At 64.0% G+C, this 113,618-nt stretch carries 106 protein-coding genes, 1 tRNA gene, 2 pseudogenes and 1 riboswitch (1 of these 110 running past the window's edge); of the genes and pseudogenes, 61 read left to right on the plus strand and 48 right to left on the minus strand.

Annotated features, from left to right (window positions below; all coding sequences use genetic code 11):
- Nucleotides 1-271: transposase (locus UB31_RS19105; RefSeq protein ID WP_045009670.1), on the plus strand; the 271-nt coding region annotated here is incomplete at its 5' end.
- A gap of 325 nt (nt 272-596) precedes the next feature.
- On the opposite strand, the gene UB31_RS19110 is transcribed toward UB31_RS19105, so the two are convergent.
- On the minus strand, nt 597-1,901 hold the full coding sequence (locus tag UB31_RS19110; protein WP_502691263.1) for a PQQ-dependent sugar dehydrogenase: 1,305 nt from the start codon (nt 1,899-1,901) through the stop codon (nt 597-599).
- A 205-nt stretch (nt 1,902-2,106) separates the two neighbouring features.
- On the opposite strand from UB31_RS19110, the gene UB31_RS19115 reads away from it, so the two are divergent.
- The 4 genes from UB31_RS19115 to UB31_RS19130 all read left to right on the plus strand — a co-directional run bounded on the left by UB31_RS19115 (nt 2,107) and on the right by UB31_RS19130 (nt 5,830).
- On the plus strand, nt 2,107-3,300 hold the full coding sequence (locus UB31_RS19115) for a urate hydroxylase PuuD (RefSeq protein ID WP_045002905.1): 1,194 nt from the start codon (nt 2,107-2,109) through the stop codon (nt 3,298-3,300).
- A 150-nt stretch (nt 3,301-3,450) separates the two neighbouring features.
- Complete coding sequence (locus UB31_RS19120; RefSeq protein ID WP_045002906.1) at nt 3,451-4,308, plus strand: VOC family protein; 858 nt, start codon at nt 3,451-3,453, stop codon at nt 4,306-4,308.
- 77 nt (nt 4,309-4,385) lie between these two features.
- Complete coding sequence (locus tag UB31_RS19125) at nt 4,386-4,661, plus strand: hypothetical protein (RefSeq protein ID WP_045002907.1); 276 nt, start codon at nt 4,386-4,388, stop codon at nt 4,659-4,661.
- Between the two features lie 215 nt (nt 4,662-4,876).
- On the plus strand, nt 4,877-5,830 hold the full coding sequence (locus UB31_RS19130) for a lytic transglycosylase domain-containing protein (RefSeq protein ID WP_045002908.1): 954 nt from the start codon (nt 4,877-4,879) through the stop codon (nt 5,828-5,830).
- Between the two features lie 4 nt (nt 5,831-5,834).
- Here UB31_RS19130 and UB31_RS19135 read toward each other — a convergent pair whose 3' ends face one another.
- Genes UB31_RS19135 through UB31_RS19145 form a run of 3 tightly spaced genes read right to left on the minus strand, consistent with a single transcriptional unit; the run spans nt 5,835 to nt 8,781 of the window.
- On the minus strand, nt 5,835-6,218 hold the full coding sequence (locus UB31_RS19135; RefSeq protein ID WP_045002909.1) for a cupin domain-containing protein: 384 nt from the start codon (nt 6,216-6,218) through the stop codon (nt 5,835-5,837).
- An 11-nt stretch (nt 6,219-6,229) separates the two neighbouring features.
- Nucleotides 6,230-6,934, minus strand: a complete 705-nt coding sequence (locus tag UB31_RS19140; RefSeq protein WP_082078563.1) for an SDR family oxidoreductase — start codon at nt 6,932-6,934, stop codon at nt 6,230-6,232.
- Between the two features lie 47 nt (nt 6,935-6,981).
- Entirely contained in the window at nt 6,982-8,781 is a 1,800-nt protein-coding gene (locus UB31_RS19145; RefSeq protein ID WP_045002911.1) for a thiamine pyrophosphate-binding protein, read from the minus strand.
- 220 nt (nt 8,782-9,001) lie between these two features.
- Between UB31_RS19145 and UB31_RS19150 the strand changes: the two genes are divergently transcribed.
- The 4 genes from UB31_RS19150 to UB31_RS19165 all read left to right on the plus strand — a co-directional run bounded on the left by UB31_RS19150 (nt 9,002) and on the right by UB31_RS19165 (nt 14,761).
- Nucleotides 9,002-9,931: an IclR family transcriptional regulator gene (locus UB31_RS19150; RefSeq protein WP_045002912.1), complete on the plus strand. Its 930-nt coding sequence runs from the start codon at nt 9,002-9,004 to the stop codon at nt 9,929-9,931.
- A gap of 142 nt (nt 9,932-10,073) precedes the next feature.
- Nucleotides 10,074-11,318, plus strand: coding sequence for an ABC transporter substrate-binding protein (locus tag UB31_RS19155; RefSeq protein WP_045002913.1), 1,245 nt, complete (start codon nt 10,074-10,076; stop codon nt 11,316-11,318).
- Between the two features lie 30 nt (nt 11,319-11,348).
- Complete coding sequence (locus UB31_RS19160) at nt 11,349-12,224, plus strand: branched-chain amino acid ABC transporter permease (protein WP_045012027.1); 876 nt, start codon at nt 11,349-11,351, stop codon at nt 12,222-12,224.
- Nucleotides 12,221-14,761, plus strand: a complete 2,541-nt coding sequence (locus UB31_RS19165; protein ID WP_045012028.1) for a branched-chain amino acid ABC transporter ATP-binding protein/permease — start codon at nt 12,221-12,223, stop codon at nt 14,759-14,761. The genes UB31_RS19160 and UB31_RS19165 overlap by 4 nt, the downstream gene beginning before the upstream one ends.
- A 7-nt stretch (nt 14,762-14,768) precedes the next feature.
- Here UB31_RS19165 and UB31_RS19170 read toward each other — a convergent pair whose 3' ends face one another.
- The gene (locus UB31_RS19170) at nt 14,769-15,752 is read right to left on the minus strand and encodes a Bug family tripartite tricarboxylate transporter substrate binding protein (protein ID WP_045012029.1); all 984 of its coding nucleotides are present in this window, start codon (nt 15,750-15,752) and stop codon (nt 14,769-14,771) included.
- A 409-nt stretch (nt 15,753-16,161) separates the two neighbouring features.
- Between UB31_RS19170 and UB31_RS19175 the strand changes: the two genes are divergently transcribed.
- From UB31_RS19175 to UB31_RS19190, 4 genes are all read left to right on the plus strand, one after another.
- Nucleotides 16,162-16,764 (plus strand): hypothetical protein, encoded by a 603-nt coding sequence (locus UB31_RS19175; RefSeq protein WP_045012030.1) that lies wholly within the window; start codon nt 16,162-16,164, stop codon nt 16,762-16,764.
- A gap of 23 nt (nt 16,765-16,787) precedes the next feature.
- Nucleotides 16,788-17,063: an HGGxSTG domain-containing protein gene (locus tag UB31_RS42845; RefSeq protein WP_283806091.1), complete on the plus strand. Its 276-nt coding sequence runs from the start codon at nt 16,788-16,790 to the stop codon at nt 17,061-17,063.
- Between the two features lie 119 nt (nt 17,064-17,182).
- Nucleotides 17,183-17,518 (plus strand): helix-turn-helix transcriptional regulator, encoded by a 336-nt coding sequence (locus UB31_RS19185; protein WP_045012032.1) that lies wholly within the window; start codon nt 17,183-17,185, stop codon nt 17,516-17,518.
- The gene (locus UB31_RS19190; RefSeq protein WP_045012122.1) at nt 17,508-18,788 is read left to right on the plus strand and encodes a type II toxin-antitoxin system HipA family toxin; all 1,281 of its coding nucleotides are present in this window, start codon (nt 17,508-17,510) and stop codon (nt 18,786-18,788) included. Before UB31_RS19185 ends, UB31_RS19190 begins: the two co-directional genes overlap by 11 nt.
- A gap of 141 nt (nt 18,789-18,929) precedes the next feature.
- Here the strand turns inward: UB31_RS19190 and UB31_RS19195 are convergent, their stop codons facing one another.
- From UB31_RS19195 to UB31_RS41525, 3 genes are all read right to left on the minus strand, one after another.
- Nucleotides 18,930-22,112 (minus strand): efflux RND transporter permease subunit, encoded by a 3,183-nt coding sequence (locus UB31_RS19195; protein ID WP_045012033.1) that lies wholly within the window; start codon nt 22,110-22,112, stop codon nt 18,930-18,932.
- A gap of 1 nt (nt 22,113) precedes the next feature.
- On the minus strand, nt 22,114-23,322 hold the full coding sequence (locus UB31_RS19200; protein ID WP_045012123.1) for an efflux RND transporter periplasmic adaptor subunit: 1,209 nt from the start codon (nt 23,320-23,322) through the stop codon (nt 22,114-22,116).
- Nucleotides 23,323-23,573: 251 nt separating this feature from the next.
- Nucleotides 23,574-23,927, minus strand: coding sequence for a hypothetical protein (locus UB31_RS41525; RefSeq protein ID WP_156175440.1), 354 nt, complete (start codon nt 23,925-23,927; stop codon nt 23,574-23,576).
- Between the two features lie 139 nt (nt 23,928-24,066).
- On the opposite strand from UB31_RS41525, the gene UB31_RS19205 reads away from it, so the two are divergent.
- The 7 genes from UB31_RS19205 to UB31_RS19235 all read left to right on the plus strand — a co-directional run bounded on the left by UB31_RS19205 (nt 24,067) and on the right by UB31_RS19235 (nt 32,464).
- Nucleotides 24,067-25,314 (plus strand): MFS transporter, encoded by a 1,248-nt coding sequence (locus UB31_RS19205; RefSeq protein ID WP_045012034.1) that lies wholly within the window; start codon nt 24,067-24,069, stop codon nt 25,312-25,314.
- 32 nt (nt 25,315-25,346) lie between these two features.
- Nucleotides 25,347-26,540, plus strand: a complete 1,194-nt coding sequence (locus UB31_RS19210) for a M20/M25/M40 family metallo-hydrolase (protein ID WP_045012035.1) — start codon at nt 25,347-25,349, stop codon at nt 26,538-26,540.
- Between the two features lie 74 nt (nt 26,541-26,614).
- On the plus strand, nt 26,615-27,703 hold the full coding sequence (locus UB31_RS19215; RefSeq protein ID WP_045012036.1) for a mandelate racemase/muconate lactonizing enzyme family protein: 1,089 nt from the start codon (nt 26,615-26,617) through the stop codon (nt 27,701-27,703).
- Between the two features lie 103 nt (nt 27,704-27,806).
- A complete protein-coding gene (locus UB31_RS19220; RefSeq protein ID WP_045012124.1) occupies nt 27,807-28,955 on the plus strand; it encodes an amidohydrolase in 1,149 nt (382 codons plus the stop codon).
- 197 nt (nt 28,956-29,152) lie between these two features.
- On the plus strand, nt 29,153-30,577 hold the full coding sequence (locus UB31_RS19225) for a sodium:solute symporter family protein (RefSeq protein WP_045012037.1): 1,425 nt from the start codon (nt 29,153-29,155) through the stop codon (nt 30,575-30,577).
- Nucleotides 30,574-31,779, plus strand: a complete 1,206-nt coding sequence (locus UB31_RS19230) for a sialidase family protein (RefSeq protein WP_045012038.1) — start codon at nt 30,574-30,576, stop codon at nt 31,777-31,779. Before UB31_RS19225 ends, UB31_RS19230 begins: the two co-directional genes overlap by 4 nt.
- A 4-nt stretch (nt 31,780-31,783) precedes the next feature.
- The gene (locus tag UB31_RS19235; protein ID WP_045012039.1) at nt 31,784-32,464 is read left to right on the plus strand and encodes an SDR family NAD(P)-dependent oxidoreductase; all 681 of its coding nucleotides are present in this window, start codon (nt 31,784-31,786) and stop codon (nt 32,462-32,464) included.
- A 22-nt stretch (nt 32,465-32,486) separates the two neighbouring features.
- Here UB31_RS19235 and UB31_RS19240 read toward each other — a convergent pair whose 3' ends face one another.
- Genes UB31_RS19240 through madL form a run of 3 tightly spaced genes read right to left on the minus strand, consistent with a single transcriptional unit; the run spans nt 32,487 to nt 34,381 of the window.
- Nucleotides 32,487-33,179: a GntR family transcriptional regulator gene (locus UB31_RS19240; RefSeq protein WP_045012040.1), complete on the minus strand. Its 693-nt coding sequence runs from the start codon at nt 33,177-33,179 to the stop codon at nt 32,487-32,489.
- The gene (gene madM, locus UB31_RS19245; RefSeq protein ID WP_045012041.1) at nt 33,180-33,944 is read right to left on the minus strand and encodes a malonate transporter subunit MadM; all 765 of its coding nucleotides are present in this window, start codon (nt 33,942-33,944) and stop codon (nt 33,180-33,182) included.
- On the minus strand, nt 33,941-34,381 hold the full coding sequence (madL, locus tag UB31_RS19250; protein WP_045012042.1) for a malonate transporter subunit MadL: 441 nt from the start codon (nt 34,379-34,381) through the stop codon (nt 33,941-33,943). The genes madM and madL overlap by 4 nt, the downstream gene beginning before the upstream one ends.
- Nucleotides 34,382-34,574: 193 nt before the next feature.
- Between madL and mdcA the strand changes: the two genes are divergently transcribed.
- From mdcA to UB31_RS19285, 7 genes are read left to right on the plus strand one after another with little or no spacing between them, the layout of a single operon-like run.
- The gene (mdcA, locus tag UB31_RS19255; RefSeq protein WP_045012043.1) at nt 34,575-36,221 is read left to right on the plus strand and encodes a malonate decarboxylase subunit alpha; all 1,647 of its coding nucleotides are present in this window, start codon (nt 34,575-34,577) and stop codon (nt 36,219-36,221) included.
- Nucleotides 36,222-36,231: 10 nt separating this feature from the next.
- Entirely contained in the window at nt 36,232-36,549 is a 318-nt protein-coding gene (gene mdcC / locus UB31_RS19260) for a malonate decarboxylase acyl carrier protein (RefSeq protein WP_045012044.1), read from the plus strand.
- Nucleotides 36,546-37,460: a biotin-independent malonate decarboxylase subunit beta gene (locus UB31_RS19265; RefSeq protein WP_045012045.1), complete on the plus strand. Its 915-nt coding sequence runs from the start codon at nt 36,546-36,548 to the stop codon at nt 37,458-37,460. The genes mdcC and UB31_RS19265 overlap by 4 nt, the downstream gene beginning before the upstream one ends.
- A complete protein-coding gene (gene mdcE, locus UB31_RS19270) occupies nt 37,447-38,187 on the plus strand; it encodes a biotin-independent malonate decarboxylase subunit gamma (RefSeq protein ID WP_045012046.1) in 741 nt (246 codons plus the stop codon). Before UB31_RS19265 ends, mdcE begins: the two co-directional genes overlap by 14 nt.
- On the plus strand, nt 38,180-38,827 hold the full coding sequence (gene mdcG, locus UB31_RS19275; RefSeq protein WP_045012047.1) for a malonate decarboxylase holo-[acyl-carrier-protein] synthase: 648 nt from the start codon (nt 38,180-38,182) through the stop codon (nt 38,825-38,827). Before mdcE ends, mdcG begins: the two co-directional genes overlap by 8 nt.
- A complete protein-coding gene (mdcB, locus tag UB31_RS19280) occupies nt 38,824-39,672 on the plus strand; it encodes a triphosphoribosyl-dephospho-CoA synthase MdcB (RefSeq protein WP_045012048.1) in 849 nt (282 codons plus the stop codon). Before mdcG ends, mdcB begins: the two co-directional genes overlap by 4 nt.
- Nucleotides 39,672-40,592: an acyltransferase domain-containing protein gene (locus tag UB31_RS19285; RefSeq protein ID WP_045012049.1), complete on the plus strand. Its 921-nt coding sequence runs from the start codon at nt 39,672-39,674 to the stop codon at nt 40,590-40,592. Before mdcB ends, UB31_RS19285 begins: the two co-directional genes overlap by 1 nt.
- Before the next feature lie 13 nt (nt 40,593-40,605).
- On the opposite strand, the gene UB31_RS19290 is transcribed toward UB31_RS19285, so the two are convergent.
- On the minus strand, nt 40,606-43,737 hold the full coding sequence (locus UB31_RS19290; RefSeq protein WP_045012050.1) for a DEAD/DEAH box helicase: 3,132 nt from the start codon (nt 43,735-43,737) through the stop codon (nt 40,606-40,608).
- Between UB31_RS19290 and UB31_RS42205 the strand changes: the two genes are divergently transcribed.
- Nucleotides 43,736-44,128: a hypothetical protein gene (locus tag UB31_RS42205; RefSeq protein WP_045012051.1), complete on the plus strand. Its 393-nt coding sequence runs from the start codon at nt 43,736-43,738 to the stop codon at nt 44,126-44,128. The genes UB31_RS19290 and UB31_RS42205 overlap by 2 nt on opposite strands.
- Here UB31_RS42205 and UB31_RS19300 read toward each other — a convergent pair.
- The gene (locus tag UB31_RS19300) at nt 44,125-45,312 is read right to left on the minus strand and encodes a CaiB/BaiF CoA transferase family protein (RefSeq protein ID WP_045012052.1); all 1,188 of its coding nucleotides are present in this window, start codon (nt 45,310-45,312) and stop codon (nt 44,125-44,127) included. The two genes, UB31_RS42205 and UB31_RS19300, sit on opposite strands and share 4 nt — an antisense overlap.
- 172 nt (nt 45,313-45,484) lie before the next feature.
- Here UB31_RS19300 and UB31_RS19305 point away from each other — a divergent pair, with 172 nt between their 5' ends.
- On the plus strand, nt 45,485-46,372 hold the full coding sequence (locus tag UB31_RS19305) for a VOC family protein (protein WP_045012053.1): 888 nt from the start codon (nt 45,485-45,487) through the stop codon (nt 46,370-46,372).
- A gap of 86 nt (nt 46,373-46,458) precedes the next feature.
- On the opposite strand, the gene UB31_RS19310 is transcribed toward UB31_RS19305, so the two are convergent.
- From UB31_RS19310 to UB31_RS19325, 4 genes are all read right to left on the minus strand, one after another.
- Nucleotides 46,459-47,808: a carbohydrate porin gene (locus tag UB31_RS19310; protein ID WP_045012054.1), complete on the minus strand. Its 1,350-nt coding sequence runs from the start codon at nt 47,806-47,808 to the stop codon at nt 46,459-46,461.
- A gap of 148 nt (nt 47,809-47,956) precedes the next feature.
- Nucleotides 47,957-49,018, minus strand: a complete 1,062-nt coding sequence (locus tag UB31_RS19315) for an ABC transporter permease (RefSeq protein WP_045012055.1) — start codon at nt 49,016-49,018, stop codon at nt 47,957-47,959.
- Complete coding sequence (locus UB31_RS19320) at nt 49,015-50,541, minus strand: sugar ABC transporter ATP-binding protein (protein ID WP_045012056.1); 1,527 nt, start codon at nt 50,539-50,541, stop codon at nt 49,015-49,017. The genes UB31_RS19315 and UB31_RS19320 overlap by 4 nt, the downstream gene beginning before the upstream one ends.
- 61 nt (nt 50,542-50,602) lie before the next feature.
- Nucleotides 50,603-51,565, minus strand: coding sequence for a sugar-binding protein (locus UB31_RS19325; protein ID WP_045002944.1), 963 nt, complete (start codon nt 51,563-51,565; stop codon nt 50,603-50,605).
- Nucleotides 51,566-51,819: 254 nt separating this feature from the next.
- Here UB31_RS19325 and UB31_RS19330 point away from each other — a divergent pair, with 254 nt between their 5' ends.
- Complete coding sequence (locus UB31_RS19330) at nt 51,820-53,082, plus strand: ROK family protein (RefSeq protein WP_045002945.1); 1,263 nt, start codon at nt 51,820-51,822, stop codon at nt 53,080-53,082.
- Nucleotides 53,083-53,158: 76 nt separating this feature from the next.
- Here UB31_RS19330 and UB31_RS19335 read toward each other — a convergent pair whose 3' ends face one another.
- The 3 genes from UB31_RS19335 to UB31_RS19345 all read right to left on the minus strand — a co-directional run bounded on the left by UB31_RS19335 (nt 53,159) and on the right by UB31_RS19345 (nt 56,804).
- Nucleotides 53,159-54,091 (minus strand): dihydrodipicolinate synthase family protein, encoded by a 933-nt coding sequence (locus UB31_RS19335; protein WP_082078564.1) that lies wholly within the window; start codon nt 54,089-54,091, stop codon nt 53,159-53,161.
- 94 nt (nt 54,092-54,185) lie between these two features.
- On the minus strand, nt 54,186-55,544 hold the full coding sequence (locus tag UB31_RS19340; protein WP_045012057.1) for an ABC transporter substrate-binding protein: 1,359 nt from the start codon (nt 55,542-55,544) through the stop codon (nt 54,186-54,188).
- 204 nt (nt 55,545-55,748) lie between these two features.
- Nucleotides 55,749-56,804 (minus strand): LacI family DNA-binding transcriptional regulator, encoded by a 1,056-nt coding sequence (locus UB31_RS19345; RefSeq protein WP_045012058.1) that lies wholly within the window; start codon nt 56,802-56,804, stop codon nt 55,749-55,751.
- Between the two features lie 242 nt (nt 56,805-57,046).
- Here UB31_RS19345 and purB point away from each other — a divergent pair, with 242 nt between their 5' ends.
- Nucleotides 57,047-58,441: an adenylosuccinate lyase gene (purB, locus tag UB31_RS19350; protein ID WP_210168181.1), complete on the plus strand. Its 1,395-nt coding sequence runs from the start codon at nt 57,047-57,049 to the stop codon at nt 58,439-58,441.
- Nucleotides 58,442-58,468: 27 nt separating this feature from the next.
- Here the strand turns inward: purB and UB31_RS19355 are convergent, their stop codons facing one another.
- The gene (locus UB31_RS19355; protein ID WP_245306019.1) at nt 58,469-60,004 is read right to left on the minus strand and encodes a carboxylesterase/lipase family protein; all 1,536 of its coding nucleotides are present in this window, start codon (nt 60,002-60,004) and stop codon (nt 58,469-58,471) included.
- Between the two features lie 101 nt (nt 60,005-60,105).
- Here UB31_RS19355 and UB31_RS19360 point away from each other — a divergent pair, with 101 nt between their 5' ends.
- Complete coding sequence (locus UB31_RS19360; protein WP_045012061.1) at nt 60,106-60,963, plus strand: AraC family transcriptional regulator; 858 nt, start codon at nt 60,106-60,108, stop codon at nt 60,961-60,963.
- A 25-nt stretch (nt 60,964-60,988) separates the two neighbouring features.
- Here UB31_RS19360 and UB31_RS19365 read toward each other — a convergent pair.
- Nucleotides 60,989-61,063: transfer RNA gene (locus UB31_RS19365), tRNA-Gln, on the minus strand.
- A 241-nt stretch (nt 61,064-61,304) separates the two neighbouring features.
- On the opposite strand from UB31_RS19365, the gene UB31_RS19370 reads away from it, so the two are divergent.
- Entirely contained in the window at nt 61,305-63,083 is a 1,779-nt protein-coding gene (locus tag UB31_RS19370) for an acyl-CoA dehydrogenase family protein (RefSeq protein WP_045012062.1), read from the plus strand.
- A 145-nt stretch (nt 63,084-63,228) separates the two neighbouring features.
- On the opposite strand, the gene UB31_RS19375 is transcribed toward UB31_RS19370, so the two are convergent.
- Nucleotides 63,229-64,470: an MFS transporter gene (locus UB31_RS19375; protein WP_045012063.1), complete on the minus strand. Its 1,242-nt coding sequence runs from the start codon at nt 64,468-64,470 to the stop codon at nt 63,229-63,231.
- A gap of 298 nt (nt 64,471-64,768) precedes the next feature.
- Here UB31_RS19375 and UB31_RS19380 point away from each other — a divergent pair, with 298 nt between their 5' ends.
- The 8 genes from UB31_RS19380 (at nt 64,769) to UB31_RS19415 (ending at nt 73,733) form a co-directional block, all read left to right on the plus strand.
- Nucleotides 64,769-65,527, plus strand: a complete 759-nt coding sequence (locus tag UB31_RS19380; RefSeq protein WP_045012064.1) for an enoyl-CoA hydratase-related protein — start codon at nt 64,769-64,771, stop codon at nt 65,525-65,527.
- 55 nt (nt 65,528-65,582) lie between these two features.
- Complete coding sequence (locus UB31_RS19385; RefSeq protein WP_045012065.1) at nt 65,583-67,241, plus strand: bifunctional metallophosphatase/5'-nucleotidase; 1,659 nt, start codon at nt 65,583-65,585, stop codon at nt 67,239-67,241.
- A 134-nt stretch (nt 67,242-67,375) separates the two neighbouring features.
- Nucleotides 67,376-68,305 (plus strand): histone deacetylase family protein, encoded by a 930-nt coding sequence (locus UB31_RS19390; protein WP_045002954.1) that lies wholly within the window; start codon nt 67,376-67,378, stop codon nt 68,303-68,305.
- A 73-nt stretch (nt 68,306-68,378) separates the two neighbouring features.
- On the plus strand, nt 68,379-68,630 hold the full coding sequence (locus UB31_RS19395) for an exodeoxyribonuclease VII small subunit (protein WP_008132970.1): 252 nt from the start codon (nt 68,379-68,381) through the stop codon (nt 68,628-68,630).
- A 586-nt stretch (nt 68,631-69,216) separates the two neighbouring features.
- Nucleotides 69,217-71,145, plus strand: coding sequence for a 1-deoxy-D-xylulose-5-phosphate synthase (dxs, locus tag UB31_RS19400; RefSeq protein ID WP_045003056.1), 1,929 nt, complete (start codon nt 69,217-69,219; stop codon nt 71,143-71,145).
- Between the two features lie 37 nt (nt 71,146-71,182).
- Complete coding sequence (locus UB31_RS19405; RefSeq protein WP_045012066.1) at nt 71,183-71,737, plus strand: nucleoside 2-deoxyribosyltransferase; 555 nt, start codon at nt 71,183-71,185, stop codon at nt 71,735-71,737.
- Between the two features lie 27 nt (nt 71,738-71,764).
- Nucleotides 71,765-72,499: a TlyA family RNA methyltransferase gene (locus UB31_RS19410; protein ID WP_045012067.1), complete on the plus strand. Its 735-nt coding sequence runs from the start codon at nt 71,765-71,767 to the stop codon at nt 72,497-72,499.
- Nucleotides 72,492-73,733: a class I SAM-dependent RNA methyltransferase gene (locus UB31_RS19415; protein WP_045012126.1), complete on the plus strand. Its 1,242-nt coding sequence runs from the start codon at nt 72,492-72,494 to the stop codon at nt 73,731-73,733. Before UB31_RS19410 ends, UB31_RS19415 begins: the two co-directional genes overlap by 8 nt.
- 4 nt (nt 73,734-73,737) lie before the next feature.
- Here UB31_RS19415 and UB31_RS19420 read toward each other — a convergent pair whose 3' ends face one another.
- Nucleotides 73,738-74,331: a hypothetical protein gene (locus UB31_RS19420; RefSeq protein ID WP_045002957.1), complete on the minus strand. Its 594-nt coding sequence runs from the start codon at nt 74,329-74,331 to the stop codon at nt 73,738-73,740.
- Nucleotides 74,332-74,586: 255 nt separating this feature from the next.
- Here UB31_RS19420 and UB31_RS19425 point away from each other — a divergent pair, with 255 nt between their 5' ends.
- Nucleotides 74,587-75,645 carry a class I SAM-dependent methyltransferase gene (locus tag UB31_RS19425; RefSeq protein WP_045003058.1) on the plus strand — a complete coding sequence of 353 codons (1,059 nt, stop codon included), beginning with the start codon at nt 74,587-74,589 and terminating at the stop codon, nt 75,643-75,645.
- Between the two features lie 27 nt (nt 75,646-75,672).
- On the opposite strand, the gene UB31_RS19430 is transcribed toward UB31_RS19425, so the two are convergent.
- Complete coding sequence (locus UB31_RS19430; protein ID WP_045012068.1) at nt 75,673-76,056, minus strand: bleomycin resistance protein; 384 nt, start codon at nt 76,054-76,056, stop codon at nt 75,673-75,675.
- A gap of 136 nt (nt 76,057-76,192) precedes the next feature.
- Between UB31_RS19430 and UB31_RS19435 the strand changes: the two genes are divergently transcribed.
- A complete protein-coding gene (locus UB31_RS19435) occupies nt 76,193-76,834 on the plus strand; it encodes a carboxymuconolactone decarboxylase family protein (protein ID WP_245306020.1) in 642 nt (213 codons plus the stop codon).
- Between the two features lie 232 nt (nt 76,835-77,066).
- On the opposite strand, the gene UB31_RS19440 is transcribed toward UB31_RS19435, so the two are convergent.
- Both UB31_RS19440 and UB31_RS19445 read right to left on the minus strand, forming a co-directional pair.
- Nucleotides 77,067-77,702 carry a hypothetical protein gene (locus UB31_RS19440; RefSeq protein ID WP_045002960.1) on the minus strand — a complete coding sequence of 212 codons (636 nt, stop codon included), beginning with the start codon at nt 77,700-77,702 and terminating at the stop codon, nt 77,067-77,069.
- 167 nt (nt 77,703-77,869) lie between these two features.
- Entirely contained in the window at nt 77,870-78,724 is an 855-nt protein-coding gene (locus tag UB31_RS19445) for a DUF1194 domain-containing protein (RefSeq protein WP_045002961.1), read from the minus strand.
- Nucleotides 78,725-78,931: 207 nt separating this feature from the next.
- Nucleotides 78,932-79,009, plus strand: a riboswitch (Fluoride riboswitch).
- Nucleotides 79,010-79,139: 130 nt separating this feature from the next.
- Between UB31_RS19445 and UB31_RS19450 the strand changes: the two genes are divergently transcribed.
- The 3 genes from UB31_RS19450 (at nt 79,140) to clpS (ending at nt 81,228) form a co-directional block, all read left to right on the plus strand.
- The gene (locus tag UB31_RS19450) at nt 79,140-80,348 is read left to right on the plus strand and encodes an MFS transporter (RefSeq protein WP_045012070.1); all 1,209 of its coding nucleotides are present in this window, start codon (nt 79,140-79,142) and stop codon (nt 80,346-80,348) included.
- A gap of 31 nt (nt 80,349-80,379) precedes the next feature.
- Nucleotides 80,380-80,763, plus strand: a complete 384-nt coding sequence (gene crcB / locus UB31_RS19455) for a fluoride efflux transporter CrcB (protein ID WP_045002963.1) — start codon at nt 80,380-80,382, stop codon at nt 80,761-80,763.
- Nucleotides 80,764-80,922: 159 nt separating this feature from the next.
- A complete protein-coding gene (gene clpS, locus UB31_RS19460; RefSeq protein ID WP_045002965.1) occupies nt 80,923-81,228 on the plus strand; it encodes an ATP-dependent Clp protease adapter ClpS in 306 nt (101 codons plus the stop codon).
- A gap of 9 nt (nt 81,229-81,237) precedes the next feature.
- Here clpS and UB31_RS19465 read toward each other — a convergent pair whose 3' ends face one another.
- From UB31_RS19465 to fabI, 6 genes and pseudogenes are all read right to left on the minus strand, one after another.
- Entirely contained in the window at nt 81,238-81,732 is a 495-nt protein-coding gene (locus UB31_RS19465; protein WP_045012071.1) for a GNAT family N-acetyltransferase, read from the minus strand.
- Between the two features lie 123 nt (nt 81,733-81,855).
- The gene (locus UB31_RS40510; RefSeq protein WP_245306021.1) at nt 81,856-82,146 is read right to left on the minus strand and encodes a hypothetical protein; all 291 of its coding nucleotides are present in this window, start codon (nt 82,144-82,146) and stop codon (nt 81,856-81,858) included.
- 35 nt (nt 82,147-82,181) lie between these two features.
- Nucleotides 82,182-83,371: pseudogene (locus UB31_RS19470) on the minus strand (adenylate/guanylate cyclase domain-containing protein).
- Between the two features lie 69 nt (nt 83,372-83,440).
- Complete coding sequence (gene aroC / locus UB31_RS19475; RefSeq protein ID WP_045012072.1) at nt 83,441-84,529, minus strand: chorismate synthase; 1,089 nt, start codon at nt 84,527-84,529, stop codon at nt 83,441-83,443.
- An 88-nt stretch (nt 84,530-84,617) separates the two neighbouring features.
- Complete coding sequence (locus tag UB31_RS19480; RefSeq protein ID WP_045002969.1) at nt 84,618-85,217, minus strand: histidine phosphatase family protein; 600 nt, start codon at nt 85,215-85,217, stop codon at nt 84,618-84,620.
- Nucleotides 85,218-85,231: 14 nt separating this feature from the next.
- Nucleotides 85,232-86,035, minus strand: coding sequence for an enoyl-ACP reductase FabI (gene fabI, locus UB31_RS19485; RefSeq protein ID WP_045002970.1), 804 nt, complete (start codon nt 86,033-86,035; stop codon nt 85,232-85,234).
- Nucleotides 86,036-86,207: 172 nt separating this feature from the next.
- Here fabI and UB31_RS19490 point away from each other — a divergent pair, with 172 nt between their 5' ends.
- A complete protein-coding gene (locus tag UB31_RS19490; protein ID WP_045002971.1) occupies nt 86,208-86,696 on the plus strand; it encodes a sigma-70 family RNA polymerase sigma factor in 489 nt (162 codons plus the stop codon).
- Between the two features lie 106 nt (nt 86,697-86,802).
- Complete coding sequence (locus tag UB31_RS19495; RefSeq protein WP_045012073.1) at nt 86,803-87,576, plus strand: anti-sigma factor family protein; 774 nt, start codon at nt 86,803-86,805, stop codon at nt 87,574-87,576.
- Between the two features lie 423 nt (nt 87,577-87,999).
- Here the strand turns inward: UB31_RS19495 and UB31_RS19500 are convergent, their stop codons facing one another.
- On the minus strand, nt 88,000-88,971 hold the full coding sequence (locus tag UB31_RS19500) for a DnaJ C-terminal domain-containing protein (RefSeq protein WP_045012074.1): 972 nt from the start codon (nt 88,969-88,971) through the stop codon (nt 88,000-88,002).
- 157 nt (nt 88,972-89,128) lie between these two features.
- Nucleotides 89,129-89,536 carry an RT0821/Lpp0805 family surface protein gene (locus UB31_RS19505; RefSeq protein WP_045003059.1) on the minus strand — a complete coding sequence of 136 codons (408 nt, stop codon included), beginning with the start codon at nt 89,534-89,536 and terminating at the stop codon, nt 89,129-89,131.
- A gap of 113 nt (nt 89,537-89,649) precedes the next feature.
- Here UB31_RS19505 and pdxH point away from each other — a divergent pair, with 113 nt between their 5' ends.
- The 3 genes from pdxH to UB31_RS19520 all read left to right on the plus strand — a co-directional run bounded on the left by pdxH (nt 89,650) and on the right by UB31_RS19520 (nt 91,928).
- The gene (gene pdxH / locus UB31_RS19510) at nt 89,650-90,291 is read left to right on the plus strand and encodes a pyridoxamine 5'-phosphate oxidase (protein WP_045012075.1); all 642 of its coding nucleotides are present in this window, start codon (nt 89,650-89,652) and stop codon (nt 90,289-90,291) included.
- A 97-nt stretch (nt 90,292-90,388) separates the two neighbouring features.
- A complete protein-coding gene (locus tag UB31_RS19515) occupies nt 90,389-91,141 on the plus strand; it encodes an SDR family NAD(P)-dependent oxidoreductase (RefSeq protein ID WP_045002975.1) in 753 nt (250 codons plus the stop codon).
- A gap of 16 nt (nt 91,142-91,157) precedes the next feature.
- Nucleotides 91,158-91,928, plus strand: coding sequence for a class I SAM-dependent methyltransferase (locus tag UB31_RS19520; RefSeq protein ID WP_045012076.1), 771 nt, complete (start codon nt 91,158-91,160; stop codon nt 91,926-91,928).
- An 84-nt stretch (nt 91,929-92,012) separates the two neighbouring features.
- On the opposite strand, the gene UB31_RS19525 is transcribed toward UB31_RS19520, so the two are convergent.
- Nucleotides 92,013-92,231, minus strand: a complete 219-nt coding sequence (locus tag UB31_RS19525) for a hypothetical protein (protein ID WP_045002977.1) — start codon at nt 92,229-92,231, stop codon at nt 92,013-92,015.
- A 206-nt stretch (nt 92,232-92,437) separates the two neighbouring features.
- Complete coding sequence (locus tag UB31_RS19530; protein ID WP_045012077.1) at nt 92,438-93,415, minus strand: magnesium transporter CorA family protein; 978 nt, start codon at nt 93,413-93,415, stop codon at nt 92,438-92,440.
- Nucleotides 93,416-93,742: 327 nt separating this feature from the next.
- On the opposite strand from UB31_RS19530, the gene UB31_RS19535 reads away from it, so the two are divergent.
- Entirely contained in the window at nt 93,743-94,429 is a 687-nt protein-coding gene (locus UB31_RS19535) for a L,D-transpeptidase (RefSeq protein ID WP_045002979.1), read from the plus strand.
- A gap of 38 nt (nt 94,430-94,467) precedes the next feature.
- Here UB31_RS19535 and UB31_RS19540 read toward each other — a convergent pair.
- Nucleotides 94,468-95,558: pseudogene (locus UB31_RS19540) on the minus strand (extensin family protein).
- 65 nt (nt 95,559-95,623) lie between these two features.
- On the opposite strand from UB31_RS19540, the gene UB31_RS19545 reads away from it, so the two are divergent.
- Together UB31_RS19545 and UB31_RS19550 are read left to right on the plus strand one after the other, a co-directional pair.
- The gene (locus UB31_RS19545; protein ID WP_045012078.1) at nt 95,624-97,252 is read left to right on the plus strand and encodes a fatty-acid--CoA ligase; all 1,629 of its coding nucleotides are present in this window, start codon (nt 95,624-95,626) and stop codon (nt 97,250-97,252) included.
- A gap of 153 nt (nt 97,253-97,405) precedes the next feature.
- Nucleotides 97,406-98,260 carry a DUF1499 domain-containing protein gene (locus UB31_RS19550; protein WP_045012079.1) on the plus strand — a complete coding sequence of 285 codons (855 nt, stop codon included), beginning with the start codon at nt 97,406-97,408 and terminating at the stop codon, nt 98,258-98,260.
- Nucleotides 98,261-98,266: 6 nt separating this feature from the next.
- Here the strand turns inward: UB31_RS19550 and UB31_RS19555 are convergent, their stop codons facing one another.
- From UB31_RS19555 to UB31_RS19570, 4 genes are all read right to left on the minus strand, one after another.
- Nucleotides 98,267-99,190, minus strand: coding sequence for an MBL fold metallo-hydrolase (locus tag UB31_RS19555; RefSeq protein ID WP_045012080.1), 924 nt, complete (start codon nt 99,188-99,190; stop codon nt 98,267-98,269).
- A gap of 163 nt (nt 99,191-99,353) precedes the next feature.
- The gene (locus tag UB31_RS19560) at nt 99,354-100,568 is read right to left on the minus strand and encodes an acyl-CoA dehydrogenase (RefSeq protein WP_045002984.1); all 1,215 of its coding nucleotides are present in this window, start codon (nt 100,566-100,568) and stop codon (nt 99,354-99,356) included.
- Nucleotides 100,569-100,698: 130 nt separating this feature from the next.
- Nucleotides 100,699-101,775, minus strand: coding sequence for a 3,4-dihydroxy-2-butanone-4-phosphate synthase (gene ribB / locus UB31_RS19565; RefSeq protein WP_045002985.1), 1,077 nt, complete (start codon nt 101,773-101,775; stop codon nt 100,699-100,701).
- Nucleotides 101,776-101,951: 176 nt separating this feature from the next.
- On the minus strand, nt 101,952-103,682 hold the full coding sequence (locus UB31_RS19570) for a cation:proton antiporter domain-containing protein (RefSeq protein WP_045012081.1): 1,731 nt from the start codon (nt 103,680-103,682) through the stop codon (nt 101,952-101,954).
- A gap of 67 nt (nt 103,683-103,749) precedes the next feature.
- On the opposite strand from UB31_RS19570, the gene UB31_RS19575 reads away from it, so the two are divergent.
- The 4 genes from UB31_RS19575 to UB31_RS19590 all read left to right on the plus strand — a co-directional run bounded on the left by UB31_RS19575 (nt 103,750) and on the right by UB31_RS19590 (nt 106,422).
- The gene (locus tag UB31_RS19575) at nt 103,750-104,277 is read left to right on the plus strand and encodes a DUF3124 domain-containing protein (protein ID WP_045012082.1); all 528 of its coding nucleotides are present in this window, start codon (nt 103,750-103,752) and stop codon (nt 104,275-104,277) included.
- A 59-nt stretch (nt 104,278-104,336) separates the two neighbouring features.
- Complete coding sequence (locus UB31_RS19580) at nt 104,337-105,572, plus strand: aminotransferase-like domain-containing protein (protein WP_045012083.1); 1,236 nt, start codon at nt 104,337-104,339, stop codon at nt 105,570-105,572.
- Nucleotides 105,573-105,653: 81 nt separating this feature from the next.
- Nucleotides 105,654-106,106: a hypothetical protein gene (locus UB31_RS19585; RefSeq protein WP_045012084.1), complete on the plus strand. Its 453-nt coding sequence runs from the start codon at nt 105,654-105,656 to the stop codon at nt 106,104-106,106.
- 97 nt (nt 106,107-106,203) lie between these two features.
- Complete coding sequence (locus UB31_RS19590; protein ID WP_045002990.1) at nt 106,204-106,422, plus strand: hypothetical protein; 219 nt, start codon at nt 106,204-106,206, stop codon at nt 106,420-106,422.
- 70 nt (nt 106,423-106,492) lie between these two features.
- On the opposite strand, the gene UB31_RS19595 is transcribed toward UB31_RS19590, so the two are convergent.
- The 5 genes from UB31_RS19595 to UB31_RS19615 form a co-directional block, all read right to left on the minus strand.
- On the minus strand, nt 106,493-107,311 hold the full coding sequence (locus tag UB31_RS19595; protein WP_045012085.1) for an aldo/keto reductase: 819 nt from the start codon (nt 107,309-107,311) through the stop codon (nt 106,493-106,495).
- A gap of 144 nt (nt 107,312-107,455) precedes the next feature.
- A complete protein-coding gene (locus UB31_RS19600) occupies nt 107,456-109,021 on the minus strand; it encodes an alkaline phosphatase D family protein (RefSeq protein WP_045012086.1) in 1,566 nt (521 codons plus the stop codon).
- Nucleotides 109,022-109,139: 118 nt separating this feature from the next.
- Entirely contained in the window at nt 109,140-109,559 is a 420-nt protein-coding gene (locus UB31_RS19605; RefSeq protein WP_045012087.1) for a hypothetical protein, read from the minus strand.
- A 108-nt stretch (nt 109,560-109,667) separates the two neighbouring features.
- Entirely contained in the window at nt 109,668-110,669 is a 1,002-nt protein-coding gene (locus UB31_RS19610; protein WP_045002995.1) for an NAD(P)H-dependent flavin oxidoreductase, read from the minus strand.
- 64 nt (nt 110,670-110,733) lie between these two features.
- Complete coding sequence (locus tag UB31_RS19615; RefSeq protein WP_045012127.1) at nt 110,734-111,471, minus strand: SDR family oxidoreductase; 738 nt, start codon at nt 111,469-111,471, stop codon at nt 110,734-110,736.
- A gap of 162 nt (nt 111,472-111,633) precedes the next feature.
- On the opposite strand from UB31_RS19615, the gene UB31_RS19620 reads away from it, so the two are divergent.
- Nucleotides 111,634-112,098 carry a winged helix-turn-helix transcriptional regulator gene (locus UB31_RS19620; protein WP_045012088.1) on the plus strand — a complete coding sequence of 155 codons (465 nt, stop codon included), beginning with the start codon at nt 111,634-111,636 and terminating at the stop codon, nt 112,096-112,098.
- A gap of 90 nt (nt 112,099-112,188) precedes the next feature.
- On the opposite strand, the gene UB31_RS19625 is transcribed toward UB31_RS19620, so the two are convergent.
- Nucleotides 112,189-112,563, minus strand: coding sequence for a PRC-barrel domain-containing protein (locus tag UB31_RS19625; protein WP_045012089.1), 375 nt, complete (start codon nt 112,561-112,563; stop codon nt 112,189-112,191).
- Between the two features lie 214 nt (nt 112,564-112,777).
- Here UB31_RS19625 and UB31_RS19630 point away from each other — a divergent pair, with 214 nt between their 5' ends.
- Together UB31_RS19630 and UB31_RS19635 are read left to right on the plus strand one after the other, a co-directional pair.
- Nucleotides 112,778-113,329 carry a DUF4142 domain-containing protein gene (locus UB31_RS19630; protein ID WP_045012090.1) on the plus strand — a complete coding sequence of 184 codons (552 nt, stop codon included), beginning with the start codon at nt 112,778-112,780 and terminating at the stop codon, nt 113,327-113,329.
- A gap of 84 nt (nt 113,330-113,413) precedes the next feature.
- Nucleotides 113,414-113,618, plus strand: the beginning of a protein-coding gene (locus UB31_RS19635) for an SDR family oxidoreductase (RefSeq protein WP_045012091.1). Its footprint extends 686 nt past the window's final position; the window shows 205 of its 891 coding nt (coding positions 1-205); the start codon lies at nt 113,414-113,416; the stop codon falls past the right edge of the window.

Raw genomic sequence — 113,618 nt, forward strand, 5'->3', positions numbered from 1 at the left:
TGGCATCAAGGACCGCCTGATGCATCGGCCCAACAAGCATCATCCCGAACTGCCGCCGCGGCAGAAGCTGCGCAACAAACTAATCGCCAAGGTGCGCGCCGCCGTCGAGCGTCCGTACGCCGTGTTCAAGGAGCATTATGGTCTCCGGCGGATGCGCTTCTTCAACTTCGAGCGCAATCAGGTGCACATCGTGCTGGCCTGCTGCGCCTACAACCTACGGCGTGCGGCCGGCGCATTGGCCGCACAACGCCAGGAGTCCGTCTCCGCATGAAAAAACAGAGGACAACAGGGGATGAAATGAGCAAAATGCCGCTCACTGTAGCGGGCTGACATCAAAAAAGCCCGCGACGCACCTCAAGCGCCCGCTCGCCCCTCTGTGCAAAGCCCTCCTTGCGGGAGAAGGTGGCATAGGCGGCCTACGGCCGCCGTTCTTAAGAACGCCGATGCTTTTGCATCGGCTATGGCGCCGGATGAGGGGTTCTGTCGGCGAACTCATAGCGAGATAGACTCGCGGAGAGAACCCCTCACCCGGCTTCGCTGTCGCGAAGCCACCCTCTCCCACAAGGGGCGAGGGTGCACCTTCACTGCAGCCCGATCTAATGCGTCACGCGCCAAATCGTGCCGCCAGTATCCTCCGAGATCAGCAGCGCGCCGTCCTTCGCCACCGCGATCCCGACCGGCCGTCCCCACACCTGGGTGTCGTTCACAACAAACCCGGTGACAAAATCCTCGTACTCCCCGGTCGGCTTGCCGTCCTTCATCCGGATGCGGATCACCTTGTAGCCGGTGCGCTTCGAGCGATTCCAGGAGCCGTGCTCGGCGGCGAAGGCGTCGCTCTGGTACTCCGTCGGAAACTGCGTGCCCTGATAGAAGGTCATGCCGAGCGAGGCCGAATGCGGCTGCACCAGCACGTCCGGCACTGTCACCTTGTCCTTGAGGTCCGGCCGCGCGCCGGCATGGCGCGGGTCTTCATTGTTACCGATATAGAACCACGGCCAGCCGTAGAAGGCGCCCTCCTTCACGCTCGTCACATAGTCGGGCACGAGATCGTCGCCGAGGCCGTCGCGCTCGTTGGTCGAGCACCAGGGCAGCCCGGTCTGCGGCTGGATCGCGAGGCCGACGCAGTTGCGGATGCCGGTGGCATAGAGCTTTCGATCCTTGCCTTCGGGATCCAGGGTGAGCACCGCGGCGCGCTCGGCCTCATAGCCCCAGGACGCACCGACCGCCTGCGTGCGTGACCAGGCTTCGAGCCCGCCGGGCGGACTCCCCATGCCTTCGCCGACATTGCTCGCGGAGCCGACCGACACCAGCATGCGCTTGCCGTCGGGCGTGAACACGATGTCGCGGGTGGAATGACCCGATCCCTGCGCCAGGTTTGCCACCACGACATCGGGTTTGGCTGACGCCTTCAGATCGCCGGCGTGATAGGGGAAGCGGACGACGTTGCCGGCATTGGCCACATAAACCCATTGCGGATTGTCGCCGTTCGGGAAGAACGCGATGCCGAAGGGGCGGGTGAGCCCGCTGGCAAAGACCTCGTTCGTTGCGACCTTGGCGCCGCCCTCCCCGAGGCGCAGCACGCGAATGCGCCCTGGCCCGGTCTCGGCAACGAAGATGTCGCCATTCGGCGCGACGCGCAGCACGCGCGGGTCGGACAGGCCGTCAGCCAGAAGGTCGATCTTGAATCCCTCTGGCACGAGCGGCGTGGCGCCGCCACGCGCGGCCACCCGCGTGGAATTGGAAACCGACGGCGAGGCGCCCGGTTTGGCCAGATCCTGCGGGCGGATCAGCCTGACCACGCCGGGCTTGTCGGCCTGCCAGCTGCCGTAGGCGTCCTTGCCTTGCAGCACAGGCTCGGCCTGCACGCCAGCGCAGGCTGCCAAAAGCCATACGGGCACCATCATGTGCGAAACATGATTCTTCACGTCATCTTCCTCCCGGACTTATCTGCCGAATCCCACGTCAGCTCATGCCCGCACGATGTGCAACAGCGTGCGCCCATCGTACTGGAAAACAACGCGGATCGGTGCGACACATTGTAGGGGCACGGCCGCCGGTTGCGGTCATCAAAGCTGCGGCATTGGTGTCGCGATTGATGGGGTGATCATGTGGGGATCGATCTTATCGGAATGGGCGAGCCTGCTGCTGCGCTGGCTGCATGTGGTGGCCGCAATCGCCTGGATCGGCAGCTCCTTCTATTTCATCGCCCTCGATCTCAGCTTGAAGCCGAAATCTGACCTGCCGGACGGAGTGGGGGGCGAGGCCTGGCAGGTCCATGGCGGCGGGTTCTACCGGATCATGAAATATCTGGTGGCGCCGACCCAGATGCCGGACGAGCTGACCTGGTTCAAATGGGAGGCCTACACCACCTGGCTGTCCGGCTTCGCACTGATGGTGGTGGTGTATTATCTCGACGCCGACCTGTTCCTGGTCGACAAGTCGATCCTCGACCTCACGCCAATCCAGGCCGGGCTGTTCAGCCTCTCGAGCCTGGCGCTGGCCTGGCTGCTGTATGAGGTCGCCTGCCGCACCGGGCTTGCGCAGCGCGAGCTTCCCTTTGCCATCGGCGGCTATCTGTTCCTGGTCGCGTTGACCTACGCCTTCACCCACGTGCTGAGCGGGCGCGGCGCCTTCAACCAGATCGGGGCGATCGTCGGCACCATCATGGTCGCCAACGTGTTTACGGTGATCATCCCGAACCAGAAGAAGATCGTCGCCGCCCTGATCGCCGGGAAGGCGCCCGACCCGAAGCTCGGCAAGACCAGCAAGGAGCGCTCGGTCCACAACAACTATCTGACGCTGCCCGTGGTCGTGCTGATGATCAGCAACCACTATCCGCTGCTCTATGCCACCCGCTTCAACTGGATCATCGTCGCGATCGTCCTCGCACTCGGCCCGGTGATCCGCCACTTCTTCAACGAGGGCCATGCCGGACGCAAATCGCCGTGGTGGGTGTGGGGCGTGGCTGCGGCCGGCGCGATCGCGATCCTCTTCCTCTCCGCCGCAGGCCCGCGTGAGGTCAAGACGGGCGCGCTGTCGGCGCCAGTCACGGTCGCCAATGTCGAGGAGATCGTGATGTCCCGTTGCAGCATGTGCCATGCGTCCGAGCCGGTCTGGGCCGGCATTGTGACCGCGCCAAAGGGTATCCTGCTCGACGCGCCCGAGCACATCCATCGCAACATCCGCCTGATCGGACGCGTGGCCGCTTGGTCGAATGCGATGCCGCCCGGCAACATCACGGAAATGACCAGCGAGGAACGGGCCATCCTCGCCGCCTATATCAGCGGACAGGATCGCTGACGCCGTCGGCCTTCGCGTCGATCGAGCTTCACGCGGAACGAAATTCCGCATTTCCCGCCGATTTGAAAATGACTTGGGCGCCTATCCGGCGTAGATAAGGCCAGCGGCCACAGGTCGCCGTCAATTTGCATTTGCCGCGGGGAAATCACAGTGGCCCTCAAGAACGTCATCGGTATCGACCACGCCGTGGTCATGGTGAAAGACCTCGACAAGGCCGCCGAGAATTACAGGCAGCTCGGCTTCACCATCTCGCCGCGCGGCACCCACAGCGCGCATATGGGCACGGGCAACTACACCATCATGTTCGACCCGGACTATATGGAGCTGCTCGGCGTGCTCGCCGCGACCGAGCACAATGCGCCGGCGCGCGCGTTCCTCGACAAGCAGGGCGAAGGCATCGAGCGCGTCGCGTTCACTGCGGTCGATTCCGCCGCCGGTGCGGAAGAGATCCGCGCGCGTGGCCTTACGCCGATCGGCCCCACCGATTTCGAGCGGCCGGTGACGCTGCCGAACGGCACGATCTCCGCCGCAAAATTCCGCACCTTCATGTGGCCGACCGCGGAAGCGCCGGGCGGCGTGCGCATCTTCGCCTGCCAGCACAAGACGCGCGAGACCGTGTGGATTCCCGAGTTGATGAAACACGCCAATGCGGCCAAGCGGATCAGGCAGGTGCTGATCGCAACACCCGAGCCCGCGAAGGAGGCGGCGCATCTGGCGCGCCTGATCGACCGCGAACCGAAGGCTGATGCCGACGGCGCGGCCACCGTGCCCTCCGGCGGCGATCGTGCGGACTTCGTTTATCTGACGCTGGAACAACTCGGAAAGCGTTATCCCGGCGTGCCTCTCGCCGGTCTCTCCGAGCGCGGCGGCGCGGCCCTGGTGCTCGTGAGCGGCGACCTCGCAGCGACCGAGAAGGCGCTGGGTTCGGCGGCGTTGCGAAGCGGGGCCGCGATCTGCGTGCCGCCGGCCAAGGCCAACGGCACCCTGCTCGCCTTCATTGCCGGTTGATTTGAACCAATTCTTTAACGCGTGTTTACCCGGCGGCCCTAGGATTCCCCCAATCCAGGCCGCTCGGGACTACGCGCATGTTCAAAGAGGAATCGCCGATCGCTTACGACGCGCCGGCCGAACTGAAGAAGTGGCCGTCGCTGAAGGGCGAACGACAGAAGGACAGAGGTCCTCCTTATCTCGTCTACAACGGCACGCTCGCCGACTGCGTCCGTGAGCTCATGGATAAGCCGATCAAGGGCATCTCGCTCTACGACATCATGACGAGGCCGCAAGCAGCGTTCGAGCAGACCGTGCTGTCGCCCGGCGATGCCGCCGAGATCGCGATGCGCAAGGATTTTCCCAAGGCGTAAGCTCCACACGCCTCCCGCATGACCGCTCGCAATATTGCATGTCCCCGCGGCTCCCGTAGATCCGCGGGGCTGACGCCGTATTTTCCGCAAAGGGAATACCGTACTAACACCGGCGGTCTCCCGGAATCGCAGCTTCGCCGCAATTACGGTTAAGAAGTCCTTCTCACCGGCGCATGCGCTGGTCGTTCCCCCACAGTTCGAGGACTTTGACCGAGATGCGATTTCTCGTCGCGGCTTGCGCTGCGTTCCTGATTCTGATGTGCGACGTCGGTTCGCCGCCGTCCTGGCAAGCCTCACATCTCGACAATGCAGCGCCAAAAGCCGATCGCGCACCTTCGCCGGTCCCCCTCGTCGAGCTCTTCCTCGCAAGCGTGCAGGCCATCGCGCTCGCGAATGCGCGGGCGTCGTACGAAGAGACGACCGAGCCGACGCGCGCGGTCGAAACCCCCGCTCAGGCCCCGGTTTCACCGACTGAACAATTCTGTCACGCACTCCGGGAAGCGGCCGAGGAGAGCGGCATTCCCGTCCCCTTCTTCGCCCGCTTGCTCTGGCAGGAGAGCCGTTTTCGTTCCGACGAGGTCAGCCAGGCCGGCGCCCAGGGCGTCGCGCAGTTCATGCCAGAGACGGCCGCGGAGGTCGGGCTCGATGATCCCTTCGATGCCATGAAGGCGCTGCCCGCATCGGCGAAATTTCTGCGCAAGCTCCGCGACGATTTTGGCAATCTCGGCCTTGCGGCAGCCGCGTACAACGCAGGTCCGGGCCGCATCCAGAAGTGGCTCGCGAAGGAGAGCGAGCTGCCACGCGAGACGCGCGACTATGTCCGCATCATCACCGGCACCAGGGCTGAGGACTGGACCGAGCGCTCGGAAGCTCTGGCGATCCGGATCGACCTGCCGCGCGAAGCGCCTTGCGAGGGTATCGGCAGCCTGTCCAAGACCAAAGACGTCGCCTGGGTTCCGGTCAAACTGACGCCCGCGGTCGCCAATATCATTCGCAAGGCCGAGCAACTGGCGGCGCGGCTCTCGGCAAATCGTGCACGCAAGCGGTTCGCATCCTTGCTCAGGAAGAGCGGCTCCGCCCACGGCAAGGCGCGCAGCATGATTGCAGCGCGCGCGGCCGGAAAGAACGCGAAGAGCCGCGCCATCCGCGTCGCATCCACCGAACGCTGAGCCGTCAGACCGGCTTCTCGTCATCGGTGACCGGGGAGGTCACCACCAGAAACACGAGATCGGTCAGGCCGGAATTCGAGATCGCGTGCTCGACGCCGGGCGGCAGGAAGATCACGTCGTGCTTGCGCACGACATGGCTCTTGCCCGCGATCTCCATCAGGCCCTCGCCGTCGAGCACGTGATAGACCTGCTCCTGCACCTTGTGATGATGCCGCGCGACATAGGCCATCGGCTGGTACATCGAGATGCGGTAGTCGATGTGGTGCGAACCCGCCGTCTCCGCCATCACCAGCGGCTTCGACAGCGCGCCGCCAAAATGGTTGGGGAATTCGCGCCAGGGCACCTCGGCAATGTTACGGATGAAGGCGCCGTTGCTTTCCTCGGCCATGATCGTGCTCCCTAATTCACCAGCGCGCCGCCGTCGATATAGACGATCGAACCCGTGGCGAAGCCGTTGGTCATGAAGCTTGCGATCTGCTGAGCGATGTCCTCGGCCATGCCGACGCGGCCGACCGGCAGTGCGGCAGCCGTCTTCGCCAACATCTCCTTCCGCGCAGCTTCCGGCATTGCCGCCCGGATCGGCGTGTCGATCACGCCGGGTGACACTGCATTCACGCGCACCGGCGCAAGCTCGAGCGCAAGCGCGCGAGCCAGCGACTCCAGCGCGCCATTGGCCGCACTGACGATCGCCGAATTCGGCCGCGGCCTGACGCTGAGAAAGCCGGTGACGAGCGTGAGCGAGCCACCCGGCCGGATGTTGGCCTCACGTGCGACACGCCAGGCGCCCCAAAACTTGCCTTCCATGGTGGCGCGCACATCCTCCATCGCGACCGTCTTGAACGGCCCGGTGCGCAACTGCGCGGCTGTCAGCACGACGTGATCGACCGGACCGGTGCGGCGAAACAGATCGGCGACGCTTTGGTCGCTGGTGACATCCGTGGGAATGGCCGTCACCTTCAGCCGCTCGGCAACGGGATCAAGTTTTGCAGCACTGCGTGAGGCGATGACTATTTCGGCGCCTTGCGCCTTGGCCAGTTCCGCCGTGGCGAGGCCGATGCCTGAGGAGCCGCCGACCACGACGACCTTTTTGCCTGCGAGCGTCATTCCCATCTCCCGTAATTTTCTTGATTGACGATTTAAGAACCGCGCGATCAGCCCGGCTGGAAGCGCGTCCCGATGCCGGCCTTGCTTTGGCCGAGGCCCGGCAATTCCCACACGCCGGCGCCGACTGGGTTGATGTCGGCCGCGATATCGACGTCGATCAGATAGGGCTTGTTGGCGGCGATGCCCTTGCGGATCGCCTCGCCAAGATCTCCCGCGCGGTCGACCCGTACGCCTTCAACGCCGCAGGAGCGCGCCATCGCCGCGAAGTCGGGATTGTAACGTTGGCCCGTCTCCGGATGCTTGAAGTCGGTGGCGAGCTCGCGGCCACCGAGATAACCGCGCTGAAGCCCGCGGATCGAGGCATAGGCGTAGTTATTCCAGACCACCCAGACCACGGGCAGATTATATTCGACCGCGGTGCCGAGCACGTTGGCATGCATGAAGAAGGCGCCGTCGCCGCAGACGGACACGCAGGGCCGATCGGGTGCGGCGAACTTCGCCCCCATCACGCCGGCGACGCCGAAGCCCATTGGGCCGAACCCCATCGAGCCGATCAGCGAATCCGGCCGCTTCGGCTTGCAGAAGCTGAGCAGCCAATTGTGGTGCACGCCGATGTCGGAGACGAGGATCGCATCCTCCGGCAGCGCCTTGTCGATCTCGGCGGCCGCACGCTGCGGATTGATCGGCGTGGTGTCGTCGGAGAAGCCAGGCGCGACGAACTTGTCCCACTCCTTGCGATAGGTGTCGATCTGCGCCAGCCATTTTTTGCGCGCGTCGGACTTCTTGAACAGGTTGTCGCGGCGATCGAGCTCGGCATGCACCTGGCGCAGAAAGGTGCGAACGTCGGCCATCAGCCCAAGCGCGACGGGATAGTTGCGGCCGATCTCCTCTGGATCGATATCGACGTGGATCAGCCTGGTCGGCGGGATCGTGAAGGAATAGCCGGGAATCCACGAACTCGAGGTGCGGTCGTCGAAGCGGACGCCGAGCGCGAGCAGCACATCAGCCTGACGCGTCGCGTGATTGGCTTGATAGTGGCCGGCGCGCGCGACGAGGCCGAGCGCGAGCGGATGATTGACGTCGAGCGCGCCGAGCCCGCTCGCGGATGCCGCCACCGGGATCTGGAGCCGCTCAGCGAGCTTGCGCAATTCATCCGCCGCTCCGCCATAGCGCACGCCCTGCCCAACCAGCATCACCGGCCGTTCGGCCGAGAGCAGCATGTCGACCGCCTTCTCGACGCCTTCGGGGTCAGCACCGCAGCGGCTGGAGATGTTGGCGCTCCAATCGGCAGCCTTCGGCGCTTCTTCGGCAGCCGCCTCCATGAAGACGTCGTAGGGCACGTCGATCACCACAGGCCCCGGTCGCCCCGTGACCATCGTCTTCCAGGCCTGCCGCACCGCGAGCGGCACCATCTCGCCGCGCGTCGGCTGGAACACCTTCTTGCACATCGTGCGTACCGTTGAGGGGAAGTCCGCCTGATAGTGCCGGTACATCTCCTGGAACGCACCGCGGTTGAACTGGCTGGTCGGCACATTGCCGGTGATCGCCATGAACGGCACGGAATCGAGGTAGGCATTCGCAAGCGAGATCGGCAAATTGGCCGAGCCCGGTCCGCAGGAGGTGAAGGTCGCGGTCGGCCTGCCCGAGACGCGGTAGTAGACGTCGGCCATGAAGCCGGCGACGCTCTCGTGATGCACGGATATCGTCTTGATCTCTGAGGAGCGCTCGTACAGCGCGTCGATGAACTGGATGTTGCCGTGGCCGCAGAGCCCGAACACCTGCGGCACCTTCTCCTGGATCAGATAATCGACAATGACCTGGGCGCCGTTGAGCATATTTCGCGACATCAACCGTCTCCCTCTCGGCCCGAAGACGTCTTGTGTACCGATGCGGAAACGCGGCCGGTCATCATTGGGCCGCGGGCACCCTATTTCTCATAATGCTGTACGTCAATTTATATTGTGGTAGTCTGTCGATGTGAGGGAACGCGAGGCTCCGCGCCGACGGCCGTGCAGGTTGCGTGCTACTGTCGCAAGAACGGAGCCAGACGATTCACCAGAGGGGGCCTTGTCCTTGAGATCGCGCACCAAGCCTACCACCGGCGAAAAGCCCGCAAGCCCGCGCAAGGTCGCGATTGCCAAACTCATCCCGGTGCCGCAAGCCAATGGCGACGACGAGGCCGACGACAAGCAGCGCGTCGGCGGGGTTCAGTCGCTCGGCCGCGCCTTCTCCATCCTTGAAGAGGTGGCGCGCCATCGCGAAGGGATTGGGCTTGCGGAGCTGAGCAAGCTGGTCGGCCTGCACAACTCGACGACCTTTCATCTGGCGAAGACGCTGGTCTCGCTCGGCTACCTTCGCCAGGAGAAGGACAACAAGCGCTACCGCATCGGCCGCCCGCTGTTCGCGCTCGCCGCAAGTGCGCTCGACGAGATCGAGATGGTCAATGTCGCCACGCCCGTGCTGGAGGAGCTATCGCGCCAGACCAGCGAAAGCAGCCATTTTGCAGTGCGGATGGGCGATGCCGTGGTCGTCATCGCGCGCACCAGCGGCCCCGGCGCGTTCCAGCTGACCGATCGCGTCGGCGTGGTGCGCCCGGCCCATTGCACCGCGCTCGGCAAGATCATTTTGGCTTCACTCCGCCCCGAGCAGCTCACGCGGTTCATCGATCGCGTCGAACTGAAACCGTCGACGCCAAAATCCATCAGCGATGTCGGCGCACTGATGCGCGAGATTGCCGAGGTGCAACGTACCGGCGTTGCCTTCGACGACGGCGAGTTCAACATGGAAGTGCGCTGCGTCGCCGTGCCCGTGACCGACTTCACCGGACAGGTGATCGGCGCGCTCGGCATTTCCGGCCCGATCTGGCGGCTCTCCAACCAGGCGCTGCACGCCAGCGCGCAGGTCGTGCAGGCCGCGGCCGACCGCCTGTCGGCCGAATTCGGCGCCAAGAACGCTGCAGAGCGCACCGCGCGGAAGACGATCCCGCAAAAAGCCTGAGACGCGCACAAGCGGCGATTTTGCCGGTTGACACCGGCGAGCGCGTTCGGGATTATCCTCCAGCATTAGAAAAAGGTCTCTCACAATACCGGATAGCCGGTTTTGAAGGGAGGCACGCGATGCCCCCGGGGAGGAGACAGACATGATCCGCTACCGCAGACGGACGTTGTTGCAGGCGGGCGCAGCCTTCGCTGGCGCGTCCGTGCTTGGGTTTCCCGCCATCGTGAAGGCCCAGACGGAGAAGATCCGGATCGGGCATCTGACACCGCTGACCGGCTTTCTCGGCGTGATCGGCAGCTACGCGCAGTTGGGCGCAAAGCTCGCGGCGGAGGAGATCAATTCGTCGGGCGGCATTCTGGGCAAGCAGATCGACCTGCTCTCGGAAGACTCGATCAACCCCGCCACCGCCGCCACCAAGGCGCAGCGCATGCTGGAGCAGGACGGCGCGGTGGTGCTGCTCGGCGAAATCTCCTCGGCCTCCTCGCTGATCATCATGCAGGTGGCCGAGCGCAACAAGAAGGTGTTCTTCTCGACCGGCGCGCGCTCGGATGCGCTGCGCGGCAAGAACTGCAACAAATACTCGTTCCACTGCGACATCCCGAACACCGTGATGGTGAACGCGGTCGGCACCGCGCTGTCGCAGAAGGGCATGGTGAAGGGCAAGAAGTTCTTCACGCTCACGGCCGACTACATCTTCGGTCACGACCTGCTGAAGGCGGCAAAAACCTTCTTCGGCGCGCACGACGCGAATTTGATCGGCGACGAGCTGATCGCAACAGACGTCACCGACTTCAGCCCCTATCTGCTGAAGGTGCGCCAGGCAAAACCCGACGTGGTCTGCTGCAACCTCGCCGGCAACCAGGTCACCAACCTCGTTAAGCAATATGCCGAGTTCGGCTTCCCCTATCCGCTGGTCGGCTTCAATCTCAACACCGGCGACGCCTGGGCCGCAGGCGCGGGCAATCTCAGTGGCACCTGGCCGACCGTCTGGTATCACACGCTGGACAATCCGGCGTCGCAAGCCTTCGTCGCGGCCTTCAGCAAGAAATACGGCAAACCGCCAGAGAACCATGCCTGGATCGACTACGTCACGCTGAAGCTGCTCGCCGAAGCGATCAACACCACGAAGTCGACCGACAGCGGCGAGTTGATAGGCTATTTCGAGAAGCAGGCCCAGTTCGACATCGGCAAAGCGCGAAAAGCCTATTTCCGCGCCTGGGATCATCAGCTCGTCCAGGAAGCCTATCCGTTCACGGTCAAGCCGAAGGACCAGATGAAGGACCAGTGGGACATGCTGGTGCTGGGCGATGCGGTGCCGGCCGCGAACGATCCGCTCGAGACGATCTATCCGACCAGGGAACAGAATCCCTGCGAGATGAAGGCCTGACGCGCGCGCGCACGCCAAGGCGGACGCAACATGCAGTTCGAGTTCTTGCTGGAACAGGTGGTGAATGGCCTCGTGCTCGGAGGCTATTATCTGCTCATCGCGCTCGGGCTGTCGCTGATCTTCTCCGTCGGCGGCATCGTCAATCTCGCGCATGGCGCGTTCTACGCACTTGGCGCCTATGTCTGCGTCGAGCTGACCAAGAGTCTCGGCTTCGGCGCTGCCGTCGTGGTCTCGCCGTTCGCGGTTGCCCTGCTCGGCATCCTCTTCGAGCGCTTCATCCTGCGCCGCTTCTACACGGCCGATCCGATCCTGAGCCTGCTCGTGACCTTCGGGCTTGCGATGGTCGCCGAGCAGGCGATCCGCATGATCTGGGGTGCGGCGCCCGTCTCGACCGAGATCCCGCAAAGTTTTCGCGGGTCGGTCATCGTCGGCGACTTCCTGTTCTCGCGCTATCGCCTGCTGATCCTTGCCGTGGTCGCAGCGATCATGGTCGGTGTCTGGCTGCTGCTGCACAAGACCTCGTTTGGGCGCGTGGTGCGCGCCGGCATCCAGCGGCCGGACATGGTGGCTGCGCTCGGTATCCGGCTTCAGCCCTACATGACCGCAATCGTGATGCTCGGCGTTGGTCTCGCCGCGCTCGGCGGCGCCTTCTTCGCGCCGATCACGACCGTGCATCCGGCGATGGGCGCCGATATCATGACGGTGGCCTTCGTCGTCGTCGTGATCGGCGGCCTCGGGAGCTTTTGGGGCGTCATCATCGCGGCTCTCCTCGTCGGCGTCGTGCGCGGCATCGCCATTCATTTCGAGCCGGCCGCGGGTGAAGCCTCGATCTACATTCTGATGTTTTTGGTGCTGCTGGTGCGCCCGCGCGGCTTGCTCGGCGAGCGCATCGAGAAGTTCGAATGAGGAGCGCCTCGACCATCGACAGGCTGAGGCCGCTGCTGATCGCAGCTGTTGCCGTCATCACGCTGCCCTTCCTGCTGCGGGCGCTTGGCTTATCGCTCAATACCGGCACCTGGATGCTCGGGCTTGCCATCGCGGCCATGGGCCTCAACCTCTGCATCGGCTATACCGGCCTAGTCTCGTTCGGCCACAGCACCTGGTTCGGCATCGGCGCCTATGCAGCAGGGTTGATCCAGCTCCGCTTCTTCCCCGGTGAGATCTGGCTGCCGCTGCTGTTGTCGATGGTGGTCGTCGCGATCGCATCGACATTGATCGGCGTGCTGATCCTGCGTCGGCGCGGCGTCTATTTCTCGCTGCTGACGCTTGCGCTGGCCGCGCTCGTCTACACCACCGCCTTCCGCTGGACCAGCCTGACCGGCGGCGAGGACGGGCTTGGCGGACTGAAGCGCGGCGGCATCGGACCCATCAGCTTCGACAGCGCGCTCAGCTATTACATCGTGGTCGCGGCGATCGGGCTTGTCGTGGTCTATGTCTTGATGCGCCTGGTGCGCTCGCCGTTCGGGCATGTACTGGTCGCGATCCGCGAGAACCAGTTGCGCGCGAGCTTTCAGGGCTATCCGGTCGAGCGCTACAAGCTCGCGGTGTTCGTGATCTCCGCCGTGGTGACGGGTCTCGCCGGCGCGCTGATTGCGTTCCTGAACTATCTCGTCTCTGCCGAAGCCGTCTCGGTGCCGTTCGCGGGTGAACTGCTGGCGATGGTCGTCATCGGCGGTATGCGCAGCCTGCTCGGACCTGCGCTCGGTGCGGTGTTCTTCATCTTGTTCAGAGAACTGTTCTCGATCTGGACGTCGGACTGGCTGTTCTGGTTCGGCCTCACCTTCGTGGCCTTCGTGATGTACTCGCCCGGTGGCCTCGTCGGCATCGGTTCGCTGGTGATGCGCCGCTTTCGCCCAGCACCAGAAGAATCCGCTGCGATGAGCCGGCGCAAGATCTATGAGGGCCTGCCGCTGCCGGACTTTTTGCGGCCGGAGGCACTGACGGGCACGGTGCTCGAGGTCAGCGGCGTGTCGCGAAAATTCGGCGGCATCCGTGCGGTCGATAATGCGAGCATCAAAATCGCGGCCGGCGAGATCCACGCGCTGATCGGGCCGAACGGCGCCGGCAAGACCACGCTGTTCAACCTAGTCTCAGGCCTCTACGCACCCGATCAAGGCACCATCCGCCTTAGGGGGAACGACATTGCCGGCGTGCCGGCAAATTTGATCTGCCATCAGGGGTTGGCGCGCTCGTTCCAGATCACCAATCTGTTTCGCGGGCTCACGATCTACGAGAATTTGCGTCTTTCGCTCCAGGCGCGCCGCCCGATGCGCTTCAACATCTGGAACGACATCGACGCGTACAAGGACATCCATGCCGAGACGGCGGCGCTGACAAAATTCCTCGGGCTCGAAGGCATCGAGGAGATTGAAGGCGGCGAGCTCTCTTATGGCGGGCAGCGGCTGGTCGATCTCGGCATCGCGCTCGGCTCCAAACCGCAAGTGCTGCTGCTCGACGAGCCGCTCGCAGGGCTTGCTGCGGCCGAGCGCGAGCGGGTGTCCAATCTCGTCAAGAACATCGCGGCCAATATTCCCGTGCTGATCGTCGAGCACGACATCGATCGCGTGCTCGGCTTCTCGCACGTCGTGACCGTGATGAATCAGGGCGAGGTCCTGATGTCCGATTGCCCGAGCGCGGTGCGGGCCGATCTGCGCGTGCAGGAGATCTACACCGGCAAGGGGATTCCCGTCGTCGAGCACCGGCGCAGCGACGAGGCGGCCGGCACGCACGAGACCATGCTGCGCCTCGACCGCGTCAACACGTTCTACGGCAAGAGCCACATCCTCACCGACGCCGCGCTCGATGTGCGCGACGGCGAGATCGTCGCGCTGCTCGGCCGCAACGGCGCCGGCAAGTCGACGCTGCTGAAGACCATCGCCGGCCTCGTGCCGGCGGCATCCGGCACGATCGAATATCGCGGCGCGGATATCGCTGGCGTCCCCGCTCCCGACATCGCGCGGCGCGGCATCGGCTATGTGCCGCAGGGCCGCGGGCTGTTTGCTGGCATGACCGTGCGCGAAAACCTCGCGCTCGGGCGTCTCGCCCGCAGGACCGACGGCAGCGACGGCGTGGTCTGGAACGAGGAGCAGATCCTGCAATATTTCCCGCGCCTGAAGGAGCGGATGAATATCGCAGCCGACTATCTCTCCGGCGGCGAGCAGCAAATGGTCGCGGTCGCCCGCGCCATGTCGGGCAATGTCCGCCTCCTCCTGCTCGACGAGCCGTTCGAGGGGCTTGCGCCGGCTGTGACGCTCGAACTTTTCAAAGTATTCGACCAGCTCCGCCGGCACATGTCGATCGTGATCGTCGAGCACAATCTCGACCTCGTGCTGGCGCTCGCCGACCGCGTCTTCGCGCTGGAGCGCGGCGCAGTGTTCCACCAGGGGCCAGCGGCGCCGCTGCTCGACGATCTCGGCTATCGCAAGCAGATCCTGTGGCTGTAGCGACGTCTCAATCAGACTTGATGTTGGCTGCCGCCACCACCTCGGCAAGCTCCTTGGTCTCCTTCGCGATCTTAGCGGTGTACTCGGCCGGGCTGAGCACACTCACCACGCCTTGCGAGCCGAGCCGCTCCTCGACGGTCGGATCCTTGGCCGCCGCGACGATCTCCCGGTGCAGCGTCTCGAGGATCGGCGCGGGTGTCGCCTTCGGCATGAAGAAGCCGACCCAGAACGAGAGATCGAAGCCGGGATAGCCGGCCTCCGCGACCGTCGGCACATCGGGCAGCGACGGCAGCCGTTCGGCTGAGGACACCGCGAGCGCGCGCAGCTTTCCGCCCCTGACCAGCGGCACCGCGGAGAGCGGATCGAACACGGCGAGCACCTCCTGCGCAAGGATGCCGACCTCGGAGGCGGCGCCGCCGCGATAGGGCACGTGGATCATCTTGATGCCCGCGCGCTCGCTCAAAAGCTCCATCGCGAGATGCGCGAGGTTGCCGTTGCCGCCCGAGCCGTAAGCGAGCGCGCCGGGCGCGGCCTTCGCCGCAGCGACGAGATCAGCCACGGACTTGATGTCGGCGGTCTTGGGATTCTCAGGATTGACTACCAGCACGAGCGGCGCCGAGACGACGGTGGTGAGCGGCGCAAAGTCTCTTTCCGGATCGTAGCGGATATCCCTGAATAGCGTCTTGTTGAGCGTGATGGTGGACGAGTTGCAGGCGAGCATGGTGTAGCCGTCGGCGTCCGCATGCGCCACGCCTTCGGCTGCGATCATGCCGTTGGCGCCGGCACGGTTCTCGACCACGAAGGGCTGCCCGAGCTTGGCCCCGAGCCGGTCGCCGATGATGCGCGCGACCACATCGACCGGACCGCCGGCGCTGAAGCCGACCATGATCTTGACCGGCCGCACCGGATATTTTTGCGCGATGGCCTGCGTCGACAGCGCAGAGGCGCAGAGGCCGGCGATGAGCGCCAACAGGCGGGCCGTTCGTTGCATTCGTTCTCTCCCCGGACCTCAGTGCCGCCTGTGCTTGTTGTTGGTGCGACGCGTTCGGGGATCATGATGAGCGGCCGCGTCGGTTTTCGCAATCGTGTTTCCGCGCACGCGATATCAGGCAATTCCGTCGCACGGCACGTACGAGCCCGCCTCCGAACAAAAACGTCGAAAACAACCCCATGCACAGTAGCCGCCCCTTGAGGGATCAAGTACTTGCGCATCGTGCAGAGCGGTTTGACTCGTCGGGCAAAACACTGGCAGGATGGCATCATCGCAGCAATCGTCAGCGTCAGACGCGCCCAACCACGGGCGCAGCGACGCGACTGCGCATAAGCCCCTCATCGACATCGCAAAATCGCAACCCGCGCGCAGCGCGTGCTCTCGCACGCGCCTGCATCAAGGACACGACATGACGGCATCCCCGACACGCCACAGCGCCGCACCGCTTGCGGCAAACGATCGCACCAACCTCGCCGCAAGCCCGCGCGTGAAACTCTCGCGCCGGCGAATTTCGATCGACCATCCGGACCCGCGCGCCGGCGAACGACTGCTGGCCGACGCGCTCGGCGCCGTCGACCGCGACGCGCTGGACGGCCTGCTGAGCCAGCTGGCAAAAGCCAGCGCCGTTGCGCGCAGGCCGGACCAGGGCAATCTCTCCTTCATGATCTCGATGCTGAAGAGCATCGCGCCCAAGGACTCGCTCGAGGCCATGCTGGCGGCGCAGATGGTGTGCGTTCACGTCGCGACGATGCGCTGCGCCTGTCGCCTCGCCTGCACCGACGACGTACCGCAGCAGGAGAGCCTCACGCGTGCGCTGACCCGGCTGGCTCGTACCTACGCAGCCCAGATGGAGGCCCTGAGCCGGCATCGCAGCAACGGCGCCTGCGCGATCACGGTGCGGAATTTGTCGGTGCAGGATGGCGGCAAGGCCGTCGTCGGCAATTTCACACAACATGCGAGCCTGATCGCTGCGCAGCCAGGCCTGACGGACGCGGCGGCCGTCACCGCATGAGCCACGCCCGCAACACCGGGCCGATGCAAGCGAGCCCGCGCTGCGGCGCGCAGACACGCAACGGCGAAACCTGCCGTGCGCCGGCGCTGCGAGGCAAGACGCGCTGCCGCATGCACGGCGGCGCATGGGGATCTGGTGCACCGATGGGAAATCAGAATGCGCGGACGCACGGCGCCTTCACACGAGACCGGATCGCGGAACAGGGGTCGATCCGGGCGTTGCTGGACGAGACGCGAAGGTTGCTGATCGAGATCACGTCAGACCGTCCCTCGAAAAGACCGGCCCTGCGAAACAAATGAGCCATTAATGGATCAGTTGAAGGCATATGAGCCATTTATAGGCCACCCAATTGACAGCTCGGTTTGTTTGGTCTATAAACGGATCGTTTGGCACTATACGAGCCGTTAATGGATCATAAATGCCTAAAAAAGCGAGACCCTATTCCCGTTACGCCAAGGACGCCGCCGCGCTCCTGGGCCAGCTCATTCACAAGGCGCGCATCGAGCGCAAGATGACCGCCGAAGAGCTTGCTAGCAGGGCGGGACTTTCGCGCGGACTTTTGCGGCGCATCGAGAACGGCGATCTCGGCTGCACACTGGGCGCCGTCTTCGAAGCCGCCGCCGTCGCGGGCGTCCCGCTGTTCGATAACGACGAGCGGACTCTGACAAGCGCCCTCGCCGCGAACTCTGCTGTGATGAAGCTCTTGCCGAAATCCGTGCGCATGTCCCCAGAGACGGTCGATGATGACTTCTGAAAAGAAACCGACAGAGGCCTTCGTCTGGGTCTGGCTGCCGGGCGCGATCACACCCGTGGTCGCCGGTCGACTGTTTGCGGCGGGCAACCAACTCCACTTCAACTACGGACGAAGCTATCTCGCGCGCAACGACGCGATCTCGCTCTATGACCCGGAGCTGCCGCTGCGGAGCGGCGCACTTTCACTGACGCCGGGCTTGATGATGCCGAATTGCATCCGCGATGCCGCGCCGGACGCCTGGGGCCGCCGCGTCATTTTCAACAGGAAATTCGGAAAGAGCGGCAAGGACGTCGATACCGGCGAAATCGATGAGCTGACCTATCTCCTCGAATCCGGCTCGGACCGCATCGGCGCGCTGGATTTTCAGCTCTCGGCGGAGAGCTACATCCCGCGAGAGGCTTCGGCAGCGTCGCTTGCAGAACTTCAGGCCGCGACCACGCTGGTCGAGCGAGGTGTGCCGCTCACACAGGAGCTTGATCGGGCCCTTCTGCACGGAAGTTCGATCGGCGGCGCCCGGCCGAAAACAATGATTACTGCGAACACTCAAAAATATATCGCCAAGTTCTCATCGCAGAACGACGTCTATAACGTCGTGAAAGCGGAGTTCGTGGCCATGCGACTTGCAGCAAAGGCTGGACTTGCCGCGGCCCCCGTCAGCCTCGACCGCGCCGCCGGAAAGGACGTTCTGCTGATTGAACGTTTCGATCGAGAAAGGACCGGGGCCGAGTGGCCGCGCCGCGCGATGGTGTCCGCGCTGACACTGCTCGAACTCGAGGAAATGATGGCGCGTTACGCAAGCTATGAGGACCTCGCGACGATCGTGCGCCACAGGTTCACCTCGCCCAAGGAAACTCTCCGCGAACTTTTCGGGCGGATTGTATTCAACATACTCTGCGGCAACACGGACGATCATGCCCGGAATCACGCGGCATTCTGGGATGGAAAGGAACTCGCGCTGACGCCCGCCTACGACATCTGCCCGCAAGCCAGGAACGGGGGAGAGGCAACGCAAGCGATGTTCATCACCGGAGAACAACGCACCAGCCAGATCACGATCTGCCTGCAGGCTGCGCCACTCTTCCTTCTCGACCTCCATGAGGCAACCGAGCTCATTGCCGGACAGATCAAGGCGATCAAGACATTCTGGAAAGACGCGTGTGACACGGCAGCGCTCTCGGAGGTCGACCGCAACTTCATGTGGAGGCGGCAATTCCTCAACGCCTTCGCCTTCATCGACGCGCCGGAAGCCCTGGTCAAGCTCGCCGCATGAGACAAGCGTAGATTCTGGTCGGAGCCGCGCAGCATCGCATCGTCAACGCACCGTCACGTGAGCGGAACCCAGCGCACCTCGCAAAGCGCGCCACTCGATCATGGACGATGGGCCCCGCAGCACCGGGCCGATTCCGAACCGTCACTCAGCTGCAAGGACCTTGGATTTCTTCAGGGCGACCTCGTCGACGATGTCCAGATCGCCGTCGTCGGCAGCGCCCATGTCCTGACGATCCGTTCCTGCGTGCCGCTTCGGACTGAGCCATTGTGAGACGCGGTCGAGATAAAGATAGACCACCGGCGTGGTGAAAAGCGTCAGGACCTGGCTGACCAGCAGACCGCCGACCATGGCGTAGCCGAGCGGTTGACGGAGTTCCGAGCCGGTGCCGTGGCCCAGCATCAGCGGCACGCCGCCCAGCACGGCCGCCATCGTGGTCATCAGGATCGGACGGAAGCGCAGCAGGCAGGCGCGGCGAATGGCCTCAACCGGCGACATGCCGTGATCCCGCTCCGCCACGATCGCGAAGTCGACCAGCATGATGCCGTTCTTCTTGACGATGCCTATGAGCAGGACCAGGCCGATCAGCCCGATCAGGCTGAAGTCGAAATGGAAGATTTGGAGTGTGGCGAGAGCGCCGACGCCGGCTGACGGCAAGGTCGACAGGATCGTCAGCGGATGAATGTAGCTCTCATAGAGCACGCCAAGAATGAGATAGACCACGACCAGCGCCGCGACGATCAGCAAGGGCACGGAAGACAGCGACTGCTGGAACGCCTGCGCCGTTCCCGCGAACGTGGAGGTGACGGCAGCCGGCACGTTCAGCTGCTGTTCCATCGCCTCGATCGCCTGCGTCGCCTGGCCGAGCGCGACGTTGGGCGCCAGGTTGAAGGAGATCGTCACCGCCGGGAACTGGCCCTGATGATTGATCGCCAGCGGCCGCACTGGAGCCGTGGTCCACTTCGTGAACGCCGACAGCGGCACCTCGCCTCCCGTGGTCGGCGAATGCAGATAGATCTGCTCCAGCGTGGACGGATTTTTCTGGAGCGAGGGCAGCACCTCGAGAACGACGTAATAGGTGGACAATTGGGTCGAATAGGTCGCGATTTCCCGTTGCCCGAAGGCATCATAGAGCGTGGCGTCGATGACGTCGGGGGTGATCCCGAAACGCGCTGCCTGGTTGCGGTCGATCGACAGCGTCAGCGTCGTGCCTGATGTCTGCTGGTCGGATGCGACGTCGCGCAGCTCGGGCATCCCCTTCATCTTGTCGAGCAGCCTGGGCGCCCATGTGTTGAGCTGGTCCATGTCGGTCGACTGCAAGGTGAACTGGAATTGCGTCCGGGAGGCCCGGCCGCCGACGCGGACGTCCTGTGCCGACTGGAGATAAAGGCGCGCGCCCTGAACCTTCGCCGTCTGGCCCTGCAAGCGGCGGATGACCTGGTCGGCCGAGGCGGTGCGGTCATCGCGCGGCTTCAACGTGATGTACATCGTGCCGTCGTTGAGCGTGTTGCCGCTTCCGCCCATGCGCATGGCCACGTGATCGATCGCCGGATCCTTCAGCACGATCGTGCCGATCTCCTGCATGTGCCTGGCCATGTCCGCGATCGACACGTCCTGCGAGGTCTCGACTATACCGGTGATCAGCCCGGTATCCTGCTGCGGAAAGAACCCCTTGGGGATGATCACGAACAGATAGACCGTCAGGGCGATCGTGGCGAAGAACACCATCAAGGTGGCGAAGCGGAAGCGCAGCACCAGGTCGAGGCCGCGCTCGTAGCCGTCCACGAGGCCCTGGAACATCCGCTCGCTGAGCATGTACAGCCTGCCGTGATGCTCCTCGTCGTGCGATTTGAGGAAGCGCGATGCCATCATCGGCGTCAACGTGAGCGACACGAAGGCCGACACGACGATCGTCATCGCCAGCGTCACGGAAAATTCGCGGAACAGGCGGCCGATGATGCCGCTCATGAGCAAGAGCGGGATCAGCACCGCGATCAGCGACACCGAGATCGAGATGATCGTGAACCCGATTTCGCTGGCGCCCTTGATCGCAGCGGCCATCGGCGTCTCGCCTTCCTCGATGTAGCGAGTGATGTTCTCCAGCATCACGATGGCGTCGTCGACCACGAAGCCGACTGCGATGGTAAGGGCCATCAGCGACAGATTGTCGAGGCTGTAGCCGGCCATCCACATCAGCGCGCAGGCGCCGAGCAGAGCCAGCGGCACCGTGATCGACGGGATGATGGTGGCCCACACGCTGCGCAGGAAGACGAAGATCACCATCACGACGAGGCCGATCGTGAGCAGCAGCGTGAACTGCACGTCCTTCACCGCCGCGCGGATGGTTTGCGTGCGGTCCGACAGCACCGAGATCTTGATGGCCGGCGAGATGCCCGCCTGGAGATGCGGCAGCTGCTTCATGACGCTATCGACGGTATCGATGACGTTGGCGCCGGGCTGCTTGAAGATGACCAGGAACACGCCGGGCTTGCCGTCGACCCAGCCGTACTGGGTATTGTCCAGCGGCGCACTGACGGCATGGCCGATGTCGCCGACACGGACAGGACTGCCGTTCCGGTAGGCGATGACGATGTCGTCCCAGGCCGCGGCCTTGGTGAACTGGTCGTTGGCATACACGGTGTAGGTGCGGGTGTCGCCGTTGAGCGTTCCCTTGGGATTGTTGACGGTGATGACCGAGAGCGGCGTGCGCACGTCCTCCAGCGACAGGCCCTTGGCAACCAGCTTGGCGGGATCGATCTGGACACGGATCGACGGCGCCTGCTGTCCGCCGACACTGACCTGGCCGACGCCGCTGATGTGGCTGATCGCCTGTGCGAGCTTGGTGTAGATCTCGTCCGACACCTGCGTCATCGGCAGTGTCGTCGACGTCGCGCCAAGCGTGAGAATGGGAGAGTCCGCCGGATTGACCTTTCTGTAGGTCGGCGTGCTCGGCATGTTCTTGGGCAATTGCCCGCTCGCCGCATTGATCGCAGCGAGCACGTCGGATCCCGCGCCGTCGATGTTGCGCGACAGATCGAACTGCAGAACGATCTGGGTCGAGCTGGTCTGGCTCGACGACGTCATCTCCGAGACGCCGGGGATCAGGGCGAATTGCGATTCCAGCGGCTGCGCCACCGAGGACGCCATCGTCTCGGGATCCGCGCCGGGAAGGCTGGCGGAAACCTGGATGGTGGGGAAGTCGACTTCCGGCAGCGGCGCCACCGGCAATTGCGGATATGCGATGATTCCGACGAAGACAATGCCGACCATCAGCAGCGACGTCGCGATGGGAAGGCGAATGAAGGGAGCCGAGATACCGCCAGCCATGTCAGTCCGCCGATCCGGTTTTGGTGCCACTATTGGCATCCGCCATCGGCGCAGCCAAAGCGCCGACCGGCTTTGCGTCGACCAGCGCGCCATCGAACAGGCGCGACTGCCCGGCCACCACGATCCTGTCTCCGACGTTCAGGCCTTCGGAGACCACGGCATTTGCGTCGCCGCTTTGATTGATCTTGATCGGCCTGGCACTGACCTTGCCATTGTCGCCGATCACATAAGCGAACAGACCGGACGGCCCGTGCTGCACGCCATCCTGTGGCACGACGATGACCTGCTTGAGCGTGTCGACCAGCATCCGTGTGGTGATGGACAGGCCGGGCCACAGCGCGTTGTCCTTGTTGTCGAAACGCGCTTTCAGGCTGATGGTCCCGGTGGCCTGGTTCACCGAATTGTCCATGACCACGAGCCTGCCTTGCGACAGCGTCCTGGTTCCGTCCGAAGTCAGCGCCTCGACCGGCACCTCGCCGGCCTTAAAGGCCTTGTCGATGGCCTGCAATTGCTCTTCCGGCTCGGTGAACTGCACGGCAATCGGCTGCAGCTGGGCGATGGTGACGATCCCCGTCGTATCCGCGGCATGCACGATGTTGCCGGGGTCAACCAGCCGGAAACCCATTCGTCCGCTGATCGGCGCCTTGATCGAGGTGTAACCGAGATTGGTCTGCGCATTATCGATGGTGGCCTGGTCACCCTTCAGCTGCGCAGTCACCTGATCGACCAGCGCCTGCTGGGTATCGAGATTTTGCTGGGTCTCGAATTGCTGTTTCGCCAGCGTCTGAAAGCGCTGCAAGTTCAACTGGTCGTTCCTCAGATTGGCCTCGTCCTGCGCCTTCTTCGCCACCGCCTGTTCCAGAGCCGCGGTATAAGGACGTTGATCGATCTCCAGCAGCGGATCGCCCTCCTTCACCATCTGCCCCTGCTTGAAGGACACCTTCGTGATCTGACCGTCGACACGGCTCTTGATCGTCACCGTCTTGAACGGTGAGACGACTCCAAGACCGTAGACGTGCACGGGGAAGTCGGTCTTCTTCACCTCGAACGAGGTCACGGGAATCCTGGCCGCAGGCTGACCAGGACTGCTTTGCGCGGATGCCGCGACGGGCTTGACGCTCCCGACGAGCTCATACCATGCGCCGCCGGCCACCGCGGATGTTGCAAAGATTCCAAACAGCGTGAGACTGAGCTTCGGTCGCCTTGTCATATCCATCGCCATCTCGTTGCTTGCGCCTGCTTTCAGGTAAACCTGCTGCCTGCACGTGTTTGGTGTTGGAGTATCGCGGACGGGTTCACGACGTCAAAATAACGATCGCGTGCAACTTTCTGTACAATTCGTCATGTTCTCTCGTCGCAAAACGCAATCGCGCACATGGAGCCGACAGATCGAAAACGATCATCAGGAAGAGAAGAAACAGACAGAAACGATATGGACAGACGTTAAGGATTCTCGCGGCATCACGCCAAATTGCGCCAGCGATCAAGAATTTTAACGAACGCTGATCTCAAGTGGGGCCTTATCATCGACATCTTGATGGCAACGCAAATTGTCGTTTGAGGCGCAAGATGAGGGCCAGTCAGCAGAGCCACCAACAAAACATCATCCCGTTTCGAAAGCGATCCGGAGACGGCAGACATCGAGTTGATGATGCGCAGTCCGACAATATTCTGCGCATGCTCGATCTCTCGAAATTCGAACAAGATCGCCGCGCCGTCGAGAATAGCACCAGCATGCGCTCGAACATCGCGGCCATGGTTCTGCTCGGGCTTCTCGTCTTCATTGCAACGGAGGACTTTTACAGACTCGAGCAATCGAATTTGTGCCTGAGTAAACTGGAATGCAGCTACTGAATATCGCGCGCCTTATCTTGCGCCTTATCTTGCCCTCCCCATTGGCACCCGTCTGCCAATCATGTAACCCCTCCCAAAACCTTCTCGGGACGGGACGCCTATGGAGACCGCTGCCACCGACGACGCGGGGAACACCACCCGCGCGCTGATTTTTGCGCTGGTCGCACTTGCCTGCGGGCACATGCTGTCGACATTGCTGCGCACCATTCCCGCGATCAGCCTCGATCTGATGGCCGCGGATTTCCGCATCGAGCCGCAGGCGCTGGCGAGCCTCACCTCGGTCTATCATTTTGCCTTTGCCGCTTCGCAGATCCCGGTCGGGGCCGCGATGGATCGCTTTGGCGTGCGGCCGGTGTCGCTCAGCCTGCTTGGGGGAACCATTGTCGGTGCCATCGCGTCGGGCTTTGCGACGGGGGCCGAGAGTTTTGCGTTCGGGCAATTGATGCTGGGGATAGCAACCTCGGGCATGCTGATGTGCCCGATGACGCTGGCGGCCAAGCAATTGTCGGCGGCGCGCTTCGGGCTGTGGTCGGGCGCGATCCTGTCGATCGGCAATATCGGCATGCTGCTGTCGTCGAGTCCGCTCGCCTTCGTGGTCGATCATTATGGCTGGCGCGCCGGGTTCTGGATCGCAGCAGCCGGCGGGCTCGTGGTGGCGCTCGCGGTGTTTGTGCTGGTGCCGAACCAGACGGCCGAGCACAAGGACACTTCCTCGCCGCTGGCGCAGATGATCGAGGTGCTACGGCTCGGCCTGTCGCGTCCGCTGCGCGGCCTGATCGCGCTGGCGCTGGTGTCGCTGGCGACCTCGCTGGTGCTGCGCGGCCTGTGGGGCGGGCCGTGGCTGATGCAGGTCAAGGGCTTGTCGCGGGTCGAGGCCGGCAACCAGCTCGGCGCGTTCACGCTCGCGATGATCGCAGGCCCGCTGTGCATCGGCATGATCGATCGCAGGCTCGGCCGCCGCCGCGAGCTAGTGGCCAGCACGCACCTCGTCGGAGCCGTGCTGCTCGCACTGATGGCGCTCGGCGCGCCGCATTATACGGTTGCATGGCTGTTCGGCGTACCCGTCATGCCGCCGCAATATGATCTGGTGCTGTTCGTGCTGATTGGGCTGGCGACCTCCGCGCAGCCGCTGCTGTTCGGCATGTCGCGGCAACTGGTCGACGCGCAAGTTGCGGGTAAGGCGCTCGCCGCGGTGAACCTGGCCTTCTTCCTCGGCGCGGCGCTGATGCAGTCGATCACCGGCGCGGTGGCAGCGTTCGCGGGGCTGCCGGCGGTGCTGCTGTTCATGGCGGCGGCGCTTGTCGTCGGGGTGATGATCTTTTTGACTTATACGTCGGCGAATTCGTAGGATGGGCGGTTCGTGCATCAAGGGAATGAATCATGCCAGTCGACACCAAAGCCGCCACCGACCGCCTCATGCGCTTCCTCGCCATCGAAGGCGTGACTGGACAGGAGGCGGCGATCGGGCGGGAGCTCACCGCCGCGCTGAAGGAAAGCGGCGTGCCGGCGAAGGCGATCCGGCTCGACGACGCCAACACGCGCATTCCGGTGCCGACCGAGACCGGCAACCTCATCGTCGACCTGCCCGGCCGCGGCGCGCTGCACAACCAGCCGCGGATCATGTTCATGACCCACATGGACACCGTGCCGCTGTGCGCCGGCGCCAAGCCGAAGAAATCCGGCCGCAAGATCGTCAACGACGCCAAGACCGCGCTCGGCGGCGATAATCGCTGCGGCTGCGGCGTGCTGGTGACGCTGGCGGCCGAACTCGCAAAGCAGAAGCTCGATCATCCGCCGATTACGCTCTTGTTCTGCGTGCGCGAGGAGAGCGGGCTCTATGGCGCGCGCCACGTCAAGCCCGACGAGCTCGGCTCGCCCACGATGGCCTTCAACTATGACGGCGGCTCCGCCTCCAACGTCACCATCGGCGCGGTTGGCGCGGACCGCTGGAATGTCGAGATATTCGGCCGCGCCTCGCATGCCGGCGTCGCACCCGAGCGCGGCATCTCCTCGACCATGATCATGGCGCTCGCGCTTGCCGAGGTGAAGGCCGGCGGCTGGTTCGGCAAGGTGGTGAAGGGCAAGCAGCAAGGCACCAGCAATGTCGGCCCCGTCACCGGCGGCGAGGGCCGCCCCGCGGGCGACGCCACCAATGTCGTCACCGACTACGTCCATGTCCGCGGCGAAAGCCGCAGCCATGACGGAAAGTTCTTCAAGGAGATCACCAAGGCCTACAAGGCGGCGTTCGAGAAGGCGGCCAAGAAGGTGACGAACACGCAAGGCAAGTCCGGCAAGGTCAAGTTCAAGGCCGAGACCGACTATTATCCGTTCCGCATGAAGGAGAACCTCCCCGTCGTCAAACGCGCGATCGAGGCGGTGTCCGCTGTCGGCGGCACGCCGGCCGTCCGCGCCGCCAATGGCGGCCTCGATGCGAACTGGATGGTCCGTCACGGTGTTCCCACCGTGACCTTCGGCGCCGGTCAGAACGAGGCGCACACGATCGACGAGTGGATCAATCTCGACGAATACGATCGGGCCTGCGCGCTGGCCGTGCAGCTTGCGACGATGCGGTGAGGTGCGTTGCGCTGCTCGCGCTTGCCGAGCAGCGCACGCCGGCCTAGCCTGCAAAGAAAACGCAGGGAGGCTACATGCCATGCATCGCTGAGATCGAGACCGGCTTCTATCGGATCCCCCTCCCCGTCACGCTCTCCGACTCAACCCATGGCGAGATCGCGGCGTTCGAGCTGATCACCTGCCGCATCCGCGATGCCGATGGCGCTGAAGGCGTCGGTTACACCTACACGGTCGGGCGCAATGGCGGGGCTGTCGCCGACATCCTCAAGCGCGAGATCCCGCCGCTCGTCGAAGGACGTGAGGCCGACGATACAGAAGCCATCTGGCATCACGTCTGGTGGGGCCTGCACTATGGTGGCCGCGGCGGGCCGGCGGTGCTGGCGCTCTCCGCGCTCGACATCGCGCTGTGGGATCTGAAGGCACGGCGCGCGAAATTGCCGCTGTACCAGTTGCTCGGCGGCTTTGATGCGCGCGTGCCGTGCTACGCCGGCGGCATCGATCTCGATCTCTCGGTCGAGGCGCTGTTGAAGCAGACCGACGGCAATCTCGCAAAAGGCTTTCGTGCCATCAAGATGAAGGTCGGCCGGCCCGACCTCAAATCCGACGTCGCGCGCGTAGCCAGCATGCGCAAACATCTCGGCGACGGCTTTCCGTTGATGGCGGACGCCAACATGAAGTGGACGGTGGAGGACGCCATCCGCGCCGCCCGTGCCTTCGTGCCGTACGACCTGACCTGGCTGGAGGAGCCGATCATCCCCGACGACGTCGCGGGACATGCGCGCATCATGCAGGCCGGCGGCGTGCCGATCGCGGCGGGCGAGAATTTGCGCTCGCTGTGGGAGTTCAAGAATTACATCGTCGCGGGTGCGGTTTCCTATCCCGAGCCCGACGTGACCAATTGCGGCGGCGTGAGTGCGTTCATGAAGATCGCGCGGCTGGCGGAGGCCTTCAACCTGCCCGTCACCAGCCACGGCGCCCACGACATCACCGTGCATTTGCTCGCGGCCTGCCCGAACCGCTCCTATCTCGAAGCGCACGGTTTCGGGCTGGACAAGTACATCGAGCATCCGCTGGTGCTGGAGGACGGCAAGGCCCTGGCCCCGGCGCGGTTGGGCCACGGTATCAGCTTTGACTGGAAGGGGCTGGCGAAGCTTTCGCCTTAAGCGGCACGCGTTGCTGCACGCGAGGCATTCCAAGGCGCTTGATGCAGGGGGCGGATAATCCGCTATGCTGGCAGCAGCTGACACCATCGGAAAGAGCCACGCCTTGACCCCCGAGTTGCACCAGAAACTGACCGCGTGGCGCCAGCATCTTCACGCGCATCCCGAGCTGTCTCTCCAGGAGAAGGCCACCGCCGCCTTCGTGCAGGAAAAGCTCACCGAGCTCGGCATTGGCTTCGAGGCCGGTGTCGGCGGCCACGGCATCGTCGCGACACTGACGCGAGGGTCTGCGCAGAGCCGCGTCGGCCTGCGCGCCGACATGGACGCGCTGCCGATCACCGAGGATACCGGGCTCGCCTACGCCTCGAAACATCCCGGCGTGATGCACGCCTGCGGGCACGACGGGCACACGGCGTCGCTGCTCGGCGCCGCCGCGCTGCTGGCGGCCGACACCAGTTGGAGCGGCACGGTCGATTTCATCTTCCAGCCGGCCGAGGAAGGCTATGGCGGCTCGCGCGCGATGGTCGCGGCCGGGCTGTTCGAGCGCTTCCCGATGGATCGGGTGTTCGGCTTCCACAACTGGCCGGGACTTGAGGCCGGCACCATCGCGGTGCATGACGGTGTGGTCATGGCCTCCGGCGGACGCGTCACTATCACCATTGAGGGCCATGCCTGTCACGCCGGCATGCCGCATCTGACGCGCGATCCGGTGATGGCGGCGGGGCATTTGATCGTCGCCATGCAGTCGATCGTGTCACGCAGCGTCGATCCGCTCGACACCGCCGTGCTCTCACTGTGCACGATCGAGGGCGGCACGGCGCCGAACCAGGTTGCCGGCAAGGTCACCATCCGCGGCACGCTGCGGCATCATCGCAATGCCGTGAAGGACACCATCGTCGCGCGGATCGGCGAGATCTGCGCCGGCATCGCGACCAGCTTTGACGTCAAGGTCACGCCCGAGATCGTCATGGGCGTCGGCGTGGTGATCAACACGCCGGAGGAAGCCGGCCTCGCACGCGTGGCCGCCGACAAGGTGCAGGCGCAGGTCAGGCGCGACCTCGCGCCCAGCATGGCCGGCGAGGATTTTGCGTTCTACCTCGCCCAGCGCCCCGGCGCTTTTGTCTGGATCGGCAATGGGCCCTTGCGCGACGGCGCCGAGTTGCACGGCCCGCGCTACGATTTCAACGACGCGATTTTACCGGTCGCATCCGGCTGGATGGCCGAGGTCGCCAGGACGGCGCTGTCGGCGAACTAGCCGGGAACCTCCTGAACATACTGCGGCAATGCCGGCTGGCGGGACGCGTCCCGCCGCCGGCTCGCGGGCGTGCGCTTGACGCACGGCGCCCGGGCAGGTTTAATATCATCAACAACATTTGTTCGCATTCCGAACACGATAGAGCCGGGCAAAGCGGGTCACAACACCGCGTCCGCGTCACAGAGGAAACGTCACTGATGCAAGCCATCCTCACGGGCGACAGCACGCTCATCATCGCGATGATCGTCGCCTACATCGCCTTCACGTCCTGGCTCACGTTCAGGCTGCGCAGCAGGACCAGCGACCAGTTCATGACCGCTTCGCGCGCGATGCCGGCCGTGGTCGTTGGCGTGCTGATGATGTCCGAATTCGTCGGCGCTAAATCGACCGTCGGCACTGCACAGGAAGCGTTTCAGTCCGGCATGGCGGCCGGATGGGCCGTGCTCGGCGCCTCGCTCGGCTTCCTGCTGTTCGGCGTGTTGATGGTGAAGAAGCTCTACAATTCCGGCGAATACACCATCTCGGCCGCGATCGCGCAGAAATACGGCAAGTCGACCATGCTCACGGTCTCCGTGATCATGATCTACGCGCTGCTGCTCGTGAATGTCGGCAATTATGTCAGCGGGGCGGCTGCGATCGTCACCGCGCTGCATGTCAGCATGCCCGTTGCGATGTGCGTCATCGCAGTGGTCTCGACCTTCTACTACGTGTTCGGCGGATTGAAGGGCGTCGCCTGGGTGACGATCCTGCACAGCGCCTTCAAGGTCGTCGGCATCATCATCATCTTTTCGGTCGCGATGTCGCTGACCGGCGGCATCGCGCCGATCCAGGCCAAGCTGCCGGCCTATTATTTCAGCTGGGACGGCAAGATCGGCTTCACGACCATCTTCGCCTGGACCTTCGGCACGGTCGGCGCGATCTTCTCGACGCAATTCATCGTCCAGGCGATCTCCTCGACGCCAAGCGCCGACGACGCCCGCAAGGCGACCTATTATGCGGCGACGTTCTGTCTTCCGCTCGGCTTCCTGCTCGCTTTGATCGGCGTCGCCGCGAAATTCCTCTATCCCGACATGAACAGCCTTTACGCGCTGCCGGTGTTCCTGGAGAAGATGCCGCCGCTGGCCTCGGCCTTCGTGACGACCTCACTGGTCGCCTCGATCTTCGTCAGCGTCTGCACCGTGGCGCTCGCGATCGCTTCGCTTGTGGTGCGCGACTTCTATGTGCCCTATTGGAAACCGACGTCGGAGCGCGAGCTGAAGATGACGCGTGTGTTCTCGGTAGTGATCGGCATCGCACCGCTGGTGTTCGTCTTCTTCATCCCTGAAATCCTCAAGCTGTCGTTCTTCACGCGCGCACTGCGCCTGTCGGTGACGATGGTGGCGATGATGGGCTTCTATCTGCCATTGTTTGCCAGCAACCGCGGCGCCACCGCCGGCCTGATTGGCGCTGCGGTCTCGACCACGATCTGGTACGTGCTCGGCAACCCCTTCGGCATCGACAATATGTATATCGCAGCCGCGACGCCGCTGGCCGTGATGGCACTCGAGCGCCTGCTGCTGGGCCGCACGCCCGCCCCGGCACAGCCTGCGCAGCCAACATTGGTGGAAAGGACTTCGACATGACCATCGATACCGAGGTCGCGATTACGGACATCGAGATCGCGGCCGACGGCGCCGTTCGCCAGGCTGCCGGCGATCCCGACCGGTTCGACGCCTTCATTCCCTCGCCTTGCGTGCAGAACCACGCGGCCAATCTGATGCCGCTCGCCAATGGCGATTTGGCTTGCGTCTGGTTCGGCGGCACGCAGGAGGGCATGTCGGACATCTCGGTCTATTTCTCGCGGCTTCCCCGCGGCGCGACGCAATGGTCGCGGGCGGAGAAGCTGTCCGACGATAGCGGTCGCTCGGAGCAGAACCCGGTGCTGTTCCCTGCCCCGGACGGCACGCTGTGGCTGATGTGGACGGCGCAACTGGCGGGCAACCAGGACACCGCGCTGATCCGCCGCCGCATCTCGCGCGATCATGGCAAGAGCTGGGGCCCGATCGAGACGCTGTTTCCCGAGCATCGCGGCCGCGGCACCTTCATCCGGCAGCCGATCGTCGTACTCGACAATGGCGACTGGCTCTTGCCGGTGTTCTATTGCCACAGCACGCCGGGTAAGAAATGGAACGGCGACGAGGACACCAGCGCGGTGAAGATCTCGTCCGATGCGGGCGCGACCTGGCGCGATGTCGACGTCCCCGGCAGCCGCGGCTGCGTGCATATGTGCATCGCTCGGCTCGACGACGGCTCGCTGATTGCGCTGTATCGCAGCCGCTGGGCGGACAACATCTATCAGAGCCGGTCCACCGACCACGGCCGCGCCTGGTCGGCGCCGGTGGCGACCTCGCTTCCGAACAACAACTCCTCGATCCAGGTCACGCGGCTTGGCAACGGTCATCTCGCGCTGGTCTTCAACGATTCCAGCGCCAAGGATGCGACCGGGCGCCGTCTCTCACTCTATGACGAAATCGAGGACGATTTGCCGCCCGTACTCACCGGCGACGGCGGCAAGACCGACGGCCGCACTGCGTTCTGGGGCGCGCCACGGGCGCCGATGACGCTGGCGATTTCGGCTGACGGCGGACGGAGCTGGACCAGGCGCAACGTCGAGACCGGCGACGGCTATTGCATGACCAACAATTCGCGCGACCAGACCAACCGCGAGCTGTCCTATCCTTCGGTCAAGCAGACCGCCGACGGTGCGATCCACATGGCCTTCACCTTCCATCGCCGCGCGATCAAATATGTGCGCGTGACCGAACCCTGGGTGATGCGGGACTGAGATCATGGATAAGAGGCCGCACGCGCTCGTCACGGGCGCCAGTTCTGGGATTGGCGCTGCGATCGTCGAGCGACTGCTGCGCGACGGCTGGCGCGTCAGCGGGATCAGCCGCCGCCCCGGGCCGTTCGATCATCCGGCCTTCGATCATCTGTCGCTTGACCTGAACGACATCAACGGCGTTGCAAACGCCGTCGCGCACCTCGCGCCGACCGCGCTCGTTCATGCCGCAGGCATGCTCAAGGTCGGCGAACTCGGATCGCTTAGCCACGACGACGGCGCCGCGATGTGGCGGCTGCATGTCGATGTCGCCGAGCGTCTCGCCAACGCCTTGGCGCCGCGCCTGCCGCAGGGCGGGCGCATCGTCTTCATCGGCAGCCGCACCGCATCGGGCGCGGCCGGCCGCGGCCAATATGCCGCGACAAAAGCAGCACTGGTCGCGCTCGCGCGGTCCTGGGCGATCGAGCTCGCGCCAAAGGGCGTCACGGTCAATGTCGTTGCGCCGGCCGCGACCGAAACGCCGATGCTGAAGGATCCGACCCGCGCCAATGTCGCACCAAAACTGCCGCCGATCGGCCGCTTCATTCAACCGGAGGAAGTCGCGAGCGCGGTGGCGTTCCTGCTCTCGGCGGACGCAGCCGCCATCACCGGACAGCAGCTCATCATCTGCGGTGGGAGCTCGCTCTGAATTCGCCGGCGCCCGCCGACGATCAGCCTGGTCCGAGGCGATCGTCGATGTAGCGCCGAAGCGCTGCGGCGGCGTTCAACATATGCGCACGCATTCTGCGCGAAGCCGTATCGCCATCCCCTTCGGCGATTGCCTGCATGATGGCGTCATGTTCGTCCCGAGACCTGCGGATGCGATCGCCCTGCCGCAATTGCGTGCGGCGGAAGGCGCTGAGCCGCGAACGGACATCCTGCGCCTGCTCGGCGAGAAACGAGTTGTGCGTCGCGCGGTAGATGCCTTCGTGGAATTGGCGGTTGAAGGCATCGTAGGCATCGACGTCGCGCGCCTCGACCATCGCCAGCGAGCCGTCGTGAAGCTCGATCAGGTCGCTGCGCTCGAGCGGGGTCATGCGATAGGTGGCGAGCCTGACGCACATCGCCTCGACCTCGGCGCTGGTCTCGAACATGTCCATGATGCGCTCCGGCGTCATCCGCGCAACGACCAGGCCGCGACGCCCGCGCACTTCGACGAGGCCACCGACCACAAGTTGGCGAAGCGCCTCCCGCACCGGCGTGCGGGAAGCGCCGAAGCGATCGGCAAGCTGTTGCTCTTCGAGCGCCGACCCGGCAACGAGCGCTCCCGATGCAATCTCGTCGGTGAGCGCGTTCCGGATGCGATCGGAGAGCAGCCCCCCATCGTCTTCCGCATCAGTTGCGACCTTGAACAAACCCGCCATTCACTCTCCTACGATCGCGCGCACCGCGAAGTAAAGGATCGACGGCGCGACCAGACATCCCAATCCGGTGTGGAATGTCGCCGTCAACGCACCGTAAGGCACCAGACGCCGGTCGGTCGCCGCAAGCCCTCCGGACACGCCGCTGACCGTTCCCATCAAGCCGCCAAACACCATTGCGCTGCGCGGATTGTTCAGGCCGATCATCTTCGCCACGAAGGGGGTACCGATCATAACGATCACTGCCTTGAATACACCGGTCGCAATCGAGAGCGCAATAACCGGTGAAGATGCTCCGATCGCGGCTCCGGTGACCGGCCCCACGATATAGGTGACCGCGCCCGCACCGATCGTCGTCATCGAGACGGCATCGGTGTAGCCAAAGGCGGCCGCGACAAATACGCCGAGGATGAACGGAACGACCGTTCCCAGTCCAAGCGCGATCGCTCCGATCGCGCCGGCCTTGCGCGCATGGACGACGTCGACCTCGAAGGCCGTGGCGACGATCGCGAAATCCCGCAGCATTGCGCCTCCCATCAAGCCGATCCCGGCCAGCGCCGGGAAGTCGGCCACACCCTTTTCGCCACCGGTGGCCAATCCCCCGAAAAAGGCCAGGGCAAGGCCCAGCATGATCGCGATCGCGGAGGCGTGGATCCGCCCGAAGGTGAGGTATTTCGAGATTGCTCCGGAGATCCACATCAGAATCCCCACGGCCGCGAAAGCGGTGATCAGCGCATTGGCGGCGAGAACGTGAGATATCATGTTCATCCGATCCTCCCGGATTTGAAGTGAGGCACAGGCCCGGCGAGCGCCTCGGCCTCTCGCGCTTCGATCTCGTCCATCGTCTCGACACGGCCGCTGAGCCGGCCGATCAGGGCCACCATCGCGAAACACACCATGACCGCGCCGATTCCCGCGATGACGACGACCGGTCCGCCTTTGACCGCAGCAACAACGTTCTGCTGCGCCGCCATGGCGACCACGATCGGGATGTAGAAGCTGCCCCAGAATTCGACGCCGGTCTTGAGCCCGTGACTGAGCTGGCCATGCCGCATCAGCCAAAGCCGGGCCGCGATCAGGAACATCATCGCGATGCCGACGCCGCCGACATTGGCTTTCACGCCGAGGGCGACACCAAGCAGGTCTCCCAACAGGCCGCCGAGAAGGGTGCAGATCGCGAGCAGTGCAACGCCGGAAATCGTCACGGGCGCCTCCTCTCAGTGAGCGAGGAACCAACCCCTGGATACGGACGCCTTGTATGCAATCGCATCTTAAATTCCCTCCTATGCATGCGAATATCCATCGCTTATGACTTAGTGCATACACCAATTGACTTTCGAAGGCAATACGCATACACTAAGCGTCATTGAAACTGATTGCGCATGCCAAGGAGCCGAGATGAGCGATTGGGGTATGCAAAAGGCCGCATTGGGAGAGCGCCTCGCGGCCGGCCGTCGGCACGCCAAGGGCAAGACCGTCCCGCTCCCAAACCTGCCCGCGTTTCTCAAGGCGGTGATCAGGTCAGGCGACCGGGTGTGTCTGGAGGGCGATAATCAGAAGCAGGCCGACATCCTCGCTTCCGCGCTCGCGAACCTCGACCCTGCCGAGGTTCATGACCTTCACATGGTGCAGTCGGGCGTGGTCCTGCCCGCGCACCTCGACATCTTCGAGAAGGGCATCGCGCGGCGGCTCGACTTTTCCTATTCCGGTCCGCAAGCGGCGCGCATCGCGAAGATGCTGTTCGGCCGCAAGATCGAGCTCGGCGCCGTCCATACCTATCTCGAGCTGTTCGCCCGCTATTTCATCGATCTCACGCCGAACGTCGCCCTGATCGCCGCGGTGAGCGCCGACAAGGACGGCAACCTCTATACGGGCCCCAATACCGAGGATACGCCGACGGTCGTGGAAGCGACGAGCTACAAGAACGGTCTCGTCGTGGCGCAGGTCACCGAGATCGTCGACAAGGTGCCGCGCGTCGACATTCCCGGCGACCTCGTGCATTTCGTGGTCGAGGCCGGCCGGCCCTTCTACGTCGAGCCGCTCTTCACCCGCGATCCCGCCGCCATCACCGAGACCCAGATCCTGACGGCGATGCTCGCCATCAAGGGCATCTACGCACCCTATGGCGTGCGCCGGCTCAATCATGGCATCGGCTTCAACACCGCCGCGATCGAGCTGCTGCTGCCGACCTACGGCGAAAAGCTCGGCCTCAAGGGCAATATCTGCACCCACTTCGCGCTCAATCCGCATCCAACGCTGATCCCGGCGATCGAGAACGGCTGGGTCGACCAGATCCACTGCTTCGGATCGGAAGTCGGCATGGAGGACTATGTCGCCGCGCGCTCGGATATCTTCTTCACCGGGCCGGACGGGTCGCTGCGATCAAATCGCGCCTTCTGCCAGACGGCGGGCCTCTATGCCTGCGACATGTTCATCGGCTCGACGCTCCAGATCGACCTCGAGGGCCACAGCTCGACGGTGACGACCAGCCGCATCGCCGGATTCGGCGGCGCGCCCAACATGGGCTCCGATCCACGCGGCCGCCGCCACCCGAGCGAACCCTGGCTCAAGGCCGGCGCCGAGGCGGCGCCCGACGCCCCCGCGGCGCTGCGCCGCGGCCGCAAGCTGGTGGTGCAGATTGGCGAGACCTTTGGCGATCGCAATGCCCCGCTGTTCGTCGAGCGGCTGGATGCGCTCGAGCTGGCGCGCGCGCTCAATCTCGATCTCGCGCCGGTGATGGTCTACTCCGACGACGTCACGCACATCGTCACCGAAGAGGGTATCGCCAATCTCTTGATGTGCCGGACCAAGGACGAGCGCGAGCAGGCGATACGCGGCGTTGCCGGATATACGGACATCGGGAGGGCCCGCGATCCAAAACTGGTCGAGCAGCTCAGGCAGCGCGGTGTGATCCGGCGCCCCGAAGATCTCGGCATCGACCCGCTCGACGCCGACCGGCGTCTGCTGGCGGCCCGCTCGATCAAGGATCTCATGCTGGCATCCGGCGGCCTCTACCGTCCGCCCAGTCGCTTTCGCAATTGGTGAGGAGTTTTGCATGGAAAAGCTCAGCTTCAGACTGTCTTCCCCGAACAGCGCCGGCGGCACCCGCACGCAGGCGATCGTCGGCGTCGTCGCCTCCGGCAATCTCGAAGTCCTGCTGGAACGGACCTCACCGGCCGATGTCTGCACGATCGAGATCGCGACGGCGGCCCATGGCTTCGGCCTCGTATGGGACGCCGTGGTCCGCGACTTCGCCGCGCGCCGGTCGGCCGGTGGCTTGCGCATCTCCATCAATGATGGCGGAGCCCGGCCCGACACGGTCGCCTTGCGCCTCGCACAAGGCGTCCGCAAGATCGAGGAGCCGGAACGATGACAACAGTCACAGCCGACACCGGCTCGCTGAGCTGGTATGAAGCCAGCGCCCGGCAGCGCATCGATGCTCTTGTCGATGCCGGTAGCTTCCAAGAATTCATCGGTCCCGAGTTGCGGGAGACCAGTCCGCATCTTTCGATCTTCGACCTGCCGGAGCAGTTCGACGACGGCATCGTCGTCGGGCGCAGCCGCCTGCAGGGCTCCCCTGTGCTCGTTGCCGCACAGGAGGGACGCTTCATGGGCGGCGCCTTCGGTGAAGTCCATGGCGCCAAGCTCACCGGACTCTTGCGCGCGGCATGCGCGCTTCATCAGGACGTGCTGATCCTGTTCGACACCGGCGGCGTGCGCCTTCAGGAGGCCAATGCGGGCGAGCTCGCAATCGCCGAGATCATGCGCGCGGTCGTCGAGGCACGGCGCGCGGGCATCAACGTGATCGGGCTGATCGGCGGCCGCGCTGGATGCTATGGCGGCGGCAGCCTGATCGCCGGCACCTGCTCGCGTCTGATCGTGTCTGAGCAGGGGCGGATCAGCGTCAGCGGCCCCGAGGTGATCGAGACCAACAGAGGCATCGAGGAGTTCGACTCGCGCGACCGCGCGCTGGTCTGGCGCACGATGGGCGGCAAGCACCGCTACCTCATCGGCGGCGCCGACCTGTTCGTCGACGACGAGGCGCTGGCGTTTCGCCAGGCGGCGATCGACGCGCTCAGGGGCAAGCGAGGATATGACAAGGCGGTTCTCGAAGCCGAGCAGAAGCGCCTCGAGCGGCGATTGCAACGTTTCGGCGAGGCCAAGGACGCCGTCGAAATCTGGCAGGCGCTCGGGCTCGATGCGCCGACCGAAATCCCTGCTCTTCCAACGGACGCGTTCCTTCGCGCGGCAGGCAAGAGGGAGAACGCCGATGACGCGCGATGAGATTCTGGCCAGCCTGTTTCCGAACGGCAGCGACATCGAAATTGCCAATGCGATCCTGGCCGGAAAGGCGACGCTGCCTGATGGCAGGCCGATCCACGTGCTCGGCATCACCCAAGGACAGAACCTTGGCGTGGACGAAGCGATCGTGCTCGCAGGGCATGTGATCGAGATCATCGGATCGCAAGACCAGGCTCCGATCCTGATCCTGGTGGATTCCGCCAGCCAGCGCATGAGCCGGCGCGACGAGCTGCTCGGCCTCAGCGAGTACCTCGCGCATCTCGCCAAGGCCCTGCTGCTGGCGGAGGCAGAAGGTCACCGCACTGTCGGCCTGCTCTACGGCGGCAGCGCGGCCGGCGCGTTCATCGCCACCGCGCTGTCCACCGGCACGCTGGTGGCGCTTCCCGGCGCACATCCCGCCGTGATGGATCTGCCGTCGATGGCGCGGGTCACCAAGCTTTCGATCGAGGTCCTCAAGGCCAAGGCGGAAGCGACGCCGGTGTTCGCGCCCGGGCTCGACAACATGGTCCGCACCGGCGGCATTCAAATCGTCTGGGACGAAACTGCGCCTCTGGCGCCGCAGCTTGCGACCGTGCTGGCGCAGCCGGCAGGACAGGATGATCGCGCCCGGCTTGGGACCGAACGAGGTGGACGTCTCAAGGCAGCCGAGATCGCCGATCGGGTCGTTGCACTCGCTACGGCCTCGCATCAGGGGGTGCAACATGGCTGAAGCTCTCGAACGCCATACGATGGTGAAGACGTCCGCGGCAGCCTGGACCGCGGTGATGGCGCGGCACCCGGAGTTCGCGGAGCACGTGATCATCGAAGGCTGGGTGCGCGCGGACCGTCCGCTCATCGTGCGGCGGCCGGGCTGCAGCGATCCCGCGGGAAAGATTCCGCTCGGCCTGCCGCTGCCGCCGTCTCACGGCAAGCGGCGCATCGCGATCGCGCTCGATGCCGGCGAGATCATCGAACACAAGCCGCCTCCATTGCTCGCCGACGCAGCAGCGTCCGCCCCTTCGGCGTGGCAGGACACGATCGACCGCCTTCTCCGCCTGTGTCCGGAGACGCGGACGTTCGGCAGCCTGGCGTGGCAACATCTCACCGGCCTGCCCTATCTTTCGGATCACTCGGACCTCGATCTGCTGTGGCCGGCGCGGGCAACCGGGCAGGCGAGCACCCTGCCCTTCGAGATCGCCGACATCGCGCGCCTCGCGCCGATGCGGCTCGACGGAGAGATCATCTGCACCGCGGGCGGCGTGCAATGGCGTGAACTGACAGGCGCGGACGCGGACGACGTGCTCGTGAAGCGGCAAAGCGGCGTCCACAGCATGACAAGAGCCGCTTTTCTCGCAGGCGGGACGCCATGACCATTGCGCTGAGATGGCAGGCGCTGCCGGGCCGCGAGCTCCATGCGGAGCAGATCGGTCATCTCGCGTCGCTTTGTCTCAAGCTCGAAGTTGAGACCCACCCAAAGCCGGGGCTCGTCAGCCACGTCGACAACGGCGCGCACAGCGACATGGACGCCGAGCTGCTGTGCCGAAGTGCCGATACCCTCACTCCCTTCTTCCGCGATCTGGCGGTCGCGGGCACTGAGGGCGCCGGCATGAGCCGGCTGCGCGCGATCGGAGTCGCCGCCGAACGTGCCATGCTCGCGGCAACGGCAGGTGTGAACACGCATCGCGGCGCGATCTTCGGGCTGGGCCTGCTCTGCGCCGCGGCCGGCTTTCGCAGTGCGGCCGGCCTTCGCAAGACGCTCGGCGATGCGGTATCGCAAATTTGGGGCGACGACATCCTGTCCGGCCCCATATCGCTCCGCAGCCATGGCGCGGTGGCGGCGCGGCGCTACGGCGCCGGCGGCGCCAGGGCGGAAGCTGCCGATGGCTTTCCGTCGGTCTATGACATCGCGCTGCCCGCGCTGCGTGCAGCGCGAACGCGCGCGCCTAGTGATGAGGAAGCAGTGCGCATTCAGACATGCATGGCGCTGATCGCCAATGTTGCCGACACCAATCTGCTGCACCGGGGCGGGCCCGAGGGATTGCGCTTCGCGCAAGCCAGTGCATCGGCATTCCTCGCCGCCGGAGGCGTCGGGTCTGCCGGGTGGCGCACGCGCGCCGTCGATATTCATCACGCATTCGTGGCGCGCAATCTCAGTCCGGGCGGCTCGGCGGATCTGCTCGCCATGGCCCTGTTTGTCGATCGGCTGGAGCGCTGATGCTTGCACTGCTCTGCGGCGGACAAGGTACGCTTTCGGACAAGATCTTCGATCTGGTCGCCGATCAACCTGCAGCAAGGCCGGTCCTCGCTGCGGCAACCGCCTGTCTCGGCGAAGATCCGCGGACGCTTGTCAGGACGCGAGGCACGGACGAGCTGTCCGCCAACCATGTCAGCCAGATCCTGACTGTCACATCGGCGCTGGCGATTCACGGCTGCATTGCCGACCTGCTGACCGAGCAAACCGCCGTCACAGGTTACAGCGTCGGCGAGATGGCGGCCTGGAGCATTGCCGGAATATGGACGGCCGAGGAAGCGTTGCGGTTGACGGACGTTCGCGCGCAGCTGATGGACAGTGCGGCCGGACCGGATGGTCGCCTCGGCTATGTTCGCGGCCTCGATCAGACCACGCTCGAACGCCTGCTCGAAACATATCGCTGCGAGATCGCGATCAGGAATCCCGATCGTCTTGTCGTGATCGGAGGCTCCGAGCAGGACGTAATCGACCTCTGCGAGGCGGCAATCCGACAGGGCGCCGCGCGCAGCGGTCTTCTCGCCGTGAAAATCGCATCGCACACGTCACGGCTCGCGCCCGCCTGCAAACCGTTGCAACAGGCGCTCGACGCCAGCAGGCACGTCTCGATCGCAAGCCAGCGGATCCTGCTCGCCGGAGGCGACGGCGAGCGCATCTTCTCCGCAAGCGATGCAACAGCGAAGCTCGCCTGCCAGGTGGCGCGCCCCATCGACTGGTCGGCGACGCTGGTGGCCCTGGCAGAGCTGGGGGTCAGCAGGGTGCTGGACCTCGGTCCGGGACATGCGCTCGCCGACATGATGCAGGCCTTCCTTCCCGAAATCCGCTGCTACGCGGCCGATGGATTTCGTACCATCGAGGGCCTGCGCCACTGGATTGAATCCGAATAGTAGCCTTCCGTCATCACGCCTCGTCGAGATGATCGAATAATTCCTCGACCCTGTCGAACGGCGCATCGCGCATCGGGCTGTGGTAGACGACACGATCGCCGTCGCGTTGCAGCGATCGTCCTGTCGATTTTTCCTTGGATTTCCCCTTGGACTTCCGCAATCGTCCCGGCAGGAATGTCGCGGCCACCGCCTCGCGGCCGACGTCCAGGCGGATGATGCCTCTGCGCTTGCAAGCGAGCCTCAGTCTTGCTGCTGCAAAGAAGTCGCGGGCCCCCGGCGGCAGTTGGCCGAAGCGGCGGGAGGTTTCCTCCTCCAGATCGTCAAGCTCGTCCTCGCTGCGGCACCGTGCGGCACGGGCATAGAGTTCGAGCCGCACCGGCTCGGATTGCACGTAGGTCTCGGGGAGCATATCCGCGACCGGCAGATTGAGGTCGGGCACCCACACCGCGGCCCGTCCGTCATCGACCTTCTCCGACGCCATCTTCAGGAGATGGCTGTAGAGCACGGGTCCGAACACCTGGACATGGCCGGATTGCTGCTCCGAGAATAGGTCGCCCGCGCCCCTGAGATCCAGGTCGCGCTCGCTGATGGCAAAACCCGCGCCCGGCCGGTTGAACTCCTCGAGCACGGCGAGCCGCTTCTCGGACTGTTCGGAGGCCGACTCGGTCAGCAGATATGCGAAGGCGCGTATTCCGCCACGACCCACCCGGCCGCGCAATTGGTGAAGCTGAGCAAGGCCGAACTTCTCGGGCCAGCAGACCACGATCGTATTGGCACGCGGGATATCGAGGCCGCTCTCCACGATATTGGTCGCGAGCAGAACGTCGGCCCTGCCCTCGACGAAGCTCATCATGCGATCGTCGATCTCGTCGGCCGGCAATCTGCCATGGAGACAAACGATGTGTAGATCGGGGGCCACCGCCTGCACCCGTGCCAGCATGGGCTCCAGATCCTGGATGCGCGGACAGATCAGGAAACTCTGCCCGTGGCGCCTTTGCTCCCGCAGCAACGCCGAAGCGATCGCAGCATCCGACAAGGGAGCGATTTTGGTCGCGACCGGAAGCCGATAAAGCGGTGGCGACGCGATGATGCTCAAGTCCCTGAAGCCGGCGAGACCTGCGGCGAGGGTCCGCGGAATGGGCGTGGCGCTCATCCAGAGCGTATGGACATTCTTGGCGAGCCCGGAGAGTTTTGCCTTTTCGGCCGCGCCAAAATGCTGCTCTTCGTCGATGATGACGAGGCCGAGATCGGCAAACTTCACGTCCTTTGCGGCGAGAGCCTGGGTTCCGATCACGACTTTCATCCGGCCACTTCGCAAGCCCTCCTTCGTCTCCCGCATCTCCGCGCCTGACACGGCTTGCGACAGCATCCCAACTTCGATGTCGAACGGGGCGAAGCGCCTGCGGAACGTCGCGACGTGCTGCCGCGCCAGCACGGTCGTCGGCACTGCGATCGCCACCTGCTTACCCGACAGCACCACGGCGGCTGCCGCCCGCAGCGCCACCTCGGTCTTCCCGAATCCGACGTCGCCGCAGATCACCCGGTCCATCGGGTGACCGGACGCGAGATCATCGAGGACGTCACGGATCGCCTTGGCCTGATCGGCCGTCGTGAAATAGGGAAAGCGCGCAACGAATTTCTCGTAGATCGCACCCGTTGGGACCAGCTTTGCAGCCCGCCGCCGGCGGCGCTGGCTGATGTGTTTGGCAAGCACCTTGCCGGCGATCTGGATCTCGCGCTCGGCCTCGGTGCGGCGGGCCCACCAATGGCTCCCATCCGCCTTGTCGAGCGCCAGCTTGCCCCGCTCTGCCGCGTAAGGCCACATCAGGGCCAGATCGGGCGGCGGCACGAGCGCCGCATCGTCTCCCGCAAACGACAGCCTGACCATCTCCCGCAACGCGCCGCCGCCGGTGTTTACGGTCTGCAAGCCATCGAGCACGGCGAGGCCACGCTGGAGATGAACGATCACCGTGCCCTGTTCCGGCACATCGGCATGGTCGAAAGCCGTGCTCCAGGCTTTGGCCATCGGCTGCGGATGATGGGCCCTGCTGCCGAGCACGTCGGACGCCGTCACGACGACAAGAGCCTTGTTCCCCGGCACGACGAAGCCCGCATCGAGATCGGCCAGCATTGCGACTTCGCGGTTGCGGCTGCTCGTCACTTCGTCCCAATCCGAAAGACGCTCCGCCTTGACGCCGCTCATCCGCTCCATCGCACGCAGATCCTCTTCCTGCGCTGCGATGAAGACCAGGCGCGAACCATCACCCCGCGTCTCCTCGACGAAGGCGCGAAAGGCTTTCCGGGAGGATGTCAACTTCGAGAATTCCGGCGTGGGCTGGAACGGAGCCGTTCGCGGCAGTACCTTCATGCCCTTGGTGGCCTGCTTCCAGTCGCGCGGCCCGAGATATTCGCGCTCCCGCTCGACGCGGCCCGCGGCGTCCTCGATCGTGCTCAGCCAACCGTCGGCGTGCAACGGGACCCCTGCGTCCGCGATCCACTTGGCGGGTCCGCAATAGTCGAACAGCGTCGCGCGCTTGTCCCGCTTGCCGGCGAAGCCGAGCCGCTCCGACATCGGATCGACGAGGAGCTCTTTTGTCTCGAAAATGATCTCGTGCTCTTTCGGGTCGAACGCCACGATCCGATTGATCGCGCGCCCCGAATGCTCGACCCGGAACGGACCCAGCGCGCCGGCCGGAAATATCTCGAACGTCTGCCCGTGAAACAGCACACCGCCCGGATAATCCGGCTCGTCATCGGAATCGTAACCCAGCGCCGCGAGACGCACGCGAAGCTCGGCTTCCGAGAACGCACCGCCGACCTTCAAACTCGTATGCAGGCGTGACAGGCTCGCCGGCGATGGCAGGCGCTCCATCACCGCTTCCGCCGTCGACACGAGAAAGATCGGCCGTTTGGACTTCGCCAGACGTCTCAGGACCGCGGCTCTGCGCCCTGCGATTTCACGAGAGGGCTCCAACTGATCGAACGGCAAGGTGTTCAAGCGCGGAAACACCAGGACCTCGCAGGACGGGTCGAGCGCGTGAATGACGCTGCCGAGCCGCTCCGCCCGGTTCTCACTCTCGGCGAGGAACACGAGGCCGCTGCGGCCAGACTGCTTCCATTGCGCAAGCAGATGAAGCGCCATCATGCCGAGCGGCGACGACGACGAGATCGTGGCGCGTTGCGAGCCCTTGCCCTTCTTTGGCGAACTCTTCGTGGGCGAACTCTTTTTTGGCGAGTTCTTTTTTGCCGAGCTCTTTGTCGAGCTCTTGGCAGGACGCGTTTTCTTGGAATGCCGCACGAGAATCCGTTTCTGGTCGTCAACGATCGTCAATCGCACGCGCGCCGAGCTCATGTCGATTCGGCAGTGCGGCGTCATGCATATGGGATCTGCCGTGCGAGCGCACGCCCCCCATCAACTCGCGCGCGGCGTGCCGGTTGCCGGCAAACGCGAACAATTGCGCGAGGACAAGCGTCGTCTAGCAGACGTGCGCGGCTATTTCTACCCTTGTTCGACCTTGCCAGAACTTCGCGACTAAATGATGCCGCTCTGCCGAAGCGCCGCAATCGCAGCCGCGTCATAGCCGAGTTCGGCCAGCACAACGTCGGTGTGCTCACCGAGCGTGGGCGGACGCGTCGCGATTTCACCCGGCGTCTCCGACAGCCGGACGGCGGCGCGCGCGACCGGGGCAGGTTTCGGCAAGCCTGGATAGTCGACGTCCTGCAAGAAGCCGGCGGCGCGAATATGCGGATGATCCAATGCCTGTTGCGGGCTCAGAACGGGGCCGGTCGGAATCATCGCCTTGCCGAGGGTATCGACAGCCTCCTGCGTCGTCCGCTCGGCGCACCAGCGCGCCATGCGTTCGCTGATGATGGGGCCGTTGTTGCCGCGGCTGATGTCGTCGGCAAAGCGCGGATCGTTCAGCCACTGCTCCTCCTCCCTCATCAGCTTGGCCCAGCGCTTGAACAGCGGATGTCCGGTGACCTGGCACAGCACCCAACCGTCCTTGGTGCGGTAGATGTCGGCGGGTGCGGCCGTCTGGCCGAGATTGCCGGTCGGAACGCGATTGACGTTGATGACCGCCTGCTCGATCAGCGTGGCGTTGGTGAAGGACAATGCGGTTGCCAGCAACGCACCCTCGACGATCTGTCCGCGCCCGGATTTGCCGCGCTCGATCAGCGCGGCGAGCGTCCCGAACGCGCAATGCAGCGCCGTTCCGAAATCGACCCAGTTCACCGCGGCCCGGTAAGGCGGATCGCCGGTGCCGGTCATGTACACCGAACCCGACATCACCTGGCCGACACCGTCGAAGCCGACGCGGTCGGACCATGGCCCCGGGCCGCCGAAGGCAGTTGCCGTCGTCAGGATGATGTCGGGCTTGATCGCCTTCAGCGAGTCGTAATCGAGCTTCATCGCGCGCAGCGTCTGCGGCGGCAGATTGGCGACGACCACGTCGGCGGTGGCCACCAAGCGACGCATCACCTCCTGGCCCTCCGGCTTCATCGGATCGAGCGTGATGCACTTCTTGTTGCGGTTGATCTGGAGAAACAGCGCGCCCTCACCGCCCTCGCCGACCGGCGCCACGAAGCGATCCTCGCTGCCGTCGCGCTTCTCCACGCGGATGACCTCGGCGCCGAATTCGGCCAGCAGTGTCGCGCAATACGGCCCGGCGATATAGCGCCCGAAATCGAGGACGCGCACGCCCTCCAGAACTCCCCCCATCGATCTCTTCTTTCCCTCTATCTTTCCGGTCAGATTACAGGGAATGCCTGCCACGGCAAGGTGCAGCGCACAGATGCCCTGCCTTCAAGATGTCATCATCCAACCGTTTCGGCTGGCGGAAATTCTGCTCTAGTATGGATCAGTCCGTTCCTCCAGCCAGAAGCGTAGATCCATGCCGCAACAATTCGATCGATCCGCAGAAGATCTCGGCAACGCCATTCATTTCGAGCACGTCAACATCCAGGTTCCGGACCAGCGCCTCGCCGCGCTGTTTTACGTCGCCGGGCTCGGGCTCACCCGCGATCCCTATCTGATGGTGTCCGACACCAATATGTGGATCAATGCCGGCCGGAGCCAGTTTCATTTGCCGAGCGGCAGACCGCAGGTGCTGCGCGGCCATGTCGGGCTGGTCATCGAAGGTCGTGAGGCGCTGCTGCAACGATTGGCATCAGTCGCCAAGAAGCTTGAGGGCACGGCGTTCAAATTCGCCGAGCACAACGGCTATGTCGAGGCGACCTGTCCGTGGGGCAACCGCCTGCGCTGTTATGAGCCGGACGCGGCGCGCTTCGGGCGCATCACGCTCGGCATCCCCTATGTCGAATTCGAGGTGCCGGTCGGGACCGCGCCGGCGATCTGCGCCTTCTATCCGGAGATCATGGGCATGCCCACGGATTTGTGGAATGGCGACGGCACGGTTGCAGCGGTGAAGACGGGCCGCGACCAGCACCTGCTGTTCCGCGAGAGCGACCGGCCGCAGGGCGACTATGACGGCCACCATGTGCAGATGTACATCACCGACTTCTCCGGCCCGTACCGCAGGCTCCTCGCGCGCAATTTGATCTCGCGCGAGGACAATCAGTATCAGTACCGGTTCTGCGACATCGTCGATCTCGGCAGCGGCAAGCCACTGTTCACAGTCGAGCACGAGGTGCGCAGCGCGACCCACCCGATGTTCATGCGGCCGATGGTCAATCGCAATCCGGTGGTCAACAACCGCAATTACGCGTACGGCCACGATCAGGCGTCGTGGGCGATGGGGCCGGATCAGTACGAGGGATAGGCAATAGCCAAGTCCCGCGAGTCTCGGTTGCCGGGCGGCTCCGCCGAGCGGGGCCGCCGCATGTTGCCAGACGGGTGAGCGTCACATCAGAAGTGGACCTCGGTGCGCATACCCAGAACCACGGCATTGTCGGTCTTCACGCCCGCGGCGTTATAGCCGCGCCCGCCGGGATTGATCACGTACTGCGCGTCGAACTTGAGGTTCAGCCAACCGGTCGCCTGCCAGCCGTACCAGACTTCGATCGGGACTTCGTTGCCGTCGGCATTGGGGCTCAGCGCAGCCGAATTCACGTGGGTGGTGCCCACGGCGAAGCCGACTTCGTCCTGGGGACGCCAAGCGAACGTTCCGGTATGCCGGAAGCCCAGGGCGATCTGGTAATCCTGGTACGACGTCCGGTGATCGGCAACAGTCGTATTGAGGAAAGTATACCAACCCACCACGCCGGGACCGTCAACGGTCAGCCGTTGCAGGATCGATTCGTAAACGCCGAAGCGACCTCTCTGATCCCCGAGATTTTGATCCGGGACGCCACCGACGCCCGGGATGGTGGAGAGGATACCGGGAAGGCCACCATCGATGGTCGATGCGCTGTCATACCAGCCGCCAAGTCTCCAGGTTCCGGTTAGGGGACCCTTGGGGGTCCAGACCAACTCCACTGGCACCATCACGCCACTGGCTGGGTTTGAAGAGGGGATGCCCGGCAGGAAGTAGGTGGTCGCTTGGTCCGTCGTCAGATAATTCGGATTGGCGTCGTAGACGCCGACCGACACCGTGAATTCCGGAGCCACCTTGTAGTGGACGACACCGGCCCACTGGCTCACCGGCCAGTTATAGATGTACCCACCCTGGATGTTGCCGGGCTGGCCGCCGCAGAATGTCAGGTTAATGAACTCGCACAGACCGAAGAAGAAGTCGGAGCCGACGGGAAGACGGCCGCCCTTGAGTTCAAGGCGGTCATCGAAAAGCTTCTGCGAATAGTAGAGTTGGGTCAGGCGCAGAATGTTACCGCGGCCGAACACTTCGTTGGTCAGTTGCAAGGCGGGAATGCCGGCCTGGTCGTTCAGATTGCGGCCGAAGCGGTCGACCAGCGTGAGGCCGACGGTGCCGCCCTGGATGCCGGCAAGCTTCCCCATATCGAACTTCGCGCCAAACCACAGCTGACCGGCGTTGGCTGCGGTGTTCTTGCTTCCACCCGTGACGTTGCCGACAGATTCGTTGCCCAGCGTCAGGCCCAGATCGATACCCTTCTCCTTCAGCTGCGTCCTGCCGAGATCGCCGAACAGATACGGTCTCGTCCAGAAATCGTCGGTCTCCGCATAAGGAAGAGGTGCAGCTTTCGTCGAAAAATCGGCCGCATGTCCTGCACCGCCAAGCAGCGATGAAAAGGCGATCCCGACACCGCACGCACCAGCGATGTTTACAAACCTGCGCAACATTTTTCTCGTCCTCCCGCAGTCTCAGGCTTTGTTGTTCTTGCCTCACGCTCCTGCCCAAGCCCTCGAGCCTGGAACGTGCTCCTTCCCCAGCACACACGGCCGCCGGCCGCCGACGAAGCGGTCTTGTGTCAACTGGAGCCTGGATCCGTCATACTTGGTCGCCCGTCCTCGCCGGCAACGCGTCCACGCCGCGCGGTGATGCGCCCTGTTGTCCTTGTACAAGCGTCGGTTTCGGCGCCGTGCGGGCGATGCCCGCCAGCGCCAGCTTGCGTCGCCGTCGGGCCTGCAATTGTTGATCCGCCAACACGCCGATCAGAATCACCGTCCCCATCACCGCGAAGTTGAGAGAATTGGGGATGCCCAGGATATTCACGAGGTTCTGCAGCACCTGGAGCAGCGCAGTCCCCAGCACGATACCGAGAATGGAGCCCTCGCCGCCGCGCAGGCTGCACCCGCCGAGCACGGCAGCCGCGATCGCGTAGAGCTCGTAGAAATTGCCGAACGAGCTCGGAGACACCGAGTTCGTATAGAACACGAACAGGACTGTTGAAACTCCGGCGAGCCCACCGCTGATGATATAGGCGGTTGCGATCACGAGATTCGTGTTGATGCCGGAGAAGCGCGCCGCTTCCTCGTTTTTGCCGACGGCATAAAGCCAGCGCCCGTAGACCGAGCGGTGCAGCAGCACACCGAGGACCAGCGCAAGGATGATGAGGAGGATGAAGGTGTTCGGGATGCCAGCCACATTGCCGGAGGCAATGTTGCCCAGTGTCCCGGCCTCGTCGCCATAGCCGAAGCCCCGTGTCGAGTCGGACGTATAGTAGCGGGCGGCGCCGCGATAGATCAGCAACCCGCACAGCGTCACGATGAAGGGCTGCATTTTCAGCCGAGTGATCAGGAAACCCTGAATGCCCCCCAGCGCCAGCCCGCCCAGCAGTACGGCCAGCAGCGCCAAGGGCCAAGGAACCTGATAAGTTGTCAGAAGATCGACGAATACGACGCCGAGCAGCGCGAACATCGAGCCGAGCGAAAGGTCGATGCCGCCGGTGATAATCACGAGCCCCTCGCCGAGCGCAAACACGCCGAACAGGCCGATCAGATTGGCCATGTTCAGCAAGTTCACCAGCGACAGGAAGGCCGGATTGATCGCGCCCGTGATGGCGGCAATCACCACCAGCAGCAGGCCCAGGCCGAATTCCTTCTTGATCATGGCCTGGCCGCTTCCGAGGTTTCGAGCGCTTGGCCAATCGCGAGCCGCAACACGTTGTATTCGCTGAACTGCGGGCGCTCCAGCACGCCGCTGACGCTGCCTTCATGCATCACCGCGACCCGGTCGGAGACGCCGATGACCTCCTCCATGTCCGAGGAGATCATCACGATCGCGACGCCCTGATCGGCGAGTTCGCGCATCAGCGCGTAGATCTCGCTCTTGGCACCGACATCGACGCCACGGGTGGGCTCGTCGAAGAACATCACGCGCGGCTGCATGGAAAGCCACTTGCCCAGCACGACTTTCTGCTGGTTGCCGCCGGAGAGCGTCACGGCCTCCATATCGATGCTCGGTGCCTTGATGGCGAGGCGCCTCACCTGCTCCTTTGCGACCTTGCGCTCGCCCGCGCCGCTGACCAGCCACATCCACGCATAATTCAGCAGGCTCGCCAGCGTCACGTTCTCCCGGATCGGCAGCGCCAGCACGAGCCCGGATTTCTTGCGGTCCTCCGGCATCAGATAGATGCCTTGCCTGATCGCGTCCCGCGGCGATGCGATATCGACGGGCGCGTTGTCGATCCTGATCTCACCCCCCAGCAGCGGATCAATGCCGAAGGCCGCGCGGGCAAGGGAGGTGCGACCAGCGCCCACGAGCCCTGCCAGTCCGAGGATCTCGCCATGCCGCACGGAAAGATCAATCTGCCGGTCGGGAAAGGCTGATGTCACGAGGCCGACGATGTCGCAGCCGCCCGGCTGCGGCGGCCGTTTCGGCGGCGTATGCAGCGCTTTCAGGTCGCGGCCGATCATCAGCCGGATCATTGCGGCATGGCTCAGCTCACCCCGCGCCAGCTCTCCCACCGTGCGCCCATCGCGCAGCACCACGACGCGATCAGCGCAGGTCATGATCTCGCCGAGCCGGTGAGAGATGTAGATCACCGCGATGCCGTGCGCCTTCAGATCGGCAATCACCTCCAGCAGCCGTTCAGTCTCAGAAATCGTTAGGCTGGAGGTCGGCTCGTCCATGATGATCACGCGGGCGTCGATCGAGAGCGCCTTGGCGATCTCCACCATCTGACGCTCGGCGATCGACAAATTGTCGACCAGCGTGTCCGGGGTGAAATCTGCGCCCAGCCGCTCCAGCAGCGGCGTCACGCGGGCGCGCATCTCCGCGTTGTTCACCAGCTTCAGCGGGCCACCGACGAGCTTCTCGCGTCCGATGAAGACGTTCGCGGCAACGTCGAGATTCTCGAACAGGTTCAGTTCCTGATGCACGAAGGCGATGCCGGCCTGCGTCGCCTCGCTGACCGTCATATGGGCGTGGTCGGCGCCGCCGATGCGGATCACGCCCGCGCTCGGCGCGATCACACCACCCAGCACGCGCATCAACGTCGACTTGCCGGCGCCGTTCTCGCCGATCAGGCCCAACACCTCGCCGCGGTATACGCGCAGGCTGACATCGTCGAGGGCCATGACCCCGGGATAGGACTTGCTGATCCCGGCGAGTTCGAACAGGATTTCCGCCATTCATTTCCTCCCGCTCGACGCCCGGCGGCTGTGCCAGCCGGGCGTCGAAAGGCACTAAAAGTCACTTCTTCAGCAGCTCCTTCATATGAGCGGTGAACTCCGCGACGTTGGTCTTGCTGATCACCTGGGTTGGCACGATCAGCTTGCTGTCAGCCGGAATCCAGGACTTGTCGCCGTTCAGCGTCTTGATGATGTTGGTGGCGGAGAGATACCCGAATTCGTACGGCTGCTGCACGACAGTGGATTCGATTGTGCCGTCGGATATTCCACGCAACGTGCGCTGATCTTCGTCGAAGCCGACGATCTTTACCTTGCCGGCCTTGCCCGCCGCCTTGACCGCGTCATAGATCAGCGGCGTCTCGTAGCTCCAAAGCCCGGACAGCAGCGCAATGTCCGGATATTTGACGAGCACGTTCTCCATGTTCGCCTTGGCCTTGGCGGAGTCCACCTGGTCGGTGAAGATGTCGACCAGCTCGATCTTGGTGCCGGCGATCGCTTCCTTGATCCCCTGCACGCGCTCGCGGGCATTGTCTGCATCCATCGTACCGACGAACAGCGCGATCTTGCCGCCGTTCGGCAACGCCTTCTTGAACTCCTCGCCGGCTTGCCGCCCGGCCGCGACGTTGTCGGTGCCGATATAGGCGAGACGCTTGCTCTGCGGCGCGTCGCTGTCGGTCGTGATCAGCACCGTCTTGGCCGCAACCTTGTTGAGCTCTTCGGTTGCGTGCGGTGCATCGTCGACCGAGATGGAGATGCCGGCGACGCCGCGCACCAGCAGGTCGTCCAGCTCGCGCCGCTGGCCCGCCGCGGTCGCTTCGTTGGTGACGATCAACTGGATATCGTATTCGGGGTGCTCCTTCTGAGCCTTCTCGAGCCCGCGGCCGGCGATGACCCAGAAATCAGCCGCGGCATTGGTCACCAGCGCGATGGTCTTTTTCTGCTGGGCCTGCGCCATCCCCGTGGTCGTCGCGAGCGCGACGGTCGCGAGCAGCGGCACTATCAATTTCTTGATTGATCCGTTCATGTGTACCTCCCTTTGGTCGCCCCACTGAGGGGCCTCACAGCGCTTTTGCGCCTTATTTTATTTACACGGCGAAGAAATGTCGCAGAGCAAAACACCAAAATCAGGATGTACTAGCTCCTTCTTCGAGCATAAATAGTACATGAGGTACGATGATAGTAAATATGGCTGATAACAACGCGCTCGGAATGTGCTTTTTCGATCACATGGCCGTAACACGCTCTTATTAATTTCACTTGTCGAATTAAAGTGGCAACATGGTTGACCAAATTGAGCCGCCGAGACGTGTTTCCAGCATGGCCCGCGGTTCGAACCGCGGCCGCCTCGTCGAGGTCTTGCGACGACAGGGGCCGTTGCCGCGTGTGGAACTCGCCCGAAGTACGGGACTGAGCTTCCCCGCCGTTTCCGGCCTGACATCGAGACTGATCGCGGAAGAATTGCTGTGCGAGACGGAGACAGCGGCATCCTCATGGTCCGACGATCCCGACGAAGAGGATGCGGACGGGCTGAATGGCCGCCGCCGTGGCCGGCCGGCCGTGCTGCTGACCCTGAACCCGGAGTTCGGGCGCATCATCGCGGTCTCCCTGCGCATGAACCTCATTGAGACGCTGATCGCCGATTTCAGCGGTGCCGGCCTGGCGCAGTCGCGACTTGCACTCCCGACGCGCGCTCTCGATGCAGCCGCACTGCGCGATCTCGTGATCGCGCAAATCAATGCAATGCTGGATGCGACGTCGACGCCGCGCCATCAGCTGCTGGGAATCGGGCTTGCGCTGCAGGGCATCGTGAACGCGGACACCGGCTGGACGCTGTGGAGTCCGGCGCTGTCGATCACCGACGTCGATCTGGCGACGCCGACACGCGAGGCGTTCGGGGTCGAGGTCGTGGTGGCGAACGACGCCGTCGCAGTTGCGCTCGCCCTCACAGCCGCTGAACCGGCGCTGGCGGAGGGCCTCTCAGCCACGATCATGGTTGGCCACGGCATCGGAATGGGCGTCGTCGTCGATGGTGAAGCGCGCGGGGGCGCCGGCAGCGAGATCGGTCATGTCAAGGTGGCGCCGGACGGTCCGCAATGCCGCTGCGGCCAGCGCGGCTGCATCGAGGCCTATCTTGCCGATTATGCGCTCTACCGCGATGCCCGCACCTTTCTCGACCTGCCGCCGGCGGACTCGCAGCAGCCGTCAGAGGCGCAGATGGCTCTGCTGCGCGAGCGGGCGCTGGGCGGCGATCCGCGCCTCGAGCATCTATTCCAGCAGGCAGGTCGCGCGCTTGCCGAGGCGGTCGCGGCAACGATATCCGTGCTGCGCCCACACCATGTCATCCTGGCGGGACCCGGCCTTCAGGCATTCGACATGATGCGCCACGCCTATGAGGAACGGCTGGAGCAAGCGGTGTTGCCATGGCTGCTCAAGTCCACAGCGATCCATCTGCGTCCTAGCGGGTCGGCGGTCATTGTCGACGGCATGGTGCGACGGACGCTGCGGGTCGTGGACCGAAACCACATGGAGGCAACCGAGTGAGCACGGGAAGCCGCCTCCTCATTGGAGCTCCCGCCGCGCAAGTCCCGGCTGGAGCCTGAGGAATCGACGCTGACGATCAGCGCGTGGCCGCAATTCTGGCGCGGAAGCTCGTCTGCCCCTGCATGATCTTGTCGAGCAGCGCGTCGAGCGCCCAGAAGCGCTCGCGGATGTCGAAGTCGACGGTCCGGCTGCGGACGCATGAGAACGTGCCGAGCCGCTGATGATACAGCTTCGCCAGCTTGGGATATCCCATCGGCTCAGCCATCGCCGCGAGCGCGAGGTAGACGGAGAGATCGTCCGCGAGAGCCGGATGCCTGGAGCTGTCGGTCAGCAGCCACTTGTAGAGGTCGGGGTGAAAGTTCGTGAACACGCCGGTGAAGCCGGCGGATCCGGATTTGATGGCGTCAAAGGCAATCGCCGCGTTGGCGTTGACGATGGCGAGGGAGGAATTCTTCGTCAGCGCCACGCGGCGCTTCACGGTCTCGAGATCGCACGACACGTCCTTGAGAATCGCGAAACGCCCGCTCTCGGCGCAGAACGTCAGCTCGTCGTCGGACAGCAGCCGGCGGAACGGCGCCGGACATTCGTAGAGGCCGAGCGGAAGATCGGCGGGGAGCGCATCGAGCAGGCCGCGCAGATTATCCATGAAGACCGTGCCGCCCTGCCCCCTCGGATCGAACCGGTTCGTGACCAGGACCAATCCGTCCACGCCGGTTGCGGCGATGGAGGTCAGCTCGGCCACTTGATCGTCACGCGATTCACTGACGTGGCCGGACGCAATCACAGGCACCCGGCCCGCCGCCTGTCGCACGACGAAACGAGCCAGCGCGACGCGCTCATCGAGGCTGAGGGCCTGCATCTCGCTCGACTGGGCGACGGCAAACAGCGCATCCGCGCCATTGGCAATGTACCATTCGATGAGGTTCTCGAGGCCCGCATAGTCGATCGCGTCGGCTTCGGTGAACGGTGTCAGCATCACGGGAATGATGCCTTTGATGGTTGCAGTCACAGATCAGCTCCCGAGCTGTTGAAATCGTTGACAGGCAGGAGCCTGCCGCTCACGCGTCTTTGCAACGCGTGAGCGTAACTGTTCGGGCTGGCGATCAATTGCCGGCCACTTCCTTGATGCGCGCGATCATGTCGTCGACGGCCTTTTCGACCGGCACCTTGTTGGTGACGATGGCGTTCACCGCCTTGATCCAGACGTTCTCGTTGTAGAGCGTGGTGAACTTGTAGTTCTTGCTCATCTCATAACCACCGACGCCGGCGAAAAACTGGTCGCGCTCGGCGCGGCGATGCACGTCGCCGTCCCAGAAGGCGGATTTCTGGCCGGCGACCTTGACCGGGAACCAGCGGCCGAGCGCGCCTTCGACATAGGGCTGGAGGTTTTCGTCGCGCAACAGGAACGAGACGAACTCCTTGGCCCGCTCCTTGTTCTTGGCCTGCTCGAAGATCAGGCCGATCACCACGGACGCGCGGGTATGGACCGGCGTGCCATCCGGCTTGTTGGGCCAGACCATGGTGCGGATGCGCTCGTAATAGTTCTTCTTCGCCTCCTCCCGCTGCTCGGCAGTGAGCGTCTCGTTGTTGGCGTCGTCCAGCCATTTGCCGGGCACTGAAATCGTCGAATTGTGGGTAATGATCGTCGTCTTGTTGTGGAAGGCGACGTTGTTGTCGGGATCCTTCCAGCTCGTCGCCGATTGCGGCGTGCAGCCTTTCGCAGAGATCTCGATATAGTCCTTCATGGCGGCAACGAGGCCCGCCTTCACCTTGGGATCGTCGACCAGCAGCTTGCCGTTGTCGTCGACCAGCACGACGTTATAGGCGTCCATGAACACCAGGAACGAGATGAAACTGTCGGTGGCGTCGACGCCCATCGGATGGCCGATGCCATAGATGCGCTTGCCGGACGCCTTGCGCACGGCTGGCTGCGCCTTGTCGCACCAGAACGACCAGAAGCCCTTCCAGTCTTTCGGGATGTCGGCCTCATTGAGACCTCCCTCCTCGAGCATGTCCTTCCAATAGTGCAGATGCAGCGTCGCCTGCTTCAACGGGAAGGCGTAGTAGGCCTTCGCCTTGGTCTTGTCGTTGTAGAGCATGACCGTTTCGAGCGAAGCCGGCGTGAACTCGCCCTTGATCGGCTCGAGGATGGAGCCGATATCCACCAGCTTGCCTTCGGACGCCCATTTGCCGGCGCCCTGGAAATGGTAGGTGTCCGCATAGCTGACGTCGGGCGGACTGCCCGCATCGAGCGCCGCCACCAGCTTCGGCATCATGTCCTGCGTCGCATATTGCGACAGCTCGACCTTGACCCCGGTCTTGGCCTCGAACTTCTTGATGACGGCGAGCAGCGCGTCTTCCTCGGCCTTGTAGTAGCCCTTGTTCCACCAGACGACGAGCTTCTCCTCAGCCGCTGCCGGGCTCGCCGTCCCCATCATGGGCGCGAGCAGAGCAACCGCCATCGAACAGTTTCTGACCCACCGCAAAAGGCTATTCCGCATTGTCGTTTCCTCTCCGTCCCAGCCCAGCGAGGGGCCCGCCGGTTGCTCTTTATGGCTTTCAAAACGGGCCCATGTAAGCGCTTACATGCAAGCTGTCAAGCGACCCTCTTGCAGAGCCTTTGCGCGCTTATCGAAAGGACGGAATTTGCCGCGGTTGTTCGGGGCTTAACGGCCCGTTGCCTTGCCGGCGCTTTCCCGGATTTTCAGATCGGGCACGATTTCTCGGGACTGCGCCTGCCCTTGCTCGCCTGCGATCACAGCGAGGAGCTCGTTGGCTGCCAATATACCGATCTGCTGGTTGTCGACCTTCATCGTCGTGAGCCTGGGAGAAAAGCGCGATGAAATCGCAAGATCATCGAAGCCGGTAATCGAAAAATCCCTGGGCGCTTCCAGGCCGCATTCCCGCGCGGCCATCAACGCACCGAGCGCCAGATTGTCATTGCCGCAAACAATTGCGGTCGGCCGGGCGTCGATCGCTTGCGCCATCAATCTCGCAAAGCTCGCCGCCCCGAATTCCAGCGTCGAGGGGCCCATCATCAAATCCTGAGCGGGAATCTCCAGTCCTGCGGCCGCGAGCGCGTCCCTGATGCCGCCAAGCCTTTCCCTTACGCGGTCATTGTTGGCGTCGGGCTGAAAGATGGCGGCAAATCGACGATGGCCCAGGGACAACAAATGGCTGGTGATCCGATTGAAGGCGGCGCGATTGTCAAAGCCGATGCACGGGTGCGACGACAGCTTGTTGTAGGAGTAGGTCACGACATAGGGAATGCCGCGCGCGTTGAGCGCGTCAAACAGCTCGGGAGGATGATTTTCACCGACGACCGCAAGCGCTTCCACACCCCGCGCAAGCATTGCGTCGGCCTGCCGCAGCCCTTCTTTCGGATCATAGTTCGAGCAGCCCAGGAAGAGCGTGAAGCCGCGTTCGCTGAAGACGGTCTGCATGCCGCTGATCTGGTGGGCAAAGATTTCGTTGTCGAGCGTCGGTATGATGGCGCCTGCGATATGGGTCCTGCGCGAGGCCAACGCCCTTCCGGCAGCATTCGGAATCCAGCTCAGGGCGCGTGCTGCCTCCTTGACCCGTTGTTTGACCTCTTCGGAGACTTTCCCGGGCTCGTTGAAGGCGCGCGATACGGTCGCGGTCGAGACATTGGCCTTGCGGGCAACCTCCTCAAGCTTGACGCGGCCGCTTCCTCCGCGCGCTCTCTTTGAACCAGCTACCATCCCGGCCACGGTTGAATGCTTTTTGATCAATGCCTTGCCATGGTAGTGATAGCCATGCGGGTCCTCAACGAAAATCTCTTAGCGTGAACACTGGGTGTCGAAAATCACCCGAAGACGACATTTCCGGCAGCGCACGCTCGTGCTGGCCTGCCGACACGCGGCGTGATAATCGGCAGCGCACAAAACGCTTTGGATGAATGGCGTTCAACCAACGGAAGCCAAGCACGATGTCGGATGCGCTGATGAATATCTCGCCGGTCGATGGCCGGTACGAACGCTACACGGCGCCGCTGCGCCAGATCATGAGCGAATTCGGCCTCATCAAATACCGTGTCGAGGTCATGGTGCGCTACGTCCTGGCGCTCGGCGCGCACGCGGACATTCCGTTCCAACTCAACCAGGCCGAGGCCAAGGCGGTCGAAGGCATCATCCATGCATTCGTGCAGGACGACGCCCTCTCGATCAAGCAGCTCGAGACCAAGGGCTGGAACGGCATCCTCGCCACCAACCATGATGTGAAGTCGTGCGAGCTGTGGCTGCGGTGGAAATTCGCCCAGATCGGCCTCGGCGGGGCCGTGGAATGGATCCATTTCGGCTGCACGTCGGAAGACGTCAACAACATCGCCTATGGGCTGATGCTGCGAGACGCCGTCGATGCGCTGATGCAGCCGCTCGGGCTCGCCGTAGCGTGGATTAAGGATTCCGCGAGCGACTGCGCCAGCATGCCGATGCTTTCGCGCACGCACGGCCAGCCCGCCACGCCGACCACGCTCGGCAAGGAGTTCGCGATATTCGAGGAGCGCCTGCGCCGGCAGATCCAGCAGATTGGCGCATTGAAGCTGTCGCTCAAACTCAATGGCGCCTCCGGCAATTACGCGGCGATGCACGCGGCGTTTCCGAATATCGATTGGCCTCAATTCGCGCAGGCGTTCATCGAAAACGGCACGTATCTGCGCAAGGGTGCCCACGTCTCGTTCTCGTTCAATCCGCTCACCACGCAGATCGAGCCGCACGACACCTATGCCGAGCTCTTCGCAGTCCTCATGCGCATCAACACCATCCTGGTGGATTTCACCCAGGACATGTGGCGCTACATCAGCGACGACTGGATCGTGCAGAAGCCGATCGCCGGCGAAGTCGGCTCGTCCGCGATGCCGCACAAGGTCAATCCGATCAACTTCGAGAACGCGGAGGGCAATCTTCAGATCGCCAACTGGCTGATGGAGGGCTGCTGCCGGAAGCTTCCGGTGTCCCGGATGCAGCGCGATCTCTCAGACTCGACCGTCGCGCGCGTCTTCGGCACGATCTTCGGGCACTGCATCGTCGGATATGAGAATCTGCGCGCGGGCATGAAGAAGGTCTCGCCGAATGCCGAGAAGATCCGCCTCGCACTCGTCGCGCATCCCGAAGTGCTCGCCGAGGCCTACCAGACGATCCTGCGCAGCAAGGGCTACCCGAACGCCTACGATGCGCTCAAATCGCTCTCGCGTGGCGCGAAGATTACGCTCACCGATCTGCATGCGTTCGTCGATGGGCTCGACCCGGAATTCGTCGATGCCGAGACCAAGCAGCGAATGAAGGACATCACGCCGGATACATATGTCGGCCTTGCCCCGTCTCTCGTGCGCGCAGGTTGACGGGCGACGCGGACTGGCTCCTGTCGTCTACGGCACGTCGCGCCAACGCATCGGGAGAATGCCGTTCTGTCGGAAACTGCCGAGGAAACCGAAGCGGGCGGCTTGCGGATTGGGGCGGGCCTCGACCGTCGTGCCGAGGATCTGCACGACGTCTGTCTCGTCATAGACCGGCCAGGACGGCAGACCAGGCCCGTTGGGATTCCCACGCATCGCGAAATTGACCCAATAGCCCATGATCGTCTGCGCCAGAGCGCGGTCCGCCTCATTCGGTGACGTGGTGCTGCCGATCACCCGTTGCGGCGTCAACGTGCCGAAGACAAAGGGTATCTCGGTGACGTGCGACGCAATCGGCGTGTAGGGCGACGTATAGTTGAAGTGGTAGCCGTAGACCGGCGCGAGACGGCTTGCCCGATGCAGCCGCAGCCACTGCCAGCACTGCTCGCCGACCACGATGTCGCCCGTGAGCGCGGCGGCAGACGCCTTGGCTTGTGCGTCGGTGTCCGCGGGGTAGATTTTAAGAAAATCAGGTAGCCGTTCCCTGCCGAACATCTTCTCCGCCGAGTTGCAAAAAGCTTGCGCCGATTGAGCGGGGAGTGATTGCGACATGAAAGGAAATTCCTCCGCGCTGTTCCAGCCGGCCAGCAAGGGGATATGCATCTGCTCCCCGCGGAGGAAGCGTTGCGCGGGCACATCAGGCACCACATCATGATCGATACTTGGTGAGAAGGACGCTGTGACGTGGTCGAGCTCGAAGCTCCAGGGTGCGGCTGCGTTCAACTGTTCGGCCGGCATGGCGCGCAAGGCTGCGATCGACCCATCGCCTTGCTGACGCGCGAGAGCCACGCCGCGTGCGCGAGCTTCTTCGAAATTTTGGAGTGGTCCGTGCCGGCCATCCCAGAATGCGCCGCTTTCGCCGATGGCTTTGTGAAAGAGTCCATGCGCGAGCGGCGACGCCATCAAGATACCGACGGCCATGGCGCCGGCGGATTCACCGAACAGTGTGACGTTGTCGGGATCGCCGCCAAAGGCGGCGATATTGGCTTGGACCCAGCGTAACGCTGCGAGTTGATCTTGCAGGCCGTAATTGCCCGATGGCGCTTCCGCGTCGAGATCGGGATGGGCGAGAAAGCCGAAGATGCCGAGGCGATAGTTGAAGCTGACGACTACGACACCTTTCGCTGCCAATGGCCCACCATCGGTCGCGGGATTGGCCGAGGAGCCGAACTGAAAACCTCCGCCGTGAATCCACACCATCACGGGCCGCTTCTCGTCTGCCTGTTTCGCGGCGGTCCAGACATTGAGCGTGAGGCAATCCTCAGCGCGCGGCCCCGGCCGAGGATCATTTTCGAGCGCCGAAAGACAGCCCGCGCCAAATGTCAGCGCATCGCGCACACCGGTCCAGGGCGCCGGCGGCTGCGGTGCACACCAACGCAACGGCCCGACCGGTGGCGCGGCATACGGGATGCCCTTGAACGCCAGCACGCCGCTGAGATCTCGGCGCTCACCACGCACCTCACCGGCTTGCGTGCGAACCTGTCGGCCCAGTTCGGCTGCTTTCGTCATCAAGGCATGCACGGTCGTACCTCCTGTTGACCGAGATCTATCGACTTTTGCGTGCGATTAATTTACTTGTTATTGCATTCGATCGCTAAAAACCGTCAAAGATGAGACAGCCTCTGCGTTACCCTTGGCTCGACCTGGACGTGGACGACCGGTCCGCGCCGGTCATTGCCGTGCGCGTTGATTCAGACGGGTCGAAAGGAGAGGTGCCGGACCACAGCCATCGCAAGGGACAACTCGTGGTCTCGCTCGGAGGCGGCGTCACCTGTCGCGTCGCGAGCGGCCTGTGGATGGTGCCACCGCATTGCGCGGTCTGGATTCCCAGCGGCATGGCGCACAGCAATCGCGCCACCACAAATGCGCGGCTGTTCTTCATCTACATCGAGGCGGAGCTGGTCGATCTGCCGGATCGGTGCTGCACCATTTCGATCTCGCCATTGCTGCGCGAATTGATCGTCGAACTATCCGACGGCATGCAGCATGACGGCGCGCGGAGGGAGCGCCTGATCAGCGTGCTGCTCGGCGAGTTGCCGCGCATGCCCCTCCAGCAGCTGCATTTGCCGCTCTCGACCGAGCCGCGTGTGAAGCGCATCGCCGCAGCGTTGGCGGACAATCCCGCGGACCGTCGCACGTTGGCGGAATGGGCCAACCGCGTCGCGCTCAGCGAAAGCAGTCTTGCACGTCTCGTGGTCAAGGAGACCGGCCTGACCTTCGGACGCTGGCGTCAGCAACTGCACTTGATCGTCGCCATCCGGGAGCTGGCCTCGGGTGCGAGCGTGCAGCAGGTTTCGGCCGATCTCGGTTATGAATCGGTGACGGCCTTTATCACGATGTTCAAAAAGGCGCTTGGAAAACCGCCGGCGAAATATCTCAGCAGTGTCGCACAAGAGGCCCGATCATACGCACCCGTTGATCAGGTGCCGCACCCGTCGAAGGATCGTCGGACGCCGATGCGGCGTTGATATTGATGGAATGCAGCGGAGCTTCTGGCTGGGGCGGGAGGGATCGAACCTCCGAATGGCGGAATCAAAATCCGCTGCCTTACCACTTGGCTACGCCCCAACAGGCGACCCGGGGAACGGCGGAAGAACCGGCTGCCGCAGATTCCCGTTGGTCGCAGCCGGTCTATAGGGAGCGGCGCAGCATTTCAACCGCCTGGAGGGGCAAAATACCACAGGCCGGGGCCGGCTCCCGCCGCACTCGGGTGTCGTCCCGGCCATGGTCCGGTCCCGGCCCTCCCGGCAGTTGAGACCTCCGCCGTTTCATGGGAATACGGCGCCAATGATGTCCTCGGGAGTGAGCCATGACCTACCGCGCGCCGATCTCTGACATGCTGCTGTCGCTCAACCATGGCGCCGGCCTGAAGGCCGCCATGGACGCCGGCCATTACGGCGATTTCGACGCCGACATCGTCACTGCCGTGCTGGAAGAGGCCGGCAAGTTCGCAACCGACGTGCTGGCGCCGCTCAACCGGGTCGGCGACGAGCACGGCATCAAGCTCGACGACGGCAAGGTCACGACCGCACCGGGCTGGCCCGACGCCTACAAGCGCTGGACAGACGGCGGCTGGAACGCGGTGTCGGGCCCCGAAGCGTTCGGCGGCCAGGGCCTGCCGATTGCGATCAACGCGCTCTGCACCGAAATCTGGAGCGCCTCGAATGTCGCCTTCGGCCTCTGCCCGCTGCTGACGGCCTCCGCGATCGAGGCGCTGGATGCGCATGGCAGCGAGGAGCTGAAGAAGATCTATCTCGAAAAGCTCGTCACCGGCGAATGGACCGGGACGATGCAGCTCACCGAGTCGCAAGCCGGCTCCGACGTCGGCGCGCTGCGCACCCGCGCCGAGCGCGCACCTGACGGCACCTATCGCATCAAGGGGACGAAGATCTTCATCACCTATGGCGAGCACGACATGACCGATAACATCGTGCATTTCGTGCTGGCGCGGCTGCCGGATGCGCCGGCCGGCACCAAGGGAATCTCGCTGTTCCTGGTGCCGAAATTCATGGTCAAGGAAGACGGCTCGCTCGGCACGCGCAACGACATTTTTGCCAGCGGCGTCGAGCACAAGCTCGGCATGCACGCTTCCCCCACCTGCACCATGACGATGGGCGACCATGGCGGCGCGATCGGATTCCTGATCGGCGAAGAGAACCAGGGCATGCGCTGCATGTTCACGATGATGAACCAGGCCCGCCTCGGCGTCGGGCTCGAAGGCGTCGGCGTCGCCGATCGCGCCTATCAGCAGGCGCTGGCCTACGCGCAAGAGCGCAAGCAGGGCCGCGCCGTCGGCAACAAGAGCGACGGCTCGGATGCGATCTTCGTGCATCCCGACGTCAAGCGCATGCTGATGCGGATGCGGGCGCAGACCGCGGCCGCACGGACCATCTGCTATGCCACGGCGGTCGCACTCGACGTCTCCACGCGCGCCAAGGACCCCAAGGTTCGGGCTGATGCGGCTGCGCGCGCGGCGCTGCTGACGCCGATGGCAAAGGCCTATTCCACCGATGTCGGCAACGAGGTCGCCTATCTCGGCGTGCAAGTGCATGGCGGCATGGGTTTCATCGAGGAGACCGGCGCCGCGCAGCACTATCGCGATGCGCGCATCACCGCGATCTACGAGGGCACCAACGGCATCCAGGCGATCGACCTCGTCACACGCAAGCTCGCGGCGAACGGCGGCGCCTCGGTGTGGACGCTGATCGACGAGCTCTCGGCAACCGTCAAGCAGGTCGAAGCCTCCAACGATCCCGCCTTCGGCACCACCGGTGCAAAGCTGCGCGAGGCGCTGGAGGCGCTGACGCGCTCCAGCAAGTGGCTGCTGGAGCGGGTTGCGTCCGCGCCGAACGAGGCACTCGCCGGCGCAACACCTTATCTCCAGCAGTTCGGCGCCACGCTCGGCGGCTGCATGCTGGCATCCGAGGCGCTCGCCGCCAAGGCCGACGGCAATACGGATGCGTCGCGCTACGTCTCGCTCGCGCGCTTCTTCGCCGAGAACATCACGGTGCAGGCGGGCGCGCTGGAGCGCACCGTGACGGAGAGCGCGGAGTCGGTAGCGGCGGCGGATGCGGTGCTGTTGGGGTAAGGGAGGTCTCTCCTCCTCGCTGTCATTCCCCGCGAAGGCGGGGAATCCAGTACGCCGCGGCTTCTCGGCGAACCACAGACGTCTCGGAGTACTGGATCGCCCGGTCAAGCCGGGCGATGAACCGAATGCATGGGACGCGCCTGCGCTACGAAGCTGCGATCTTCGCCCTTCTCCCCGGCCGCCACAGCACGAGGCCGGCCGCAACGAGATCAAGCACCACGCACATCGCGAACGCCATCGTGTAGTCGCCGGTCAGGCTGCGCACCACGCCGACGATGCCCGGACCGAACGCACTGATGATGCCGCTGATCGACGTTCCCAGGCCCATCGCGGCGGCGAATGCGGCGCTGCCGATCTCGCGCTGGATGATCAGAGGCGGAAACGTGATCATGTTGCCGATCGAGAAGCCGTAGACGGCGCAGCACAGCAGCAGCACCGTCGGGCTCTCGCTTTGCAGGAGCACGAACAGCGCCGCCGCCTGGCTCGTCATTGACGCCGCACACGCAAGCCGCGGATCGAGCCGGTCGACGAACAGGCCGAGCGAGAGCCGCCCGACCACCGCCATGGCCGCCATGACTGTGACGGCAAGACCCGCGGCGTAGCGGCCGATCATCGGCTCGAGGAACGTCACCTGATGGATGATGAATCCCATCTGCGCCAATAGCGCGATCGCGATCGGCAGCACCATGGTCCAGAACGTCGCGTTGGCGAGCAGCGCCTTGCGCGAATGAGCCGCAGGCGCGGCCGCGCCGCCGCCGGAGGCGCGGCCGGCTGAGGTCAGCGACGCATCGGCCGGCCAGCCAGTGAAGATCACCACCACCGGCAACACCAGCACGATCATCGCCATCGTGGTCGCGAGCATGGCGGAGCGAAAGCCGATACTGTCGGACAGCACCAGCAGCACCGGAACGAGAACGATACCGCCACAGGTCGCGCCGTTGAACGCAAGGCTGAGTGCAAGCCCGCGGCGCCGTTCGAACCAGGCGTTCAGCACGGTTGCGATCACCACCGTGCCCATGCCGGTCCAGCCGACCGACATCAGCGCGTAGGCGAGATAGAGCTGCCACGGCGTCTGCATCAGTCCCAGCAGCACGGTCGAAGCGCCAAGCGCCGTCAGGCCGCACAGGATCAGCGCCCGCAGCCCGATGCGGGCGAGCAGATCGTCGGTGAAGATGACGAGGACGGAGGTCAGCAGAAACGAGAAGGTGCTGGCGGCGGACACCAGCGTGCCCGGCCAGCCATGGGCGCGCTGGAGCTCGGCGAGATAGACCCCCTGGCCGTAGAGGCCGAAGCCGAACATGAAAAAAGCCATCAGGAAACAGGCCAGCACCACGCGCCAGCCGCGATAATGCAGCGAGGATTCGTCAATGCCTGTTGCGGCAATCATCAATCATGCAATCGACCAAATGGAACGAGACGGGCCATCGTGCCGCACAACCACCGGTTTTTCAAATGAAACATTGTAGCCGATTGTTGCAACGCGCAACACCCATCAAAATGTCGCACGGCCCTCACGTCACAGTTTCCCGGACGAATGCATCCGTTGTGCCGGTGTCATGCAGCTTCTCGCGGGTATCACTGTCGAAAAGGTTGAGCCGCAGGATTGGCACGCCTGCGAGATGATGTAGGCTGAGCATCGCAGGACTCGTCAACGGCAGGCGCCGCGGCGGCCGCAGGGGGGCTTCATGCCGAATGGCAACATCATCGTGACGGAGGATCGCGCAACGCGCGTGATCACCCTGCGCCGTCCGGGCAAGAAGAACGCGATCACGCAGGACATGTATCGCGAGATGAGCCGCGCGATCGACACCGCGCAGAACAATCCCGACATCCGCTGCATGATCATCACCGGCGGCTCCGGCGTGTTCACGGCCGGCGACGATATCGACGATTTCCTGAAGGCCGACACCTCACGCCCCGAGACGCTGTCGGACGGCGCCAAATTTCTCTATTCGCTGGCGCTCAACGTCAAACCGATCATCGCGGCCGTGGACGGCGCGTCCATCGGCATGGGCACCGTGATGCTGTTCCATTGCGACTACGTGCTCGCCTCCAACGCCGCGACCTTCTCGGCGCCCTACATCAGTCTCGGGCTGGTTCCGGTCGGCGCCGCCAGCCTGCTGATGCCACGCACCATGGGGTACCAGCGTGCCTTCGCCATGCTGGTGATGGGACGGACCTTCAGCGCCGCCGAGGCGCATGCCGCGGGCTTCGTCAACACCGTGGTCTCGCCGGGACACACCGAGGTCGAGGCCCGCAAGGTGGCGCGCGAGATCTGCCGGCTGCCGGCCGAGGCAGTCGCGATCTCGCGCAAATTGCTGCGCGCAGCACCCGAAGAGCTCAGCCGCCGCATCGACCAGGAAGGCCATCTGTTCGGCGAGCGGCTGAAATCGGACGAGGCGGTCGCCGCGTTCAACGCGTTCGCGAACCGGAAGAAACGGTAAGGCGTTCACGACAATGCTTCGTGAAATCTTCGCGCGGAACGACTAATATTGTTCCATGCGATACGCCTCTGCACTCATCCTCGCCACGCTCGCGCTCGCCGCCCCGCCCGCTGCCGCCCAAACCGCGGCACCTGTCGAGCTGCGCATCCTCGCGATCAACGATTTTCATGGCAATCTCCGGCCGCCGCCGGGCGGCATCCGCATCAACGATCCCGAGGACAAGACCAAGAAGGTGATGGTCGCGGCCGGCGGCGCCGAGTACATGGCGACGCTGGTCAAGCAATTACGCGACGGGCACAAGAACACGATCTTCGTTGCCGCCGGCGACCTGATCGGCGCAAGCCCGTTCCTGTCGGCGATGTTTCACGACGAGCCATCGATCGAGTCGCTGTCGATGATGGGGCTTGCGATTACCTCGGTCGGCAACCACGAATTCGACGAAGGCAGGACCGAGCTGCTCAGGATGCAGAACGGCGGCTGCCATCCGGTCGACGGCTGCCAGGGCCCGCATCCGTTCACCGGCGCCAAATTCCACTATCTCGCCGCCTCCACCATCGAGACCGCGACCGGCAAGAGCGTGCTGCCCCCCTACGAGATCAGGGAGTTCGACGGCATTCCCATTGCCTTCATCGGGCTGACCTTGAAGGGCACCGCCGGCATCGTCTCGCCCGCCGGCATCGCCGGCCTCGAATTCCGCGACGAGGCGGAGACGGTCAATGCGCTGGTGCCACAACTGAAGGCGCGCGGGGTTGAAGCCATCGTGGTGCTGATCCACGAAGGCGGCGAGCCCGCCGGCGACTACAACGAATGCCCGGGCATCTCGGGGCCGATCGTCGATATCGTCAAGAAATTCGACCGCGCCGTCGACGTCGTCGTCAGCGGCCACACGCATCGCGCCTATGTCTGCAATATCGACGGACGGCTGGTCACAAGCGGCGACAAATACGGCACGCTGGTCACCGCGATCGATCTCAAGCTCGATCCGGCCAGCCGCGACGTGATCAGCGCCAAGGCCGAGAACGTCATCGTCGCCAACGCCTCGCTGGCCAAGGACCCCGAGCAGACCGCGCTGATCGACGCCTATGACAAGCTCGCCGCTCCCATCGCCAACCGACCGGCAGGCTCAGTGACGCAGACGCTGTCGCGCGTGCCGAACGAGGCCGGCGAAAGCGCGCTCGGCGACATCATCGCGGACGCGCAGCTTGCCGTCACCAAGGACGCCAAGGATGGCAGCGCTGTCATCGCCCTCACCAATCCCGGCGGCATCCGCACCGATATCATCCCGAAGGAGAACGGCACGGTGTCCTACGGCGAGCTGTTCGCGAGCCAGCCGTTCCGCAACCGCCTCGTCACCATGACGCTCACCGGCAGCCAGCTCAAGGACATGCTGGAGCAGCAATGGCTCGATCCGAAGCGGCCGCGGATCCTCCAGGTCTCGAACGGATTCAGCTACAGCTGGGACGCGTCGAAGCCATTCGGCGAGCGCGTCATGGCCGAGAAGATGACGCTGAACGGCCAGCCGCTCGAACCGGCCACCGGCTATCGCGTTACGCTCAACGACTACCTCGCCGTCGGCGGCGACGGCTTCACGGTCGCGAAACAGGGCGCAGCGCAGCAGTATGGCGGCTACGACGCAGACGCGCTGTTTGCGTTCTTCCGGACGCACGGACCGATCGGGCCGCTTCCACTGAGCCGCATCCTCCGCGTGAATTGATCTGGCGCAAGCGGGCCGGAACTGGACCACCCTTTGCCATTCCCGGCCGAACGCATAGATTGGGTTTTGCATTGCGTTTTGGCGCCGGATGCGCCAAGCGACGTCGAGAGCCCGTACCCTGTGAGGCCGACCTGATGAGCACGCTTCTTCTCTCCCACAAGGCCTGCCTCGACCACGTCACGCCACCGGGACATCCAGAACGGCCGGACCGCCTGCGTGCGGTCGAGGAAGCGCTGTCGGTTGAGCGCTTCCAGTATCTGGTGCGCGACCAAGCACCGGAGGGCGATCTCGATCTCGTCACGCTCTGCCACAACGAGGATTACGTCACCGAGCTCCGCCACATCGCGCCGACCAGCGGGCAGGTCTATGTCGACGGCGACACCTCGATGTCGCCGGGCACGTGGGAAGCGGTGATGCGCGGCGTCGGCGGCGCGGTTGCGGCGACCGAAGCCGTGATGGCGGGCGAGCACCGCAACGCCTTCGTCGCGGTGCGTCCGCCGGGCCATCACGCCGAGATCGGCAAGCCGATGGGCTTCTGCTTCTTCGACAATGTCGCGATCGCCGCGCGCCACGCGCAGCGCAAATACGGCATCAAGCGTGCGGCCATCGTCGATTTCGACGTGCATCACGGCAACGGCACGCAGGACATCTTCTGGTCGGACCCGACCGTGATGTACTGCTCGACGCATCAAATGCCGCTGTTTCCGGGCACCGGCGCGAAGGATGAGCGCGGCGATCACGACACCATCGTCAATGCGCCGCTCGCCTCCGAGGACGGCGGACCTGAATTCCGCGCTGCGTTTGAGAATTTGATCCTGCCGCGGCTGACGGAATTCAGCCCCGAGCTGCTCATCATCTCCGCGGGCTTCGACGCGCATTTCCGCGATCCTCTCGCCTCGCTCAATTTGCGCGCGGAGGACTACACCTGGGTGACGCGCAAGCTGATGGACCTTGCCGACAAGTCTGCAGGCGGTCGCGTTGTTTCTGTGCTCGAAGGCGGCTACGACCTGCAAGGACTGAAAGAATCTGTTACGGCGCATGTCGGCGCCCTGATGGGCGCTTGACGCACCCGCCACATTAAGCCCGTAAAACTCAGCTTTTCTCCATGTGAAGCGAATCGGGCAATCGGAAACTTATATGGCCGAAAATACCCAAGTCGACGTCTCCAGGCTCACCTTCGAACGCGCCATCGAGGAACTCGAAACGATCGTGAAGCGGCTCGAGGACGGCAAGGTGCCGCTCGAGGAATCCGTCACGATCTACGAGCGCGGTGAGGCCCTGAAGCGCCGCTGCGAGGAACTGCTGCGGCAGGCCGAGGCGCGCGTCGACAAGATCACCACCGATGCCAGCGGCCAGGCCACGGGCACCGCGCCGCTCGACGTACAGTAAAGGCCGCTTCCGAGCGGCCTGTTTTGGGCAATGGCCATCTGCAATTTTGTCATGATGGTTTGAGGCGGGTTCCGCCCACGGAAACGCGTGATCGATGATGAGGTCACGGCCCGCCTTCTGCGTGCTCCCACGTCGTGAATCTCACCGAAAACGGCCTCGTTCTCGCCAAAAAAGCTGCCGAGGAACCGGGCAAGACTGGAACCTCCGCTCCGGCGCCGCGGTTAACTAAACTGGCCCGCCGGTTGCACCTGCATACCCGGAATCGGTCCGGCGGGTTGGCTTTGGCCTAAGCTTTGGTGTAAAGCTGCGCGCAGTGTGGCTTTTTGTTAGCCTTACGTGGGCACCGATTGCCGGCGACAAGCGCTTCAAATCGCTAATGAAATTGGTTGGGACGGACGAAGCCGATCTAAGTGACAGGGATCACAGAGACTGAACCGGAGCGCACTTAAAGCTCACCTAAGCTTGAACAAGGGGCTTTGCCCCATGCAGGTGGCTCCGACGGTTTGGGGACTCGCGCTGCGCCGATATTGTGCAAACCCATCGCGCACCGGAATGACTTTCCGGCGCTGACAAATTGGAAATCGCCGTGAACGCATACAGTAAAACGCCGCTTCTCGACACCATCCGGACGCCGGACGACCTGCGTAAGCTCAAGGTCGAGCAGGTTCGCCAGGTCGCCGACGAGCTGCGTCAGGAGACCATCGATGCCGTCTCGGTGACCGGCGGTCACTTCGGCGCGGGTCTCGGCGTGGTCGAACTCACCACAGCAATCCATTACGTCTTCGACACGCCGCGCGACCGGCTGATCTGGGACGTCGGCCACCAGGCCTATCCGCATAAAATCCTGACTGGTCGCCGCGACCGCATCCGCACGCTGCGCACCGGTGGCGGCTTGTCCGGCTTCACCAAGCGCAGCGAGAGCGATTACGATCCGTTCGGCGCCGCGCATTCCTCGACCTCGATCTCCGCCGGCCTTGGCATGGCGGTCGCGCGCGACCTCTCCGGCGGCAAGAACAACGTTATCGCCGTGATCGGTGACGGCGCGATGTCGGCGGGCATGGCCTATGAGGCCATGAACAATGCGGGTGCGATGAATTCGCGCCTGATCGTCATCCTCAACGACAACGACATGTCGATCGCACCGCCGGTCGGCGCCATGAGCGCTTATCTGTCGCGGCTCTACTCCGGCAAGACCTATCGTACGCTGCGCGAGGCGGCCAAGCAGATCAACCAGCGCCTACCGAAAGTCCTCGCCAACCGCGCCAACCGCGTCGAGGAATATTCCCGCGGCTTCATGATGGACGGCGGCACGCTGTTCGAGGAGCTCGGCTTCTATTACGTCGGCCCGATCGACGGTCATAACCTCGACCATCTGCTGCCCGTGCTGAAGAACGTCCGCGACATGGAGACCGGCCCGATCCTGGTCCACGTCGTGACGCAGAAGGGCAAGGGCTACGGCCCGGCGGAAGCCTCCGCCGACAAGTACCACGCCGTCGTCAAGTTCGACGTTGCGACCGGCACCCAGGCCAAGTCCAAGCCGAATGCGCCGGCCTACCAGAACGTGTTCGGCCAGAGCCTCGTCAAAGAAGCCGAGAAGGATGACAAGATCGTCGCCATCACCGCGGCGATGCCGTCCGGCACCGGCGTCGACATCTTCAACAAGGCGTTCCCAAACCGCACCTTCGACGTCGGCATCGCCGAGCAGCACGCGGTGACGTTTGCCGCGGGTCTTGCGACCGAAGGCTACAAGCCGTTCTGCGCGATCTACTCGACCTTCCTCCAGCGCGGCTACGACCAGATCGTGCATGACGTCGCGATCCAGAACCTGCCCGTGCGCTTCGCCATCGACCGCGCCGGCCTCGTCGGCGCCGACGGCGCGACGCATGCCGGCTCGTTCGACAACGCTTATCTTGGCTGTCTGCCGAACATGGTGATCATGGCCGCGGCCGACGAATCCGATCTCGTGCACATGGTGGCGACGCAGGTTGCGATCAACGACCGCCCGAGCGCGCTGCGCTATCCGCGCGGCGAGGGCCGCGGCATCGAGATGCCCGACGTCGGCGTTCCCCTCGAGATCGGCAAGGGCCGCGTGATCCGTCAGGGCAGCAAGATCGCGCTGCTCTCGTTCGGCACGCGTCTGGCCGAATGCGAGAAGGCGGCCGACGAACTCGCCGCTCACGGCCTCTCCACCACGATTGCGGATGCGCGCTTCATGAAGCCGCTCGACACCGAGCTGGTGCTCAAGCTCGCCCGCGACCACGAGATCCTGATCACGATCGAGGAAGGCGCGGTCGGCGGTTTCGGCTCGCATGTCACGCAGTTCCTGACCGATCAGGGCGCGCTCGACAGCGGCATGGTGCGCTTCCGTTCCATGGTGCTGCCCGACGTGTTCCAGGACCACGACACGCCGGCGGCGATGTACGGCCGCGCCGGTCTCGACGCCAAGGGCATCGTCGCCAAGGTGTTCGAGGCGCTCGGCAAGGACGTCAAGACCGAGACGGTCAAGCTCGCCTGACGGCGAGCTTCGACCTTCGCGAAGCAGCGCGACCTTCATGAAAATCTATCTGGCAGGCCCCGACGTGTTCCTGCCGGATGCTGTTGAGATCGGCCGGCGCAAAGCCGCGATCTGCGCCGCGCAGGGGCTCACCGGCCTCTATCCCCTCGACAACGCCATCGAGCTCGCCGTTCCCGACGCCTCGCGGCAGATCTTTGCCGCCAACGAGGCCATGATGGATCAGGCCGACGCCATCATCGCCAATCTCACACCGTTTCGCGGCGCCGGCGCTGATCCCGGCACCGTCTACGAGCTCGGTTACATGGCCGGCCGCGGCAAGTTTTGTCTGGCCTATACCAACGATCCCGCCACCTATGCCGACCGCGTCGGCCGCTTCATGAACGTGACCTCCGAGGACGGGCGGCTGGTCGATGCGCAGGGGCTGACGGTCGAGGATTTTGGCCTCGTCGACAATCTCATGATGATCCATGCGCTGGAGCTGCATGGCTGCCCGCTGGTGATTCCGGCCGCGATGCCGGTCGACGTCTGGCATGATCTCGCCGCGTTCGAGGCTTGCGTCCGGATGGCGGCTGCGCGATTGATCGCACCATAAGCGCTCAGGTCTTCCTCGGAGAGATTGATGTCCCCTCCCCGCAAGCGCGCGGATGTTTTGCTGGTCGAGCGCGGCCTGTTCGAGAGCCGGGCGCGGGCGCGCGCGGCGATCGAGGCCGGGCTCGTCACCGCGAACGACAAGCCTGTGGCAAAACCGTCCGAGACCATCGCGGAAGATGCGGTGATCCAGGCCGAGCCGGCACATCCTTTCGTCTCCCGTGGCGGCGTCAAGCTCGCCGGCGCGCTGGAGCGTTATCCGATCGAGATCGAGGATCATGTCTGCCTCGACGTCGGCGCCTCCACCGGCGGTTTTACCGAGGTGCTGCTGGCGAACGGCGCGAGCCTCGTCTTCGCCATCGATGTCGGCACCGGCCAGCTGCATCCCTCGCTGCGCGGTCATCCCAAGATCGTGTCGATGGAAGAGACCGACATCCGCGCCTATGACGGCAAGCGGCTGCCGGCGCGGCCTGATGTCGTCGTGATCGACGTCAGCTTCATCTCGCTCAAGACCGTGCTGCCGGTGGCGTTGTCGCTCGCAGCAGCGCCCATGAGCCTGCTGGCGCTGATCAAGCCGCAATTCGAGGCCGACCGAAAACACAACAAGAAAGGCATCATCCGCGACGCCGCCGTGCATCAGGAGATCTGCGACGACATCGCAGCCTTTGCCGCCTCGCTCGGCTGCACCGGCATCGAGGTGTTTCCCTCATCGATTGCGGGCGGCGACGGCAATATCGAATTCTTCCTGGGTGCGCGCCGTGGTTGAGCGCGTAACAATCGATCACGTCGGCCATCGCGGCGACGGCGTCTCGCTCGACGCGGGCGATACAGTCTATGTGCCCTACACGCTTGGCGGCGAGACCGTCGAGGTCGACGCGGGCAGCCATCCCGACCGCCGCAAGCTGCTCGCGGTCGATGTCGCAAGCCCGGCGCGTATCGAACCGTTCTGTCCGCATTTCGGCGTCTGCGGCGGCTGCGCGATCCAGCACTGGGCGGCCGAGCCGTATCATGCCTGGAAGCGCGGCATCGTGGTCGAGACGCTGGCGCAGGCCGGTATCGATTGCGAGGTTGCGCCGCTGGTCGACGCCCATGGCGCTGGCCGCAGGCGCGTCACGCTGCACGGCCGGTTCGGCACACACAACGTCCTCAAGGTCGGCTTCGCAGCGGCGAGCTCGCATGACGTCATCCCGATCCATCGCTGCCCGATCCTCGATCCCGCGCTCGACGGCGCGCTCGATGCCGCCTGGGCACTCGCCGAGCCGCTGACGTCCAAAATGCCGGTGACGAAGCCGCTCGACATCCAGGTCACCGCGACCGCCACCGGTCTCGACGTCGACATACGCGGCTCGGGCCCTCTGCCGACACGGCTGGTCACGGCGCTATCGCACGTCGCCGAGCAGCATCGCCTGGCGCGGCTGACGCGGCACGGCGAGCTGGTGCTGCAACGCCTGCCGCCAACATTGCAGATGGGCCGCGCCGAGGTGACGCTGCCGCCTGGATCTTTCCTGCAAGCGACCGTCGCGGGCGAAGAGACGCTTGCCGCGCTCGTCGCCGAGTGCGTCGGCAAGGCGAAGGAGGTCGCCGATCTCTTTTGCGGCGTCGGTCCCTTTGCCTTGAGGCTTGCGGAGAAATCGCGCGTTGCAGCCTATGACAGCGACGCTGGCGCTGTCGCCGCGCTGGCAAAAGCCGCGCGCACACCGGGGCTGAAGCCGATCAAGGCCGAACCGCGCGACCTGTTTCGCCGTCCCTTGGTGCCGCCCGAGCTGCGCGACTTCGACGCCGTGGTGTTCGACCCGCCGCGCCAGGGCGCGCAGGCGCAGGCGCTCAAGCTTGCCGCAAGCAAGGTGCCGGTCGTGATCGCGGTGTCCTGCAACGTTGCAACCTTCGCCCGCGACGCGAGGTTGCTCATCGATGGCGGTTACAAGATCGAGACCGTCGTGCCGGTCGACCAGTTCCGCCACACGCCGCATGTAGAATTGATAGCGCGCTTTACCCGGTGATGTCTTAACGCCGTAGCGCGCCAAGTGCCGGCGACTCGCCGGGCAGCATGTTCGAGCTGATATCGCTGTCCATGCGGCCCGAATCCTGCTGGGTGAACCCGGCCCCGAACGTCAGGCTGAGGTTGGAGGTCGGCTTGAATTCGACGCCCGCAAACGCACCGTAGCCGGGTGTAGCGCCCGAGGTCAGCGGCGCAACCGAGCTGCCAATGCCGTTGCCGTATTTCAGGGTGTCGAAACCGGCGAAGAATGTCACCGGCAGGCCGCCCGCAGTCTTGGTATTGTAGCCGAACTGCGAGCTATCATAAGAGAGCGCGTTGAAATTGCCGACTGGCCCAGTCTGGCTGAGGCCGCTCCAATTGAGGTTGCCGCGTTGGCTCCCGACAAAGAAGCCGTTCGCAAAATTGGTGCGCCCGCTGGCATCGAAACTTGGAAAGTTGCCATAGGTATCGGCGCTCTGGCCGGCACTGCCGCCAAAGCCGAAAGCACCGCCTGGTATCCAATAACTTAGAGGCGCAGCTTGCGCGTGGGCAGGCGCCCCGCCGAGACAAAGCACCGCGAACAAAGCTGCGAGACCGCAAGAACTTGCAAGGCTGGACATTCAGGCTTCCGTCGAAAAGTTCGCAAATTATACTACTCGGATAGCACGAATGCCAGCGGACCGATGCCGGTCATCGCTTGCTCAGGTTCCGGGATTACGTCTTCTTGATACGTTGAACCTCCCCTGCGGCGGATGGACCCACCTAAAGGACGCGCAAGCTCAGGCCGTCACTTTGATCGCGAAGGCCAAGCGTGGTCCAGCAGCGCGCAATTTGCGCAGACCTTTGAAAATTCTCAACACGTCATGGAGGTTGTCATGGAGGTCAATTCCGACAAGTTGAATGCCTTTATGGGCAAGATGGTCACCGAGTTCGGTGCAGCGATGAACGCATCGCTGGTCCTGCTTGGGGACAAGCTCGGTCTCTACCGCACCCTCGCCGCCAAGGGACCGATGAATTCGTCCGAGCTCGCAAGCGCCACCGGCACGGTGGAGCGCTATGTCCGCGAATGGCTGTCGAGCCAGGCGGCGTCCGGCTACATCGAATACGATTCCGCTTCGGGAAAATTCTCGATGCTGCCCGAGCAGGCGATGGCGCTGGCCGACGAGGACAGCCCGGTTTTCCTCGGCGCGTTCGGCAATGTCATTGCCTCGGCGTTTCTCGACGAGCCCAAAATTTCGGATGCATTCAAGAGCGGCAAGGGCGTCGGCTGGAACCGGCGCAGCGAGTGCCTGTTCTGCGGCACGGCCCGCTTCTTCCGCACCGGCTACATGCATCATCTGGTGCAAGAGTGGTTGCCTGCGCTCGATGGCGTCGTGGACAAGCTGAAGCGCGGCGCCAAGGTCGCCGATGTCGGCTGCGGGCATGGCGTCTCGACACGGCTGATGGCGGAGGCCTTCCCGAACTCGCGCTTCTACGGCTTCGATTATCACGAGGGCTCGATCGAGGCCGCGCGAAAGGCGGCCACTGATGCAAAGCTGGGCGATCGGGTCAGCTTCGCAGTCCATTCCGCCAAAACCTATCCGACTGAGGCCTATGATCTCGTCTGCTTCTTCGATTGCCTGCACGACATGGGCGATCCCGTCGGCGCCATCCGTCACGTGCGCGAATCCATGGCGAAGGACGGCACCTGCATGCTGGTCGAGCCGTTCGCCAACGACCGCCTCGAAGACAATCTCAACCCGGTCGGGCGCGTCTACTATGCGGCGTCGACCATGATCTGCACGCCGGCCTCGCTCGATCAGGAGGTCGGCCTGGCGCTGGGCGCGCAAGCCGGCGAGGCAAGGCTGCGCAAGGTCGCAAGTGAAGGTGGCCTGACGCGCTTTCGTCGTGCCACTGAGACGCCCTTCAACCTGATCCTGGAGGCGCGGATCTGACTCACGCCGGACGCGCGGCCGAAATTGTCAGGCCGCGGCGTCCGTGCCCATCCCGAAGGTGAGCTGGTTGCCGTCGGCATCGACGACATCGAAATCGCGCATGCCGTAGTCGCGGTCCTCCGGCCGGTTGAGCAGCCTGGCGCCGCGTCCCGACACCTCGGCATAGATCTGGTCGACATCCCGGACGAAGACGCAGATGGCGCCATGGCCGGGCAGTCGCTTCGTCCTGCTCGATGCGAGCAGGTGCAAGGCGACCTCGTCGCGGCAGAGGCAGGCATAGGACAGCGGCTCACCGTATTCGAACGTGACCTGAAAGCCGAGCACATCGCGATAATAGGCGAGGCTCGTTGCGATGTCAGAGACGACGAAGACAGTGGCAGAGCCTGCTATCATCGGGTGTTCGTCAGTCATTGCAGCCTCCTCGCATCGCGAGCCTGTCGTCCGACGCAGCCTAGCATGCGATCACGAGGTCTTGCACCGCCCATTCCGCAACGTAAGCTGGCGACCGAACACGGCGGCGACAGTCCGCCGGAATGGGAGGATGACGATGCGATATCTCGGCCTGGCGCTGGTTCTGCTGTTCACCGTCGCGAGTTCGGGAGCCGGCCGCGCCGGCGAGCCGACGCGCTTTACGCCGCTGAAGCCGGACGAGCTTGCGCCGCCGCAGAAGGAATGGGCCGATGCGATCGCCGTGCCGCCACGCAATGCCAAATTCACCAACCCGCCCTACCGCGCCTATATCCGCAATCCCGAGCTCGCGCCAAAGCTCTCGGCGATGTCGGACTATCTGCGCTGGAATTCGTCGCTGCCGGCGCGCTTGAGCGAATTCGCCATCCTGATCACGGCGCGGCAGTGGACGGTGCAATATGAATGGTTCGCGCATTATCCCCTGGCGATGAAGGCGGGGCTCGATCCAGAGGTCGCCAAGGATATCGCGAGCGGCGTGCGGCCGCAGGCGATGAAGGACGACGAAGCCGCCCTCTACGACCTCGCGATGGCGCTCTATCGCGACAAGAAGGTGTCCGACGAGGTCTACCGCGCGGCCGAGCAGAAATTCGGCGAGCGCGGCATCATGGATATCATCGGCCTGATCGGCTATTACGATTTGGTCTCGATGACGCTGATCACGATGCAGGCCAAAGCGCCGAACGACAGCGTGCCACCGCTGCCGCCGCTTGCGGCCAAGTAGAAGCCTCCACCCAGGCCCTGACAATTCTATCGCCGTTACCCTGAGGTGCGAGCCATGCGGCGCAACGCGCCGGATGGGGAGCCTCGAAGGGCGACGGCCCGGCTGCCAGCTTTGGCCGTGCATCCTTCGAGGCCTTCCATAGGGCGCGCTGCGCCCCATGGAATGCACCTCAGGATGACGGGTTTAACAGTCGCGAACGCTGAGACAATGCGGGGAGCCGAACCGCGTCCAGCTACGCCGTCTTGTCGACCGAGGACGACGAATCTGCCGGCGGATATTTCGTCACCGGCACCATGAAGGACTTGTTGCCGACCTGGTAGATGATCTTGCCGTTCTGTCCGTCATCCGTCGCGATCTGCGACTGGCCGAACATGATGACGTTCTTGTAGACGATGCCGGTGCCCTGGCGGGTGATGCCATCGGTGGTGACGCTGACCTGCGCTTCATTGCCGTTGACCCCGAGCACGCGAAAGCTCGCGCTTTTGCCGTTGTCGCTGGAATAGCCGCCCCAGCTTCCCATCAGGCGGCTGTCGGAGGCCGGCGGCGCCTGCTTCTCGAGCGACGCAGTCTGCTTGCCAGAGCCGCCCGCGGAGAACAGGAGCACCAGGTTCTTGCCGTCCTTGGTGCCGACCGTGACCCCGCCAAAGGTGATAAGCGCGCCACTGACCTGGGCAAAACCGCGCTCGGTGTGCCCGTTATGGGTGTACTCGACCTGCGCCCGACTACCGCGGATGTTCACGACCTTGAAGCCGACGGGCTGGTTGTTGCCCGCCCAATTGCCCTTCCAATCACCGAGCAGAGCGCTCTGGTGATAGACACGCTCGTTAGCGGGCGAAATCTGGCTGGTGCTTTGCGTGACGATGGCCATTGCTTTGCTCGGTGGACGAGTTTGACGAACTCGCTTGCGTTCGAGCGCCGGGAGACGGCATCAGAAACATTCAGAAACAATTCTGATTAGGGCCACGCCGTCGTTAACAAGCGGTTAATTTCAACCGCCCGGTGCGATGGGGCAAATGGTCTCATCGGGGATGCGCCTCAGCGCCCCCAGCGGTCCGACCAGATCTTCTCGCCGATCGTGCAGCTGACGCGCGGCTCCTTGTCCTTGTCCGCAACCCGCACCACCGGACGCTCTGGCGTGCGGCCTGCGACCTCCATCAGAAGCTTGGTGCGGATCGCTTCCTTGAACTTGTCGCGGTCCTTGATCGTGATCACGAAGGAGCCGGGGCCGCCGACGACGCAGTCCTCGTAGTAGTAATCGAGATTGTCGATATCCATGGTCGAATAGGACGGCTCCTTGACCATGATCGGCAGGCCGTTGATGACGATGCCTTTCTCGAGCGCGGCGTCGCGCGCCAACGTGACCGGGCCACCATTGTTGTTGGGACCGTCGCCGGAGATGTCGATGACGCGGCGAAGCCCGTGATACGGATCCTCGTCGAACAGCGGCATCGCGAAAGTGATCGCACCGGAGATCGAGGTGCGTGAGGCGCGGCGGATCGGCGTCTTCATGATCTCGGAGGCGACCGCATCCGCCGTCTCCGGTCCGTCGATCAGGCGCCACGGGATGATGATCTTCTGGTCGGTGGACGCTGCCCATTCGAAATAGGTCACCGCGATCCTGCCGTTGGGACCGGCCTTGAGCGCCTGCAAGAACTCTTTCGACTGGATCGCCTGCGCGTAGCCTTCGCGCTGGATCGCGAGCTCGTCCATGTCCATGGAGTAGGAGACGTCGACCGCGAGGATCAGCTCGACATCAACCGACTGCGCATCCCCGTCGGCCGCCTGCCGCTGCGGTTGATGTCTTGGTCCTGGCGCCGCGATGCCCGCGACGTCCCCTCCGGCAAGCACGCCGGCCACCAGCACAGCCCCGATCGAGAACAGCAACCGCATCGCAGTCTCCCGTCGTATGACGCGATGGTGACATGCAAACGCCTTGCCGCAAAGTGCGAAGATCGCTTGTGCTTCACATTCAAGTTAGGCTTTTCGAGCTTTGCGCGAAACCGCCGCCATGTCGCCACGCTTGCGTCGCCGCACATGCGAGCCACGGGACAGCGCGCCCCGCCCACTTGTTCCGCGCGATTTCCATGCTAGGTTGACCGCACAGATGGGGATGGAGTCCCCCGACAACCGCCCGACGGTCGATGATCGTGCTGGGCTGATGACTCCTGCTTGAGGTGAGGCAATCAATAAGCCTCTGCCTTTGGCGGGAGCATGGACAAACCCGCCGATGGCGGGTTTTTTGTTGCCTGATGAAAGCCAGGATCTGAAGGCCAGGATCTGAAGGCGAAGACCTGAAGGCAAGGACGTGACGACGACGACACCAAACGCTGCGCGCGCCGGGCTGCCCAGGGGGATCTGGGTGCTCGGCTTCGTCTCGATGCTGATGGACATCTCCTCCGAGATGATCCACGCGCTGCTACCGGTCTATCTCGTCACCGTGCTCGGCGCCTCGACGCTCACCGTCGGCTTCATCGAGGGCATCGCGGAGGCGACAGCCTCGATCACAAAAATCTTCTCCGGCGCGCTGTCGGACTGGCTCGGCCGGCGCAAGCTGCTTGCCGCGCTCGGCTATGGGCTCGCCGCCTTCACCAAACCGCTGTTCCCGCTCGCCCCCAGCGTCGGATGGCTGGTCGCGGCGCGCTTCATCGACCGTATCGGCAAGGGCATTCGCGGCGCGCCGCGCGATGCGCTGATCGCTGACATCGCGCCCGCCGGCTTGCGCGGCGCGAGTTTTGGCCTGAGGCAATCGCTCGACACCATCGGCGCCTTCGTCGGACCACTCGCCGCGATCGGTTTGATGTGGTGGACTGCGGACAATTTTACCGCCGTGTTCTGGGTGGCCGTGCTGCCGGCGTTTCTGTCGTTCGGCCTGATTGCGCTTGCGGTGAGCGAGCCGGAGCCGGACGCAAGCCGGGAACTTACGAAAAATCCGCTGAACACCGCCGCGATGCGGCAGCTCGGCGCAGTCTATTGGCGCGTCGTCGCGGTCGGCGTCGTCTTCACGCTCGCGCGGTTCAGCGAGGCCTTTCTGATCCTGCGCGCCCAGAACATCGGCGTCACTGCGATGTGGGTGCCGGCGGTGCTGGTGCTGATGAACATCGTCTATGCGCTGTCGGCCTATCCGGCCGGCGTATTGTCGGACCGGATCAACCGGACCGCCCTGCTCGCGCTCGGCCTCGTCTTCCTCGCAGGCGCCGATCTCGCGCTCGCGCTGCTGCCGAATCTAGCGGGCCTCGCGCTCGGCGTCGTGCTGTGGGGATTGCACATGGGACTGACGCAGGGCCTGCTTTCGGCGCTCGTCGCCGATACGGCGCCGCCGCACTTGCGCGGCACCGCGTTCGGCTATTTCAACCTGTTCACGGGCCTCGCATTGCTGGCCGCGAGCGTGATCGCCGGGGCGCTGTGGGACGCCTACGGCCCGGCCGGCACGTTCCTCGCAGGACTCGGCTTCACGTTGGCCGCGCTGGTGGGGCTGCTCGCTGTCGGCAACGGGCTGGGAGAGGAAGGCAAGTGACAATGCACGACACAAACTGGGGGACGAGACGTTGAACATCCAATTCATTCTGGCGGTCGCCACAGGCGGGGCGCTCGGCTCGGTGATGCGCTATCTCGTTGGGCTCGGCTCGGCCCGGGCGTTCGGCACCGATTTTCCCTGGGGCACCCTGATCATCAACGTAACGGGGTCTTTTTTGATCGGCATCTTCGCCGCACTGTTTGTCACCAAATGGAACTTACCGCAGGCCGCCCGGATCTTCCTGACGGTCGGGATTTGTGGCGGATACACGACATTCTCGACGTTCTCGCTGGATGCCTGGTATCTGATCGAGCGCGGACAAACATGGGCCTCAGCGACCTATATGATCGCATCGGTCGTGCTGTCCGTGGGCGCCCTCATTGCCGCGATGCAGCTCGTTCGCGCGTTTCCTTGACCGCGCTTGCCTGATCAGCGCATTCCTGCCCATCTCTCACGGCATGATGCTGGGCGGTCCGACCGTCTTGGAGAAGGCGCGGGTCCTGCAATATAATGCGGACGTTGCAGGCTGAGCGCCGCGCGGCTGGAAGCTCAGGACCGGGGTATCTCAGGACAGATGAACGACACCGTCACCACACCGAAGACGCGGACAAAGACCAAGGTCGAACGGCCGAAGCTGCACAAGGTCATCCTGATCAACGACGATTTCACACCGCGTGAGTTCGTCACGATGATCCTGAAGGCCGAGTTCCGCATGACCGAGGATCAGGCCTACAAGGTCATGATCACCGCGCACAAACTGGGGGCCTGCGTGGTCGCCGTGTTCACCAAGGACGTGGCCGAAACCAAGGCCACCCGCGGCACTGATGCCGCCCGTGCCAAGGGCTATCCGCTGTTGTTCACGACGGAGCCGGAGGAGTAGGCCGATAAGCTAGTCCTTGAGGCGCGCCATGATGATCTCGTCGTAATAGATTCCGTCGACCAGGATGGCCATCCGCCTGGTGCCCTCCTCGACAAACCCGACCTTGCGATAGAGGGCTGCCGCCGCGGTGTTGGTCGCGAACACGCCGAGCTCGATGCGTCGGAAGCCGAACGCGTCCGCGGCCTGAATGGCCTGCCGCAGCAGCCCCTCGCCAAATCCCCTGCCCCTGAACTCCGGCAGAAGCCCCATGAAGAGATCGCCGACATGCGCCGAGACGGCGCGACTGGCCGGCGGCACGTTGCACCACCCGACCACGGCACCGTCCGCGACGGCGACGATCTGCGGGTAGCCACGCTCGACGTTGCGCGCAACGAAGGCGCGGACCTGTTCGATCGGCGGCGCCTCCACAAGCGCGATGTATTTGCGCTCGCGGGCAACGACATCGACGGCGGCGCGGAAGGCGTCCGTGTCGGCGACCTCGATCTGGCGGAATTCGATGGTCATGGGCGGCCCTGTTGCTTCATCTCAAGCATAGCCTGATTGTTGCTCCATCGCGACCGGCGTCAGGTCATCGCGAGGGTCTGCCAATAGACGCGCAGCACAGTCTGGCCGTCAGCAGCCGGAATCTCAGAGCGATCCCTCCCGACGACGCGGCCTCCAAGCCGCTCGTAAAAGTGAAGAGCCGCCACGTTTGCCTTGCACGAGCCCGGCTGGGTCGCAGGCAACGTTGATCAGTTGAGTTGTGGAACGATCGCGGAGCCGTTGCGACCAGACGGCAAGCCGGTCGGCCTCGATGGCGCCATTCAGGAATTCCGGCGCGAGAATGTGGGCATAGGCGTCACGCCAGCTCGACGCATGGATCGCGGCGATGAGATCTGCGTCTTGCTCGGTAGCAGGTCGAATAAGGATGTCGTTCAATTGACGCTCTTCGCTCGCATCCGCGCCGACAGGCGTCAGGCCATCACCACCGGCGTCTCTTCGGGCAGCCCGTACACGCGCTGCGCCTTGGAAAATCCCGCGATCGGAAATTCACCGAGTTCGCGCCAGCCTTCGCGGCAGACATTTGCAAAGCCCTCCGACACCACGACGGTGCGCCCCAGGCGGCCGGCGATCTTCTCCAGCCGTGCCGCGAGATTGACGGCGGGGCCGATGCAGGTGAAGTCAAGCCGGTTGCCGCCGCCGATATTGCCGTAGAGGATGTTGCCGACATGCAGCGCGACGCCGAAGCGGAAGCGCTCGACCACGTCGCCGATCGGATGCGCCAGCGCCTCGACGCTGGCGCGGGCTTCGCGTGCCGCCTCCAGCACGCGGGTGCAGACATGAGCGGCGTCGCCAACATATTCGTCGATCGGAAACACCGCGAGCAGGCCGTCGCCCATGAATTTCAGCACCTCGCCGCCGTGGCCGCGGATCGCCGTGACCTGGCAGTCGAAATAGAGGTTCAGGATCTCGACCACGGTCTCGGCCGGCAGCCGGTCCGACAGCGCGGTGAAGCCGCGCAGATCCGACAGCCAGATCGCGGCCTGCATGGTGCGTTGTGACCGCGGCGGATCTGGCCGCCGAGGATACGCGCGCCGGCGCGGTTGCCGACATAGGTGTCGAGCAGCATCTCGGCGGTGCGGCGCAGGCTGACGATCTCGCTGACCCGCGCCAGCGGCCCCATGATCATCCGGATCACCGCGATGTCGTCATCGCTGAAGCCGCCCGGTTGCCGCGTGACCCAGCTCGTGGCGTGGGTCGAGCCGTCGAGAAACGGCATCGGCACCGCGATATAATCGGTCACGCCATCGGCGCGCATGTCGTTGATGATCGGAAACCGCGCGCTGTCGGGATCGTCGACCCGGGCCCTGACCTCCACGCCCTGCTCGAACACGATGCGAAGCGGGCTCTGGGTGAATTCGGGTGAATCCAGGAAATCAAAATCGGCGGTGCCCATCGCGACCTTCTGGCCCTGCCGCCAGATGAAGTTACGGCCGAAGATTTCCGGATGCAGGGTACGGATGAAGATGCCGAACCGCCACAAGGGCAGGCCGGCATCGACCAGATGGTCGCAGAGGGCGGCGATCATGTCGGCCGAAGTCCCCGAAGACCTCGCGCCGTCGATAAGCCAGTTCAGGACACGCTGGAGCCCGGAGCTTTCCATGGCCGCATTTGCGGACGAAGTTGTGGAATCGTCAAGCTGCGCGGTGGGCTAGTACCGCGACACGAAGACCTAACGCCCCACCTGCCCGCGATCGCGAATGAAATGATCGGCCAGCACGCAGGCCATCATGGCCTCTCCAACCGGGACGGCGCGGATGCCGACGCAGGGGTCGTGGCGGCCTTTGGTCATGATCTCGGTGTCGGCGCCGCCGCGATCCACGGTCAGACGGGGCTGAAGGATCGACGAGGTCGGCTTCACCGCGAAGCGCACCACCACCGGCTGGCCGGTGGAGATGCCGCCCAGAACACCGCCGGCATGATTGGACAGGAATCGCGTGCCGTCATTGCCGGTACGCATCTCGTCGGCATTCTCTTCGCCGGTCAATTCAGCGGCGCCAAAGCCGGCGCCGATCTCGACGCCCTTGACGGCGTTGATGCTCATCATCGCAGACGCAAGCTCGGCATCGAGCTTGGCGTAGATCGGCGCGCCGAGGCCCGCCGGCACGCCTTCGGCGACGATCTCTAGCACTGCGCCGATCGAGGAGCCGCTCTTGCGGATGCCGTCGAGATAGGTCTCGAAGAACGCCGCCTTGTCCTGGTCGGGGCAGAAGAACGGATTGTTGGCGATCTCGTCCCAGTCCCACTTCGCGCGGTCGATCTTGTGCGGGCCCATCTGCACCAGCGCGCCGCGGACCTTCACATCAGGCAGCACCTTTCGCGCGATGGCGCCGGCGGCAACCCGCGTCGCGGTCTCGCGCGCCGAGGAGCGCCCGCCGCCGCGATAATCGCGCAGGCCGTATTTGGCCTCATAGGTGAAGTCGGCGTGGCCGGGACGAAACTTGTCCTTGATCTCGGAATAGTCCTTCGAGCGCTGGTCGGTGTTCTCGATCAAAAGCCCGATCGGCGTGCCCGTCGTCACCTGCACCCCGGTCTCCGGATGCGCCATCACGCCGGACAGGATTTTGACCTGGTCCAGCTCCTGGCGCTGGGTGGTGAAGCGCGACTGGCCGGGCCGGCGGCGGTCGAGGTCCTTCTGGATGTCGGCCTCGGTCAGCGGGATCATCGGCGGACAGCCGTCGACCACGCAGCCGATCGCCACCCCGTGGCTCTCGCCAAAGGTGGTGACGCGGAACATGTGGCCGAAGGTGTTGAAGGACATCGCTGCTCGCTTGGTTCCGGCGTGTGGTAACGCGCGAGGGGCCGAGGGTCAAACCCGCAACACCGCCCCGCAACGACGGTGGCGGGGCTTAACTATACTTCTCCAGCCGGCCGTCGCGGAACACGTAGACGGCGCCCTGCTCGATATAGAGCTCGGCGGCGCTGGCCGGCGTCTCGATGCCGAGTGAGACCATCAGGGCCCGGCAGGTCCCGCCATGGGCGACCGCAACGGTGTCGGTCCGGAGCTGGTCGTACCAGGCACGGACGCGGACCTGCACATCGGCATAGGTCTCGCCGCCTGCAGGGCCCACCGTCCATTTGTCGGCGAGGCGCCTGGCATAGATGTCGGGGTCGGTCGCCTCGCTCTCGGCCAGCGTCAGCCCTTCCCAGACGCCATAGCCGATCTCGCGCAGGCGATCGTCCAGCGCATAGTCCGCGACCGGCAGCTCCAGCTTGCCGCGCGCGAACTCCATGGTCATGCGCGCGCGGCCGAGCGGGCTCGACACGTATGGCAGCGCCGCCTTGTCGCGGCCGTCGCGCTTGAACAGATCGGCGAGAATGCCACCGGCCTGCACGGCCTGGTCGCGTCCCCGCGCGTTCAGCGGAATGTCCTTGGTGCCCTGAAGCCTGCCGAGCGCGTTCCACTCGGTCTCGCCGTGGCGAAGATAATAGATCGTGGGCACAGGCATTGTCGGGGCTGCGATCAGTCCTTCGGCGCGTCAGGTCGCATCATGCCCAGCACGTTGTAGCCGGAATCGACATGGTGGACCTCGCCGGTCACGCCGCGCGACATGTCCGACAGGAAATACACCGCGCTGTCACCAACCTCCTCGATCGTCACGTTCCGGCGCAGCGGCGCGTTGACCTCGTTATATTTCAGCAGGAGACGAGAATCGCTGATGCCAGCGAACGCCAGCGTCTTGATCGGGCCGGCCGAGATCGCGTTGACGCGGATCGCCTTCTCGCCGAGATCGGCGGCCAGATAGCGCACGCTCGCCTCCAGCGCCGCCTTGGCGACACCCATGACGTTGTAGTTCGGCATCCACTTCTCGGAACCGTAATAGCTCAGCGTGATGATCGATCCGCCATCGGTCATCAGCTTCTCGGCACGCTGCGCGATCGCAGTCAGCGAGTAGCAGGAGATCAGCATCGACTTGGAGAAATTGCCCGCGGTGGTGTCGACATAGCGGCCCTCGAGCTCCTCCTTGTCGGCAAACGCGATCGCGTGCACGACGAAATCGATCTTGCCCCACTTCTCCTTCAGCACGTCGAACACAGCATCGATGGTGGCAGCATCGGTGACGTCGCAATGACCGAGCACGAGCGCGCCGACTTCGGCAGCCAGCGGCTCGACGCGCTTCTTCAGCGCATCGCCCTGGTAGGTGAATGCGAGCTCCGCGCCGGCGGCGTGGCATGCCTTGGCGATGCCCCAGGCGATCGAGCGGTTGTTGGCAACGCCGAGAATGACCCCGCGCTTACCTTGCATCAGACCTGAATTCTGCACCATTTTCTTAACGTCCCGGCGAACTGGGTTAAGGTCTGGAGGTACACCAGCCCTCCCCTGCGGTACAGTCCTAATACGCGGCGTTAACGCTGTTTCAGGCGCTGGAATAGCCGTTCCGGTCGGGTGTTATGATCGTTGAGGCGTTCGCCCCGAACGTGAAGGACGTCAAGACGGCATGAGTGCGTTTCGCCAGAGTGTGGAAGCCATGATCCCGGCGTTGCGCCGCTACGCCCGCGCGCTGACGCGCGACGCGGATGCGGCCGACGATCTGGTGCAGGACACGTTGGTGCGTGCGTTGCGTTCGGAGCGATTGTTTCTCGGAGGCGACGTCAGGAGCTGGCTCTACACGATCCTGACCAACCTCAACAAGAACCGGCGGCGCTCGCTGGCGCGGCGACCGCAATTCATGCAGCTGACGGAGAACAACCCGGATGCCAGCGGGACCGAAGCCGAGGGACGGGACATCGAGAGGGCGCTCTCGACGCTCGTCGAGGAGCAGCGCTCGGTGCTGTTGCTGGTGATGCTGGAGGGCATGAGCTACCGCGAGGTCGCCGACATCCAGGGTGTTCCGATCGGCACCGTGATGTCGCGCCTGGCGCGCGCCCGCGCCCACGTTAAAGCTTCACTGGAGGGCATGCGCCCGGCGCTCAGGCGGGTGAAATGATGGCAGGATTGATGCATCGCACGTGCCGCGTCCCCTGCACGGAGAGAGACGCAGCGCAGTTGAACCGCGTAAGATTTTTTGGGCCGCAGAGCCAGAGACGACCGATATGAACGACCACAGGATTTCAGTGACCGAGGACGAACTGCACGCCTATGTCGATGGCGAGCTGCCGGCCGAGCGCCGCGCCGACGTCGAGGCCTGGCTCGCCAGCCACCCCGAGGATGCCGAGCGGGTGCAATCCTGGCGTGCCATGGCCGAGATGCTGCACGCCCGCTACGACGGCGTCGCCCAGGAGCCGGTGCCGGCACGGCTGGAGCTCGAACGGCTGGAGCGCCGCCCGCGGCAATGGCTCTACGGCGCCGTCGCAGCCACGCTGGTTGCCTTCGTTGCCGGCGGCACGGCCGGCTGGGTCGCGCATGGCGCCGCCAACGCGCCCTCGACCTTCCAGAGCTTTACGACGGACGCGCTCGACGCCCACCGCCTTTATGTCGTCGAGGTCCGCCATCCGGTCGAGGTCGGCGGCAACGAGCGCGACCATCTCCAGGCCTGGCTGACCCGCCGCTGCGGCTGGACCGTGTTCGCGCCCAATCTGGAGGCGAGCGGGCTGAAGCTCGTCGGCGGCCGACTGCTGCCGGGGCCGAGTGGACCCGCATCCTTCCTGATGTATGAGGGCGCCTCGGGCGAGCGCTACACGATCTACACCGCCAAGACCGAGAACGGCGCAACACAGATGCGCTTCGCCAAGGCGGACAAGGACGGGGCGCTGTTCTGGGCCGAGCGCGGCGTCGGCTACGTCGTCAGCGGCGGCGGCAGCGACCGTGACCGGCTGACCAAGGTGGCACAGGCCGTCTACGACCAGGCAGAGAAAAACGGCGGCTAAACAACCGCACAAGCGCGGTGCCTCGATTCCGACATTGAAAATTTGGAATCAAGACATGTGTGCGTCTCATTATCGCACCGAGTGCTCACGCGAATATGAGCGGCGTTCGATCCGCCGATCGACGCGGGCGGCCTCGATTGGGGTTTTTGGTACCGCGCTGGTCCCCCTCTCGAGGCCGCACCTTTTTATCGACTACCCCGCCGGACAGCCGACACGTCGAGCACATGAAGCGCTACCACGCCTCACGCATATGATGAGCATCATCTCCTGCGAGAATGCTCTCAGCCTTTAGGAGAACCCCTTCAGTTCGATCTCGCCCTAAAGCGCGATGGCTCGCGCTTTAGCTACTTGTTTGCGCATGATCTTTTCGGAAAGCCGCTGCACACTTTGCGCTAACGCGGCCCTCCGGGTCCGGATCATGCGTTAGCCAAGCCCGCTACGTGGATTGTAGGGGTGTTGGTCCCGCCACTTTTCCATCAATGCCTCAAGCTCGGCGTCGTTCCCGTCCGGTAGCATAATCCGGATGACGACGAAGAGATCCCCGGTTCCGCCAGTTTTCGGCAAGCCCTTACCTTTGAGACGGAAGGTGCGACCGCTGGAAGTGTTTTTGGGGACGGAAAGCTCGACCGCATTGCCGAGCGTGGGCACGCGAACCTTGCCTCCGAGCACCGCCTCGTAGAGCGTGACCGGCAGCTCGATGCGCAGGTCGGCACCCTCGACCTTGAAGAAGGCGTGCGGCGCAATGCTGATGGTGATCAGGAGATCGCCCGGCGGATGGCCTTGTGCGCTCTCGCCCTGTCCCCTCAGCCGGATCTGCTGGCCTTCGACGACGCCGGCCGGAATCTTGACGTTGAGTTCCTTGCCCGTCGGCAGCCGGACGCGCTTCTCGCCACCCTTGACCGCTTCTTCAAGCGAGACGGACATCGCGACGTTGACGTCGAGATCGAGCCCAACCCCGCCGGTGTCGAATTCGAACTGGGCGCCGCCGCCGGCCCCCGGTCGCGCACCGCGCACCCCACCGCCGAACATGCTGTTGAGAATATCTTCGAAGCCTCCCGCACCCTGGCCAGGGCCCGCGCCCCCGCTGCGGAACGAGTAGCTCTCGAAACCACCAGGACCCGCGCCTGCGCGCCCGCGCGGCCCGCCGCCACCCGGAAAGCCCTGGAAGCGCGGCTTGCCGTCGGCGTCTATCTCGCCGCGGTCGAACTGCTTGCGCTTGTCCTCGTCGCCGATGATCTCGTTGGCCGAGTTGATCTCGGAGAAGCGCTCGGCGGCCTTGGGATCATCCTTGTTGCTGTCGGGATGATGCTTCTTGGCCAGCTTGCGATAGGCGCTCTTGATCGCGGCAGCGTTGGCGCTCCGCGGCACCCCCAAGACCTCATAGGGGTCGCGCATCCGTCACGTCTCCTCTTGGGAATCGAAATATCAAAGGGCTCCCCGCCCCATCTAAGCCTCATGTGGGGGGTGAGTGGCATTTTTGCAACTAGTCGGGTGAAGCGACCCGTTACGATTCGAGCATGATCTTATCGGAAAATTGGTTCCCGGATCATGCTCAGCTCCGCCACGGCTTTAACGTATGAATCTCCCAACGGCCACGGCTGCTTTGGCAACCGGCGCCCTGGAGCCAGCTTTCGGTGTTGCCGTTGACGTAGCTCGCCAGGAAATCCCTGCACTTGCGGCCGTCCTCGGCCGCGTAGGACTGTGCAATCGGCGTCACCGAGCCGCGTGCCCCGGTCTCCGGATTCTCCCAGTGCTGGCTGGCATCCTTGTCGCCCTTGCTCAGCACGTCGGAGGCGGCGTTGCGGGCGAAGGCGAGATCGGTCTCGGTCGGTGCGGCCTCCTTCGCCAGACGTGCGATCGAACCGGTCAGGTCGTTGTCATCGGCCTTGGCGTAGGCGCTGGTGTCGTTGCGGGAAAAGCTGCAACCGCCGGTGCCGAGCCCGATCAGAATCATCGTCATGACGAAGCCGGACGGCCGCATCGCCGATAGGCCAACGCGGCCCCATGCCCTATATAGGGCGGTAGCGGATAACAGCGCGTTTTGGGCCGCGGAACGCAACTCGGACTCCAGACATGACCGACACGACCTCGATGAAACACCAGACACCCTTAACATCAGGTGATTTCACCGCCGCCGATGAGCCTTTTGCGCTGTTCGAGGCGTGGTTGAACGAGGCGATCAAGAGCGAACCGAACGATCCCAATGCCATGGCGCTCGCAACCGTCGACCCGGACGGCCTGCCCGACGTGCGCATGGTGCTGATGAAAGGCTTTGATGCCGAGGGTTTCGTCTTCTACAGCCACATCGCGAGCCAGAAGGGCCGCGAACTCGCCTCAAATCCTAAGGCGGCGTTACTTTTTCACTGGAAGTCGCTGCGTCGTCAGGTCCGCATCCGCGGCAACGTGACGCCGGTGACCGAGGCCGAGGCCGACGCCTATTTCGCCACCCGGCCGAAGCAGGCGCAGATCGGCGCCTGGGCGAGCAAGCAGTCGCAAGAGCTGGAGAGCCGCTTCGCCTTCGAACAAGCCATCGCAAAAGTCGCGGCCAAACACATCATCGGCGAGGTGCCGCGGCCGCCGGGCTGGAGCGGCTGGCGCATCACGCCGGCGCGTATCGAGTTCTGGCACGACCGCCCATTCCGCCTGCACGACCGCATCGAATTTCGCCGTGACGCGGCCGGCCAGCCATGGTCCAAGACGCGGATGTACCCTTAGCATTTTGTTTGAGCATGATCTTTTCGGAAAACCGCTGCACACTTTGCGCTAACGCGGCCCTCCGGGTCCGGATCATGCTCCAACCTGAAAGACCTCCATGCCGCAGTCGTCCAATGCGCCGCGCCGTACGCTGCTCCTGACCGGAGCCAGCCGCGGCATCGGCCATGCCACCGTGATCCGTTTTTCCTCGGCGGGCTGGCGCGTCATCACCTGCTCACGGCATCCGTTCCCGGAGGATTGCCCGTGGGACGCGGGCCCTGAGGACCACATCCAGGTCGACCTCGCCAACCCCGCGGATACGACGCGCGCGATCTCCGACATCCGCGACCGCCTCGAAGGCGGCATGCTGCATGCGCTGGTCAACAACGCCGCGATCTCGCCGAAGGGCCCGGGCGGCTCCAGGCTCGGCTCGATCGACACCGATCTCGACACCTGGACGCACGTGTTCCACGTCAACTTCTTCGCGCCTATCATGATTGCCCGCGGGCTGATCGAGGAGCTGAAGGCGGCCAAGGGCTCGGTGGTGAACGTCACGTCGATCGCGGGCTCGCGCGTACATCCCTTCGCGGGCGCCGCCTACGCAACCTCCAAGGCCGCGCTCGCGTCCCTCACGCGCGAGATGGCGTCGGACTTCGGCCGCGTCGGCGTGCGCGTCAACGCTATCGCGCCCGGCGAGATCGACACCTCGATCCTGTCGCCGGGCACCGAGAAGATCGTGGAGCAGCAGATCCCGCTGCACCGGCTCGGCACGCCCGACGAGGTCGCCAAGATCATCTACGTGCTGTGCACGGAGACGTCGTCCTACGTCAACGGCGCCGAGATCCACATCAACGGCGGCCAGCACGTGTAGGCCAAGCGGGTGAAGCATGGGCCGGTTCGCGAGCACTGCGTCACTCTACGAGCATCTGCGGCCGCCCTACCCGAGCGAATTCTTTCGCAGCGTCGCGCAAAAGCTCGGCCTCTCCAAACGATGCGGCTTGATCGACCTCGGCACCGGACCCGGACTGCTGGCGCTCGGCTTCGCGCCCTATGTCGGCCGCATCGTCGGCGTCGACCCTGAACCCGCAATGCTCGAGGCCGCGCGACGCGCGGCTGCAAACGCGGGGCACGCGCTCACGCTGATCGAAGGCAAGGCGGAGACGCTTCCCGCGGACATCGGCACTTTCGACATCGTGACGATCGGCCGCGCCTTGCATTGGATGGATCGCGACCAGACGCTCGCGCTGCTCGACCGGCTGGTCGCACGCGACGGTGCGATTGCGATCTGCGCCTCGTTCTCAGCCACCGATGGCCGCAACCCGTGGCTTGACGGTTACAACGAAGTCCGCCGCCGCTGGTCACCGGCCCAGCTCTGGGAGGAGGCCGGCCGCGGCACGCGGACCCATCGCGACCTGCCCGCGTTCTTTCGCGGCAGCGCCTTTCAACCCGCTGAGCTCCTCTCGGTCGAGACGAGCCACGCGGTCAGCGTGCAGGACCTGACGCGACGCACCCTCACCTACTCGTCGTCCTCGCCGGACGCGTTGGGCGAGAATGTCGAGGCGATGCTGCATGAGGTCGAGGAACGCCTGGTGTCCTTCAGCCGCGACGGCATGATCGCCGAGACCATCATCTCAACGGCGCAGATCGTGAAGCGCTAGGTGATTTGCTGCGCCAGGGGCGGGAAGCAAGGCGATCCAGACAACGCCGCCGCAAGACCTGGATCGCCTTGACCCTTCCGTTCCTCAATCGGCGCGAAACCGACGCGGCTGTTCGCGCAACCGCGGAGCGGTTGCGCTGATTGCAGTCGAGCAGTCGTCGTCGTTCTCACCGTCGAGCAGCGGAGCACCACAGTGCCGGCACATCCGTGCCGACATCGACGACGCCTTGCCGCTCGCCAGGACCTGACGATAGTTCGCCAGATCGATGACGTTGCGGGGCGACGTTATGTGTTTCTCAACCATGGCTGTTCCTCGCGGCTACACGATGCTTATCGCAGACAAGCTTCGCGTAAACGTTCAGCCCACCGCTCAAATTTTACCGGAGCAATTGGGGCGGCGGGCACACATCACTGCGCGGCCTCAATCCCGCTCTATTCTGCGACATCAAACGCCATGTCTCTGCGAACGGCGTAAGGTCTCGGTCACTATTTTCCGAGAGCGCGACGAGATCACAGCCACTTCTTGAACTTGAAGATCCAGTACGGAACGATGGCCGCGATCAGCATCAGCACCAGCGCAAACGGATAGCCATGCGCCCAATCGAGCTCCGGCATCGACTTGAAGTTCATGCCGTAGATCGAGGCGATCAGCGTCGGCGGCATCAGGACAACAGCCATGACCGAAAACAACTTGATGATGTTGTTCTGCTCGAGATTGACGACGCCGAGCATGGCGTCGAGCACGAAGGTGATCTTGCCGGAGAGATAGGAGGCGTGGTCGGTCAGCGAGACGACGTCGCGCTGCATGGTCTTGAGCTGCTCGCGCATGTCCTTCGACCATTTCACGCCCTCCACCACTGCCGAGAGGAACGCGACGACGCGGCCGATCGAGACCAGGCTCTCGCGAACCTTGGAGGTTAGGTCGCCTTTGCGGCCGATCGCGGCCAGGATCTGCGCGTACAGCTTGGCGTGGCCGTGGCGATCCTGCTCCGGCTCGAAGATGTCGTGTGAGACCTGGTCGATCTCGGCACCGCAGCGCTCCAGAATGTCGGCGCAGCGGTCGATCACGGCGTCCAGCAGTTCCATCAGCACCATCTCGCCGGTGATTCCGGGCGTGCAGGTGCGGGCCAGCTTGGCCTCGACCAGGGCGAATGGCTTGGGCTGGTCGTAGCGCACCGTGACCAGACGGTGGTCGCCGAGAATGAAGGTGACCGCTGTGGTCCGGGGCATGTCGGTGTCGGAGTGGCACATCAGCGTCGCGGTCATATAGCGCGCGCCGTTCTCGATATAGAGGCGGCTGGAGATCTCGATCTCCTGCATGTCCTCCCGGGTCGGGATCGCGATCCCCGACAGCCGCTCCACGGCTTTGTCCTCGGCCGCGGTCGGGTTGAACAGATCAATCCACACCGCGTGCTCCGGCACCGCCGTGAGGTCGTCGACAACAGCCTTCTTCAGGGAGGATTCAGAGGGAACAAACACCGAAAACATGAACAACTCCAGTAGAGGCCTGCGACCGACCAGCAGCCCCTTAGCGCGATTCTGACAAGTTCATGATGACAACTACATTAACGGAGCGTTCGCATTTGTGGCCGCACCGTGGCACGGAATCGACAGTTCGGCATCCTTTGTCCAAAAACCGGCGCCAAGTCGCAAAACTTGCGGCAAAAAAGCCACAGGTTGGGTCTCGCAGCGCGGGACAAGCTCCGAAAGGCTGGAATTGTGGCAGATTTCAACGATAATAGGGGCCACGGAGTCGTGGAATTGAGCCCAGCTCAAGCCCCGCGAAAGCTTGTTGTTTTCGATTGGAACCAAATCATGTCGTTGCTGAAAGTTACGCTTGGTATTTTGGCCGCCGGCTTCATGCTGTCGGGCTGTATGCAGTCCACGCACTTCGAAGCAACCAACACGCAGAATTTCAAGCCGAAGGACAAGGAACTGCTCGCCAAGATCCGGTACGAGAACACCCCGGTCGCTGAGCCGTTCCGCCGCGCCATCGTCGACTATCACCGCAAGGAATCGCCGGGCTCGATCGTGGTCGATTCCGACAACCATTACCTCTACTACGTGATGGATGGCGGCAAGGCGATCCGCTACGGCATCACCGTCGGCGAAGAGGCCATGGCCTGGTCGGGCATTGCCAAGGTCGGCAGCATGACGGAATGGCCGGCATGGCATCCGACTCCGGGCGAGATCTCGCGCCTGGGCGTTCCGACATTTGTCGCTCCCGGCCCCGACAATCCGATGGGCTCGCGCGCGATGTACCTTTATTCGGGCGGCAAGGACACGCTGTTCCGCATTCACGGCACCAACCAGCCTGAATATATCGGCGCCTCGATCTCTTCGGGCTGCATCCGCCTGACCAACGAGGACGCGATCGATCTCTACAGCCGCGTCAAGGTCGGCACCATCGTCGTGGTGCTCGAGCCGAAGCACGGCGACTCGCCCTACAACTCGCGTCTCGCGCTGCAGGGTGGCGGCACGGGCCAGGCCGGCAGCTTCTGATCGCCGCCTGATCTCGCGGACCTACAAAAGCGCCGGTTTCACCGGCGCTTTTTTGTTGCCGGCTTGCTCTTGCTGGAGTCAGCGGCCGGCTGTCCGCGGGCGCGGCCGGCTTCGCAGTCTCCTGATCGCCAGCGCCCTCCTTTGTCTCGGATTTGGCCGCGACCTCGCGCGGCGGCGCCTCTTCGGGGCGTTCTGCCGGCAGCAGCGGCGCGACCTGCGGCAGAGGATCCCAGACATTCCACTGGCAGATCCGGTAGTCGTTGCGGCGCTGCGCCAGGTCGAGATGGATGTGGTCCTCGTGGTACCAGTCTGACCCTGGCCCGAGCACGGTGGAAAAGCGCGAGCAGACCGAATGCAGCACGCGCTCGCGCACGTCGCGCGACATGGTGCGGTCGGTCAGACCGATCGACTGCCCGTTGGCGAGCTTGATTGCGCGGACATCGAGCGCGTTGGCCTTGCCGTGCTCGGACAGCATCGCGCCGACGATGCGATTGCGGCCGCGGCACTCGAAGGAGTCGAAATTATCGAGGTCGTTGATGGTCGAGCCGAGGCTTGCGGCGAGCGGCACCATGTCCGAGCGCACCCAATCGGCGATCGCCGACGCCATGGTGCAGCGGAGGACCGCGGCCGGCTTGACCGCAACCTTGCGCTTGTCCGCCAGCACGATGGCTTCCAGCCGCACCAGATCCTCGCCGCCGCAACCGCCGGGGCCGCGGATGTCCGGAATCGAGGGTGCGATCGCGATCTCCTGGGTCAGCGCGAGGCGGCAGGCCGAGAGCTGCTTCTCGGGCGGGGGCGCTGCCTCGGCGGGCTTTTCGGCGGGCGGCTTGTCGGGGGAAGGCTTGTCGGACGAAGGCTTGCCCTCGGCGGCCGGTGAGCCCTTGTCCGACGTTTTGGGGGCTTCCTCCGGTCGCGGCTTGGGCAAGGGGATTTTGGCCGAATGAGCCGGCCCGCGCGGCCGTGGTGTACCAAGGCCAAAGATATCGAGCGGTGCAGCATAATTTCGCGCGCTCACGGGCCCGGACAGCACAAGAGATAGCCCGAGCCCAGCGGTAACCATTGCCGCGCCGGTGGACATATAGCCGCGACAAGACCATTTGCGGCGAAAGTCCGGCAGGCTAAAACTCATGACAATTCTTTGGCCCAGCGCTGAGAGCGATAACAAAGTCCAGCCCACCTCGGAGGAACGTCTGAATGCTCGGTTTGATGCAAGATTGGCCCCTGCTCTGCCACCGGATCATCGAACACGCCGCCAGGATTCATGGCAAGCAGGAGGTTGTCACGCGCTCGGTCGAGGGACCGATCCATCGCACCACCTATGCCGAAATCCACAAGCGCGCGCTCAAGGTCTCGCAGATGCTGGAGCGCGACAGCATCAAGCTCGGTGATCGTGTCGCCACGATCGCCTGGAACACTTGGCGTCATCTCGAGGTCTGGTACGGCATCATGGGCATTGGCGCCATCTGCCATACCGTCAATCCCCGCCTTTTCCCCGAGCAGATTGCCTGGATCATCAACCATGCGCAGGACCGCATCGTGATGGTCGACCTCACTTTCGTGCCGGTCCTCGAAAAGCTCGCCGACAAACTGCCGAGCGTCGAGCGTTACGTCATCCTGACCGACAAAGCGCATTTGCCTGAGACCACGCTGAAGAATGTCGTCGCCTACGAGGACTGGATCGCGGAGGCCGACGGCAAATTCAAATGGAAGGACTTTGACGAGAACACGGCGGCCGCGATGTGCTACACGTCCGGCACCACGGGCGATCCCAAGGGCGTGCTGTACTCGCATCGCTCCAACGTGCTGCACGCGCTGATGGCCAACAATGTCGACGCGCTCGGCACCAGCGCCTCAGAGACGATGCTGCCGGTGGTTCCCCTGTTCCATGCCAACAGCTGGGGCATCGCCTTCTCCGCGCCCTCGCAGGGCACCAAGCTCGTCATGCCCGGCCCCAAGCTCGACGGCGCCTCGGTTTACGAGCTGCTCGCGACCGAGAAGGTGACGCATACCGCGGGCGTGCCGACGGTGTGGCTGATGCTGCTTCAGCACATGGGCGCCAACAATCTGAAGCTGCCGGACCTGAAGATGGTGATCTGCGGCGGCTCGGCGATGCCGCGCTCGATGATCAAGGCCTTCCTCGACATGGGCGCGAATGTCCGCCACGCCTGGGGTATGACCGAGATGAGCCCGATCGGCAGCGTCGCGGCGCTGAAGCCGCCGTTCCAGAATGCGACCGGCGAGGCACGGCTCGACGTGCTCCAGATGCAGGGCTACGCGCCGTTCGCCGTCGAGATGAAGATCACCGACGATGCCGGCAAGGAGTTGCCTTGGGACGGCAAGACCTTTGGGCGCCTGAAAGTCTCAGGGCCCGCGGTCGCCAAGGCCTATTTCCGCCTCGATGCCAACATCCTCGATGAAGATGGCTTCTTCGACACCGGCGACGTCGCGACCATCGACGAAGCCGGCTACATGCGGATCACCGACCGCTCCAAGGACGTGATCAAGTCCGGCGGTGAGTGGATCTCCTCGATCGACCTCGAAAACCTCGCGGTCGGCCACCCGGCCGTGGCGGAAGCCGCCGTGATCGGTGTCTTCCATCCCAAATGGGACGAGCGGCCGCTTTTGATCGTGCAGCTCAAGCAGGGCCAGCAGGCCACGCGCGACGACATCCTCAAATACATGGACGGCAAGATCGCCAAATGGTGGATGCCCGACGACGTCGCCTTCGTCGACGGCATCCCGCATACCGCCACCGGCAAGATCCTGAAGACCGCGCTGCGCGACCAATTCAAGGAATATCGCTTCCCGAACGCGGCGGCGTAGGTCGCCAGAGGCGTCATGGCCGGGTCAAGCCCAGCCATGACGACCTGGGCGCCTGCAGAACTCTTGAATTTGCCGTCCGGCCGTGGTCTCAACGCCCCTATTGTCGCGCCAAATCGGCCGCTGACGCCCCAAAACCCCGGCAGAGCTCACCCGATGGCCCGCAGGTTTTCCGCTCCCTATCAGTCGGAGCCCGTGTCCAGCCTCGCGAGCTGGGCGCGCAATCTGGCCGTGTTCGCGGTGGTGGCGGTGGTGGTGTCGATCATCGTCGTCCGCTTCGGCTTCCTGGAGATGAAGCCGGCGCTCGCGACCTTCTTCGGCGGGCTCGCGATCGCTGCGCTCTCGATCCTGTTCGGCCTCGCCGGCTTTGCCGCGATCTGGCAGAACGGCTCGCGCGGCATGGCGCGTATCCTGCTCGCCTTCGTCATCGACGGAGCGATCCTCGCCTACCCCGCCTATCTCGGCCTGCAATACCGCAAGTTGCCGGCGATCCACGACATCACGACCGACCCGATCGACCCGCCGCGCTTCGACGCGCTGGCGCGCTTGCGCACCGGCGACGGTGCCAACCCCGCGGTCTATGCCGGCCTCTATTCGGCCGAGCAGCAGCGCCAATTCTATCCCGACATCGAGCCGATCGAGCTCGAAATTCCGGTCGACCGCGCCTATGCGATCGCGCTCCAGCTCGTCAACAAGCGCAAATGGCTGGTCATCGACGAGCGCGCGCCACAGCCGCCGCGCCGCGTCGGCCGCATCGAGGCGGTGGCGCGCTCCCCGATCATGGGCTTTCGCGAGGATATTTCCATCAGGGTCGTGCCTGATGGCGACGATTCCCGCGTCGACATCCGCTCCGCCTCACGTTTTTTCGAGAGCGACCTCGGCAGCAATGCTGCGCGCGTGACCAAATTCATCGACGATCTCAACACCGCAGCCGACGCCGACGCGCTGAAGCCGGTGAAGAAGACCCCAGTGGCGCCGCCCAAGGCGCCGGCGAAGACGGTGAAGAAGTAGCGAGAACTAGCCGACCGCCATCCGGTACGTCCCGCCAATCACCGGGTCACCATCCGTCGCAACCACGCCGCGCGCGACCAGATCTTCCAGATGCGCCAGCACGGAATAACCGGCGGCCGTCGTCAGTCGGGGATCGATGCCGATATAGATCGCACGCACCATGGTCGGGATATCAGCCTCGCCCTTGGCGAGGCGATGCAGGATGGAGGCCTCGCGCGCCTTGCGGTGGCGGATCAGGAAACGCACGAAGCGCGGGCCATCCGGAATCTCGGGGCCGTGGCCGGAGAAATACAGATCCTCCTCGCGGGCGGCGAGCCGGTCGAGCGATTCCATGTAGTCGATCATCGAGCCATCGGGCGGCGCCACGATCGAGGTCGACCACCCCATCACGTGATCGCCGACAAAGTTGAACTTTCGCTCGGGCCACGCGAAAGCAAGATGGTTCGCGGTGTGGCCGGGCGTGGCCACCGCTTCGAGTTTCCAGCCGGCGCCTTCGACGACGTCGCCATGGGCGATCCTGACATCGGGCGCGAAGTCGCGGTCGGAGCCGGACTCCGGATTGTGCTTTTCGCTCTCAAAGCGCGGGCGCGAAGCACGATGCGGGCCCTCGGCATAGACGGTTGCGCCGGTGGCCTGCTTGAGCCGCGCGGTGTTCGGCGAATGGTCGCGATGGGTGTGGGTGACCAGGATGTGCGTCACGGTCTCGCCGCGCACGGCATCGAGCAGCGCCGCCGCATGCGCCTCGTCATCCGGACCGGGGTCGATCAGCGCGACTTTGCCTTGGCCTACGATGTAGCTGACCGTGCCGGTGAAGGTGAACGGGCTCGGATTGTTACAGAGCACACGCCGCACGCCGGGGCGGACTTCCTCGACGATGCCAGGCTTGAGCGGAAAGTTGCGGTTGAACGGGATGTCGTCGTTGTCGGACATGGGACTTCCTGTGCAATGCAGCCCCAACCCTCACCGTCATACCCCGCGAAAGCGGGGTATCCAGTACGCCGTGGCGCCGGTGGCGAAGGCGGGGTCTCTGGAATACTGGATCGCCCGCCCCAGTGCGCAAGTGCGCACAAGGCGGGCGATGACAGCTGAGCGCTCAGAAAAACGCCTGAATGCCCGTGATCGCGCGGCCCAGGATCAGGGCGTGAACGTCGTGGGTGCCCTCGTAGGTGTTGACGGTCTCGAGGTTATGGACGTGGCGCATCACGTGGTACTCGATCGAGATGCCGTTGCCGCCGTGCATGTCACGGGCGACGCGGGCGATGTCGAGCGCCTTGCCGCAATTGTTGCGCTTCATGATCGAGATCATCTCGGGTGCGAACTTGCCCTCGTCCATCAGGCGGCCGACGCGAAGCGAGCCCTGGAGGCCGAGCGCGATCTCGGTCTCCATGTCAGCGAGCTTCTTCTGCACCAGTTGGGTCGCAGCGAGCGGCCTGCCGAACTGCTTGCGGTCGAGCGTGTATTGGCGGGCACGGTGCATGCAGTCCTCGGCCGCGCCAAGCGCGCCCCAGGAGATGCCGTAGCGGGCGCGATTGAGGCAGCCGAACGGGCCCTTGAGCCCGGAGACGTTGGGCAGCAGCGCATCCTCTGGAACCACGACGCCGTCCATCACGACCTCACCGGTGATGGAGGCACGAAGCGACAGCTTGCCGCCGATCTTCGGCGCGGACAGGCCCTTCATGCCCTTCTCCAGCACGAAGCCGCGGATCTGGTTGTCGTGCGCGGCCGACTTGGCCCAGACCACGAATACGTCGGCGATCGGCGCGTTGGAAATCCACATCTTGCTGCCGGTCAGGCGATAGCCGTCCGAGACCTTTTCGGCGCGGGTCTTCATCCCGCCCGGGTCGGAGCCGGCGTCGGGCTCGGTGAGGCCGAAACAGCCTACCCACTCGCCGCTGGCGAGCTTCGGCAGGTACTTCTTGCGCTGGTTGTCGTCGCCATAGGCGTAGATCGGATACATCACCAGCGAGGACTGCACCGAGTTCATCGAGCGGTAGCCGGAATCGACCCGCTCGATTTCGCGTGCGACCAGGCCATAGGCAACGTAGCTCGCATTGGCGCAGCCATATTCTTCCGGCAGCGTGATGCCGATCAGGCCGAGCTCGCCCATCTCGTTGAAGATCTCGCGATCCGTCGTCTCTTCGAGATAGGCCTTGGTGATGCGCGGCAGCAGCTTGTCCTGGGCGTAGGCGCGGGCGGTGTCGCGCACCATGCGTTCGTCTTCGGTAAGCTGCTCGTCGAGCAGGAACGGATCGTCCCACTGGAAAGAAGCCGCAGCCGGCTTGTCCTTGGCCTGAGGGCGCACGCTCATGAAACGTCCTTTCGCATCTGGTTCCGTCAAAATTTGCCCGACAAACTAAAGCGCCGCGGCAACAAGTGCAATTGCATCCTGGTTTCGGTCATTCCGGGGGCGCACGCAAAGCGAACCCGGAATGAAATTGTCAGGTATCGAGCTGTTCGTTCGCGACGATCTCGATGCCGAAGCCCGACAATCCCTTGTAGTCGTGCACCGACGAGGTGAGATGGCGGATCGAGCTGACGCCGAGATCACGCAAAATCTGCGCGCCGACGCCGACCTCGCGCCACTGGCGGTTGCGGTCGGCTTCCGTCGACGTTTCATCCGGCAGCGGCGCCACGGGGACACCGGCCGCGCCGTCGCGCAGATAAACCAGCACGCCACGGCCGGACTTCTTGAACTGCTCGAGCACCGCCGCCATGCGCTTGTGGCCGGTAAAGGTGTCCTTGACGATATTGGGCTTGTGGAAGCGCGTCAGCACGTTTTTGCCGTCGCCGACGCCGTTATAGACGAAGGCGACGTGGGCAATGGAATCGAACGGTGAGCGGTAGGCGTAGCCCTGAAGCGGCCCGATCGGGCTTTCGGTAACGAAGGTCGAGACCCGCTCGATCAGCTTTTCGCGCGCCTGGCGGTAAGCGATCATGTCCGCAATGGTGACATGCTTCAACTTGTGCTGGGCAGCGAAGCGGGCGACCTGCTCGCCCTTCATCACGCTGCCGTCGTCGTTCATCAACTCGCTGATGACACCGACCGGCGGCAGGCCTGACAGCTTACAGAGGTCGACCGCGGCCTCGGTATGGCCGGAGCGCAGCAGCACGCCGCCGTCCTTGGCGATCAGCGGGAAGATGTGGCCGGGACGGGCGAAGTCGTTGGCGCCGGCATTGGGATTGGACAGCGCGCGGCAGCACGAGGCGCGCTCCTCGGCGGAGATGCCGGTGCCGCCGTCGGGCTTGTAGTCGATCGACACCGTGAACGCGGTGGTGTGGGCGGAATCATTGTGGGCGACCATCGGGTCGAGCCGCAGCCGGCGCGCGTCTTCGGTCGTGATCGGCGCGCAGACGATGCCGGAGGTGTGGCGGATGATGAAGGCCATCTTCTCGGCCGTGCAGAACGAGGCCGCGACGATGAGATCGCCCTCGCCCTCGCGATCCTCGTCATCGGTCACGACAACGAGCTCGCCCCGGGCAAAGGCCTGCAAAACTTCCTGAACGGTATCGGGCATTTCCCAATCTCTATCGGTTATGGGCCGGAGGCTTAGCTGGACTTACGCCCGAGCGCTAGTGTCCTGGACGCAACCGCATATGCCCGGGGGCAGTCTCCGGGCAGGCTTTCAGGCTTGCACCGAACATACCAGCGATATAGGCGCGGATGTCTCTGGCGGAAGACGGCCGGCGGCTGTCAGGGCAGCACTTCGCGCCGCTCGCTCAGCCGCTGATCAAGCTCGGCGCGCTTGTCCGCCAGCAGGCCGGCCTGGGCGGCTTCGATCACCGTAAACAGCTCATGGGCATCGCTGAGCCGGGTCACGGTGACATAGCTGGCGCCGGCCTCGTAGAGCTCGCCGACGTCGGACAACAGGTCAGCGGTCGCCACGATCAGGGCGTTCGGGTTGAGGTTTCGCACGTGGCGGATCAGCTTCTCGTTGCTGGCGCCCTTCAGCAAAGCATCCGGCACGCTCAGGATGATCATCTCGGACTTGCCGATCCCGGCATGGAGCAGCGTGTCGACATTGCTGATGTCGCCATAGATCACGTGCAAGCCGCGCGAAAGCAGGGTCTGGTACACATTGGGGTTGAAGTCGACCACCGTGATCTGCTCCAGCAGCAGCGGGTTCTGCCGCTCGATCTCGGCGAGCAGCGCGCTCGCCGCACGGAAAAAGCCCAGGATGACGATGCGACGGGCCTCGCCATGGCCGCGCTCGTCCCCCTCCTCCCTATGGCCGTTACCATGATCGAGGTCGCGTAGGCCGATCCGCTTCAGGGGGCCGATCGCCCAGCGCGTGATCTCGTCGCTGCGCGTCATCGCGAAAGTCGAGAGCACGGCCAGCACCACGAAGGCGAAGGAAGTCGCATTCGCCGTATCGGCCGCGATGTGATTATCGATGACGCCGGTCTGGATCACCACAAGCGAGAATTCCGAGATCTGCGCCAGGTTGATCGCCGGCAACAGACTGGCGCGCAGGCCCTGCTTCATCAGATAGAGCGGGATGAAGGTCGTGACGAGGCGGCTTACCACCGTGAACGCCGCGATCATCAGCGCGAGCCCGATCACCGAGAGGCCGGGCACCGGAATGGTCATGCCGAGCGCCACGAAGAACAGCGTAATGAAGAAGTCGCGTAGCGTGGTGACCTTGGCGGTGACGTCGAGCGCATAGGGGAAGGTCGAGAGCGAGACGCCGGCGATCAGCGCCCCCATCTCGCGCGACAGCGAGAGCTGCTCGGCGGTTTCGGCAACCAGGAAGCACCAAGCGAGCGCGCCGAGCAGGATCAGCTCGGGACGGCGGGCGATCTGGTGAAACAACCGCGGCAGCACGTAGCGGCTGACCAGCAGCGCGGCCGCGACCAGCACCGCAACGCGGCCGATCGAGAGCAGGACGACACTGATTTGCAAATTGGCAAGGCTCGGCTGCACCGCCAGGAAAAGAATGGCGAAGATGTCCTGGAGCACCAATACGCCAAGCGTGACGCGGCCGGGCAGCGTATCGAGCTCGCGCTTCTCGTAGAGCACCTTGACGATGATGACGGTGCTCGACAGCGCGCAGGCGACGCAGAGATAGAGCGCATCGAAATGGCCACCGCCGAGCGACAGGCCTAGGCCTGCGAAGAACAGAATGCCGAGCAGGCAGCCGCCGAGCAGCTGGCCGCCGGCCGCGAACAGGATCACCTTTCCCGCCCGCACAATCTTCTTCAGGTCGATCTCCAGGCCGATCATGAACAGCATGAAAATCAGGCCGAGCTCGGAGATAACGCTGATCGATTCCTGCGACTTGACCCAGCCGGCGCCGAATGGACCAATGCAGAAGCCGGCGATAAGGTAGGCCAGGATCAACGGCTGCCGGAAGAAATGGGCGAGCAGGCCCAGCATCCAGGCAAACAGGATACAGAGAGTGATGTCGCGAATGAGCTCGTGCATGCCAGATGGGTCCGTTTCGCCGCACCCTAGAGACCAGGTGCAGCGCGGCAAGCGAGCAATTCGTCACATGCTGATGGGGCTCGCCGTTGCAACGCTGCTATGCCCGCTCGCATCGGCCCTGCCAGCGCTCGCGCAGCCCAAGGTCAATATCGAACAAAATTTTGCCGATTCGCTCACCGCGATGCCGAAGGAGGACCTCGGCGTCTCCGGTGGCTTCTACGTGCCGGCCTATTCCAGTGTCGCGATGAGCCAGGGCAAGCTGCGCGTCGACTTTTCGGTGACGCTGAGCGTTCACAACGCTTCGGAAACCCAACCGCTGGTGGTCAAGCGCATCGCCTATTTCGACACCGCAGGCAAGCAGGTCGAGAGCTATCTGAAGGCACCGGTCGCGCTCAAGCCGCTCGCCACCGTTTCGATCTTCATTCCGACCGACGACGTGCGCGGCGGGACCGGGGCTAATTTCATCGTCGACTGGGCGGCCACGGGCGAGATCGCGGAGCCGGCGGTCGAAGCCTTGATGGTTGGCGGCGTCGCCAATGCGCATTACGCTTTCATCAGCCAGGGACGCCCGACCCGGACCGTCGGCAAGAAGTAAAGCAGGCCGGCGCAAAGCCGGCCGCTCAACAAGACAAGACAAGACACGAGGAACGCCCCATGACGTCCAGCTTCGATTTCGCGCCCCTGTTTCCTGCAGGGCTGCCGGCCCCTTCTGCGCGCTGGACGGGCCTCGCCAAATACAGCTTTGTCGGCGGCAATAACGACTCCGAGCAGGTGCCGCTCGATGACCTGATCGAGGCGGCCAATCTGGCGCTGCAACGCGAGGGCCGGTCGCTCGCCACTTACGGATTGGCGCACGGCCCGCAAGGCCATTTGCCCTTGCGCGAATTCCTCGTCACCAAGCTGAAGCGCGATGCCGGCATCAGCTGCACGATCGACGATCTCATGATCGTCTCCGGCTCGCTTCAGGCGCTCGACCTCGTCAATGCCACGCTGCTGGCGCGCGGCGACACCGTGATCGTCGAGCAGGAGACGTATCAGGGATCGCTGCAACGGCTGACGCGTCTCGGCGTCGACGCGGTCGGTATTCCGCTCGATGGCGACGGCATGCGCATGGACGTGCTGGCCACGACGCTGGCCGACCTAAAGAAGCGCGGCGTCCGGCCGAAATACATCTACACCATCCCCACGGTGCAGAACCCGACCGGCAGCATCATGCCGGAAAACCGCCGCGCCGAATTGCTGCGGTTGTCGGTCGAATATGGCGTGCCTGTATTCGAGGACGATTGCTATGCCGACCTGGTCTGGTCGGGACAGCGGCCGCCCGCGATCCACGCGATGAGCCCGAATGGCGGGGTGATTCATATCGGCTCGTTCTCGAAGTCGATCGCACCGGCGCTGCGCGTCGGCTTCATCGTCGCGCCTTGGGATGTGATGTCGCGGATGCTGGCGCTGAAGACGGATGCCGGCTCCGGCGCGCTGGAGCAGATGGTGCTTGCCACCTATTGCCGGCCCCATTTCGCGACCCACGTGCCAGCACTGACCAAAGCGCTGCGCACCAAGCTCGATACGCTGATGGAGGCGATAAACGAGCAGTTCGGGACGGCCGCCGAATTCGAGGAGCCCAAGGGCGGCATCTTCCTGTGGGTGAAGCTGCCCGACCAGGTCGATACGCTCAAACTCTATCAGGCCGCGCTTGCCGCCGGCGTCTCGATCAATCCGGGGCCGGAATGGTCGACCAACAAGGGCTATTCCGGCTCACGCCTGCGGCTATGCTTTGCAAGCCCGACACATCAGCAGATCCGTGAGGGCATTGCTGTACTGGCCGAGGTCTGCCGCAAGGAGTTCGGCGTGCCGACCCGAAGCGCCAATATCGAGAAGGCGCGGGCCTGACGCCGCGCATCAGGCGCCTGCTGGACGATCGGAGAGAGAATGCTAGACTTCCGTCTCGATCGAGGCGGGGCTTGCCAGAACATGATGCGTTGTTCGAGCCGCTGGATCACGGCTGCGCTGCTGTGGGTTGCGTTGGCGTCCCTGGCTCACGCCGAGACGCTTGCTGCGACAGTGGAGCAATGGGGATTGCTCGGCTCATGGTCGGTCGACTGCGCACTGCCGCCCGACCGCGACAAGGGTGCGCTGCTGACGTACGAGATCAGCAAGGACGGCCGGGTGATGTACCGGCGCAATTTTGGAGAAGCCAAGGACGAGAGCGAGGTCGTGTCCGCCACGGTCAACGCCGAAGGCTTGCTCAATCTCATGGTGTTCTTCCCATCGCTGCATCAGACACGCGAGTTCGGACTGATGTTGCAGAAGGACGGCAGCCTGCGCGCGATCTACAATCGCAGTGAGCGCGGCGAGTACACGATCAGGGACGGCAAATACGTCAAGACCGGCGCACCGACACCTGCGCAGCAACGCTGCGATTAACCACCCTGAACATCCATTCAGAATTCTCTCGTATTTCCTCCGGAACGATCGCAGGCATGCGCCGTTCTCCTGTGCAATTGAACTGGAGGAGGACATCATGAAGAAGTTTGCTTATGTGGTTGCAGCTCTCGGCGCACTGGCGATCGTTGCACCGACGATGGCGAGTGCTGAGACGGTGGTGATCAAGGGCGGTCATCATGGCGGTTACGGCGCCCGCGCCGAAATGCGCGAGCATCGTGACAATGGCTGGCATCGTGGCTGGCACCATCACGACCGTGTCGTCGTGGTCAAGCGTGGCCATCATCACATGGACTAATGCGCAACGCAAAATGGAAATGGCCCCTCACGGGGCCATTTCTTTGCGTTCGAAAAGCGCTTTGGGGAGACTAATCCCACGCCGGCGCAAAACCGGGATTGACGCAGCGCTTGTCTTTCGGCAGCGCGGCGATCTTCTTGCGGTCGGCCTCGTCGAGCGTGATCTTCAGCGCGTCAAGATTGGCCTGCTGGCTTTCGCGGCGCGACGCCTTCGGGATCGCGGCCACGCCGTCCTGGTCGAGCAGCCATTTCAGCGCCACCTGCGCCGCACTCGCGTTGTGCTTGGCGCCGATCTCAGCGAGCACCGGATCGGATGCAACGCGTCCCTGCGCGAGCGGGCAGTAGGCGACCAGCGGGATCGACTTGGCGGTGAGATAGGCCAAAACCTTCGATTGATCGAGCATCGCGTGATATTCGATCTGGTTGCAGGCGATCGGCGCCTTGATGTCCTCGACCACGGTCTTGAGCAGCGCGGTGGTGAAATTGGCAACGCCAATCGCTCGCGTGCGCCCCTCCTGCTTCAATTTCATCAAGGTCTCGAACACCGCGTCCCAGTTCGCCGACTTCGACGGCCAGTGCACGAGATAGAGGTCGACGTGGTCAAGCCTGAGCTTGTTCAAGCTCGTATCGAAGGCGCGGCGGATCGCGTCCGGCGCCAGATTCTCGTGCCAGACCTTTGTCGTGACGTGTAGCTCACCGCGCGGCACGCCTGCCGTGGCGAGGGCAGCGCCGATCGCTTCCTCATTGGCATACATTTCGGCGGTGTCGATGTGGCGGTAACCGATCGACAGCGCGCTCTCGACCGCGGCACGGCAGGCATCGCCCTGCATGCGGAAGGTGCCGAGGCCGAGCTTGGGCATGCTGATGCCCTGTGTTTTCAAATTGTCCATGAATAGGCTCCTGACGTATTTCAGCCCGCCAGACGCGCGGCAAGGCCGCGACAACAGACTCTTGGTGATGGGAAAGAGGTGGCGGGAAAGACCACCATAGCGCGGGAGCCGTCGGGTGGCCAATCAAGATCGGGTTAGCGCCCCTCACGAATGCTGCGCCACCACGGCCGGGCGTGTCTGCGGCCGCGGCACGATGTCGACCGACCAGAGGTCGCGGTTGTCGACGTCCTTCAGCGTCACGGTCATTACGCCGGTGCGGCCGTCGATGTCGACCTTGCCGAAGAATTGCAATCCGAAACAGGGCGCGAGGTTCTCGCCCTGGGCTTCGCTACAGCCGTTCTGGTACATCGCGACCGGGCCAAAAGTGTCGTCGAGCTCGCCTGGGCCCCAGGTGCCGGCATGCAGCGGGCCGGAGACAAACTCCCAGAACGGCTCAAAATCCTGAAATTGAGCTTTGTTGGGATCGTAGTAGTGCGCGGCGGTGTAATGCATGTCGGCTGTGAGCCAGACGACGTTGCGGACACCGGCACGCTTGATCGAGCCGAGCAGATCGGCGATCTCATGTTCACGCCGGTCGGGCGGACCGTCACCGAGTGCGACTGCATCGAGACTGACCAGGCCGATCGGCAGGTCGGCCGCGATTACCTTCCAGGTCGCGTGCGAGGCGGCCAGCTCCCGCTTCAGCCAGGCGAGCTGTTCGGCACCCAGAATCCAGCCGCGATGGTCGTCGCCCTTGTTCCAGCTGTCGTCGCGATAGCTGCGCATGTCGACCATGAAGACGTCGAGCATTGGGCCATAAGCGATCTTGCGGTAGACCCGACCTTGCCGCGCGCCGATGTCGCGGATCGGCATGAAGTCGAAGAAGGCGCGACGGGCGCGCGCGACCAGGCGCGGGGTGCCGTCGTCCTCATAGCCGGAATCGTCATAGCTGCCGGTCGGCGACCAGTCGTTGGTGACCTCATGGTCGTCCCACTGCGCGAACATCGGCACGTGCGCGTGGAAGGCGCGGAAATTCTCGTCGAGATGGTTGTATTTGTAGTTGCCGCGGAACTGCGCCAGCGTGTGCGCGACCTGCGCCTTGTCCTCGGTCACCAGATTGCGCCAGGTCTCGCCGTTCGGCAGCTTCTGCTCCGCAGGAATCGTGCAATCGGCGTAGATATGATCGCCGGAGTGGATGAAGAAGTCCGGGCGGTTCTCCAACATTGTGCGATAGCTGCGATAGCCGCCGCGCGATGTGTCGATGCCCCAGCCCTGCCCCGCGGTGTCGCCGGACCACAGGAACGAGATCGACTGCCCCTCGGCCGGCGCGGTGCGGAAGTGGCCGACGCGGCTTTCGCCAGCGATGCCGGTCGCGATGTCGTCGAAGCGGACGCGATAGAAGATGTCCTGCCCGGACGGCAGATCGTTCAGCAGCAGCTTTGATGTGAAGTCGGCATCCGGCAACGCATCGCCGGATGCTGCCGCAATGATCGTCCTGAAGCTTTCGACGGTCGAGCATTCCACTTGCATCCGCGCCGGCCGGTCGGCGCGAGCCCAGACCATGGCGGAGCCATCCGACACGTCGCCGGACTGAATGCCGCCGGCGATCTGCGGGCGGTCGGCGGCGCGGCTAAGGTGCGGCTTTGCAAGCGTGGCGATGACGAGAGAAGACGTGGAGCGGACCAGGAATTGCCGTCGGGTCCATGCGCGCGGGGCGCGGAGCGTTGCCATTCAGGAAACCTTCGTCGAATCGCGACGGAAGGTGCCTGCGCCGTTTGACTCCTGGCTTACGGTTTCTTGACTCGGCGCCGACGGTTTTGCGACGCGGAGATGACGGCCTCAGACCAGACTAGCGCTGCCAGTTGCAGATGCCGCCGGTGCGGCACGGCCAGGTCTGGATGCGGGTGTCTCTCGCCTGCGCATCCAGCGGATTGCCGTGACGATGCGCGAGCTTGGCGCGGGCTGCGCCGCGCGGCTGCGCCGGCCTCGACTGCGCGACCTTCGGCTCCGACACGTGCACGCGTTCGGCCGCGACCTTCTTCGGCACGTCGACCGGCTCGGCGCGCGCCTGAGCGTCGTTGCCGCCCTTGGCCTCTAACGCGACCGGTGCAAATTGGGTCTCGGGCCCCAGCCGTTTCGGCGACAGCACCGCCTTGGAGAGATCGAGACCGAGATATTCGTCGGGCTTGTAGTCGTCAGCACGCGCGATACCGCCCCATGCGAGCACGAGGGCAGCGGCAACAGCAAAATGAACGCTCTTCAGGACCACGGACGCCTCCTGAATTTGATTATTTAAGAGGTAATTTACCTCTATTTAGGAGGCGTCGCGCGCAATTCCAGCGGTCAATTGCCGCCGTGGTTAAGAAGTTTGGCGGTGTCAGGCGACCTTTCTTGCTGTTCCCGTTCCCTCCAGGAACCCCATCAGCCGGCTGCGGATGATTTGTTCCGCCTCACCCATGATGCGATCGACGAGTTCCTTGCAGGAGGGGATGTCGTGGATGAGGCCTGCGACCATGCCACAGCTCCAGGCGCCGGCATCCATCTGTCCGTCCAGCATGACCTTGGGATAGACACCCGCGACCTGATCGTGGATGTCGTCGATCGTCAGCTTGTCGCCCTTGGCATGCTCGATCTCGAGCAGACGATCGACATTGGCGTTCTTCAGCACGCGCTCGGTATTACGTAGTGCGCGCATGATAAGGCGGGTGTCGAGCTCGGTCGCCGCGACCAGCGCGTTCTTCACGTTCTGATGCACCGGCGCTTCCTTGGTGGCGATGAAGCGCGTGCCCATGTTCATGCCGGCTGCGCCCAGCGACAGGGCTGCTACGAGGCTGCGCCCATCGGCCATACCGCCGGAGGCCACGAACGGGATCTTCAATTCCTCCGCCGCGCGCGGCAGCAGGATCATGTTGGGAATGTCGTCCTCGCCGGGATGCCCGCCGCACTCGAAGCCGTCGACGCTGACGGCGTCGCAGCCGATCCGCTCGGCCTTCAGCGAGTGGCGGACCGAGGTGCATTTGTGGATGACCTTGATGCCGGCCGCCTTCAGTGCCGGCATGTATTGTTCCGGGCTGCGGCCGGCGGTCTCCACGGACTTGACGCCACCCTCGACGATGGCGGCGATGTATTCCGGATAAGGCGGCGCCGCGAAGGTCGGCAGGAAGGTGAGGTTCACGCCGAACGGCTTGTCGGTCATGTCGCGGCAGCGCGCGATTTCCTTGGCGAGCAGCTCCGGCGTCTTTTGCGTAAGACCCGTGATGATGCCGAGACCGCCGGCATTGGAGACGGCGGCGGCCAACTCGGCAAAGCCGACGAAATGCATGCCGCCCTGGATGATGGGGTGCTCGATGCCGAACAGTTCGGTGATCGCGGTCTTCACTTAAGTTACCTCCCGGAATTTTGCTTGGTGTTTGGAACAGTCTAGCCGGACTTTTGCGCCGCGGTCACCACTTCTCTCCGAACGGCCGGATCTCCAGCTCGAACGTCCATGCGCTCTTCGGCTGCTGATACAGCTGCCAATAGGAATCAGCGACAGCCGACGGCGGCATCAGCAGATCGGGATTGTCGAGCGCATTCGGACCGAGCGCCTCGAGCCGACGCTGCCGCACCCATTCGGTGTCGACGCCGGAATCGATGATGAGGTGCGCAACGTGGATGTTCTTCGGCCCGAGCTCTCGCGCCATCGCCTGCGCCACCGCGCGAAGTCCGAATTTTGCGCTGGCAAAGGCGGCAAAGCCGCTGCCGCCGCGCAAGGACGCGGTCGCGCCGGTGAAGAAGATCTTGCCGCCGCCGTGCGGCAGCATCAGCCGCGCCGCCTCGCGGCCGGCGAGGAAGCCGGAATAGCAGGCCATCTCCCACACTTTGCGGAACACGCGCTCGGTGGTGTCGAGGACGGGGAAATTGACGTTGGCACCGACGTTGAAGATGCAGACCTCGAGCGGTGCGTGCTTGTCGGCGTCGTTGAGGAAGGAGATGACCTCGTCCTCCTTCCGCGCATCGAGCGATCGCGCGTGGATCTCGCCGCCCGCCGCCTCAACGTCCTTCACCAGCGGCGCCAGCTTGTCGCCGTTGCGGCGGCCGGCGAAGATCGAAAAACCTTCGGCAGCGAATTTCTTGGCGATCTCGGAGCCGATGAAATCGCCGGCCCCGATCACGGCCGCTGTCGCGTTTCGCTTGGGCAAGGTCGCCTCCTCCGGTGAGAGCATATGATTGAGCTCAGGCTATAGTTCTAAAATAGAACTGTCAAACTTGGCGACTGAATGCTAGGTTTCGCTGCAAATAGCGTTGATCATTCAAGTCAGTTCCTTTTTCTGACTTACTAAGCATGTGCCGGAGATCGCTGCATGAAATGGGACACGCTGGACGAAGAGCCCTGCTCGCTCTCCCGCACCGTCGCCGTGGTCGGCGACCGCTGGACGCTGTTGATCCTGCGCGAATGCTTTTTGCGCGTGCGCCGGTTCGAAGGATTTCAGTCGTCGCTCCAGATCACGCGGCACCTGCTCTCGGAGCGGCTGAAGAAGCTGGTTCGTTTCGGCATCCTGCGCCGCGTCCCCTATTCCGAAGCGCCGAAGCGCTACGAGTACATTCTGACGCAAAAGGGGCTCGACCTCTACCCGATCATCATGGCGATGGTGCATTGGGGCGACGCCCACATGGGCGACGAACGCGGCCGCCCGCTACTGCATGAGCACAAGAACTGCGGCAGGCTGTTCGATCCCGTGATGGTGTGCTCGGAATGCGGCGAGGCGCTGCATGCGAAGCAGGTGCATGTGCATGCGGGGCCGGGACGGAGGGAAGCGGCCGGGTGAGTGTCCAGAGTCGTCCTGGCGAAAGCCAGGACGACCATAAGGAGGCAACGCTGCCTTCCCTGCTCATCGGATCTCCTGCCGTACCAAACGCTACGCGAGGGGAACGCCGTAATAGGTGTTGATGCCGCGAACCGTGGCATCGTCACCCCAATTCCACTCGCTCTGCTCGCGATATTTCGGCGCGCCTTGCAGCTCCTTGGTCGTAATCCCCGTGACATAACCGCCGAGCTCGGTGTCGTATTTCAACGACTGCCAGGGCAACGGATAGTGATCGTTGCCGACGCCCAAGAATCCGCCGAACCCAAGCACGGCGTACGACACCCTGCCGCTCGTCTTGTCAATCATCACGCGCTCGATCGAACCGATCTTGTTGCGATCTGCGCCATAGACCGATGTTCCCTCGACCTTGTCGCTGCCGATCAACCGGCCCATTTCGTTCCGATCCAGCTCGCCTTGATTCAACATTTGAATTCTCCCTCGCGGCCAATGCCCAGACCAACCGGATAAATGGATGATCGTTCCTGTGTGCTGTTCCAACCGGAAGCACGCCCCCCACCAAACCACTCACGCCTAACGATCCGACGGAACCAAGCGTTTGGAACAACAATATCGGCGCCGTGTTGGTCGGCGCAAACTTCACGCGGCCCTATCGGCTGCGCCAATCCGGAGGGACCGAACCATGAAACGAACCATCATCGCCTTTGCTTGCGTACTGCTCGCAGGCCCCGCACTCGCCCAGTCGCTCGGTGAGAAGACCGGCATCAACTCGACGCTCGGTGTTACGCCGACCACGGCCGATTTCGTGAAGGAGGTCGCCGTCAGCGATATGTTCGAGATCGAATCGAGCAAGCTCGCCGAGCAGAAGGGTAACGCGCAGGAAAAATCCTTCGCGCAGCAAATGGTGACTGACCACACCAAGACCAGCAGCGAATTAAAGGCCCTCGTCGGCAACGGCAAGGTGCAGGCAACGCTGCCGGCGGCGCTGGACAGCTCACACCAGAGCAAGCTCGACAAGCTCAAGGGCGCGACGGGTAAGGATTTCAGCTCGGACTTCGATTCCTACCAGACCAGCGCGCACGAGGACGCGGTCTCGCTGTTCGAGCGCTACGCCAAGGGCGGCGATAATGCCGCATTGAAGGACTGGGCCGGCAAGACGCTACCTGCACTGCGCCACCACCTCGATATGGCACAGGAGCTCGGCAAGGCGCCGAGCGTTGGACAGTCCAAGTAAGCAATTGATGGGCATGCCGGCCCCGCCGCGAGCGCAAAGCTCGCGGCTTCGCTAGCATTTTCAACAGCGCGAGGAAACACGGTCATGGCCGAGCAGAACTTGATCGATCCCATCAGCCGCTATCCGAAGCCGCCGTTCAAGAAGCAATCGCAGCCTTGGCCGGGCCTCGCCAGCAAGATGGAGCCGCCGCCGGATCATGGCGAGACCAGCTACAAGGGCTCCGGCCGCTTGGCCGGCCGCAAGGCGCTGATCACTGGCGGTGATTCCGGCATGGGCCGCGCTGCCGCGA

Source organism: Bradyrhizobium sp. LTSP849, from assembly GCF_000938255.1.
Lineage (GTDB): Bacteria > Pseudomonadota > Alphaproteobacteria > Rhizobiales > Xanthobacteraceae > Bradyrhizobium.

Excerpts from the sequence above, each read along its gene's own strand:
- UB31_RS19110 (WP_502691263.1), bottom strand. The coding sequence starts at position 1,901 with ATGGTGCCCGTATGGCTTTTGGCAGCCTGCGCTGGCGTGCAGGCCGAG.
- UB31_RS19115 (WP_045002905.1), top strand. The coding sequence starts at position 2,107 with ATGTGGGGATCGATCTTATCGGAATGGGCGAGCCTGCTGCTGCGCTGG.
- UB31_RS19125 (WP_045002907.1), top strand. The coding sequence starts at position 4,386 with ATGTTCAAAGAGGAATCGCCGATCGCTTACGACGCGCCGGCCGAACTG.
- UB31_RS19130 (WP_045002908.1), top strand. The coding sequence starts at position 4,877 with ATGCGATTTCTCGTCGCGGCTTGCGCTGCGTTCCTGATTCTGATGTGC.
- UB31_RS19135 (WP_045002909.1), bottom strand. The coding sequence starts at position 6,218 with ATGGCCGAGGAAAGCAACGGCGCCTTCATCCGTAACATTGCCGAGGTG.
- UB31_RS19140 (WP_082078563.1), bottom strand. The coding sequence starts at position 6,934 with ATGACGCTCGCAGGCAAAAAGGTCGTCGTGGTCGGCGGCTCCTCAGGC.
- UB31_RS19145 (WP_045002911.1), bottom strand. The coding sequence starts at position 8,781 with ATGTCGCGAAATATGCTCAACGGCGCCCAGGTCATTGTCGATTATCTG.
- UB31_RS19155 (WP_045002913.1), top strand. The coding sequence starts at position 10,074 with ATGATCCGCTACCGCAGACGGACGTTGTTGCAGGCGGGCGCAGCCTTC.
- UB31_RS19160 (WP_045012027.1), top strand. The coding sequence starts at position 11,349 with ATGCAGTTCGAGTTCTTGCTGGAACAGGTGGTGAATGGCCTCGTGCTC.
- UB31_RS19165 (WP_045012028.1), top strand. The coding sequence starts at position 12,221 with ATGAGGAGCGCCTCGACCATCGACAGGCTGAGGCCGCTGCTGATCGCA.
- UB31_RS19170 (WP_045012029.1), bottom strand. The coding sequence starts at position 15,752 with ATGCAACGAACGGCCCGCCTGTTGGCGCTCATCGCCGGCCTCTGCGCC.
- UB31_RS19175 (WP_045012030.1), top strand. The coding sequence starts at position 16,162 with ATGACGGCATCCCCGACACGCCACAGCGCCGCACCGCTTGCGGCAAAC.
- UB31_RS42845 (WP_283806091.1), top strand. The coding sequence starts at position 16,788 with ATGCAAGCGAGCCCGCGCTGCGGCGCGCAGACACGCAACGGCGAAACC.
- UB31_RS19185 (WP_045012032.1), top strand. The coding sequence starts at position 17,183 with ATGCCTAAAAAAGCGAGACCCTATTCCCGTTACGCCAAGGACGCCGCC.
- UB31_RS19190 (WP_045012122.1), top strand. The coding sequence starts at position 17,508 with ATGACTTCTGAAAAGAAACCGACAGAGGCCTTCGTCTGGGTCTGGCTG.
- UB31_RS19195 (WP_045012033.1), bottom strand. The coding sequence starts at position 22,112 with ATGGCTGGCGGTATCTCGGCTCCCTTCATTCGCCTTCCCATCGCGACG.
- UB31_RS19200 (WP_045012123.1), bottom strand. The coding sequence starts at position 23,322 with ATGACAAGGCGACCGAAGCTCAGTCTCACGCTGTTTGGAATCTTTGCA.
- UB31_RS19205 (WP_045012034.1), top strand. The coding sequence starts at position 24,067 with ATGGAGACCGCTGCCACCGACGACGCGGGGAACACCACCCGCGCGCTG.
- UB31_RS19210 (WP_045012035.1), top strand. The coding sequence starts at position 25,347 with ATGCCAGTCGACACCAAAGCCGCCACCGACCGCCTCATGCGCTTCCTC.
- UB31_RS19215 (WP_045012036.1), top strand. The coding sequence starts at position 26,615 with ATGCCATGCATCGCTGAGATCGAGACCGGCTTCTATCGGATCCCCCTC.
- UB31_RS19225 (WP_045012037.1), top strand. The coding sequence starts at position 29,153 with ATGCAAGCCATCCTCACGGGCGACAGCACGCTCATCATCGCGATGATC.
- UB31_RS19230 (WP_045012038.1), top strand. The coding sequence starts at position 30,574 with ATGACCATCGATACCGAGGTCGCGATTACGGACATCGAGATCGCGGCC.
- UB31_RS19235 (WP_045012039.1), top strand. The coding sequence starts at position 31,784 with ATGGATAAGAGGCCGCACGCGCTCGTCACGGGCGCCAGTTCTGGGATT.
- UB31_RS19240 (WP_045012040.1), bottom strand. The coding sequence starts at position 33,179 with ATGGCGGGTTTGTTCAAGGTCGCAACTGATGCGGAAGACGATGGGGGG.
- madM (WP_045012041.1), bottom strand. The coding sequence starts at position 33,944 with ATGAACATGATATCTCACGTTCTCGCCGCCAATGCGCTGATCACCGCT.
- mdcA (WP_045012043.1), top strand. The coding sequence starts at position 34,575 with ATGAGCGATTGGGGTATGCAAAAGGCCGCATTGGGAGAGCGCCTCGCG.
- mdcC (WP_045012044.1), top strand. The coding sequence starts at position 36,232 with ATGGAAAAGCTCAGCTTCAGACTGTCTTCCCCGAACAGCGCCGGCGGC.
- UB31_RS19265 (WP_045012045.1), top strand. The coding sequence starts at position 36,546 with ATGACAACAGTCACAGCCGACACCGGCTCGCTGAGCTGGTATGAAGCC.
- mdcE (WP_045012046.1), top strand. The coding sequence starts at position 37,447 with ATGACGCGCGATGAGATTCTGGCCAGCCTGTTTCCGAACGGCAGCGAC.
- mdcG (WP_045012047.1), top strand. The coding sequence starts at position 38,180 with ATGGCTGAAGCTCTCGAACGCCATACGATGGTGAAGACGTCCGCGGCA.
- mdcB (WP_045012048.1), top strand. The coding sequence starts at position 38,824 with ATGACCATTGCGCTGAGATGGCAGGCGCTGCCGGGCCGCGAGCTCCAT.
- UB31_RS19285 (WP_045012049.1), top strand. The coding sequence starts at position 39,672 with ATGCTTGCACTGCTCTGCGGCGGACAAGGTACGCTTTCGGACAAGATC.
- UB31_RS42205 (WP_045012051.1), top strand. The coding sequence starts at position 43,736 with ATGCCGAGCGGCGACGACGACGAGATCGTGGCGCGTTGCGAGCCCTTG.
- UB31_RS19290 (WP_045012050.1), bottom strand. The coding sequence starts at position 43,737 with ATGATGGCGCTTCATCTGCTTGCGCAATGGAAGCAGTCTGGCCGCAGC.
- UB31_RS19300 (WP_045012052.1), bottom strand. The coding sequence starts at position 45,312 with ATGGGGGGAGTTCTGGAGGGCGTGCGCGTCCTCGATTTCGGGCGCTAT.
- UB31_RS19305 (WP_045012053.1), top strand. The coding sequence starts at position 45,485 with ATGCCGCAACAATTCGATCGATCCGCAGAAGATCTCGGCAACGCCATT.
- UB31_RS19310 (WP_045012054.1), bottom strand. The coding sequence starts at position 47,808 with ATGTTGCGCAGGTTTGTAAACATCGCTGGTGCGTGCGGTGTCGGGATC.
- UB31_RS19315 (WP_045012055.1), bottom strand. The coding sequence starts at position 49,018 with ATGATCAAGAAGGAATTCGGCCTGGGCCTGCTGCTGGTGGTGATTGCC.
- UB31_RS19320 (WP_045012056.1), bottom strand. The coding sequence starts at position 50,541 with ATGGCGGAAATCCTGTTCGAACTCGCCGGGATCAGCAAGTCCTATCCC.
- UB31_RS19325 (WP_045002944.1), bottom strand. The coding sequence starts at position 51,565 with ATGAACGGATCAATCAAGAAATTGATAGTGCCGCTGCTCGCGACCGTC.
- UB31_RS19330 (WP_045002945.1), top strand. The coding sequence starts at position 51,820 with ATGGTTGACCAAATTGAGCCGCCGAGACGTGTTTCCAGCATGGCCCGC.
- UB31_RS19340 (WP_045012057.1), bottom strand. The coding sequence starts at position 55,544 with ATGGCGGTTGCTCTGCTCGCGCCCATGATGGGGACGGCGAGCCCGGCA.
- UB31_RS19345 (WP_045012058.1), bottom strand. The coding sequence starts at position 56,804 with ATGGTAGCTGGTTCAAAGAGAGCGCGCGGAGGAAGCGGCCGCGTCAAG.
- purB (WP_210168181.1), top strand. The coding sequence starts at position 57,047 with ATGAATATCTCGCCGGTCGATGGCCGGTACGAACGCTACACGGCGCCG.
- UB31_RS19355 (WP_245306019.1), bottom strand. The coding sequence starts at position 60,004 with ATGACGAAAGCAGCCGAACTGGGCCGACAGGTTCGCACGCAAGCCGGT.
- UB31_RS19360 (WP_045012061.1), top strand. The coding sequence starts at position 60,106 with ATGAGACAGCCTCTGCGTTACCCTTGGCTCGACCTGGACGTGGACGAC.
- UB31_RS19370 (WP_045012062.1), top strand. The coding sequence starts at position 61,305 with ATGACCTACCGCGCGCCGATCTCTGACATGCTGCTGTCGCTCAACCAT.
- UB31_RS19375 (WP_045012063.1), bottom strand. The coding sequence starts at position 64,470 with ATGATTGCCGCAACAGGCATTGACGAATCCTCGCTGCATTATCGCGGC.
- UB31_RS19380 (WP_045012064.1), top strand. The coding sequence starts at position 64,769 with ATGCCGAATGGCAACATCATCGTGACGGAGGATCGCGCAACGCGCGTG.
- UB31_RS19385 (WP_045012065.1), top strand. The coding sequence starts at position 65,583 with ATGCGATACGCCTCTGCACTCATCCTCGCCACGCTCGCGCTCGCCGCC.
- UB31_RS19390 (WP_045002954.1), top strand. The coding sequence starts at position 67,376 with ATGAGCACGCTTCTTCTCTCCCACAAGGCCTGCCTCGACCACGTCACG.
- UB31_RS19395 (WP_008132970.1), top strand. The coding sequence starts at position 68,379 with ATGGCCGAAAATACCCAAGTCGACGTCTCCAGGCTCACCTTCGAACGC.
- UB31_RS19405 (WP_045012066.1), top strand. The coding sequence starts at position 71,183 with ATGAAAATCTATCTGGCAGGCCCCGACGTGTTCCTGCCGGATGCTGTT.
- UB31_RS19410 (WP_045012067.1), top strand. The coding sequence starts at position 71,765 with ATGTCCCCTCCCCGCAAGCGCGCGGATGTTTTGCTGGTCGAGCGCGGC.
- UB31_RS19420 (WP_045002957.1), bottom strand. The coding sequence starts at position 74,331 with ATGTCCAGCCTTGCAAGTTCTTGCGGTCTCGCAGCTTTGTTCGCGGTG.
- UB31_RS19425 (WP_045003058.1), top strand. The coding sequence starts at position 74,587 with ATGGAGGTCAATTCCGACAAGTTGAATGCCTTTATGGGCAAGATGGTC.
- UB31_RS19430 (WP_045012068.1), bottom strand. The coding sequence starts at position 76,056 with ATGACTGACGAACACCCGATGATAGCAGGCTCTGCCACTGTCTTCGTC.
- UB31_RS19435 (WP_245306020.1), top strand. The coding sequence starts at position 76,193 with ATGCGATATCTCGGCCTGGCGCTGGTTCTGCTGTTCACCGTCGCGAGT.
- UB31_RS19440 (WP_045002960.1), bottom strand. The coding sequence starts at position 77,702 with ATGGCCATCGTCACGCAAAGCACCAGCCAGATTTCGCCCGCTAACGAG.
- UB31_RS19445 (WP_045002961.1), bottom strand. The coding sequence starts at position 78,724 with ATGCGGTTGCTGTTCTCGATCGGGGCTGTGCTGGTGGCCGGCGTGCTT.
- clpS (WP_045002965.1), top strand. The coding sequence starts at position 80,923 with ATGAACGACACCGTCACCACACCGAAGACGCGGACAAAGACCAAGGTC.
- UB31_RS19465 (WP_045012071.1), bottom strand. The coding sequence starts at position 81,732 with ATGACCATCGAATTCCGCCAGATCGAGGTCGCCGACACGGACGCCTTC.
- aroC (WP_045012072.1), bottom strand. The coding sequence starts at position 84,529 with ATGTCCTTCAACACCTTCGGCCACATGTTCCGCGTCACCACCTTTGGC.
- UB31_RS19480 (WP_045002969.1), bottom strand. The coding sequence starts at position 85,217 with ATGCCTGTGCCCACGATCTATTATCTTCGCCACGGCGAGACCGAGTGG.
- fabI (WP_045002970.1), bottom strand. The coding sequence starts at position 86,035 with ATGGTGCAGAATTCAGGTCTGATGCAAGGTAAGCGCGGGGTCATTCTC.
- UB31_RS19490 (WP_045002971.1), top strand. The coding sequence starts at position 86,208 with ATGAGTGCGTTTCGCCAGAGTGTGGAAGCCATGATCCCGGCGTTGCGC.
- UB31_RS19495 (WP_045012073.1), top strand. The coding sequence starts at position 86,803 with ATGAACGACCACAGGATTTCAGTGACCGAGGACGAACTGCACGCCTAT.
- UB31_RS19500 (WP_045012074.1), bottom strand. The coding sequence starts at position 88,971 with ATGCGCGACCCCTATGAGGTCTTGGGGGTGCCGCGGAGCGCCAACGCT.
- UB31_RS19505 (WP_045003059.1), bottom strand. The coding sequence starts at position 89,536 with ATGACGATGATTCTGATCGGGCTCGGCACCGGCGGTTGCAGCTTTTCC.
- pdxH (WP_045012075.1), top strand. The coding sequence starts at position 89,650 with ATGACCGACACGACCTCGATGAAACACCAGACACCCTTAACATCAGGT.
- UB31_RS19515 (WP_045002975.1), top strand. The coding sequence starts at position 90,389 with ATGCCGCAGTCGTCCAATGCGCCGCGCCGTACGCTGCTCCTGACCGGA.
- UB31_RS19520 (WP_045012076.1), top strand. The coding sequence starts at position 91,158 with ATGGGCCGGTTCGCGAGCACTGCGTCACTCTACGAGCATCTGCGGCCG.
- UB31_RS19525 (WP_045002977.1), bottom strand. The coding sequence starts at position 92,231 with ATGGTTGAGAAACACATAACGTCGCCCCGCAACGTCATCGATCTGGCG.
- UB31_RS19530 (WP_045012077.1), bottom strand. The coding sequence starts at position 93,415 with ATGTTTTCGGTGTTTGTTCCCTCTGAATCCTCCCTGAAGAAGGCTGTT.
- UB31_RS19535 (WP_045002979.1), top strand. The coding sequence starts at position 93,743 with ATGTCGTTGCTGAAAGTTACGCTTGGTATTTTGGCCGCCGGCTTCATG.
- UB31_RS19545 (WP_045012078.1), top strand. The coding sequence starts at position 95,624 with ATGCTCGGTTTGATGCAAGATTGGCCCCTGCTCTGCCACCGGATCATC.
- UB31_RS19550 (WP_045012079.1), top strand. The coding sequence starts at position 97,406 with ATGGCCCGCAGGTTTTCCGCTCCCTATCAGTCGGAGCCCGTGTCCAGC.
- UB31_RS19555 (WP_045012080.1), bottom strand. The coding sequence starts at position 99,190 with ATGTCCGACAACGACGACATCCCGTTCAACCGCAACTTTCCGCTCAAG.
- UB31_RS19560 (WP_045002984.1), bottom strand. The coding sequence starts at position 100,568 with ATGAGCGTGCGCCCTCAGGCCAAGGACAAGCCGGCTGCGGCTTCTTTC.
- ribB (WP_045002985.1), bottom strand. The coding sequence starts at position 101,775 with ATGCCCGATACCGTTCAGGAAGTTTTGCAGGCCTTTGCCCGGGGCGAG.
- UB31_RS19570 (WP_045012081.1), bottom strand. The coding sequence starts at position 103,682 with ATGCACGAGCTCATTCGCGACATCACTCTCTGTATCCTGTTTGCCTGG.
- UB31_RS19575 (WP_045012082.1), top strand. The coding sequence starts at position 103,750 with ATGCTGATGGGGCTCGCCGTTGCAACGCTGCTATGCCCGCTCGCATCG.
- UB31_RS19580 (WP_045012083.1), top strand. The coding sequence starts at position 104,337 with ATGACGTCCAGCTTCGATTTCGCGCCCCTGTTTCCTGCAGGGCTGCCG.
- UB31_RS19585 (WP_045012084.1), top strand. The coding sequence starts at position 105,654 with ATGATGCGTTGTTCGAGCCGCTGGATCACGGCTGCGCTGCTGTGGGTT.
- UB31_RS19590 (WP_045002990.1), top strand. The coding sequence starts at position 106,204 with ATGAAGAAGTTTGCTTATGTGGTTGCAGCTCTCGGCGCACTGGCGATC.
- UB31_RS19595 (WP_045012085.1), bottom strand. The coding sequence starts at position 107,311 with ATGGACAATTTGAAAACACAGGGCATCAGCATGCCCAAGCTCGGCCTC.
- UB31_RS19600 (WP_045012086.1), bottom strand. The coding sequence starts at position 109,021 with ATGGCAACGCTCCGCGCCCCGCGCGCATGGACCCGACGGCAATTCCTG.
- UB31_RS19620 (WP_045012088.1), top strand. The coding sequence starts at position 111,634 with ATGAAATGGGACACGCTGGACGAAGAGCCCTGCTCGCTCTCCCGCACC.
- UB31_RS19625 (WP_045012089.1), bottom strand. The coding sequence starts at position 112,563 with ATGTTGAATCAAGGCGAGCTGGATCGGAACGAAATGGGCCGGTTGATC.
- UB31_RS19630 (WP_045012090.1), top strand. The coding sequence starts at position 112,778 with ATGAAACGAACCATCATCGCCTTTGCTTGCGTACTGCTCGCAGGCCCC.